Raw genomic sequence first — 113,979 nt, forward strand, 5'->3', positions numbered from 1 at the left:
TCGTGATGACGCTGATGTACACGTGGCGGCGCGGCAGCCGGCTCTTGTTCGAGAAGTCGCGCAAGCTCGAATTCCCGCTCGCCGATCTCGTGACCATGCTTGAGAAGCGTCCGCCGCAGCGGGTGGCCGGCACGGCCGTGTTCCTGACCAGCGATCCCTTGAGCGCGCCGACCGCGCTGATGCACAGCCTCAAGCACTACAAGGTGCTGCACGAAAAGAACGTCATCCTGACGATCGAGACCGCGCCGACGCCGCGCATCGAGCCGTCCGAACGGGTTCGCCTCGAGCAGATCAGTCCGACGTTTTCCAAGGTGACGTTGCGCTTCGGCTTCATGGAATCGCCCAACGTGCCGCGCGCACTTGCGATCGCGCGCAAGCTCGGCTGGCAGTTCGACATCATGTCGACCTCGTTCTTCCTGTCGCGCCGTGCGCTGAAGCCGGCTGCGCATTCAGGCATGCCGCGCTGGCAGGATCACCTGTTCATCTCAATGAGCCGCTCCGCCAACGACGCGACCGACTATTTCCAGATCCCGAGCGGACGGGTGGTGGAGGTCGGCACCCAGGTTACGATCTGAGCTCGAGACCCGTCTCCTCAGCGTGCCGAAGCGCTTGATTTTCGGTGCGTCTGGGGTGAGTTTGGCGACCGGATTGGGGCCGATATGGCCCTGCTGAAGGCTTGGAGGATGGGCGTGGCTGTTGTGCACGATTTGACCCCGCAGGACGTGGCCCAGGGGATCGCGGAAGGGCGAATTCTTCTGGTTGACGTGCGCGAGCCGAATGAGGTTTCTGCGGAAGCCTATCCGGACGGCGTCGTCGTTCCGCTGTCGGGCTTCGACCCGAAGCTGATCCCGGATCCGCAAGGCAAGGACGTCGTGTTCGCCTGCCGCTCCGGCAAGCGCTCGGTGACGGCCTCGCTGGCCGCGCAGGCCGCCGGTCTGCCCTACGACAAGCATCTCCAGGGCGGTATGCTCGGCTGGAAGGCGGCTGGCCTGCCGACCAGGACTGGCGGCTGACAGGCGATCATGATCTCGCAGAACAAGGTCTTCGCTGACCTGCCCGTCACTATTTTCGAGCAGATGTCGCAGCTCGCGCGCGACAACGACGCGATCAATCTGGGGCAGGGCTTTCCCGACGATCCGGGTCCGGAGGATATCCGCCGTGCCGCGGCCGATGCGGTCCTCAACGGCTACAACCAGTATCCGTCGATGATGGGCCTGCCGGAGCTGCGCCAGGCCATCGCCGCGCACTACAAGCACTGGCACAAGCTCGATCTCGATCCGATGAGCGAGGTCATGGTCACCTCCGGCGGCACCGAGGCGCTGACGTCGGCGATCCTGTCGGTGGTGGAGCCGGGCGACGAGGTGATCTGCTTCCAGCCGGTCTATGATTCATACTTGCCGATCATCCGCCAGGCCGGCGGCATTCCGCGCCTCGTCCGTCTGGAGCCGCCGCACTGGCGGCTGTCGGAGGAGATGCTGCGGCAGGCGTTCTCGCCAAAGACCAAGGCGGTGCTGTTCAACAACCCGCTCAACCCGGCCGCGGTGGTCTACCCGCGCGAGGATCTCGAGCTGCTGGCGCGCTTCTGCCAGGAGTTCGACGCGGTCGCGATCTGCGACGAGGTCTGGGAGCACGTCGTGTTCGACGGCCGCGCGCACATCCCGCTGATCACCATTCCCGGCATGCGCGACCGCACCATCAAGGTCGGCTCGGCCGGCAAGATCTTCTCGCTGACGGGCTGGAAGATCGGCTTCGTCTGCGCCGCGCCGCATCTGCTGCGCGTCGCCGCCAAGGTGCATCAATTCCTGACCTTCACGACGGCACCGAATCTGCAGGTCGCGGTCGCCTACGGGCTCGGCAAGTCCGACGACTATTTCATCAACATGCGCAGCGAGCTCGCGCGCAGCCGCGACCGGCTCACGGCCGGTCTCGAAAGCCTGGGCTTTCCCGTGCTGAAGGCGCAGGGGACCTACTTCCTGACCGTCGACCTTTTGCCGCTCGGCCTCAACGAGACCGACGAGCAGTTCTGCCGCCGCATCGTCAACGACTACAAGGTGGCCGCCATCCCGGTGTCCGCGTTCTACGAGACGGATGCCGTGACGTCGGTGGTGCGGTTCTGCTTCGCCAAGAAGGACGCAACCCTGGATACGGCGCTCGAGCGCCTCTCGGACGCCATCCACCGGCGCTAGGAGACACGAGTGATGACGCGCGGCTGCATGGGTTCGGCTCTGGCGCTGGCTGTCGCGGCGCTGACGCTCACGGGGGCGGCCGGTCGCGCAGAGGAGCGCGTCGTCAACTTCTACAACTGGTCGAACTACATGGCGCCCGGTGTCCTTGACGACTTCACCAAGGAGACCGGCATCAAGGTGGTCTACGACACATTCGACGCCAACGAGACCCTGGAGACGCGGCTGCTCGCCGGCAAATCCGGCTACGACGTCGTGGTGCCGACCGCGTACTTCCTGCAGCGCCAGATCAAGGCCAAGATCTTCCAGCCGCTCGACAAGTCCAAGCTGCCCAATCTCGTCAATGCGTGGCCCGTCGTGACCGAGCGTCTGGCCACCTACGACCCCGGCAATCAGTTCGCCGCCAACTACATGTGGGGCACGACCGGGATCGGCTACAACGTCAAGGCGGTCGAGAAGATCCTGGGGCCCGGCGCGCGGATCGACAGCTGGGACATGGTGTTCAAGCCGGAGAACCTCGCCAAGTTCAAGGACTGCGGCGTCCACATGCTGGATTCCGCCGACGACATCTTTCCGGCGGCGCTGAGCTATCTTGGCCTCGACCCGAACTCGACCAGGCAGGCCGATCTGGAGAAGGCGGCCGAGGTGGTCGGCAAGGTCGCACCATCCGTGCGCAAGTTTCATTCGTCGGAATACTTAAGCGCGCTCGCCACCGGCGAGATCTGCCTCGTCGTCGGCTGGTCCGGCGACATCATGCAGGCGCGCAGCCGCGCGGAAGAAGCGAAGAACGGCGTCGAGATCGGCTACGCAATCCCGAAAGAGGGCGCGCAGATGTTCTTCGACAATTTTGCGATTCCCACTGACGCTCCGCACGTGGCCGAAGCCTATGCGCTGATCAATTATCTCTACCGGCCCGAGGTCGCGGCCAAGAACTCCGACTTCCTGTCCTATGCCAACGGCAACCTGGCGAGCCAGAAGCTGATCGATCCAAAAATCTTTGGCGACAAGAACATCTATCCGGATGAGACGACGCTGAAGAAGCTGTTCGTCATCACCGCCCGCGAGCCCGCGACGCAGCGCGTCATCAACCGGCTCTGGACGAAGGTGAAGACCGGGCGGTAGCCAGCGCTGCTGCCGGCATTGCGAACGCTGCGAAGCAATCCAGGGCTGAGAAGAAGATCTGGATTGCTTCGTCGCGTTGCTCCTCGCAATGACTCCGCGGGATTACCCCAGCCGATGCATCGCGCAGAGCTTGTTGCCGTCGAGGTCGCGCAGATATGCCAGATAGAGTTTGCCGGCGGAGCCTTCACGAACGCCGGGCGGATTTTCGCAGCTGGTGCCGCCGGCTTCGAGCCCGGCTGCATGCCAGGCGTCTGCCTGCTCAGGTGAGTTGCAGGCAAAGCCGATCGTGCCGCCATTGGCGTGCGTGGCCGGCTCACCGTTGATCGGCTTCGACACCCCGAAAATGCCGGTCGGCGTGATGTAGAAGATGCGGTGGCCGTCGACCCGTGCCGGCCTCACGCCGAGCGTTCCCAGCAGCTTGTCGTAGAAGGCCTTGGCCTTGTCGAGGTCGTTGGTGCCGATCATCACATGCGAAAACATTCGCGCTTGTCCTCCCTGCAGCTTCCGAACAGCCGTCGGATACGCGACCAAGGTAGCGAGCGTCGATGGATGAGGTAAGCGTTTTCTTTCAAGGGCCCGTCAGCGGTAAGTGGTGCTGCAGCGCTGCTTCCCCGCAGCGGAATTTGTCCGGGCGCGGGCTACCGCCAGCGCCGATGCAGCCAGAGCCATTGCTCGGGATATTCGCGCACCCAACTCTCGACGACGTCGGTGATCGCCTGCGTCGTGCCCTGGATGTCGATCTGACCATCGGCCGTCCGCACCGGCTTCACCTCCTCCGAGACTTCGGCGCGGAAGCGATTGCCGGGGAGGCGGATGATGCGGACGCCGTGCACCGGGCATTCGACCTGGCGCAACAGGCGGGCGAGCATCGGATTGGCGCGGGTCTTGCGGCCGAAGAAGGTGACCTCGACGCCGCCGGTCAGGTACTGATCGACCAGCATGGCAACGTGCTGGCCGTTCTTGAGCGCCTGTGCCAGCCGCAGCGGTGCGTCGCGGCCGGCCGGGACCAGTGTGCCCATCTTGACCTGCCGCATCTCCTGGATGATGCGGTCGGCGGCGGCGATGTTGGGTCGGCGATAGAGGATCGCCGTATCGAGCTTATGGGCGACCGCCGCCAGCGCCGGCATCTCCCAATTGGCGAGGTGGCTGGCAAAGATCAGCGCCGGCTTGCCGTCGAGACGGAGCTGATGAAACAGCTCATGGGTGCGCGGCGACAGCTCGATCCGGCTGCGCTCCGGATGAGCCTCGTCGTAATCCCAGATCTTGTCGAGATGGGCGAACTCGGCGCCGACGCGGCCGAGATTGTCCCACACGCCGGCGAGGATTTTCTCGATCTCCTCGGGCGATTTCTCCGGAAAGGCCGCCGTGAGATTGTCGCGGCCGATGCGCTGCTCGCGCAGCCGCGGACCGATCCACTGCGCGAGGCGCGCGAAGCGGTCGGCCGTCTTCTGCGGATCGAAATAGCGCGTGGTCCTGAGCATGCCGACCGTCAGCGCGCCGACGGCGGACGCCCCGGCCGACTTCACGGCTCGGCGGATCACGAGCTTGGTCCGGAGGGGCAGGAGACTCATCGATGTGACAGGCGGATCAGGCCGGTTCGCGCGTCAGGATCAGCGAGGCGTTCTGGCCGCCGAAGCCGAACGAATTCGACATCACGGTGGTGACGCGCGCATCGCGGGCCTTGTTGCCGACGACGTCGAACAGGATCGCGGGATCCGGAATGTCGTAGTTGATGGTCGGCGGAATACGCTGATGCTCGAGCGTCTGCAGCGAGAAGATCGCCTCGACCGCGCCGGCCGCCGAGATGGTGTGGCCGACCATCGACTTGTTCGACGACACCGGGATCTTGCCGGTGTGCTCGCCGAACACGGCGGAGACGCCGACATATTCCATCTTGTCGTTCTCGGGCGTGGCGGTGCCGTGGGCATTGATATGGTCGATCTGCTCCGGCGCCATGCCGGCATCGGCGAGCGCCTTGCGGATGCAGCCGATGATCGGCTTGCCGTCCGGCGAGGAGCGGGTGCGGTGGAAGGAGTCGGTCAGCTCGCCGCAGCCGGCGACGACACCGAGGATCTTGGCGCCGCGCGCCACGGCCGCGTCGTAGCTTTCCAGCACCAGCGCTCCGGCGCCCTCGGCCATCACGAAACCATCGCGGTTCTTGGAGAACGGCTTGGAGGCGGCCTGCGGCGGGTCGTTCTGGGTCGACAGCGCCGACAGCAGCGAGAAGCGCACGAGCCCTTCCGGATTGACCGAGCCTTCGGTGGCGGCGCATAGCGCGACGTCAGTCTCACCGCGCCGGATGGCTTCGACGCCGAGCTGGATCGCGGTCGCGCCGGAGGCGCAGGCAGTCGACAGCGAGATCGGCGAGCCCTTGGTGCCGAAGGTGTCGGACAGCGAATCGGCGACGGAGCCGAACAGGAAGCGGTGGTGATAGTTGACGAACTTGCCGCCGCCGCAGACCTTCAGCAGGTCGTCATAGGTGAACTGAGTGCCGCCAACCTCATGCGCGAGCTCCAGGCGCTGCGGCCACTCGATCTCGACGGGCGCCACGGCGAGAAACAGCGGGCCCGGGAAGTCGCCCTTGCTGCCGATTCCAGCCTGCGCGATGGCTTCCTCGACGGCCATGTGGCCGAGCCGCTCGGACAGGCCCGTCGACGTGAACGGCGCCACGGGGACGAAATCGACCGTGCCGGCCATGGTCGTCTTCAAGCCGTCGATCGGAAAGCGCGTGATGGTGCGGATGCCGGACTCGCCGGCCACGAGCTTGTTCCAATTATCGGACTTGCCGGCCCCAAGGGAGGTGACGATGCCCATCCCGGTCACGACCACGATGGGGCGTCCAAACTTGTCGCGTACACTCATGATGTCCCCCGTCGCGTCTTCTTAAGGCCGTACCGTGTTCACTTGACTGCTTCGACCAAGGCCATGCCTTCGCCGCGGTAGTGGCCGGCGCCGACCACCACGATCTGGGTCGGAGCCTCCTTCATCTCTGCCTCCACACCCGAGGCGTCGCCCGGTGCGAACAGGGCGCCGCGCGAGATCGAAAGTGCCGCAAGCGCCAGACCAAGCGCGAAATGCGCTTCCATCGTGTGGCCGAAACGGGTCCCGCTCGAGCGCACCGCGAACGCCTTGTGATGGTCGAGGAAGGCGCGCTCCTCCGAGGTCACCGGCTCCGCACCGGTCGCGCCCGTGATGATGGCGCCGGGGGCCTCGTGGACGTCGAGCGCCGACCATAGACGGTCCAGCGTTCCGGTCACCGCGCCTGCCTCCTTGCGGCGGGCGCGGTCGGCGACGACCTTGCTGAGCCGCGCCAGCGGCTTGGCGCCGCGGGCCTCCGCATGCGGCCTGGATTCCAGCACCAGGAACGCGCCGGCCGATCCGAGCGCGAAGCCCGGATGGTCCTTGCGGGACCAGACCGGCTTGAATTCGTTCTTCAGATTGTAGTCGCCGAACTCGTACAGCACGAGCAGATCCTTGCGCTCGCCATTGTGCGAGCCGCCGACCAGCGCGATGTCGCTCTGGCGGCCGGCGATGCGGGCCAAGGCGATCTTGAACGCGTCGACGCCCGCAACCTCCTCGCCCATGAAGGTGCGCGAGGTGCCGCAGACGCCGTGCGAGATCGCGATGTTGCCGGCGAGCAGGTTGGACAACTGCGCCAGGAACAGGGTCGGGCGCAGGTCGCTCATCAGCCGGTCGTTCAGGAAGCCGGGCGTGCAATTGCCCTGGGCCTCCGCGTTGAGGATCGCGGTGTCGACGGAGATGTCGCGCTCGCCGCCGCCCGCGGCCACGATCATGTCCATCCGGGACAGGATGTCCTTGTTGCCCTTGAGGCCGGCGGAATCCAGCGCAAGCCCGGCGGCATAGGTGCCGATGCGCTGCCACGCCTCCATCTGGCGCTGCTCCTTCTTCGGGATCTGCGCTTCCAGATTCACCTTGGCCCAGGGATGCACGATGTAGGGTGCAAAACCCTGCTCGTCGACGTTGATCTGGCCGGCGTTGAGGGCCTCCCAGTTCGCATCGAGTCCCTCGCCGAGCGAGGTCGCAAGGCCGATACCGGTGATCCAGACTTCGACGGGCTCGGAGGTCACGGCTGTCGTCTCACTCATCGCTGTAGGACCTGTTGCGGAAAGCCGACGCGCTCGGCGACGGCGTCCATGTGTCCGCGCAGCTCCGGATTGGGGAAGGGGACGTGGCTGAAGGTGATCGTCGCGTTCGAGCGTAGCTTGCCGCCGACCTTCACGCGCGCTTCGGTCATGGCATAGCCGGAGCCCTCGTGCAGCACGTTGGCCTCGACGGTCAGCACCTCGCCCGGCGACACGAAGCCGCGCATCTTGGCCTCCTTGACCGCGGCGAGGAACGGCATCCGCTCGAACTTCATGAGCGCGAGCAGCAGCCAGCCCGATGTCTGCGCCATCGATTCGATCAGGAGAACGCCGGGCATGATCGGATAGCCCGGGAAATGTCCTTCGAAGATCGTGCTTTCGGTGGGGACCTTGGCTTCGACGGTGATGGCCTTCTCGTCCAGCCGAAGATCGAGAATGCGGTCGATGAGCAGGAAGTATTCGATCTGCATGGCAGGCGCTCACGCGCCCTTGGCGGCGACCAGCTCGTCGATGCGGGCGCACAGGTTCTTCAGCACGAAATACTGCTCGGTGCTGGCTTTGCCGTCGTTGACTTCCTGCGTCCACTTCTCGAGTGGCAGCTTGATCCCGAAGGCCTTGTCGATCGCAAACGCGATGTCGAGGAAATCGAGGCTGTCGATGCCCAGATCGTCGATGGCGTGGCTATCCGGCGTGATCGTGTCGCGCGGGATGTCGCAGGTTTCAGCGATGATCGTGGCGACCTGATCGAATGTTGAGGACATCACTAAGCCTTTGATATTTTGGAGCTAATCCGGTAGGTGGCGACGGGAGGACACCGCGCCCCCGGGGCGTCTGATGCGAGCCCTTTTACCCCCGTCGCCCGGGAGTCGTGTGCCCGTATATCGGAGCGACGCGGTGAGTTCAATGGAGCCGGACACGGCGGTTGTGGCGGGATTGTGATGCCCCGCCGGCCGCGGCAGCCGCGTCCAGCAGGGGATCAGGGCGTGTAGGTCTCGGTGATGATGCGGGCGCAGTCGCGCCGTCCGGTCAGCAGGCAGTCCTGGGTCTTGCGCAGGTCGGCAATGCTCATCGCCAGCCAGATGCCGATCGCGGTCAACGCGACCGTGAAGGCGATGGCGGCGATGTTGGCCAGGATGCGGTGACGGAAGTCATCGGGCTCCTCACGCGGCTGCTCATACCGGGAGAGATCGAGTGTCGGCTGCTCGCGCCGGTGCAGCTGAATCGGCGGACTGCCGCCCTCGGCCGCGCGCCGCACCGGACTGCTGCGCGGCCGGAACGGCACCACGCGATGCTCTTCCTCCGCTGCAATGGGGCGCTGGGACTTCATGCCTCGACTCCGATGGTCCTTTTTAGCACGCGGGCCCAACCTCTCACAAAGAAACTTTGCCATAATTGAGCTGCATCAGCAAAACATCTCCCTCCTCGGATGCATCCAGTCGGCGCCTGCTCCGCGGGTGATTGGAACCTGCCGCGGTCGGTCCGAACGGCGTCGCAGCTCGGGGAAGATGCGCTGGAACGGCTCGGCAGGCGTGGCATAATGCTGATCATCCCCCTGGAAGCCCAGCCATGGCCAATACCCGCGAGCCGCTGCTTCATCCCGTGCCGATCCTGTCGCTGCGCCCGACCCAGATGACCGTCGGCATGCGCGAGGTGAAGGAGAAGCGCGAGCGCTGGCGCGAGCACAAGTCGAAGAAGAAGCAGGCCGAGCTGCTCGGCAAGCACATGATCCCGGTGGTGCTCGGTCCCGACGAGCGGCACTACGTCGTCGACCACCATCACCTCGCCCGCGCGCTCCATGACGAGGGCGTCAAGGATGTGCTGGTCACGGTGATCGGCGACCTCTCGATGGTCGATCGGGAGGCGTTCTGGGGCGTGATGGACAACAAGCGCTGGGTCTATCCTTACGACGCCAAGGGCGTGCGGCGGCATTTCAAGGACCTGCCGAAGACCGTCGCGAATCTGAAGGACGATCCGTTCCGCAGCCTGGCCGGTGAGCTGCGCCGCGCCGGCGGCTTTGCCAAGGACACGACGCCGTTCAGCGAGTTCCTATGGGCCGACTTCCTGCGCCGCAAGGTCAAGCGCAAGACGGTCGAGACCCATTTCGCCGCCGCCATGGAGCACGCGCTGGCGGCCGCAAAGAGCCACGACGCGGTCTATCTGCCCGGCTGGTGCGGGCCGGCGTCGGACGACTGATCGTCTCACTTGGTCTTCGGCAGCCGCCCCATCAGGTAGAACTCGTCGTTGGGCCGCATGCCTGTGACATTCGCCATCCGGTTCGACAGCGCGAAGAATGCCGCGATTGCGGCGATGTCCCAGATGTCGTCGTCGCTGAAACCGTGGCCGGCCAGCGCCTTGAAATCGGCGTCCCCGACGGTCTGCGCCTCGAGCGCCACCTTCATCGCGAAATCGAGCATCGCCCGCTGCCGCGGCGTGATGTCGGCCTTGCGGTAGTTGATCGCGATCTGGTCGGCGATCAGGGGACTCTTGGCGCGGATGCGCAGGATCGCGCCATGCGCGATGACGCAATACTGGCACTGGTTGGCGCTCGAGGTCGCCACCACGATCATCTCGCGCTCGGCCTTGGTCAGCCCGCCGTCCTTCTCCATCAGCGCGTCGTGATACGCAAAGAACGCGCGGAACTCGTCCGGCCGGTGCGCGAGTGTCAGGAACACGTTGGGCACGAAGCCGCTCTTCTCCTGCACGCCGAGCAGCCGGGTGCGGATGTCGTCCGGCAAGGCGTCGATTGCGGGAACGGGAAAGCGGCTGATGGGAGCTTGCGTCATGGCAACGGGTCCGGCGTGCGTGGCAGGGGGCGAACCTTAGTCGATCGCCGCGCAGGCGCAACGGTCCAGCTCAGCCCATCACCTTGCTTTTGGCGACGTGCCCGCAACGCCTCCTCGGGGCGTCATCGACCGGGATTTGAGAGCGGCGGCCGCCGTGTTTAGCGCAGCGGCTTCTTCAACAGGGAGAAGCGGTCCGGATCGAGCCCCATCGACGGCTGCAGCATTGGCGCGTCCAGCGATGCGGACATACTTCCTCGATCCCCGAGGTTGCCGGCGCCGCCGTCGCCGCTCGAGGCGTCCCGGCTCGAGGTCGCTCCGCGCCAGCGCTCCAGCACGGCACTGACGAAATGCATGTCGTGTCCGGCATTCACCGAGCGGACGGTGGCGATCGTCGCCTCGCTGCGCGGCAATTGATGCAGCGGCACCTCCTTGAAGCGCAGCCGGGTCGGCAGCGCGACGCCTTCGCCGAACGCCAGCACCTCGCGGGTGCCGAGCGAGGGGACGAAGGAGAGCAGGTTGGCGGCGGCGTCCGACACCGCCGAGCGCAGCAGCGACTGGTCGCGCTCGTTGGCGAGGCGCATCGTGAACAGCGTGTTGCACTGGGAGATGATGGTGGCGTCGAGCTCGGCCGGCCGCTGGGTGATCAGGCCGAGATAGACGCCGTATTTCCGGCCTTCCTTGGCAATGCGCGAGATCGCCTTGCGGGTCGGGCCGAAGCCGATCGAGCGGTCGGCGGAGGCGTAGCGGTGGGCCTCCTCGCAGACGAACAGCAGCGGCGAGACGCCGTCGCTCCACAGCCCGAAATCGAACGCCATGCGGCACACCACCGACACGACGGAATCGACAACCTCGGCCGGGAAGCCGGCGAGCTGCATCACCGTCATCGGCCGGCCATTGGCGGGCAGGCGGAACAGATGGCTGATGACCTCGGCCATGGTGTCGCCGCCGACATTGGCGTTGTCGAACATGAAGGCGTAGCGCGGGTCGTTGCGTACGGTCTCGATGCGCGAGATCAGCTTGTGATAGATGATGCGCGAGGAGCGGTTCTCGAGCTTGCCCATCCGCTCGTCGATCAGGTTGATCAGGTCGACGAGGCGGTAGGGCACCGGCGTATCGACGGTGTAGCCGACCATCTTGGGGTCGACGCGCTTGAGCCCGATGCGGTCCGTGTTCTGGTACTGGGTGTAGATGCCCTTCGCCAGCGGGATCACTTCGGCCAGGATGTCGAGCTCTTCCGGCACGCCGGGCCGGCCGCCGAACAGGACGTCGACGATCTCCTCGAAATTGAACAGCCAGAACGGCAGCTTCAGGTTGCGCGGGTTCAGCACCAGCGCTTTTTCACCAAAGCAGCGGCCATATTCGTTGTGGACGTCGAGCAGGAAGATGCGCAAGTTCGGCCGCGCCTTCAGGATCTCGTTGAGCAGCAGCGACACGCCGGTCGATTTGCCCACGCCGGTCGATCCAAGCACCGCGAAATGCTTCGAGAGCATTTCCTCGACATTGACACAGGCGCGCACGGAGGTGTCCTGCTGCAGCGCGCCGATGTCGATGTGGTCGCCGGCGGTCGGCGTGTAGATCGTGCGCAGCTCCTCGCTCGTGATCATGTCGACGGCGTCGCCGATGGTCGGGTAGTGGGTGACGCCGCGTTGGAACTTGGGCCGTTCGGCCGGCCCGAGAATCTCGCCGAGCAGGTCTACCGACGCCGTCGCGACGTATTCGCTGGCATGCGAGAGGTCCTCGCTGGTCACCTCGGTGATGATCGCAATGATCGTGGCGCTCGGGCAGCGAATGCTGATGAAACGGCCGACTGTCGCGCGGATATCGGAGACGTTCATCTGCTGTTTCGACAGAATGCCGACGCGGGCCTGGGAGCCCCGCACCGAGATCACGCGTCCGAAGGATGTCACGGTCATGAAACCTGTGGTGAATTGTTGAGCTGACACCTTCTCTGCTGGGACTGGAAAATTTGTTAAGCGGGCAATGTTTGTGAACGCGCCGGCGCCCGGTCCGGCCGTCGGAGGGTCGCGCGGAGCGTTGCGATCGCGCCTCCTCAATGGGGCCTAACACTTTGGAGTGTAAGGATTTCTGCATCCTTCCCTAAAGCGTTGCGCGAGCCGTTCGGGTTAACGTCCGGTTCACCATCTCCAAGGCTCTTCCTTCAGGGCTCTTCGGCGCTGGACGCCCCGACCCTGAAAGCAACCTGGATGGGTTGCCGCACCGATCCGAAAGCCGTCCGGCCGCTCAGCGATTTGATCGCAATCAATCTGGAACCCGGGCGTGCAGGCTATATCTTTCCCGTCAAGCGCGAGGGAGCGGATGCCGGCCGATCTCGTCGGATGACATTGGTCGCGCCCATGCCGTTGCAGACCTGATCCTCGCGTGAAGCAGGAGGATGATGTTATGGCTGAACCTACCAAGCTGCCCGTCAACACCGAGAAGGCAGGTGCGCCCTCCATGCAGGGATGGCGGCCGTTCGAGAACCTGCGCCGCGAGATCGATCGCGTGTTCGAGGACTTCCATGGCGGGATCTGGCGCACACCGTCGCTGTTCGACCAACTGCCGGGTCTGGCCCGCGCACGGTCCTTTGCCGTGGCGCCGGCGGTCGACGTCGCCGAGCACGACAATGCCTATGAGGTCACGGCTGAGTTGCCCGGCCTCGACGAGAAGAACGTCGAGGTGAAGGTTGCGAGCGGCGTGCTCTCGATCAAGGGCGAGAAGCAGGAGGACAAGGAGGAGAAGAAGAAGGACTATTACGTCCGTGAGCGCAGCTTCGGCTCGTTCGAACGCTCCTTCCAGATCCCCGACGGCGTCGACACCGACAAGATCGAGGCCGTGTTCAAGCAGGGGGTGCTCAAGGTCACCCTGCCGAAGAAACCCGAGGTACAGAAGGCCGCCAAGACCATCGACATCAAGGCGGCGTGACCGCATCCTGTGGCTTTCTGTCCCATGATCATGGGACAGACGATGGATCGGACGCCGAGGAAGGGCCGCGCGCGCGGCCCTTTTTTTCGCGGAGCTGCAGGGGTAATCTGCCTCCCAAGCAAACGGTCGGCGATGCCGGACCGGGGAACGACCGGAAGGGAGACGAGAGGATGGGCAAGCTCGCACTCGCGGCCAAGATCACGCATGTGCCGTCGATGTATCTCAGCGAGCTGGATGGTCCGGCCAAGGGCAAGCGACAGTCGGCGATCGACGGTCATATCGAGATCGGCCGGCGCTGCCGCGAGGCCGGCGTCGACACCATCGTCGTGTTCGACACCCATTGGCTGGTCAATGCCGGCTACCACATCAATTGCGCGCCGCATTTCGAAGGGCTCTACACCTCGAACGAGCTGCCGCACTTCATCGCCAACATGACCTATGAATACAACGGCAACCCGGAGCTGGGCCACATCCTCGCCGAGGGCGCCAACGCCCATGGTGTTGCCACCATGGCCCACGATGCGACGTCGCTGGCGCTGGAATACGGCACCTTGGTGCCGATGCGCTACATGAACCCCGACCGCCACTTCAAGGTCGTCTCCGTCTCGGCGCTGTGCACCTCGCATTATCTCGCCGACAGCGCCAAGCTCGGCTGGGCGTTCCGCCGCGCGGTCGAGGATCATTACGACGGCACGGTCGCCTTCTTCGCCTCGGGCTCGCTGAGCCACCGCTTCGCCCAGAACGGCACCGCCGACGAGTATCGCGACCGGATGTTCAGCCCGTTCCTGGAGCGGCTCGACCACGAGGTGATCCAGATGTGGGAGCACGGCGAGTGGCCGGATTTCTGCGACATGCTGCCGGAATATGCCAGCAAGGGCCATGGCGAGGGCTTCATGCACGATACGGCCATGCTGCTGGGCGCGCTCGGCTGGAACCACTACGACCGCGGCGTCGAGGTGGTGACGCCGTTCTTCCCGTCATCAGGGACGGGCCAGATCAACGCGGTGTTTCCGGTCTCACCGATGCCGCAGGCGCTGGACGACGTCGGCCGGCCGCGCGCCGCCGCGCTCGCGGGCGGTCGGCTGTAGCGCCGCTCACCAGACCTCCGGATGCCGGTGCATCTCGATGATGTCCTCCGGATAGACCTGATCGGCGGTCGCCGTGAGCCCGGCTGGTCGCCGCCATCTGCTCGGTGTTGAACCGCGGCGTCGGCGGCGCGACCAATGCGGGATGGACCGGAGGCCGGTGACCGCTCAATGCTGACGAGAATTCTGTTGCTGACCGCGATGCTCATCGTGCCGGGCATGGCGGCGGCGCAAGTGCCGCATCGCGAGGCCTGCAACGTCGAGGCCGACATCATCGACCGCGATCCGAACGGCGCCAATGTCCGCGCGGAGCCAGGCGGCGGCATCGTCAATGCCTTGAAGAACCCGACCAGCGACGGCTGGATCGTCGTGCATCTCACCGCGCAGCAGGGTGACTGGTTCGAGATCGACCGGGCCGTGCTGAACGACGTCGAGCAAGGCAAGGAGACCGTGATCTTTCAGGGCAGGGGCTTCCTGCATCGGAGCATCGTCGGCGCCGGCGGCCTGCAGAACGGCGCGGCCATCTACCGCGATCACGCCACATCGAGCGCGAAGCTCGACCCGCATGCGAGCGGTGACCAGGCGGTCGAGCTGCTCGGCTGCTTCGGCGACTTCGCCAGGATCCGCGTCAAGAAAGGCGTCGGCTGGACGCGGCAGCTCTGCACCAACATGGTGACGACCTGCTCGTGAGCGGCTGCGCCCTCTGATGCGATCCTTCAGGCCGCGTGGCGTTGATGCGACAGCCGCTCGCGCTCGCACCGGCACTCGGCCGCGAACTGGCGCAGCCGCTCGATCGTCAGCGTGTCGGTGATGCTGCGCGCGAGTCGCTCGGCGCGTTCGATCTGGTCTTCGAGGTCCATCAGCTTGGTCATGTCCCGTCTCCCTGGCCAGACAATTTGAAGCAAATTGCATCGTTCCGGCCGGATGAGGATCGTGGTGAATGACGGGTTAATTCCGTGATCGGGCGCACCTTGGCGAGATCGTGAAGTCGAGGAGACGATGCGAGGCGGGGACCGGCAGGACAGCGTCGTCGACGCAGCGCAAGCGTCGCATTCAGCCTCGATCGCGGCGCCTCTGTTGTGATCGGGCGGGCCGTTCGCTAGCATGGACGCCTCACCGCGCCCAGGGAAGCGTTCCATGCCTCGCCGGAAAGTCGATTCCGACGAAACCATCGTCGTCGCTCCAGAGCTGCGCTCGCCCAAGGCCGCACAGCTCCTGACGAGGATGCTCTCCCTGGATCGCGAACTTGGCGCGAGGCAAGTGCTGGACGTCGATCAGTTGCTCGACCTGGCGCAAAGCCGCGTCGGCTCGGTGCCGCTGGGGACGCGCGGCGAACTGCATCTCGAAGGGATCAGGTGCCTGGCAGGCTCGATCGCACGCGATACCCACTATGACGATCTCGGCCGCTACATGGCGAGCCACTACATCTATGGCTGGCTCGAGCGGTACCTTCAGTTCGAGCAGGATGTGGCCGACTTCCCCGACATCGTCGACGTGCCCGTTGCAAAGCCTCTGTTTCTCGTCGGTTTCGGCCGGACCGGAAGCACGTTTCTGCATCATCTGCTGGCCCTCGATCCCCAGGCGCGGGCACCGCGGCTCTGGGAGTTGCAGGAGCCGTCGCCACCGCCTCGTCGGGAGACGTATGAGACGGATCCGCGGATCGACCGGCTTCGCGTGCACGCCGATTTTAGGTCGGCCGTGATGCCGGATCTGCACAAGATCCATGAGTTCGCCCCCGCGGCCCCCGAGGAGTGCCAGCTCATGATGTGGCACGGCCCGCAGCACATGATCCTCGGGCTGAGGTCACCGGACTATTGGCAATGGTTCCGAGGGGTGAGTCCGTCAGAGTTGGACATGCTGTACGCCGGCTACAGACGTCAGGTTCAGCACCTGCAGCTGTTTCATCGCGGCGGGCACTGGGTCAGCAAGTCGCTGGCTCATGCGCAGTTCTTTCCGGTGCTGTTCAAGAGCTTTCCCGACGCACGGATCGTTCGGCTGCATCGGGATCCCTGCCAGATCATTCCGGCCCTCGCCAGCCTGATCGCGCAGATGCAGATCGCCTATACGCCGCGCCTCGATGCCCACGACCTCGGCCAGCGCATGCTCGAGCTGTTCGAGCAGTCGATGGCCCGGATGATGCAGGCCGACGAGGAGGCGAGATCCGGCCAATTCATCGATGTCCTGTTCGAGGATTTGACTCGCGACCCGATCGCGACCGTTCGCACCATCTATGCGAAGTTCGGCTACGATTTCACGGGCGAGTTCGAGACCCTCATGCGACGGCACTTGCAGGCGGAGTCCATCAGCCGCCGTTTCAAGCATGTCTACTCGCTCGAGCAATTCGGATTGTCGCGGGCGCAGGTGCTGGCCCGGTCGGAAGAGTATCTCGCATGGGTGGAACGGCGCACGGGCGCGAGGCTCTGCCGGCCCGGTCGGTCCTGATCCAATCAGAACAGGAAACGCTAGCGGATCGGCGCTTGCCGGCAATAGTCGCGCCAGAACGTCCGATATCCCTGTTCCACATGCTGCGTGTAGAGCGCGCCGTTTCCGGCCGCTGAATGCGAGATCATGGCCGGCAGCTCAGCGCGGAGCGCGGCAAGCTCGGCAGGCCGCGAGCAGAATTTCAGCGCGATCGCGAGATAGCCGTCGTCGTTTTCGGCGACCCACGCATCCAGGCCCACTGCCTTGGCGATCGCGCCGCCCGCGCGGGCGGCAGGGCCGCTGCCGAGCTTGGTGACCACAGGCACGCCCATCTGCAGCGATTCCCAGGTCGAGATGCCGCCATTCTGCGGGAACGGATCGAGCGAGATGTCGATCTCGGCGAACATCGCAAGATGCTCCTGGCGCGTCGTCTTTCCTGCACAACGGACGCGGTCCGCGGTAATGCCGTGAGCGACGAAGCGTGCAACCAATCGGTCGCGCAGCAGGGGATCGCCCATCGAGTGGTTTTTGACGACGATGATCGAGCCGGGCGTTGCCGCCATCAGCTGCGACCAGAGTCTGAGAGCAGGTTCGGACATCTTTTCGATGCGATTGAACACGCCGAAGGTGACGTGGCCGTTACGAAGCATCGGCAGCGGCGATGGCGGAATGGGAGGCGGGGGTTCGATCGTGATCAGCGACGGCAGGTCGTAGATCTTTTCGGCGAACAGATGCCGGACCGCGGGTGGAATCGTCACCGGATCGGCCAGCAGATAATCCATGACGGGCAGGCCCGTCCCGGTGACGCTGCCGACGGCCGAGACCTGGACCGGGGCGGGCTTGCGCGCAAACATCGTGAGCCGGTGGCCGGCGGAATGCCCCGAGAGGTCGACGAGGATGTCGACCTTGTCGGCCTGGATCTGATCGGCGAGCTTGTCGTCGCCCCACAGCGAGGCGTCGACAAAGCGATCGACCAGCGAGCGGCACAGGTCGGTCTTGGCATCCTTCATCGGCGAACAGGAATAGGCGAGGATTTCGAACTTGTTGCGATCGTGATGGCGCAGGATGGGCAGGAAGGCAAAGGCCGCTGAATGGTCGCGGAAATCGGACGAGACGTAGCCGACGACAAGCCGCCGGTCGGGGTCGATGTTTCGCACGCCGAGCGAGCGGCGCTCCAATCGCGAGCCGATCGCATCCCACCAATATCTCCGCGCTTCCTGAAGACGTTCCACCCCGGTGTCGGGCAGGAAATCCAGCGCGAAGATCTTCTTGGTGATCGCGTCCTCATGGTTCGGTCGGATCGCGAGCGCGCGGTCGTAATGTTCGATCGCCGTGGCGGTGTCGCCCTGCGCCGCAGCGCAGACGCCGAGCAGGGTCCAGGCGATCTCCGAGTCCGGGTTCTGTGCCAGCACCTTGTTGATAACGGAGATCGCGAGCGCGATATTGCCATGGACGAGAGTCACCGCGGCCTTGCCGCAAAGTGCTTCTTCCAGCAGCGGCTCGAGCGCGAGCGCGGCGTCGAAATCGGCTTCCGCCTGGTCGAACTTGCCCATCTCCTGATACGCCCGGCCGCGCTGGGCGAGCACGGCGGCAGCCTTCGGATTGATCGCCAGCGCCGCATCCAGCGCGGCCAGCGCGGAATCGAACTCCCGCAGGTTCATGCTGGCCACGCCCTTGCCGAACAGGGCCGTCAGCAACCGCGGCTGCAGCGCCAGCGCGCGATCGAAGTTCTGACCGGCCTCGTCGTTGCGGCTCGTGAACAGCAGCGCCATGCCGCGATTGGCGTAGGCCTCGGCATAGTCGGGCTTCAGGGCAATGGCGCGGTCATGCGCTGAGATCGCCTCCTCGAAACGGAAGAGGCTCATCAGCGCGTTGCCCAGATGCGTGAGCGCGGTCGGGAAGTTCGGCCTGAGCGCGATGGCGCGCTCGAAGCGGGCGCGAGCGTCCTCGTGGCGGCCGAGCCGGGACAGCGACAGGCCGAGATCAGACTGGGCGTCGGCCGAGCGCGGATCGATCTCGGTCGCGCGTGTCAGCACGCGCACCGACTGGTCGAAGCGGCCGCAGTCCCGCTCGGACACGCCGAGCAGATGCAGGGCGCCGAAATGGTGCGGCAGGTCCTGCAGGATCTGCTGGCACAGGGCCTGAGCCTCCGGATGCCGGCCCTCGCGGTAGGCCTTGACCGCCGCCGGCAGCAGCACGTCCGCCTGTTTCTTGGCCCGCTTTTGCAGCCTTGCGTTCTGGAAGGCGCGGGAGCCGACGCTGCTTTGCAAGTGCTTTCCTCCACGGAACCGGTCCATTGCTCGCAATGGTTGTTCCGTTCTCGCCGATTCGCAATGAGCAGACGTTAACGCGCGGGACCGCGTGCCGAAGGGGCGGACGCCGCAGCGTGTCCCGCATGGGCATGCAATCTCGGGCGTAGGGCAAAACCGAGCCGGATGCTTCTCAGATCACAAGGACGAGGCGGTGGAGCTTCAAGCCGTCGCGGCAATGATCAAGCTGGCTGGGGAACCTGGATTCGAACCAAGACAAACAGAGTCAGAGTCTGTTGTGCTACCGTTACACCATTCCCCAACGGAATGCCCTGCAGTTTCAAGCAATTGCCGGACTGTTTGGCACCGTTCTGCGCGCCGGCCGGCAAAGCTCGGGCGGCGGCGACGCGTCCTTCTACCCGTATGTATCAGGCTTTGGCAAGCCGCTGGATGACGGATTTCCAACGTGCTCTGCCGCCCGTCGCGCCACGGGCTGGCCGGGTCTAGCGCTCGGCTCTCGCGGCCCGCGGCTTTCGCGGCGTGCCGTCCGGGCCGCCGCGCACCAGCAGGACCAGACAGGCACCGAGCCGTTCCGCAATCTCGTCGTCGTCGATCGACAGCGGGCCGGGATCGTTGAGGATGGCGTTCACCAGGGTGCCGAGCACGACCTGGACGCCGAACGCGACCGTCTTTCGCGCGTCCGCTGTTCCCGACCGCGTGCGCGACGCCGCGCCGGCGCGCCCGCCCCCAGGCAGCAGCAGCGCCGCACGCTCCGACAGTGCCTGTGCCAGCTCCTTGAAGCCGCTCCAGTGGTTCGCGCCGCGCTCGCTGCGCACCAGCGCGGCGCGCAGCACGCCCTTGTGACGGCGCATCCACAGCACGGTGCCGCGCACCAGCAGGTGGCATTGCCGGTTCAGGTCGCCCGCGCGGGCGGGATCGGGCGGCTGGAGTCTCAAGAGCTGCTTCCGCCCGTCCGCCAGGGTGAGCGAGAGCAGGGCGTTGAAGTAGGCCTCCTTGCTGTCGAACCGGCTGTAGAAGGCGCCGACCGTTGCCCCGATATGCGCACAGAGGTCGCTGATCGACAGCTCCGCGAGGCCGCGCGTGTGCAGCAGCTCCGCGCCGGCCGTCAGCAGGGCAAGCGTCGTCTCGCGGCTGCGCTGCTGCCGCGACGGGGTGACGCCGGGCAGGTGGTCCGGCGCGATCCGCTGAGGCATGTCGCTGGCTCCCTCTAGAACAATAATCATAATTATGATTATGATCTGAGGCAAGCCTGGCCGTGCCGCCCCTGCCCGGGACGTCGCGGATCCCAGAGCCATCAGAACGATACAACTCGTGCGGGCTGCCAGGCGCGGCCGGGACGCGAGCAAGAGGGAGGACGAGGCATGAGCGAGCCCGCATTCGGTGGCACGATCGGCAGGACCATTGCAGGCTCCAGGCCGTGGTGGCCGGCGCCGCAGCAGCCGCCGAAGGGCGCGCCCAACATCCTGGTGGTGCTGTTCGACGATGTCGGCTTTTCCGATTTCGGCTGCTACGGCTCGCCCATCCGCACCCCCGCGATCGACGCGCTGGCCGCGCAGGGCCTGCGCTATTCGGGCTTCCACACCACCGCGATGTGTTCGACCACGCGGGCGGCGCTCCTCACCGGCCGCAACCATCATTCGGTCGGCGTCGGCTGCCTTGCCAATTTCGACTCGGGCTATCCCGGCTATCGCGGCAAGATCGCGCGCGAGGCAGGGACGCTGGCGGAGATGCTGCGCACCCATGCCTATCGCAACTACATGGTCGGCAAGTGGCACGTGACGCCCTTGACCGAGAGCGGCGCGACCGGGCCGTTCGACGGCTGGCCGCTGGGGCGCGGCTTCGACCGCTTCTACGGCTTCCTCGACGCCGAAACCGATCAATATGCGCCGGAGCTCGTGCTCGACAACACCCATGTCAGTCCGCCCGGCAGCTACGCCGACGGCTATCACCTGACTGCCGATCTGGTCGATCAGACCATTCGCTTCATCGCCGACCACACCGCCGACCGACCGGAATTGCCGTGGCTGACCTGGCTCGCCCTCGGTGCCTGCCACGCGCCGCACCAGGCGCCCCGCGAGATCATCGAGAGCTACGACCCGGCCTTTGCTCATGGCTGGGACGCCGAGCGCGCGCAGCGGCTGGCACGGCAGAAGGCGATGGGGCTGGTGCCGGAAAATACCGATCTGCCGCCGCGCAATGACGGCGTGAAGGCCTGGGACGCGCATTCCGACGACGAACGGCGCGTCTTCACCCGGCTGCAATCGGCCTTCGCCGGCATGCTCGATCATGCCGACCAGCATCTGGCGCGGCTGCTCGCCTTTCTCGACAAGACCGGCCAGCGCGACAACACGCTCGTGATCGTCATGTCCGACAATGGCGCCAGCCAGGAGGGCGGGCCGCTCGGCTTCGTCAACGCGATGGGACCATTCAACTTCAAGCCGGAGCCGGTCGCCGAGAAGCTCGAGCGGATCGACGACATCGGCGGGCCGGATACGCACTCGAACTTCCCGCATGGCTGGGCGATGGCGTCGAACACGCCGCTGCGCCGCTACAAGCAGAACACCCATGGCGGCGGCATCCGCGATCCCTTCATCGTCTCCTGGCCGCAGCGCATCGCGGCGCGCGGCGAAGTCCGCCACCAGTTCGTCCATGCCTGCGACCTCGTGCCGACCCTGCTCGACCTGATCGGCATCGATGCGCCGGCCACGATCGCGGGTGTGCCGCAGATGCCGCTCGAGGGCGTGAGCTTCGCCGCCTCCATCACCGATCCGTCCGCGCCGTCGAAGCCCGTGCCGCAATATTTCGAGATGTTCGGCCATCGCGGCCTCTGGCACGACGGTTGGAAGGCGGTGGCCTTTCACCCGTCGGGCACGCCGTTCGACAACGATAAATGGGAGCTGTTTCATCTCACGCAGGATTTCTCCGAGACGCATGATCTCGCCGCCGCCGAGCCGGAGCGGCTCGCGGCACTGGTGAAGCTGTGGTGGGAGCAGGCGGAGGCGCACCAGGTACTGCCGCTCGACGATCGCTTCGGCCCGCGCTTTGCCGACAACGCCGCGCGTTTCCACGGCGCGCGTACGCGCTTCACGTTCCACGCCGGCATGGGCCATGTGCCGACCGACGTCGCCCCCGACGTGCGCAGCCGCGACTATCTGATTGAGGCCCATGTCGAGATCGATGCAGAGGGCGCATCCGGCGTACTGATCGCCCATGGCGATGCCACGTCAGGCTACAGCCTCTACGTCAAGGACGGCCATCTCGTGCACGATCTCAACATCGGCGGCCGCCACGAGATCGTCAGCTCGGCCCGCCCGGTGCCGGCGGGATCGCATCGCCTGGGCGTGCGCGTCGAACGTCTCAGGCGGCAGACCGAGCCGGCCAAGGGCGCGCGCACCGGCCTGAGCCAGTACACGTTGCTGATCGACGGCCAGGAGGCCGGCGCGCTGACGACGCAGCTCGCCTTTCACACGCTGATCTCATGGTCGGGGCTCGACATCGGCCACGACCGCGGCAGCCCGGTGTCGGACTACGCGGCGCCGTTCGCATTCACCGGACGGCTGTCGCACGTGACCGTGACGATGCAGAATGAGCAGAGCCTGGATGGCGAAAGCGTCGGCAACGCCGAGATGGCGCGACAATAGTTGACGACCAGGGAAGCGGCGGATCGTTATTCCGCCGCTTCCTTCACGGCGCCTCCGGGAGCGGCCGCGTCGGGCTCGTGGTCGATATGCGTGCGCCCCCAGCGCGCGAAGGCGTTGTTGACCTTGTCGAGATAGAGATAGATCACCGGCGTGGTGAACAGCGTCAGCATCTGGCTGACGATCAGGCCGCCGACCATCGCATAGCCGAGCGGCTGGCGGATCTCCGAGCCGGTGCCGTTGCCGAGCATCAGGGGCACGCCGCCGAGCAGGGCTGCCATCGTCGTCATCATGATCGGACGGAAGCGCAGCAGGGCGGCTTGGCGGATCGACTGCTCGGGCGGCAAGTGCTGGTCGCGTTCGGCGGCGATGGCGAAGTCGACCATCATGATGCCGTTCTTCTTCACGATGCCGATCAGGAGAATGACGCCGATCAGCGCAATCAGGCTGAAATCGTAGCCGAACGCCATCAGGATCGCGAGCGCGCCGACGCCGGCCGAGGGCAGCGTCGAGAGAATCGTGATCGGGTGGATGTAGCTCTCGTAGAGGATGCCGAGGATCAGATAGACCACGACGAGGGCGGCGAGGATCAAGAGCGGCACGGTCGACAGCGACTGCTGGAACGCCTGCGCGGTGCCCTGGAAGCTCGAGTTCAAGGTTGCGGGCGCGCCGAGCTCGACCATCGCGCGCTGCACCGCATCGGTGGCCTGGCCGAGCGCGACGCCCTGGGCGAGGTTGAAGCTGATCGTGATCGACGGGAACTGACCCTGGTGGCTGATCGACAGCGGCCTCACCGGCACGTTGGTCCAACTGGCGAAGGTCGAGAGCGGCACCTGGTCGCCGGTGGTCGGCGATTTCACGTAGAGCTTGTTGAGCGTGTCGATATTGCCCTGCAGCTCAGGCAGGATCTCCAGGATCACGCGGTAGGAGTTGAGCTGGGTGAAGTACTGCGCGACCTGTCGCTGGCCGAAGGCGTCATACAGCGTGTCGTCGATCAACTGCGGCGAGATGCCGTAGCGCGAGGCGGTGTCGCGGTTGATCGTGAGCTGCACGGTGGTGCCGTCGGCCTGCTGGTCGGTGGCGACGTCGCGCAGCTGCGGCAGCGAGCGCATCTTCTCCAGGATCTTCGGCGCCCACTCGTTGAGCTCGGCGAGATTGGAGTCCTGCAGCGTGAACTCGAACTGGGTTCGGGACGGCCGGCCGCCGAGGCGGACGTCCTGCGCGGCCTGCATGTAGAGCCGGGCTCCCTCGACCTTCTCCAGCTGCGGCCTCAGGCGTGTGATGATCTGCTGCGCCGATGCATCACGCTCGTCACGCGGCTTCAAGGTGATGAACAGATTGCCGGTATTGCCGGCGCGGCCGGAGCCGCCGATCGCCATTGCGACGCTGGCCACGCCCGGATCATCCTGCACGATCTTGGCCAGCGCCTCCTGGCGCGACTGCATCGCCTTGAAGGAGATGTCCTGCGACGCCTCCGACGCGGCGGTGATCAGGCCGTTGTCCTGCTGCGGGAAGAAACCCTTGGGGATCAGCACGAACAGGTAGATCGACAGGCCGAGCGTGGCGAAGAACACCATCAGCGTGGTGAAGCGCCAGCGCAGCGCGATGTCCAATCCCTTCTCGTAGGCCCTGAGCAGCGCCTCGAAGCCGCGCTCGCTCCATTGGTAGAATTTGCCATGAGCCTGGTGGCCGCCGCGCAGGAAACGCGAGGCCATCATCGGCGTCAACGTCAGCGAGACGAACATCGAGACGAAGATCGTCATCGCCAGCACGACCGCGAATTCGCGGAACAGGCGCCCGATGATGCCGCCCATCAGCAAGAGCGGGATCAGCACGGCGACCAGCGAGATCGAGATCGAGACAATGGTGAAGCCGATCTCCTTGGCCCCCTTGTAGGCGGCAGCCATCGGGGACTCGCCTTCCTCGACATAGCGAGAGATGTTCTCGAGCATGACGATGGCGTCGTCGACGACGAAGCCGACCGCGATCGTCAGCGCCATCAGCGAGAGGTTGTCGAGTGAATAGCCGACCCCCCACATCATCGCGCAGGCGCCGAGCAGGGCGAGCGGCACGGTGATCGTCGGGATCACCGTGGCCCAGAAGCTGCGCAGGAAGATGAAGATGACCATGACCACCAGAAAGATGGTCAGGAGCAGCGTGAACTGGACGTCTTCGACCGCGGCACGGATGGTCGTCGTGCGATCCGACATCAGCTCGACCTTGATGGCCGGCGGGATCGCCGCAACCAGGCGCGGCAGCGTCGCCTTGATCTTGTCGACGGTTTCGATGACGTTGGCGCCAGGCTGCTTGAAGACCACCAGGAACACGCCGCGCTTGCCGTTGGCCCAGGCGGCCTGCTTGGCATCCTCCGGTCCGGTCACCGCCCGGCCAATGTCACGGATGCGCAACGGACCGCCATTGCGGTAGGCGATGATGACGTCGTTCCAGTCCTTCGACTCGGTGAGCTGGTCATTGGCGTAAATGGTGTAGGCCCGACGCTCGCCGTCGATGTTGCCCTTCGGGCTGTCCACCGTGGTGATCGCGATCTGGCTGCGCACGTCCTCCATCGAGAGGCCCTTGGCGACCAGCTTGGCCGGGTCGATCTGGATACGGATCGACGGCTTCTGCTGGCCGCCGATGATCACCTGGGCAACACCCGAGATCTGGCTGATCTGCTGCGCGAGCTGCGCATCGACGGAGTCGGAGACCGTCGTCAGCGGCAGCGTCTCGGACGTGGCGGACAAAATCAGGATCGGCGCGTCCGCCGGGTTGACCTTGCGGTAGGTCGGCGGCGACGGCAGGGTCTTGGGCAACTGGCCCGAGGCGGCGTTGATGGCGCCCTGGACGTCGTTGGCGGCGCCGTCGATGTTGCGATTCAGGTCGAACTGGATCGTGACCGATGCGGTGCCCAGGTAACTGGTCGACGTCATCTGGGCGATGCCGGGAATCTGTGCGAATTGCCGCTCCAGCGGCTGGGCGACCGAGGTCGCCATGGTCTCAGGGCTGGCGCCCGGCAGATTGGCGGTCACCTGGATGGTCGGGAAGTCGACCTGCGGCAGCGGTGCGACCGGCAGCAGCGGGTAGGCAACCAGGCCAATGAACAGGATACCTGCCATCAGCAGCGAGGTGCCGATGGGGTATTTGATGAAGGGTGCCGAGATGCCGCCGCCGTTCATTCCTGCCGGACCTTAGCTGGCGCCGGCTCCGAGCTGGCCACCGCGGTGGTCACGACCGAGCCTGGCTGCACTTTGAATTGACCGCCGGTAATCACCTGCTGGCCGGGCGTCAGCCCTTCTTCGACGACGGTCCGGCCATCGAGCGAAACGCCGACCTTCACCTTGCGCAGCTCGGCCTTGTTGTCCGGGCTCACCGTGTAGGAATACAGCCCGCTGGTCGAATGCTGGACCGCGTCGTCAGGAACCACCGTGGCGTCCTTCAGCGTCCGCACCAGGAGCCGCGTCGAGACCGACTGTCCGGGCCACAGCACGTGGTCCTTGTTGTCGAACACCGCTTTCAGCCGGATCGTTCCGCTGGACGTGTCGACCTGGTTGTTCACGACCATCAGCTTGCCCTCGGCGAGCTGCTTCCTGCCGTCGGTGGCGAACGCGATCACCTTCAACGGGGCGGTCTTCTGCGCCTCGTTGATGTAGGGCAACTGCTCTTCCGGCGCGGTGAAGATCACCGCGATCGGTTCGATCTGCGCGATCGAGACGATGCCGGTCTGGCTCGAGGCGTTGACGATGTTGCCGATGTCGACCTGGCGGAGGCCGGCGACCCCGGAGATCGGCGCCTTGACCTGGGTGTAGCTGAGCTGGGTCTGGGCATTGGCGATCGCGGCGTCGTCGGCGGCGATCTGCGCCGTGAGCTGTGCGACGGTGGCGCGCTGGGTGTCCTGCTGCTGCCGGGTCGCGAACTCGCCGAGCTTGGTGGTGCGCTGCAGGTCGAGATTGGCGTTGTTGAGATTGGCCTCGTCCTGCGCCCGCTTGGCCTTGGCCTGGTCGAGCGCGGCCTGGAACGGCCTCGGGTCGATCTCGACCAGCAGGTCGCCTTCCTTGACGAGTTGGCCTTCGGTGAAGGCGATCTTGTCGATCTGGCCGTCGACGCGGGTGCGGACCTGGACGGTGTTGAAGCCTTGCACGGTCCCCAGGCCGGTGAGGAAGACCGGAAAGTCCGTCTTCTCGACCGGCACGGTCGAGACCCGAACCGCCTGCGGTCGGGCCGATTTCTGCTCAGCGGTCTTCTTCGCTGCCTCGGCGCCCTGATGACGCTGCCAGCCATAATAGCCGGCGCCGCCGAGAGCCGCGACAAGCAGGATCCAACCGAGGGTTCGTGATGTCTTCATGCTGGCCCACATGCTGAGACGAACAGGATAACCGGTCTTTAAAACCATTCCCAGCATGCCAGATATAGTACGCACGCAATTAATGTGTAAACACACGAGCGCGTGGACAAACCTAAACAATCGGCAAGCTTCGAGGGATCGCAAGGGAGTTCACAGCCATGTCGCTGGATATGAGACGGCAGCTCGTTACGCAGCTTGTCGAAAGCTCGCGCATCCTGCGCAACTATATTGATCATCGTGCCAAACAGCGCGGCACGACCCGCGCCCAATGGGTGGTGCTGTTTCGGCTGCGCGCGCATGAGGGGATGTCACAGGTCGATCTCGCAGAAGTGCTGGAACTGCAGCCGATTTCACTGGTGCGTCTGCTCGACAGGCTGGTGGAGCAGGGGTTGCTGGAGCGCAGGCACGATCCGAGGGATCGCCGCGCGAACCGTCTGCATCTCACCGCCGCGGGACGAGAGCTCGTCGATGATCTCGACGAGCTGCGCGATGCGATCGCCGGCGACGTTCTGCACGACATTCCGGACGAGGCCGTCGCCACCAGCCTGTCGACGCTCAGGGACCTGAAGGATCGGATAAAGACGCTGTCCGATCCGAAAGCCGAGGTGGCGCTCAAATAGCCGAGGCGCAGCGCAGACTGGTCTCATCTTGAGTTGTGTCGTATCGTAAAACATCTTGAGTGCGAAAAGCCGCGGACAAGCTTGGCCTTGCCGCGCAGCGTGGCCTGCGCGAGAGCAGGGCGGTCTGTGGCGATCCTCTGCCGCCATCGTCGGGCAGCGCGCCGCTCCGGACCATTCGCGGGGCCGCGCGGGTCTCTCGTGCGAACGCCGCACTCCGACCTATTCTCGCCGTCTTGTCGCGCCCGATGGGAGCTGATTAGAAGCCGATGAGTCCGGCCGCCGTCATGGCGCCGTCGGGCAGCGGCAGGATTCAACCGGAGCGAGGCCGCGTCGTCCGACGATGCGCCGTGCGACGATAGCGAATGGGGAGCTCACGATGGAAGAACTGAATGGAAAGATGCTCGCGTGCCAGATCCTGGTCACTGGCCTGATCGCACGCGTCGCCAACGAGCAGCGCGATCCGTTGCGCTTCCTGACCGATTTTCGCGATGAGATCAGGGCCGTCGTCAAGGGCGTGCGGATCGCCGGCATCGACGATTCCGATCGCGTGCGCCAGATCGCCGTGCAGACCGTGGACGAGCTCTTCTCGCTGATGAAGCCGCCGAGCAGCGACGGGCCGGCTGGCTCGTCGAACTGACCTGCGCCGGAGTTACGTGCGACGCAGTGGTGATTCGACGGCAGCGCGAGGCGAATCGCGCTGTTTAGAACGATTTCAAGTTCCGCACGTTGTTAGTTGCGCGTTTTTAGAATTGTTTTGATCTGGAACTATTCAAGGCCAAATTAGGGCTCCTCAAATTGACCCCCTGAAACGCGCCCGATACCAACGACCCGTCGTCGCACTGCGAATGATCCGCGTAAGCGACGTGGAACGAAAATCTGGGGCGCGTGAAAATAAATGGGACAGGTGAGAGCACCGCTTTCGCTGCGTGGAGTCGCAGCGATGAAGTTCAATGACGGACGAGGAGAGGGGCCCTCCGTCACCAAGGTGTCGGCGGTGGCCGGGCTGATGGCGGTGGCATCGATGTCGTCGGCCGAGGCGCAGCCGACATCCGACCTGCCGCCCGTCAACGTCGATGCGCCGATCGCGCGGGCCAAGCCGACGTCCTCCAAGCCGACCGCCGAGCAGGTCCGCGCGCGCAATGCCCTGCGCCGCGCGGCGGCCCGCCAGCAGGCGGCGCAGCAGGCCGCGGTGGCGTTCCCGAACGCGGGCGGCCTGTCCGCGCCGGACGCCAACCCCTACGCGGACGCAGCCGAACCCTACAAGGTCAACCGCGTGCAGGCGTCGGGCAAGTTTCCCGAGCCGCTGCTGAACACGCCCAAGACCATCACGGTGATGAGCAAGGAGGTGCTGGCCGACAAGCACGTCACGGCGCTCAAGGAAATCGGCCGCTCGACCGCCGGCGTCACGCTCGGCTCGGGCGAGGGCGGCAATGCATTCGGCGACCGCTTCTTCATCCGCGGCTTCGATGCCCGTAACGACGTGTTCATCGACGGCATCCGCGATCCCGCGGTATCGATCCGCGAGAACTTCTTCACCGAGCAGATCGAGATCCTGCGCGGCCCCGCGTCGTCCTATGCAGGGCGCGGCACGGCCGGCGGTGCCATCAACATCGTCACCAAGCAGGCCGGCGACACCAACTTCAAGCGGATGGATACCGAGTTCGGCACCGATCAGCAGAAGCGCGTCACGCTCGACGTCAACCAGGTGATCTCGCCGACCGTCTCGGTGCGCACCGGCGGCCTGTTCCAGGACTCCAACGTCGCCGGGCGCAACTTCGTCACCGACGACCGCTGGGGCGCCTTTCTCTCGACCAAGTGGACGCCGATCGACGATCTCAAAATCACGACCAACTACGTTCACACCGATCTGTCCGGCTATCCCGATTTCGGCGTGCCCTACTACAAACAGGGCAACGTGCCGGTGACTTCGGCCGGCATTCCGCGCGGCACCTGGTACGGGTTCCTCAACCGCGATTTCCAGACCGCGCGCCAGGATTTCGGCACCGCCGCGGCCGAGTACAAGGTCAACGAGGCCATCACGCTCAGCAGCAAGTTCCGCGGCGAGCACTCGCTTCTCAACTATATCGGCACGCTGCCGCAGGGTCCGAACACGACCAACGCGAATCCGCTGCTCTGGACCACGACGGCGAGTGCGCAGAGCCGCTACCAGACGGTGGACGTCTGGGCCAACCAGAACGACGCCACGTTCAAGCTCGATACCGGCGGCGTCAAGCACACCGCCGTGCTCGGCACGGAATTCTCGAACGAGAACATCTCGATCGACCGCTACACCGGACTGTCATCGGAGCTGTTCGGCGGCGGCTCGACCAGTAACGGCGCCGTCACCGGCGTCAACGTTTACTCGCCGCAATATACCTACATTCCGTTCAGCAACACACCGTCGCTGTCCGGCAACCCGACGCGCTACGGCGTCAACACCAACAGCGTCTACGCGATGGATACCGCCAACTGGCGGGACATCATCATCCTGAACGGCGGGGTGCGCTATGACGGCTACAACATGAGCTCGTCGACCAATTCGCCGAAATACCTCAAGATGAACGCCGACCTGGTCAACTACAATGTCGGCCTGGTCTACAAGCCGATGCCGATCGGCAGCATCTACGCGGCCTATGCGACCTCGGCCAATCCGTTCGGCTCCGAGCTCGACGCCACCGGTACCGACTACGGCGGCGTACCCGCCAACACCGCAGTCCTGCTCGGACCCGAGCGCAACAAGGCGGCCGAGCTCGGCACCAAATGGGAGCTGGTCGATCGCCATCTGCTGGTCTCAGCCGCGCTGTTCCAGACAACCAAGGACAATGCCCGCGAGACCGTCGGCGGCCTGCTCACCTCGGGCGCGGCCTACCGCATCCAGGGCATCGACATCGAGGCGGAAGGCAAGCTTACCGATCGCTGGAGCATCTTCGGCGGCCTGGTGCTGATGCAGTCGAAGGTCACGCAGAGCGGCGTCGCCTCCAACATCGGCTTACAGCTCGCCAATATCGCCCACCAGTCGTTCAGCATGCTGTCGAAGTACAAGCTCGACAATGGCTGGGAGATCGGCGGGCAGGCGGTCTACCGCTCCAAGGTGTATGGCGGCACCTTCGCGGCCAACACCGGCAACGAGCTGCCGAGCTACTGGCGCTTCGACGCCTTCGTCGAGAAGCAGCTCGACAAGAACTGGACGATGAAGCTCTACGCGCAGAACCTGACCAACAAGCTGTACTACGACACGCTGTATCGGAGCGCGGTGCCGTTCGTCGCCGTGGCCCCGGGGCGCGCCTTCTATATCGTCACCACTGCGAAGTTTTGATCATGCTGATCTGCATCCCGGACGTTCTGTCGAAAAACGAGGTGGCCGACTTCCGCCGCATCATGGATGCGGCGGAGTGGGAGGACGGCCGCTCGACGGCCGGGGCGCAGTCGGCCATGGTCAAGCGCAACGAGCAATTGCCGCCCGGCGGCGAGGCGGCGCGGGTGCTGGGCCAGCGCATCATCACGGCGCTGACGAAAAATCCGCGCTTCCTGTCGGCGGCGATCCCGCTGCAGATCTTTCCGCCCTTGTTCAACCGCTACACCGCCGCGCGGGGCGACCATTTCGGCATCCATGTCGACAATGCCGTGCGCGGCGATCCCTTGACAGGCCTGCGCATCCGCACCGATCTGTCGATGACCTTGTTCCTGGCCGAGCCCGACAGCTATGACGGTGGCGAGCTTGTGATCGAGGACACCTACGGCTCACACGAAGTCAAGTTGCCCGCGGGGCACGCGGTGCTGTATCCGTCATCGAGCCTTCACATGGTCACGCCGGTCACGCGTGGCGCCCGGGTCGCCTCTTTTTTCTGGATGCAGAGCATGATACGGGATGCCCACGTCCGGAGCATGATCTTCGATCTGGACACGGCGATCCAGAGCTTGGCGGAACGCCTCGGGAGGGACGATCCCGATGCGGTCAAGCTGACCGGCATCTATCACAATCTGATCCGGCAATGGGCCGAGGTCTAATGGGCCGAGATATGATGACATCGTTCCTCGTCAGGTTTGCAATCGTCCTGTCATGTCTGTCTGTTGCTGCGGGGGTACCTGCACATGCGCAGCAGGAGCCTGCCAGCCCCGCCCCGGCGGTCTCGACCGATATGGCCGCGCCGGCGCCGGGCACGGCGCAGACGATGGCTCCTCCTGCGTCGGGCCAGACGGCCGCAACGACCGCTGCGCCGGCGGGCAGTGAGAGCGCCACCCGAGCTGGCAAGTCGGTGAGCACCGGGCTCGACGAGCTGTCACCGCTCGGCATGTTTCTCAAGGCCGACATCGTCGTCAAAGCGGTCATGATCATGCTGGCGCTGGCCTCGGTCGCGAGCTGGACGATCCTGATCGCCAAGAGCCTCGAATTTTCCGTCCTGCGTCGCCGGCTGGTCGGGGCGTTGCGCAAATTGTCCGCGGCGAAGTCGCTGGCCGAGGCCCAGCTCGCGCTCGGACAGAGCAAGAACGTCGCGACCGTGCTGCTGCAGGCTGCGATCGCCGAGGCGCGGCTCTCGGCCGGGCTCGGCAGTGACGAGGGCATCAAGGAGCGCGCGGCCTCGAGCTTCACCGAGATCGTCCGCGCCGAAGCGCGCCGCGTCCGCACTGGCATGGGCCTGCTCGCCACGGTCGGCGCGATCTCGCCGTTCGTCGGGCTGTTCGGCACCGTCTGGGGCATCATGAACAGCTTCATCGGCATTTCCAAATCGCAGACCACCAACCTCGCGGTGGTCGCGCCGGGCATCGCGGAAGCGCTGCTGGCGACCGCGATCGGTCTCGCTGCCGCGATCCCGGCGGTCATCATCTACAACCACTTCTCGCGGGTCACGAAGGGCTATCTCGAGCTCGTCAACCGCGCCTCCGGCACCACCGGACGATTGCTGTCGCGCGATCTCGATCGCAGCCATGGCGGTCTTCACGTCCGGGCGGCGGAGTAGCAGGCGATGGCCGTCTCGCTCTCCGAAGGCGATCTCGACGACGATTTCGACGAGACCCACGACATCAACGTGACGCCGTTCATCGACGTCATCCTGGTGCTCTTGATCATCTTCATGGTGGCCGCGCCGCTCTCGACCGTCGACCTGCCGATCGACCTGCCGTCCTCGAGCGCCACGCCGCAGAAGAAGCCGGACAAGCCGACCTACGTCTCGATCAAGCCGGACCTCACGCTGGCGATCGGGGAAAATCTGGTCAAGCGCGTCGATCTCGTGCGCGATCTCGATGCCATGACCGATCGGCCGAAGGACCGGCCGATCTTCCTGCGCGCTGACAAGCTGGTGCCCTATGGCGAGCTGATGGGAGTTCTGGAGCTGCTGCGCGCCGGCGGCTACACCAAGATCAAGCTGGTGGCCCTGGAAGCGCCGCCAGCCGCGGCTGCCCAGGGACTTGCGGCAGCGCCGCCGGCCCAGCCCGCGCAGCCGTGAGGAGCGCCGACGTGTGATGAGCGACCTCGACGTCGGGCACTCCCCCTCGCGCCGTCTCTGGTTTCTGGCGATCATGGGCGCGCTGATGCTGCATGTCGGCGGGGCCGCGCTGGCGCTGACACATCTGAAGGACGACGAGGACGTCGGCGGCCTCGGCGCGGCGGGCGCCGAGGTCATCGACATCGATATGGGCTCGCCGAAGGTCGACGACGACGAGGTTCCGGTCGGACAGGACTCGGTGGCGCAGACCGCCGCTCCGCAGATGCAGGAGCAGAAGGCCGAGGTCGAGCAGACCGATCTGCAGAAGGATGTCCCGACCACGACCGAGGAGGCCGACCGCGAGGTCACGACCTCTGACGTGAAGAAGCCGACCGAGGAGCAGAAGGTCGCGACGGTCCAGACGCAGGCGTCAGAGGCACAGGAAGCCTCCGAGGACAGCGCGCGCAAGGCCCTGGACGAGAAGGTTCCTGAAGCCGAGAAGACCAAAGCGCCGAATGCCGGCATCGGCAAGGACGTGCAAAGGTTGACGGCCAATTGGGGCCGCAAGATCAGCGCCTATTTCGAGCTGCACAAGAAGTATCCATCCGGAAAGAAGACCGCTGCTCAGCTCAAGCTGGCGCTCGTGCTCAACCGGCTCGGCCGTGTCGTCTCGGTGGACGTCAGGGAAACGTCCGGCGATCCGGAGTTCGATCAGGCCGCCGTCAGCATGGTCCGCCGTTCGGATCCCGTGCCAAAGCCTCCCGCGGGCCTCACCGACGACGAGTTCTCCTTCATCCTGCCGGTCAAGTTCAACCCGCCGAAATGAGCGGGTGGGGTTCGGCTGGCCTCACTGCCAATACAGTCTGATCCCGACATAGACCACGCAGAGCGCGGCGAAGATCAGCCCGACCGGCAGCTTGCGCGGAGCGGTCGTCCCGCTTTGCGCCGCCTTCGGCTTCGGCGGCAGCTTGCGGAAGGCGGTGACATTGTCGGTCACCGGCTCAGCTGTGACCGGCTTGACTTCGGGCGGGGCGCCGCCGCCGCCCATCTCGGCATAATAGGCCTTGTACATCTCGCGGATGGTGGCCTCGGTCGCCTCGTCCTCCGGCATGTCGCCAAGGCGGGCCTTGTAGCTGGCCAGGAATTCCTGCGCCGCCGGCGGCAGGCCGGAGGCGCCGTTCAGCTTGGCGATCATCTTCCAGGTCGCGAAATCGGCACGGGCGCGGGTGTCGGCGCGGCGTGCGATCATCATGTCAGCGGCTTTGACCAAGAGTGCCTCGGGGCTCGTTCGTTACCATCCCTGACGGGTAGATCTAGACATTACCCGTCAATAGCAGAAGCAGCTGCTTCAGAGAATCGGTCGTGGCGCGGAGCAGCCCCGACACAAGATCAAGATTGAGACCGAACTGGGAACCCGCCAGCGGCAGGAGGATCAGGGATCCGATCAGAATCAGCATGCCGTACGGCTCGAGCCGGGCCAGCGGCCGCGCCAGCACCGCCGGCAGGACACCGACCGCGACCCGGCCCCCGTCGAGCGGCGGTATCGGGAGCATGTTGAACACGGCGAGCAGAATGTTGAACGAGAAAATATTCCATAGATTGCTCGCCACCCACCGCGCGGCCTCAGGTGGAACCAGCGGAAGGGCGTGGAACGCCAGTCCCGCCGCCAGCGCGAGCGCGATGTTGGTGGCGGGTCCCGCCAGCGCCACCATCACCATGCCGGCGCGGAGCGGCCGCAGATTGCGAAAATCGACCGGCACCGGCTTGGCGTAGCCGAACAGGAACGGCGAGCCGGACAGCAGCAGCATGCCCGGCAGCAGAATCGTGCCGAACGGATCGATGTGCCGGACCGGGTTGAAGCTGACGCGACCGAGTCGCAACGCGGTCTCGTCGCCGAACCGCCAGGCGACGAAGGCGTGAGCAGCCTCATGAAAGGTGATGGCGATGATGATCGGCAGGATCCAGACGGAAATGCCGTAGAGCGAGATGTTCAAGGATCGGGTTTCCGGACGCGTTGTGCCCTACATAGGCACGATGGTTCCTTGATGCTACGCGGGATTTTCCGGAAATTGCGGCAGTCCGTCGCTGAGCTGCACCCAATCGATCTTTTCCGAGACCCAGATGTGCTCGGTCGGGGCAAAGGCGTTGCGGTCGTCGAAGCAGGCCAGGGCCACGCCGACCACCGGGCGCGTGGTGCGCCATGAGAACAGCCTGACTCCGCAGCGCGGGCAGAACATGCGGTCGAGCGCGTCGGAGGAGGGGAAGCGCGCGGTTTCGCCGGTGATCGTCAAAGCGTCGTGCGAGAACAGCGCGCGGGCGAAGAACGGCGCGCCCGTCGCCCGCTGGCAGTTGCGGCAATGGCAGACGCGCACATTGATCGGCTCGCCCGTGCATTGGAAGCGCACCGCGCCGCAGAAGCAGCCGCCGTGGTGGGTCATGGTGGGACCTCCAACTGGTTATGAGTACTGGAACGGGTCTGTCTATCGCCGTCATTGCGAGCGAAGCGAAGCAATCCAGGGCCGCGCGATGAGCTCCGGAGTGCTTCGTCGGCTTCCGCCTCCTCGCAATGACGTTTTTTTGGTGAGGACGGGCTCTATCGGTCGGCACGCCAACTAATAAGTTGCGCGGCCGCCGGAAATGTCGAACACGGCGCCGGTCGAGAACGAACACTCCTCCGAGGCCAGCCACGACACCAGCGCGGCGAGCTCTTCCACCAGCACGAAGCGGCCCTTCGGGATCTTCGACAGCATGAAGTTGATGTGCGCGTCCGTCATCTGGTCGAAGATCGCGGTCTTCGCCGCCGCCGGCGTCACCGCATTCACCGTGATGTTGTGCTGCGCCAGTTCCTTGCCGAGCGACTTGGTCAGCGCGATCAGGCCGGCTTTGGACGCCGAGTAGTGCGCGGCATTCGGGTTGCCCTCCTTGCCGGCGATCGAGGCGATGTTGACGACGCGGCCATAGCCCTGCTTCAGCATCACCGGCACGATCGCCTTGGCGCAGATGAAGGGACCGTCGAGATTGATGCGCAGCACCTTGCGCCACTCATCGAGATCGGTCTCCCACACCGTCTTGTTGATGCCGGCGATGCCGGCATTGTTGACCAGGATGTCGATGCTGCCGAACGCGGCCAGCGTCGCGTCACGCGCGCCTTCGACCGCTTTGGTGTCGGTGACGTCGACCTGCAGCGCCAGCACCTCCGGACCGATCTCCTGCGCGGTCTTCTCCGCCAGCGCGATGTCGTGATCCCAGATCGCGACCTTGGCCCCGGAGGCCCTGAAGCGCTCGGTGATGGCGCGGCCAAAGCCCTGCGCGCCGCCGGTGACGACGGCGCAGCGATTGGCGAGATCGATGTGGTTCATGAAGAAAGACTCCTCTTTCGACCCTCATGGTGAGGAGCGCGGAGCGCGTCTCGAACCATGAGGCCCCTGACATCCGGGCCTCATCCTTCGAGACGCCGCTGCGCGGCTCCTCAGGATGAGGAGAAGCTACAGTGTCCAGCCGCCGTCGATGGTGTGCGCGACGCCGGTCGTGAACGCGCTCTCGTCGCTGGCGAGATAGACCGCGAGATGGGCGATCTCCTCCGCCGTGCCGAGCCGGCCCATCGGTTGGCGCGAGATGAACATCTCGAGCCCGTTCGGGCCGGCCGAGGCCGCCCGTCCGAGCATCGAGGGCGTTTCGATCGTGCCGGGGCAGATGCAGTTGCAGCGGATTTTCTTGCCGACGAAATCGGCTGCGACCGAGCGCGTCAGCGCCGCCACCGCCGCCTTGGTCGCGCCGTAGACGTAGCGGTTCGGTGCCGCCTTGAACACGCCGGCGGCGGAGGCGATGTTGACGATGGCGCCGCCGCCCTGATCGAGCATGTCAGGCAGGAAGGCGCGGATCGTGCGATGCATCGACTTGACGTTCAGGTCGAACGAGAAATCCCAGTCGTCGTCGGAGCAGTCGAGGATGGTGCCGTTGTGCACGAAGCCGGCAGCGTTGAGCAGGATCTCGACCTTGCCGACGCGATCGGCCATCGCGTTCACGGCCGCGGTGTTGCGCACGTCGAGCGTCGCGACCTCGGCAATGCCTTCGCTCTTCAGCGTGCTCAGGCCGTTCTCATCGATATCGGTGGCGAACACGGTCGCGCCCTGACGCGCGAAAGCGATCGCGCAGGCGCGGCCGATGCCGGCTGCGGCGGCGGTGACAAAGGCGCGCTTGCCCTTGAGGCGGTCGGACATGGGGTCTCCCTTGGGATGCTCGTTGATTCTTTCGTCATTGCGAGCGCAGCGAAGCAATCCAGGGCTGCGCGCGCGGCTCTGGATTGCTTCGTCGCTTCGCTCCTCGCAATGACGGTGGCCGGCTTTGCGCGGCGTGTCTAGTGATTATGCCTTGCCACGCCGACAGTGCCAGCGATGTTGTGATAGCGCGTGGCAAGCTCCATGCAGGCGCCGGTGGCCTGCTGGCCGACGGTGTTGCGATAGAGCTCCTGCCACGGCGTCTGGTTGGCGGGGTGTGGGAAGCCGCCCTTGGCCTTCAGCTCGGCGCGCCGCGTCGCAAGCTCCTCGTCCGAGATCAGGATGTTGGCCGAGCCCTTGTTGAGGTCGATGCGCACGCGATCGCCGGTCTTGAGGATTGCGAGCCCGCCATCGGCGGCGGCCTCTGGCGACGCGTTGAGAATTGACGGTGAGCCCGAGGTGCCGGATTGCCGGCCGTCGCCGATGCAGGGCAGGGACAGGATGCCGCGTTTGATCAGCGCTGCCGGCGGCTGCATGTTCACCACTTCGGCGCCGCCGGGATAGCCGATCGGGCCGGTGCCGCGGATGAACAGCACGCAGTGCTCGTCGATCTCGAGCGATGCATCGTCGATGCGGTCGTGATAGTCCTCCGGACCCTCGAACACGATGGCGCGGCCCTCGAAGGCGTTCGGGTCCTTCGGATTGACGAGATAGCGGTCGCGGAACTCCTTGGAGATCACGCTGGTCTTCATGATCGCGGAATCGAACAGGTTGCCGCGCAGCACCAGGAAGCCGGCATCCTTCACCAGCGGCTTGTCGTAGGACCAGATCACGTCGTTGTCCGGCTTCGGCGCCTCGCGGCAATTGTCGCCCATGCTGCGGCCGTTGACGGTGATGACGTCCTCGTGGATGCGCTTGTGCCGCATCAACTCGCCGATCACGGCCGGCACGCCGCCCGCGCGATGGAACTCCTCGCCGAGATAGAAGCCGGCCGGTTGCATGTTGACGAGCAGCGGTACGTCGTGGCCGACCTTCTGCCAGTCGTCGATGTCGAGCTCGACGCCGACATGGCGCGCCAGCGCGTTGATGTGGATCGGCGCGTTGGTCGAGCCGCCGATCGCGGAGTTGGCGACGATGCAGTTCTCGAATGCCTTGCGCGTCAGGATGTCCGACGGCTTCAGGTCTTCCCACACCATGTCGACGATGCGCGTTCCGGTCTCGTAGGCGATCTGGCCGCGCTCGCGATACGGAGCTGGAATCGCGGCGCAGCCGGGCAGGGACATGCCGAGCGCCTCGGCCAGCGCATTCATCGTCGAGGCCGTGCCCATGGTGTTGCAATGGCCGACCGACGGCGCCGAGGAGGCGACGATCTCCATGAACTCCTCATAGCCGATCTCGCCGGCGGCGAGCCGTTCGCGCGACTTCCACACCACGGTGCCGGAGCCGGTGCGCTGGCCTTCGTGCCAGCCGTTCAGCATCGGGCCGCCCGACAGCACGATGGCGGGGATGTTCACGGTCGCCGCGGCCATTAGGCAGGCCGGCGTCGTCTTGTCGCAGCCGGTGGTCAGCACCACGCCGTCGAGCGGATAGCCGAACAGGATTTCGACCAGGCCGAGATAAGCGAGGTTGCGGTCGAGCGCGGCCGTCGGGCGCTTGCCGGTCTCCTGGATCGGATGGGTCGGAAATTCCATCGCGATGCCGCCAGCGGCGCGGATGCCCTCGCGGACGCGGTGCGCCAGCTCGATGTGGTGGCGGTTGCAGGGCGAGAGATCGTTGCCGGTCTGGGCAATGCCGATGATCGGCTTGCCCGACTGCAGCTCAGCCCGGGTCAGGCCGTAATTCAGGTAGCGCTCGAGATAGAGCGCGGTCATGCCCGGATTGTGCGGATCGTTGAACCACGCCTGCGAGCGCAGCTTGCGGCTCTTGTCAGCGCCGTTGCCGGCATGCCCGTTCGAGTTCGTCATGTGTTTTCTCCCGCAGTGCAAACGTGGCGAGGCCGGTCCGTCGTCTGTGCGCCATCGGCCCGCTGTCGAGGATCGCCTACGTCTTTCGTTCAAGTCGTTGTTGGTTCGAGTGGTTCTAGTGCATGGTTTTTGGTTGCGCTACCATTTTGTTCCGGAAGCGCGCCCCGACGCAGGCTGCGGATTTGCGGTGCCGCGATGCAAGGTCGAGCTCTGCCGTTCGATCACCTCGAAGCCGAGATCGACGACACGCTGCGCCACGGGACGGCCTTCCACGGCGTCCATGATCATCGTCGCCGCACGCCGACCCATCTCGTAGCGATTGGTGCGCACGCTGGTGAGCGTCGGAACCGCCGCGGCCATGAATTCCATGTCATTGAAGCCGACGATCGCGATCTGCTCGGGCACCGCGATGTGCCGGCGCTGGCATTCGAACAGCACGCCGAGCGCGAGATCGTCATTGGCGCAGAACACCGCATCGAGATCCGGCGCCTTCATCAGCAGATCGGAGAACAGGCTGCCGCCCATCGTGGTCGAGGTCGGAACAGGCGCCGTGACGATGAGACGCGGGTCGAACAAACCGGCCTCCTTCATCGCGTTCTGATAGCCCTGCAGCCTGCGCTGCACCCTTGGGTCCATGCGGGCGCCGATGAAGCCGATGCGGCGGCAGCCCTGCGCGAGAAGGTGTGAAATGGCTGCAAAACAGGCATCGACGTGCGAAAATCCGATCATCATGTCGATCGGCTCGGCGCCGAGCTCCATGATCTGCACGACGGGACAGTCCGCCGCCTGGATGATCAACCGGCTCTCCGCCGTCTGGTCGAGACCGGTCACGATCAGGCCGGCCGGCTTCTGCATCAGGAACAACCGCAGCAGGCGCTCCTCCTGCAACACGCTGTAGCGGGTGTTGGCGAGCTGGATGCTGTAGCGGCTGCCTTCGAACGCATCATAGATGCCGCGCAGCACGTCGGAGAACACGTTGTTGGTGAGGGACGGTATCAGCACGCCGATCACTTCGGTGCGCTGCGATGCGAGCGCGCGCGCGGCGAGGTTCGGCACGTAACCGAGCTCCTTGGCGGCGCTTTCGATCCGCGTGCGGCGGCCGGCCGAGACCGTGGCGGGATTACGGAAGAAGCGTGACACCGTGATCGGGCTGACGCCCGCCAGTGCCGCAACTTCGGTCAGCCGGACTTTGCCCGGCTCGATGCGTTTCCGTCCCATGCCTCGCTCATAGCATAGGCGGTCTGGTACACAAGCGATATTGACAGCGCTATCACGCGGTTGCTAAGCGAGACATTGCGGAAGCGAACTGAACTGCGGACAATGCCAGCCGGGCTGGCCCTGTTTCGGAGCCAGTCGGAGCGACCGGAGCCAACAACAAGACCACCAAGAACAAGACTGCACGACCAGGACTACAAAACGACAAACGGCCTGATCAAACGGCCGAGAACAACGGTCAGAATGCCGCCGGCAAGCAGCCAATGCTGTCGGTCTTTGAGGAGGAAATTGATGTCGTCGGTGCAAATTCGCGACGTGCGCAAATCATTCGGCGGATTCGAGGTGCTGCACGGCGTGACGATTCCGATCGAGGATGGCGAGTTCGTCGTGCTGGTCGGGCCGTCCGGCTGCGGCAAGTCGACGCTGCTGCGCATGCTCGCAGGGCTCGAGAACATCACCTCCGGAACCATCTCGATCGGCGAACGCGTCGTCAACAACGTGCAGCCGAAAGAGCGCGACATCGCGATGGTGTTCCAGAACTACGCGCTCTATCCGCACATGACCGTCGCCGACAACATGGGCTTCTCGCTCAAGCTGCGCGGCGCACGGCCCGAGGACATCAAGAAGGGCGTCGCGCGCGCCGCCGAGATTCTGGCGCTGACGCCGCTGCTCGACCGCTATCCGCGCCAGCTCTCCGGTGGCCAGCGCCAGCGCGTCGCGATGGGCCGCGCCATCGTGCGCGATCCGCAGGTGTTCCTGTTCGACGAGCCGTTGTCGAACCTCGACGCCAAGCTGCGCGTCGCGATGCGCACCGAGATCAAGGAGCTGCATCAGCGGCTCAAGACCACCACCGTTTACGTCACTCACGACCAGATCGAGGCCATGACGATGGCCGACAAGATCGTCGTCATGCATGACGGCATCGTCGAGCAGATGGGCTCGCCGCTCGATCTCTACGACAAGCCGGACAACCAGTTTGTCGCCGGCTTCATCGGCTCGCCGGCGATGAACTTCCTCAACGGCCACCTCAAGTCGAACGGCTCGGTCTATGTCGAGACCGACAACGGCGCCAAGCTGCCGCTGCTGACCGCGCCGGCCGCCTCCGACGGTCGCCCCGTGGTCTACGGCGTGCGGCCCGAGCATCTCGAGCTTGCCGATGACGGCATCGAGGCCGAGGTCGTCGTCGTCGAGCCGACCGGCTCGGAGACGCAGATCGTCGCCCGCATCGGCACCCAGGACATCATCGCGGTGTTCCGCGACCGCCACGAGGTCAATCCCGGGGAGAAGATCCATTTGCGCCCGCGCGCGTCGGCGGCGCATCTGTTCGACAAGGACAGCGGCCGGAGACTCTGATCCGGGCGCTCGAGGCGCAGAACTGACAACAAACAAAACAAGCAAATACTCAACGGGAGAAAACTTCAGATGACTCATTTCCCCACCGATCGCCGGTCCCTGCTCAAGGGCGGCGCGACCTTGCTGGCGGCCGCGGCGACGATGTCGGCCGACGAGCTGCTCGGCTACGCCAAGGCCTGGGCGCAGACGTCGCCGTGGAAGCCGGAAGCCGGTGCCAAGATCAATCTTCTGCGCTGGAAGCGCTTCGTCGAGGCCGAGGACGTGGCCTTCATGAAGATCGTCGACGCCTTCCAGAAGGCCAACAACGTCACCATCAACGTCTCCAACGAATCCTACGACGACATCCAGCCGAAGGCCTCGGTCGCCGCCAACACCGGTCAGGGCCTCGACATGGTGTGGGGCCTCTACACCTTGCCGTTCCTGTTCTCCAACAAGGTCACCGATGTCAGCGACGTGGCCGACTATCTCGGCAAGAAGTGCGGCGGTTGGACCGACTCGGGCAAGGCCTACGGCATGCTCGACGGCAAGTGGATCGGCATCCCGGTGGCGGCCACCGGCGGCCTCGTCAACTACCGCATCTCGGCGATGGAGAAGGCCGGCCACAAGGAGTTTCCGAAGGATCTCGCGGGCTTCGCCGACCTTGTGAAGGGCATGAACAAGAACGGCACGCCGGGCGGCATGGCGCTCGGCCACGCCTCGGGCGACGCCAACGGCTGGCTGCACTGGGCGCTGTGGGCGCATGGCGGCAACCTGATCGACAAGGACAACAAGGTCGTCATCAACTCGCCGGAGACCGCCAAGGCGCTCGAATACGTCAAGGGCCTGTACGACAATTTCGTGCCGGGCACCGCGTCGTGGAACGACTCGTCCAACAACAAGGCGTTCGTGGCCGGACAGCTCTATCTGACGGTGAACGGCATCTCGATCTACGTCGCGGCGAAGAAGGACAATCCGGAAGTCGCGAAGGACATGAACCACGCGCATCTGCCGGCGGGCCTCGACGGCAAGACCCGCGAGCTGCATCTCGGCTTCCCGATCCTGATCTACAACTTCACCAAGTTCCCGCAGACCTGCAAGGCGTTCACGGCCTTCCTGCTGGAGCCGGAGCAGTTCAACCCGTGGATCGAGGCGGCGCAGGGCTACCTGTCGCATTTCCTCAAGGCCTACGACGCCAACCCGATCTGGACCGCCGATCCGAAGAACACGCCGTATCGCGACGTCGCGGCGACGGCTGTCACGCCGGCCGGCGTCGGCAAGCTCGGCGAGGCGGCAGCCGCCGCGATCGCCGACTTCGTCGTGGTCGACATGTTCGCGAATTACTGCACGGGCCGCGAGGACGTGAAGACGGCGATGGCGAGCGCCGAGCGCTCCGCCAAGCGCATCTTCCGCTGAGGTGATGACTGCGTAGGGTGGGCAAGGGCGCAACCCGCCGTGCTCGCCGTCATTGCGAGCGAAGCGAAGCAATCCAGGGCAGTGCGCTCGACTCTGGATTGCTTCGTCACGGAGCCTGCCCACGGGCTCGCCGACGGCGAGACCCGGGGGGCTTCTCGCAATGGCGGACCAGAACCATCCGTCCCGAACGCCGGTGGGCATGCTGCGGTTTGCCCATCCCAAGGTTCGAAGGGAGCTGCTCGATACGATGAGTACCATTCAGACTTCGCTGCCACGTGGCGCGGCCGTGACCGGCGAGCCCTCCGCGTGGGAACGCATCAAGACCAACCGCAACTTCGTCGCGCTCTGGTTCATGCTGCCGGCGGCAGCATTCCTGATCCTGTTCCTGGCCTATCCGCTGGGCCTCGGCGTCTGGATGAGCTTCACCGACGAGAAGATCGGCCGCGCCGGCGTCTTCGTCGGGCTGGAGAACTACGAGTGGCTGTGGGATGACGCGATCTTCTGGCTCGCGGTGTTCAACACGCTGCTCTACACGATCGTCGCAAGCGCCATCAAATTCGCGATCGGCCTCTATCTGGCGCTGCTGTTGAACCGGCGGATGCCGTTCAAGGCCATGGTCCGTGCGATCGTGCTGGTGCCTTTCATCGTTCCGACGGTGCTGTCGGCGATCGCGTTCTGGTGGATCTACGATTCCCAGTTCTCCATCATCTCCTGGTCGCTGATCAAGCTCGGCCTCATCAGCCAGAACATCAACTTCCTGGGCGACACCAATTGGGCACGCGCCTCCGTGATCATCGCCAACATCTGGCGCGGCGTACCGTTCGTCGCGATCACGCTGCTGGCCGGCCTGCAGACCGTCTCGCCCTCCCTGTATGAGGCCGCCACGCTCGACGGTGCCACCAGCTGGCAGCGCTTCCGCTTCATCACCTATCCGTTGCTGACCCCGATCATCGCGGTGGTGATGACGTTCTCGGTACTGTTCACCTTCACCGATTTCCAGCTGATCTGGGCGCTGACCCGCGGCGGTCCCGTCAATGCCACCCACCTGATGGCGACCTTGAGCTATCAGCGCGGCATCATCTCCGGCCGCCTCGGCGAGGGTGCAGCGATCGCCACCGCCATGATCCCGTTCCTGCTCGCGGCGATCGCGATCTCCTGGTTCGGCATGCAACGGCGCAAATGGCAGCAAGGATCCGACCAATGACCGAGACTGCTGCGCTGCAATCCAAGACGCAATCCAACGCCACGACGACGGCGGCCGCGCTCGCGGCCGACGACGACAGCGAGGGCATGAGCTATCTCGAGTCGCTGCCGCGACGGCTGATCACGCTGTATCTGCCGCTCGGCATCATTCTCCTGGTGCTGCTGTTCCCGTTCTACTGGATGGGGCTGACGTCGATCAAACCGGACGAGCAGCTGATCGACATGGAGAAGTACAACCCGTTCTGGGTGGTGCATCCGACCTTCAAGCACATCTCGAAGCTGCTGTTCGAGACGCAGTATCCGCGCTGGCTGTGGAACACGATGTATGTCGCGGTCGGCGCCACGACGCTGTCGATCTTCGCATCCGTGCTCGCGGCCTATGCGATCGTGCGGCTGCGCTTCAAGGGCGCCGACACGGTGGGCGTGCTGATCTTCTTCGCCTATCTGGTGCCGCCGTCGATCCTGTTCATCCCGCTGGCCTCGGTGATCCAGGCCTACGGGCTGTTCGACTCGCCGCTGTCGCTGATCCTGGTCTATCCGACCTTGCTGATCCCGTTCTCGACCTGGCTGCTGATGGGCTACTTCAAGACGATCCCCTTCGAGCTCGAGGAATGCGCCCTGATCGACGGCGCCAGCCGCTGGCAGATCCTGGTCAAGATCGTCGTGCCGCTCGCCGTGCCCGGCCTGATCTCGGCCTTCATCTTCTCGTTCACCTTGTGCTGGAACGAGTTCATCTACGCGCTGACCTTCCTGCAGTCGACGCCGAACAAGACCGTGCCGGTCGCCATCGTCAACGAGTTCGTCGACGGTGACATCTACAAATGGGGATCGCTGATGGCCGGCGCCCTGGTCGGCTCGCTGCCGCTGGTCATCCTTTACGCCTTCTTCGTCGAGCATTATGTGTCGGCCATGACCGGCGCGGTGAAGGAGTAGGGCGCTCGCACAGCACTTCAATCTCACCGCACGGGCGGTGCACCCTCTCCCCTTGTGGGAGAGGGTGGTGACGCGCGAAGCGCGCCGCCGGGTGAGGGGTCTCTCTCCGCGATGGCGGAGTTTGTGGGACCAAACCCCTCACCCAAGCGAGCGTGCGGCACCGGCAGTGTAGCCCTCTCCCACAAGGGGAGAGGGCGCAGTCATGAGCACCGCTTTGCGTCGATGATCGTCGTCGCGCATGGTGAAACAACAAGAAACAAGGAGCATCCCCTTGCATATTCTCGTTCTCGGCGCCGCCGGCATGGTCGGACGCAAGCTGGTCGAGCGTCTGGTCCGCGACGGCCGCCTCGGCCAGGCAGCCATCACCCGCATGACCTTGCAAGACATCGTGGCGCCGGCGAAGCCCGACACGCCCATCGCGGTAGAGACCATCGCCGGCGACTTTGCCGTGCCGGGCTTCGCCGAGAAGCTGGTCGCCGCGCGTCCCGACGTGATCTTCCATCTCGCCGCGATCGTTTCCGGCGAGGCCGAGCTCGATTTCGACAAGGGCTACCGCATCAATCTCGACGGCACGCGGATGCTGTTCGACGCGGTCAGGCTGATCGGCGACGGTTACAAGCCGCGCCTGGTCTTCACCTCGTCGATCGCGGTGTTCGGCGCGCCGTTCCCCGACGCCATCGGCGACGAGTTCGTCAATGCGCCGCTGCTCAGCTACGGCACCCAGAAGGCGATCGGCGAGCTCCTGCTGGCCGACTACAGCCGCCGCGGCTTCTTCGACGGCGTCGGCATTCGCCTGCCGACCATCTGCATCCGCCCCGGCGCGCCGAACAAGGCCGCCTCGGGCTTCTTCTCCAACATCCTGCGCGAGCCGCTCGCCGGCAAGGAGGCCGTGCTGCCGGTGTCCGAGGACGTCCAGCATTGGCATGCCACGCCACGCTCGGCGGTCGGCTTCCTCCTGCATGCTGCGACCATGGATACGGCCAAGATCGGGCCGCGCCGGAACCTCACCATGCCCGGCCTGACGGCCACCGTCGGCGAGCAGATTGCCGCGCTCCGGCGCGTCGCCGGCGACAACGTCGCGGCCCGCATCAGGCGGGAGCCGGATCCGTTCATCATCGGCATCGTCGCCGGCTGGCCGCGGACTTTCGAGGCCAAGCGGGCCCGCGAGCTCGGCTTCACCACCGAGGAAAAGACCTTCGACGACATCATCCGGATTCACATCGAGGATGAGCTCGGCGGGAAGTTCGTCGCCTGAGACCGCCACCAGCCTCTGGACTCACATGGCGCAACGCGCCATGTGAGGGCAGGGAGACATTTGGGAGAGAAATCATGACCGCCAGCATCGTCGGATGGGCGCATACGCCGTTCGGAAAGTTCGACGCCGAGACCGTCGAGAGCCTCGTTGTCAAGGTCGCCAATGAGGCGATCGCCGATGCCGGCATTTCGGCAGGCGACGTCGACGAGATCGTGCTCGGCCATTTCAACGCGGGCTTCTCACCCCAGGACTTCACCGCCTCGCTGGTGCTGCAGGCCGATCCTGCGCTGCGCTTCAAGCCCGCGACGCGGGTCGAGAACGCCTGCGCGACCGGCTCGGCCGCCGTGCACCAGGGCATCCGCGCCATCGCCGCCGGTGCCGCCAAGATCGTGCTCGTCGTCGGCGTCGAGCAGATGACGCGCACGCCGGGGCCTGAGATCGGCAAGAACCTGCTCAAGGCTTCCTATCTTCCGGAGGACGGCGACACCGTCGGCGGCTTCGCCGGCGTGTTCGGCAAGATCGCGCAGGGCTACTTCCAGAAATATGGCGACCAGTCCGACGCGCTGGCGCTGATCGCGGCCAAGAACCACAAGAACGGCGTCGCCAATCCCTATGCGCAGATGCGCAAGGATTTCGGCTTCGAGTTCTGCCGCTCCGAGAGCGACAAGAACCCCTATGTCGCCGGCCCCCTGAAGCGCACCGACTGCTCGCTGGTGTCCGACGGCGCCGCCGCTTTGGTGCTGACCGACAGCGAGACCGCGAAGTCCTTCGCGAAAGCGGTGAACGTGCGCGCCACCGCGCACGCGCAGGATTTCCTGCCGATGTCCAAGCGCGACATCCTCGCCTTCGAGGGCTGCACCGTGGCCTGGCAGCGCGCGCTGGAGAAAGCCGGCGTCACGCTGTCGGATCTCTCCTTCGTCGAAACCCATGACTGCTTCACGGTCGCCGAGCTGATCGAGTACGAGGCGATGGGCCTGACCCCGAAGGGGCAGGGCGCCCGCGCCATCAAGGAGGGCTGGACGCTCAAGGACGGCAAGCTGCCGGTCAATCCGTCCGGCGGCCTCAAGGCCAAGGGTCACCCGATCGGCGCCACCGGTGTCTCCATGCACGTCATGACGGCGATGCAGCTCACCGGCACCGCGCCCGAGGGCATGCAGCTCCCCAACGCCAAGCTCGGCGGCATCTTCAACATGGGCGGCGCCGCGGTGGCCAACTACGTGTCGATTCTGGAGCCGACGAAGTAGGCGAGGTCCGTCCTCCCTCATTCCGAGCACAGCGCGCAATCCAGGGCCGCGCATGCCGCCCTGGATTGTGTCGTCGCGGAGCCTGCCCTCAGGCTCGCCGGAGGCGAGACCCAGGGGCTCCTCGCAATGACGGTGGCGGGGCCACGTAGCCCGGATGGGCGGAGCGATATCCGGGTCCATCGCGAAAGCTCGTGTGACCCCGGATATCGCTGCGCTCATCCGGGCTACGGCTTCCACACCTTCTCCTCGCTGAAGCCGAGCTCGGCGAAGTCCTTCGCCCGCAAGGCCGCATCGTCCGCTGGGAAGAACTCATCCAGCTGAGGCGGCTTCACCGACGTGCTCGACAGCATGGCATGCGCCTGGCCGCGGTGATGGATGTCGTGCTGGAACAGATGCAGCAGCAGCCGGTCGCAGCGCTCGTTCTGCACCCGGCTCTCGCGGTTGATGCGGACGGTGTCGTCGAGCCGGGCCGGCGTCAGCGCCTCGCAGAATGCGATCAGCCGGCGGTCCATTGCGCCCTGCGCCTTGACGAGATCGGAGAGACGCGGGAACGGCACCTGGTTCTGCCACGCCATCGGGCCGAGCCAGCCGCCTTCCAGCGCGTCGACGTAGAACAGGTCGATGATGTAGATGTGGTTCAGCGTCTTCTGCAGGCTCGGGAAGAAGCCGGTGCGCTCGGCGGCGAACGCCTCGGCGCTGAGCTGGCCGCAGGAGGTCAGCAGCCGGTGATTGGCCCAGGCGTTGTTATAGGCGAAGGCGCGAAACGTCTGAACGAGATCGGCGGGCATTGGGACAGGGCACCCCGTGATGGCTCGCTTCACATCATACGGAACTGATGACGCCATTCACCACCGATTTCCGCAGCCGTCCGTGCACCATCCCCATGCGCATTTGCGGAACTCTGCCACAATTGGTCGCGGTGCATCGCTGCGCCTCCCGTGCAACAAGTTGAGATGCCGCACGACACACCCCTCATCGCGACCATCGTCGCCGGCCTTGGACTGGCCTTCGTCTTCGGAGCGCTCGCGCAGCGGTTCCGGTTCCCGCCGCTGGTCGGCTACCTCCTCGCCGGCGTTGCCGTCGGCCCGTTCACACCCGGCTTCGTCGCCGACCAGGCGCTGGCGACCGAGCTCGCCGAGCTCGGCATCATTCTCCTGATGTTCGGCGTCGGCCTGCATTTCTCGCTCAAGGACCTGATGTCGGTGCGCGCCATCGCCGTGCCCGGCGCGATCGTGCAGATCACGGTGGCGACCCTGATGGGCATGGCCTTGAGCTGGGCGATGGGCTGGTCGATCGGCGGGGGCCTCGTGTTCGGTCTCGCGCTCTCGGTCGCCAGCACCGTGGTGCTGCTGCGCGCGATGCAGGAGCGCCGGCTGATGGACACCGAGCGCGGCCGCATCGCGGTCGGCTGGCTCATCGTCGAGGATCTCGCGATGGTGCTGGCGCTGGTGCTGATCCCGGCCTTTGCCAGCCTGCAGAACGGCAATGGCGACATCGCCGCCGCCGACCCGCTCGCCGCCCGCTTCGGCCTCGGGCTGACCGGCGTGCTGCTGCTGACCTTCGTCAAGATCGGCGTGTTCATGGCGGTGATGCTGCTGGTCGGCCGCCGCCTGATCCCGTGGATCCTGCACTACATCGCCCACACCGGCTCGCGCGAGCTGTTCCGCCTGGCGGTGCTCGCAATCGCGCTCGGCGTCGCCTTCGGCTCGACAAAGCTGTTCGGCGTGTCGCTGGCGCTCGGCGCCTTCTTCGCCGGCATGATGCTCGGCGAGTCCCCGCTGAGCCAGCGCGCCGCGCAGGAATCGCTGCCGCTGCGCGATGCCTTCGCGGTACTGTTCTTCGTCTCCGCCGGCATGCTGTTCGATCCGGGAAGCGTGATCCGCGAGCCCTGGCCGCTGCTCGCGACCTTGTTCATCATCCTGTTCGGCAAGTCGGTTGCCGCGTTCCTGATCGTGATCGCTTTCCGCCGTCCGGCCTCGACCGCGCTGACGATCTCCGCGAGCCTTGCGCAGATCGGCGAATTCTCCTTCATCCTCGCCGAGATCGGCGGCGCCTCGAATCTCTTGCCGAAAGCCGGGCGCGACCTGATCCTGGCCGGCGCCATCATCTCGATCATGCTCAATCCGCTGATGTTCGCCGCGCTCGATTGGCTGATGCCGCGGCTGGAGCGCCGCCGGGCCGATGCCTCGACGCCTTCAGCAACACCGCCGGCCGAGATCCCGGTGACGCAACTGACCGAGCACACGATCATCGTCGGCTATGGCCGCGTCGGACGCCTCGTCGGCGAGGCGCTGCAGCAGCGCGGGCATCCGTTCCTTGCGGTGGAAACGTCGGAGGACATCCTGAAGCAGCTGAAGAGCGCGGGTGTCGAGACCATCACCGGAAACGCCGCGCGCAGCAACGTGCTGCGGGCGACGAATCTGGCCGGCGCGCATGCGTTCGTCATTGCCATTCCCGAGGCGTTCGAGGCCGGACAGATCGTCGAGCAGGCCCGCGCCGCCAATCCGGCGCTGCACATCGTGGCGCGCGCCCATTCCGATGCCGAGGTCGAGCATCTCAGATCCCTCGGCGCCGACATGGTCATCATGGGCGAGCGCGAGATCGCGCGCGGCATGATCGAGGAGCTGGACACGCGGCCGCCTGATCCAGCGCCCGAGCTGGCGCCGCAGCGAGCGGCGGAGAGCGTGCAGGTCCAGGCGTAGCCCGGGCGCAGGCTTGTCACTACGGATTCAAGGGCTGCAGCTTTGTTTTGTGCCCATCTCCCTCAGCGTCGTCATGGCCGGGCTTGTCCCGGCCATCCACGTCGCTCGGCGTGCCGAGAACGACGTGGATGCCCGGGACGGAGCCCGGGCATGACGACGTGGAACCGTTTCGCAACAAACTCAGATTGGTGGAATGACGGTGACCGTGGCTGCGCCGAGCGGCGAATTTCTCGTGCGCGTTCAAGCTGATTTGGCGTGTCCAGTCCCTGAGCGAAAAATATAGTTGTTTCGCTTTTCCAGAAAGTATGGTTCACTCCCGCCATCCTGCTTCGCCACGAGGGGCGCTTCGCGATCGTCACGAACGTTGAGGCAGGGATGCGGTGGCCGCGACGTGTCGCAGCGCAGCTTGGCTCGCGTGGACGAACGGCAGGTTGCGGACGTGAAGTCGCGTGGTCCCGGCATCCCGACGCTGATGCCAAGCCTGCGGGTGATGATGAGCCCAAGGGCGACGGTGGCCAAAAGCCGGTGCACCGAGGAGAGCGCGAAATAAGCGTGAAGACCATCGCGCAGGGAGGGCCGGGTTGATCCGGCTGAACCTGTGGTTCTCTCCCCGTGCTTTCTTTCGCACGGGGGCCACGGGTGCCAGTCGGCACCCGGCCTTCCCTGCGCCCTCTTTTTCAAGAGAGGGCCACATCGATCAGCAGAGCTCGGACAAATCCTGTCGCGAGGCCGGTGATGCTTGCCCGCCTGTTGAAAGCGAACCTTGGCTCACTCCGGCATCATCTCGCCGGAGCCGCCGAACTCGGCCGGAAAATCCTTCAGCTTCGGCAGGCCGTCCTTGATGGGCAGCACGCTCTCCGCGTAGTTCACGTGGACGCCGGGCGTGAACTTCAAGGTCGGAATGGTCGCGGCATAGACGTCGATCATGCCGAGCGGCGGATGGTCGGTCATCAGATGACCGCCGCACTTGGTGCAGTACTTGCGGTGGCTCATGTCGGTCTTGTGATAGGTGCCGATCGCCTCCGCGCCCTTGGTGACGCGCACGTTCGAAGGCTTCCACAAGGTGAAGGCGTTGACGGGGCCGGCCGACCAGGAGCGGCAGGACGAGCAGTGGCAATAACCCATCGCCTCCGGCTCGCCATCGGCCTCGAGCTCGACCGTGCCGCAGAAGCATTTGCCCTGATACAGCGTCATGACAGCGTTCTCCCTCAATCGTCTTTTTGGATGTTGGACTGCCATGCTGACACAGCTGCCCGGCGAAAGGGAATCGCAGAATGCAGGTGTTGGCACGGAACATCTGGTGCGATGCAACGGCGGGCGTCCGGCAGTGATCCGCGCGGCGGAATGTTGCGACGGCGCAATCCCACGCATGGCCCCATACGCGCGCGCCCGCTTGCCCCGGAACCGGGTGTGCCGTTAGCTCTGTCCATAACGACGAACGAGGGAGCTGACGCCGCGATGGGACCGCTTGCCGGCATCAAGGTCATCGACATGACCACCGTGCTGATGGGGCCGTATGCCGCCCAGACGCTCGGCGACTACGGCGCCGACGTGATCAAGGTGGAATCACCCGACGGCGACGTCACCCGCAAGATCGGCCCCTGGCGTCATCCCGGCATGGGGCCGGTGACCCTCAACACCAACCGCGGCAAGCGCGTGATCTGCCTCGACCTCAAGAAGCCGGCGGGACGGGAAGCCGTGCTGCGCATGGTCAAGGATGCCGACGTCCTGCTCTACAACATCCGTCCGCAGGCGATGGCACGGCTGAACCTCGGCTACGAGGTGGTCGCCGCGCTGAATCCACGGCTGGTCTATGCCGGCGTGTTCGGCTTCGGCCAGAACGGACCTTATGCGGCCAAGCCGGCCTATGACGACCTGATCCAGGGCGGGGCGGCGCTGTCTCACCTGATGGCCGTCGCCGGCGACGGCACGCCGCGCTATGTGCCGAATGCCCTGGTCGACCGCATCGTCGGCCTGACGGCGGTCGGCGCAATCTGCGCCAGCCTTGTGCATCGCGACCGCACCGGCCGCGGCCAGCGCCTGGACGTGCCGATGTTCGAGACCATGTCGGCCTTCATCATGGGCGATCACATGGGCGGTCTCACCTATGAGCCGCCGCTGGACCGCGGCGGCTACGCCCGGCATCTGTCGCAGGACCGCCGGCCCTACAAGGCCGCCGACGGCCACATCTGCGTGATCGTCTACAACGACAAGCAATGGGACGCGTTCTTCGAAGCATCCGGCCGCACCGACCTCCGCGCCGATGACCGCTTCAACAGCTTTGCCCGTCGCGCCGCCAACATCGACATCGTCTATGCCGAGCTCGCGCGCATCTTCGAGACGCGCACCACGGCGGACTGGACGGCGCTGCTGGACAAGGCGGACATCCCGGTCATGCCGATGCACGATCTCGAAAGCCTGCTGCACGATCCGCATCTCGTCGCGACCGATTTCTTTCCCGTTGTGGAGCATCCGACCGAAGGCCCGATCCGCAGCACGCGCGTATCCGCAACGTGGTCCGAGACCAAGGCCGAGCCGCAGCATCTGGCGGGGCGGCCGAACGAGCATGGTCACGAGATCCTGCGCGAGCTCGGATTCTCGAACGACGAGATCGCCGCGATGATCCGCGACGGCGCGACGATGCCGTCACCCGCCAAGGAGTGATCCGATGGATTTCGCGCTCTCGGCCAACCAGGAATCGATCCGCGATGCGGTCGCGAAAATCTGCGCGCGCTTCGACGACGCCTATTGGCTGAAGAAGGACAAAGAGGGCGGCTTCCCCGCTGACTTCCACAAGGCGCTGGCCGAGGCCGGCTGGCTCGGCATCTGCATTCCCGAGGAGTATGGCGGCTCCGGCCTCGGCATCCTCGATGCCGCGATCATGATGCGGACCATCGCGGAATCGGGCGCCGGCATGTCCGGTGCGTCGGCGATCCACATGAACGTGTTCGGGCTCAATCCGGTCGTCGTGTTCGGGACCAAGGAGCAGTGCGCGCGGATGCTGCCGGGCATCGTCGACGGCCGCGAGAAGGCCTGTTTCGCGGTGACGGAGCCGAACACCGGTCTCAACACCACGCAGCTCAAGACCCGCGCCGTGCGCAAGGGCGACCGCTACGTCGTCAACGGCCAGAAGGTGTGGATCTCGACCGCGCAGGTCGCCGAGAAGATCCTCTTGCTGGCGCGCACCACGCCGCTCGAGGAGGTGCAGCGCCCGACCCATGGGCTCAGCCTATTCTACACCGATTTCGACCGCAGCCGCATCAAGGTGCACGAGATCGAGAAGATGGGCCGCAAGCCGGTCGATTCCAACGAACTGTTCTTCGAGGATTTCGAGATCCCGGCCGAGGACCGCCTGGGCGAGGAGGGGCGCGGCTTCGACTACATCCTGCACGGCATGAACCCCGAGCGCATCCTGATCGCCGCGGAGGCCGTCGGCCTCGGTCAGCTCGCGCTGTCCCGCGCCTCGGCCTATGCGAAGGCGCGCAACGTATTCAATCGGCCGATCGGCCAGAACCAGGGTATCCAGCATCCCCTGGCGAAGAACTGGATGGAGCTGGAGGCGGCCTGGCTGATGGTGCTGCAGGCCGGCTGGCAATACGACCAGGGCATGGCGTGCGGCCCGGCGGCGAACGCCGCGAAATATCTCGCCGCAGAGGCGGGCTTCCATGCCTGCGAGCAGGCTGTGATGACTCACGGCGGCTTCGGCTACGCGCGCGAGTACCACGTCGAAAGATACCTGCGCGAATCCTTGATCCCGCGCATCGCCCCGATCAGCCCGCAACTGATCTTGTCGTTTATCGCCGAAAAGGTGCTCGGCCTGCCGAAGTCGTATTGAGATGAATTGCGCTGAGATGGCGAACGCAGGCGTGATGGACGCACAATGCCAGCATTCCCTCCCCCCTTGTGGGGGAGGGGCAGGGAGGGGGGTACCCCACAAAGACTCGTTGTGTGGCTACCCCCACCCCCAACCCCTCCCCGCAAGGGGGAGGGGAGCGCAGTTGTCCTCGGAGCATCGTCCTCGATCAAAAATGGACTCTGTAGTTCAGACCTCGTCATTCCGGGGCGCGACGAAGTCGCGAACCCGGAATCTCGAGCTTGTCGTGCACGATCGTCTCTCATTTCGAGATTCCGGGTTCATCGCTGCGCGATGCCCCGGAATGACGGGGGAGCGAGTGGCACGATGACCTACATCACCGGCACCGGCCTCACCTCGTTCGGCCGTCACGACGGCCGCTCCTCGCTCGACCTGATGAGCCTGGCCGCGCAGCTTGCGCTCGACGATGCCGGGCTGACACGGCGTGACATCGACGGCATCCTGTGCGGCTATTCCACGGTGTCGCCGCACATCATGCTTGCCACCGTGTTCGCCGAGCATTTCGGCATCACGCCCTCCTATGCCCACGCCGTGCAGGTCGGCGGCGCCACCGGCCTCGCGATGGTGATGCTGGCGCATCATCTGGTCGAAGCCGGCGTCGTCAGACACATGCTCGTCGTCGCCGGCGAGAACCGCCTGACCGGGCAGAGCCGCGACGCCTCGATCCAGGCGCTGGCGCAAGTCGGCCATCCCGACTATGAGTTGCCGCTCGGGCCGACGATCCCTGCCTATTACGGCCTCGTCGCCTCGCGCTACATGCACGAATACGGCGTCACCGAACAGGATCTCGCGGAGTTCGCCGTCCTGATGCGGACGCACGCGCTGGATCATCCCGGTGCGCAATTTCACGAGTCCATCACGGTGGCCGACGTCATGGCATCGAAGCCGGTCGCGCGGCCGCTGAAGCTGCTCGACTGTTGTCCGGTCTCCGACGGCGGCGCCGCCATCATCATCAGCCGCGAGCCGACCGGAGCGACGGCGGTGCGCGTGCGCGGCTGCGCCCAGGCGCACACGCATCAGCACATCACGGCGGCGCCGGCCCTGAGCGCGCTCGGCGCCGAGATTGCGATCGCGAAGGCGAAGGCAGCAGCGGGTGTGGACATCAAGGACGTCGACTACGCCGCCGTCTATGACAGCTTCACCATCACGCTCTGCATGCTGCTCGAGGATCTTGGCCTGGCCGGCCGCGGCGAGGCGGCGGCGCGGGTCAGGGCCGGTCATTTCGGCCGCGACGGCGCCGTGCCGCTCAACACCCATGGCGGCCTCTTGAGCTACGGCCATTGCGGCGTCGGCGGCGCCATGGCGCATCTGAGCGAAGCGCATCTGCAGATGACGGGGCGCGCCGGACCTCGCCAGGTACGCGAAGCAGAGCTGGCGCTGCTGCACGGCGATGGCGGCGTGCTGTCGTCGCATGTCAGCATGTTCTGGGAGCGTGTGCGATGAGCGAATCGGCGGACTGGACCAGGGGTGTTGCAGCGATTCGCTTTCAGCGCTGCGCGTGCTGCGCCCACCTGCAGTATTTCCGCCGCGACTTCTGCGCGGCCTGCGGCTCGCTTGCGCTGACCGACCACGCGGCGACGGGTGAAGGCACCATCTATGCGGCATCACTCGTGTGCCGCGCGGCGACGCCGGAGACGCGCGCGCACGTGCCCTACAACATCGTGCTGGTGGATATGCGCGAGGGCTTTCGCATCATGGCCCATGGCGACCACGAACTTGCGATCGGTGATCCCGTCACGGCCCGCTTCGTCACCTTCGCAGGCGGCATCGTGCCTTACTTCGGGAAAGCCAAATGATGATGGAAAACAGGGCGACGTCGGGGGAGAGGCCGACCGCGGGCGGCCGAGGCGGGACGATACGCATCACAAATTCGTCCCGACCCGGATCGCCGCGCGATTGACGCAATACTGTTACGCTACGCTCACTAACTCAAACGCAACTCAACTCGGTCGTTCGCGTGAGCAATCAAGCTCACAACCCTACCTACGGGCGATGAAGAAACTGCGACGCAGAACCTCCAGACAGCCCTTCATCGCCCGTAGAACAGGACGCTGGCGATGACGATCATGGACGTCACCGCCAGCATATGCGCGAGTGCCTCCGACGTTGCCCTCTTAGTGGCTTCCTTCATGCCGTTTCCTCCCTGGACACTGGACACGACTCTCCGTGGCGCAAATACACACGCTACGTCGGCTGGAATTTTACTCGGAACACCCCACTTCGATGTCCGCTTTGCGAGTCCCCACTCGGCGTTCATCGACGGTTCAGAACATCGTCGGGTAATGCGGCGCGAATTGGGCTCGCTTATGGTTGTCCTGCGACCGAGTCCCGGTAACGTTTGGGCGAGCCCGTACAAATACGAGTGATGAAAGATGTCGACCGGAAGCTACTAACTGCTGTGAATTACAACCTTGAGTATTTGTTCGCTTCGGCCGCGTGCGACACGTCGATGACGAAGGCCGATGCAGCGAAATCAGTCTGCCGCGAGCAGGTTGAGCCGCGCATTGGCGATTGTCAGACGCTCGGCCAGCAGTTGCGCGAGATTGCGCATGATGCGCTCGCCGGCTTTTGGATGTCGCACGCGGAAACGTTCGAAATCCACCAGCGAGATCTCGAAGGCGGTGGCGGAGAAATCAGCGACGACGTCGGCGGAGCGCACGGGCTCAAGCAACGCCATCTCGCCGAAGCATTGCCCTGCCGTCAGCGTCGCCAACCGGATGCCGTCGGGCAGGGTGACGTGGACGACGCCGGAGCGCAGGAAGAACAGCGAGGCCGCCGCATCGCCGGCCGCCAGGATGCGTTCGCCCTGCTGATAGTGCCGGATGGTTGCCAGCGCCGCGAGCTCGTGGCGCTCGTCTTCGGTGATCCCCGCAAGCAGCGGCTGCTCGGCGAGCTCGGTGGTTTCGAGGAAGTCGATCGCCCCGCCATAGCGATAGACGATCTGGTCCTCGGCCCATTCGATCGCGGTGTCGAGCAGGTAGAAGTCGCGCACGTTCTTGATGTCGCCGGTGCGGGCCGCGATCTCCTGCCATTCCGGCGAGCTGCGGCGGATGCCCGACAGCACGACGGTGACGTGAAAGTCGGCCAGCTCGTGAAACAGCTCGGAGAGCAGGCGCAGGCCGGCTTGCGTCATCGCGGTGACGCGATGGAGGTCGACGATGACGAATTGCGGTCGCGTGCCCGCCGCAAGCTGGCGCGAGACGTAGTCGACGTTGGAGAGGGACAGCGTGCCGACCAGCTCAAGCACGCGCACCGCGTCGGGATGTGCGGCGAGGATGGTGCGCTCCTGGGCGCGGCGGCTGCGCCGCGACGGGCTGGCGCCGATGTCGTAGTCGGCGATGATCGTGGTGCGCGCATCGTCGGAGCGGTTGAGCATGTGCAGGCCGTAATGGGCCGACAGCGCCTCGCAGACCTTGATGCCGCGCACGCTGTTGCCGTGGCCGTCGAGCCGGGGCGAATAGCTGCCGAGCCCGAGCCGCGCCGGCAGGCTCGCCAGGATGCCGCCGCCGACGCCGCTCTTGGCGGGAATGCCGACGCGGTAGATCCACTCGCCGGCGAAGTCATACATGCCCGAGGAGGTCATTACCGACAGCGTGCGCGACACCGCATAGGGCGTCACCACCTGCTCGCCGGTGACCGGATTGACGCCGCGATTGGCGAGCGTCGCCGCCATGATCGCGCAGTCGCGCGCGGTGACGAGCACGGCGCATTGTCGGAAGTAGACCGCGAGCACCTCGTCGACAGGCTCCCTGATGACCTCCGACGTCCGCAGCAGATAGGCGATCGCGCGGTTGCGATCGCCGGTGGCGGCTTCCGATGCGAACACCGCGTCGTCGACATCGAGCTCGCGGCCTGCGAAGCGGCCGAGCGCGTCGCGGATGGTATCGAAGGCGTCGTCGTGCCGTGCCTTGCGGATCAGGCCGCTGCAGGCGATCGCGCCGGCATTGACCATCGGATTGAACGGATGGTTCTGCGCATTGAGCCGGATCGAATTGAAGGGATCGCCCGACGGCTCGACCCCGATCACGCGCTCGACCTCGTCGGAGCCGAGCGTATCGAGCGCGAGCGCAAACACGAACGGCTTCGACATCGACTGGATCGTGAACGGCACACGGCTGTCGCCGACCTCGTAGATGTGGCCGTCGAGCGTGGCGAGGCTGATGCCGAAATGCGACGGGTCGGCCTTGCCGAGCTCGGGGATGTAGTTCGCGACGGCGCCGTCATGATCGGGCCAGAAGTCGGCATGGCATGCGGACAGGAAGCGCTGCAGCGGCGGCATGGCGGCCGTCGCCCAATGCTGAGGATTTCTGATCGGCGTCGGGTGGGTGGTCATCGGAAGCTCGGCGGGAACAAGGTCTCGCGCCGGTTATGTCGCAGCCGCGAGGGCGCAGCCAGCCCACACTTGTTGCAAGGCTGGTCAAATGTTGCCGCTGCCCACCGTTTGAGCGGGCTCGCGGGCGTGATGACCGCCCGGTGTTGCCATGCGCAGGAGCGGATGCCGATCGAAAGCCAGCGCTCCGGTACCGCCATTTGGAACCGGCGATGATCGTTACTCCCGCATCCCGCTGCCGATTGTGCGAGGGCGTCGAGTCTTGTGCCAACACGCTGAAGAACGGTGGCTTTTAGAGACGGTCTACTGTTGTGACGGCAAAATGGCTGGGCTAGCTTGTTCGATAAGCGGAATATCATTCCGCATGACGGAATTGGTGGGAAACGGATGGGACGACGGTCTGAGCGATTGAGCAGGGGCAGCATGCTGCCCGGAGATCTCGCCGGCGAGGGCGAGGTCATTCAGGTGGTGTCGCGGGCGTTCGACGTGCTTCGCTGTTTCGAAGGGCACGAGGCGCGGCTCGGCAATCTCGAAATCTCCAACCGCTGCGGCCTGCCGCGGTCGACGGTGTCGCGGCTCACGCACACGCTGACTCGCATGGGCCAGCTGGTCTACCTGCCGCGCGATCAGAAATACCGCATCGGCCCGAGCGCGGTGGCGATGAGCACGTCGATGACCAGGGGATTGCAATTGCGCAATCTGATCCGGCAGCGGCTGCAGGACGTCGCCGAGCAGTTGCCCGGCACGGTGGGCTTCGTAATTCCCGACCGCTTCCACCTCGTCTATCTCGAGTTCGGCCGCGCCGCCAACGCGCTCGGCCTGCATGAGACCACCGGCAGCCGCATCTCGATGGCCTCGACCGCGGCCGGGCATGCCTATGTCGCCGCGCTCGAGCCGGAGGTCGGCGACGCCCTGCTGGCCGAGATGGAGCGCGAGATGCCGGACGCGGCCAAGCTGCTGCGGCCACGCCTCGAGCACAACAGGCAGTTTCTCAAGGAGCACGGCTACGTCGTGGCCTGCGGCCTGTGGAGCGCTCACATCAACGGCGTCGCGCTGCCGCTGTGGTCGCCGCAATACCAGACCTATGTCGTGCTCACGATCGGGCTGTTGTCGGCGATGTACGACGAGCAGCGGCTGCACGACGAGGTCGCCCAGCCGATGCGCGAGCTGGGCCGCAGCATCGCGGCGCTATTGCAGGGCGCCGAAGCCGACGTCTTCAACAACCGGATGGACAGAAAACCGCTCCAGGTGAACGCGAAGACCAACCATAAGAACAAGACCATCACCGGGGCAGGGGGAACGAATGAGTTGGCAGCCGGAGCTCGAGGAACTGGCCCGGCGCGAAGCCTTCGCGCGGGAGATGGGCGGGCCTGACAAGGTCAAGCGTCAGCACGACCAGGGCCGCCTCACCGTTCGCGAGCGCATCGACGGGGTCGTCGATCCCGGCAGCTTTCACGAGATCGGCGCGGTCGCCGGCCTCGGCGAGTATGACGAGCAGGGCGAGCTCAAGCACGTCACGCCTGCGAATTGCGTGTTCGGGCGCGCGCGCGTCGACGGCCGCACCGTGGTCGTGGTCGGTGACGATTTCACCGTGCGCGGCGGCTCGGCCGATGCGTCGATCGCCGCCAAGCCGCTGATGGCGGAGGAGATGGCGCACGACTTCCGTCTGCCGATCATCCGCATCATCGAAGGCTCCGGCGGCGGCGGCTCGGTCAAGACCATCGAGACCAAGGGCGCGGCGAACCTGCCTGGCGGCATCGGCGGCAATCGCTGGTACCGCTACACGACCGAGAACATGTCGCTGGTCCCGGTGGTCGCGCTCGGCCTCGGCTCGGTTGCCGGCCTGGGCGCAGCGCGACTCGCGGCGAGCCACTACTCCGTCATGACCAGGCAGTCGGCGATGTTCGTCGCCGGTCCGCCGGTGGTGAAGCGGCTGGGCCAGGACCTTGGCAAGATGGAGCTCGGCGGCGCCGACATCCAGACCAAGGCGGGCGGCGTCGACCACGCGGTCGACACTGAGGCGGAAGCGTTCGCCTGCGCGCGCCGCTTCCTGTCCTATTTGCCGTCGTCGGTCCATGAGCTGCCGCCGACCTTGCCCTGCACCGACGATCCGCAGCGCACGGACGATCAGTTGATCAGCGCCGTGCCGCGGGATCGCCGCCGCGTCTACAAGATGCGCCCGATCATCGAGTCCGTCGTCGACAACGGCTCGTTCTTCGAGGTGTCACAGAATTACGGCCGCCCGCTCATCGTCGGCCTCGCCCGGCTCGAAGGCCGTGCGGTGATGGTGCTGGCGAGCGATCCTTATCACTACGGCGGCTCATGGACCGCTGACGCCTGCCAGAAGGTGATCCGCTGGGTCGACTTCGCCGAGACCTTCCATCTGCCGATCGTCTACCTGATGGACTGCCCGGGCTTCATGGTCGGTTTGGAGGCGGAGAAGGCGGCGACCATCCGCCACGGCGTGCGCGCGATGGCCGCGGTCAACCAGTCGACGGTGCCGTGGTGCACGGTGATCGTGCGCAACAACTTCGGCGTCGCCGGCGTCGTGCATCAGCCGGCCGATCGCTTCTCGATCCGCTATGCCTGGCCGTCGGCCCATTGGGGCTCGCTGCCGCTCGAGGGTGGCATCGAGGCGGCCTATCGCGCCGAGATCGATGCCGCGCCTGATCCGAAGGCGAAGCTGAAGGAGATCGAGGAGCGGCTGACCAAGCTGCGCTCGCCGTTCCGCTCCGCCGAGAAGTTCTGGGTCGAGGAGATCATCGATCCCCGCAAGACGCGCGCGCTGCTGTGCGAGTTCGCGCGTCTCGCCGAGCCGCTGCGCACGCCGGGGCCGCCGACGGCGATGACGACGCGGCCGTGAGCTCACGCCGCGGCAGGCTTGGCCTGCCGCGCGATCGCGAGCGCGAGCAGGGCTGCGACGATGCAGAGCGCGCCGGCGGTGAAGAATGCCGGAAGATAGCTCTGCAACAGCGTGCGCGACAGGCCCGCGCCGAATGCGGCGGTGCCGGCGCCGAGCTGATGTCCGGCGAACACCCAGCCGAACACCAGGTTGGCCCGCTCGGGCCCGAACCGCTGCGCCGTCAGCCGCACCGTCGGCGGCACGGTGGCGATCCAGTCGAGGCCGTAGAACATCGCGAACAGCGACAGGCCATAGAACGAGAAGTCGGTGAACGGCAGGAACAGCAGCGAGAGCCCCCGCAGGCCGTAGTACCAGAACAGCAGCCAGCGATTGTCGTAGCGGTCGGACAGCCAGCCCGACACGATCGTGCCGACGAAGTCGAACATGCCCATCGCGGCGAGCAGACTGGCGGCCTGGACCTGCGGGATGCCGAAGTCGAGGCACATCGGGATCAGATGCACCTGGACGAGGCCGTTGGTCGAGGCGCCGCAGATGAAGAAGGTCGCAAACAGCATCCAGAACACCGGCGCGCGCGCCGCGTCGCGGAGGGTGCCGAGCGCAGCCGTCAGGATCGGCGTCGTGACGGGCGCGGGCGTTGCGATCGGCTCGGTGCCCTTGTCGCCGTACGGGCGCAGGCCAAGGTCGCTCGGCCGGTCGCGCATCAAGAGCAGCACGGCGGTCGCGGACACGCCGAGCGCGATGCAGACGAGCGCAAGCGCGACGCGCCAGCCGAGCCGCTCGGTGAGGCTGGCGAGCAGCGGCAGGAACACCAGCTGTCCGGTGGCGACGCTGGCGGTGAGAACCCCGACCACGAGGCCGCGACGCGCGACGAACCAGCGCGTGGCGATGGTCGCGCCCAGCACCAAGGCGGTCATGCCAGTGCCGATGCCGATCACGACGCCCCACAGCAGCACGAGGTGCCAGACCTGGCTCATCGCCAACGACGAAAGCAGCGCAGTGACCACGATCAGTTGGGCCAGCAACGTGATGTTGCGCAGGCCATAGCGGTTGAGCAAGGCGGCGGCGAACGGGGCCATCAGCCCGAACAGCACGAAGCGGATGGAGAGTGCCGAGGAGATCTCGGCGGTGCTCCAGCCGAACTCCTGCTGGAGAGGCACGATGAACACGCCCGGCGCCCCCACCGTGCCGGCCGACACCAGGGCCGTAAAGAATGTTACGGCCACCATGACCCAGCCATAGTGGATGTTGCGCCGTGCGAGTGCTGCCGCGAGCCGGTTCGAGATCATGTGCTTCTCAGTCCGATGAGGATTGCGCCCATTTTGCCAGGACGCGTCGACGACATAAATGGCTAAGTTCCCTCGATTCAGGACATCACGGTCGCTCGAGCGCGATCGCCGTCGCCTCGCCGCCGCCGATGCATAGCGCGGCGACACCGCGCTTCAGTCCACGGGCCTGCATCGCATGCACCAGCGTCACGATCAGCCGCGCGCCGGTGGCGCCGATCGGATGGCCCAGTGCGCAGGCGCCGCCGTTGACGTTCAGCCGGTCGCGCGCAATGCCGAGGTCGCGCTGCGCGGCCATGGCGACGACCGCAAACGCCTCGTTGATCTCGAACAGGTCGACATCCTCGACCTGCCAACCGACCTTGTCGAGCAGCTTCCGGATCGCCGGGATCGGCGCCGTCGTGAACCATTGCGGCTCCTGGCTGTGCGTGGCGTGGCCCTTGATCTCCGCGAGGACAGGCAGCCCGTCGCGGTCGGCACGCGATCGCGTGGCGAGCACGAGTGCCGCAGCACCATCCGCATTCGCGGAGGACGCCGCGGGCGTAATCGTGCCATCCTTGCGGAACGCCGGCTTCAGTGCCGGGATCTTCGCCGGATCGACCTTCAGCGGATGCTCGTCATTGACGACCAGGCGGGGGCCGGATTTCTCGACGATCGTGATCGGGGCGATCTCGGCCTTGAATGCCCCGCCTTCGACCGCCTTGCGCGCACGCGTCAGCGTCTCGATGGCGTAGGCATCCTGGTCGGCGCGGGTGAACTGATAGGCCTCGGCCGTGGCCTCGCCGAAATCGCCCATCGAGCGTCCGGTCTCATAGGCGTCCTCCAGGCCATCCAGCATCATGTGATCGAGGATCCGGTCGTGGCCGGCACGATAGCCGCCGCGCGCCTTGGTCAGCAGATACGGCGCGTTGCTCATGCTTTCCATGCCGCCCGACACGACGATCTCGGCGGAGCCCGCCCGAATGATGTCGTGCGCCAGCATCGTCGCCTTCATGCCGGAGCCGCAGACCTTGTTGATCGTGGTGGCGCCGATGGCGTCCGGCAGGCCGGAGCCGCGCGCGGCCTGCCGTGCCGGAGCCTGGCCCTGGCCGGCCGACAGCACGTTACCCATGAACACCTCCTCGACCGCATCGGGCGGGACGGTGGCGCGTTCGAGCGCCGATCCGATCACGTGCGCGCCGAGCTTGTTCGCCGTCAGCGGCGACAATTCGCCCATGAAACGGCCCAACGGCGTGCGGGCGGCGGACAGGATCACGACGGAATCGGACGAGGCCATGACAGGCTCCCTGAGAAAATATGATAACCATCATATAATGGCGTCTCGCAAAAAGAAACCCCGGCGATCCCTGCTGAACCATCGTGAAGCTGGCGCAAGGCTGCCGGGCTCTGCGAGCCAAGACTTGGTGGAAATTGCTATCGCTTGCGGTCGATGAAATGTTGCATCAGCCGTTTCGGCTCGTCGGTCAGGAACGACCGGCCAAACGCGCCGATGGATATCTCGACCGACTCCTTCAGCGGCAGCTCCTCCCATTGCCGCAACAGGGCCTTCTGAGTCCGCAGCGCTTCGGGGCCGCAGGCGAGCAGGGATGCCACGGCCTTCTCGACCGCGATGTCGAGTTCTCCCTCGGCGGCGACGGCATCGACGAGGCCCCAGGCGAGCGCGGTCGGCGCGTCGATCGTCTCGGCGGTCATCAGCAGCCAGCGCGTGCGGCCCCAGCCGATGAGACGTGGCAACAGCGCGGCATGAATGACCGACGGGATGCCGACACGCACCTCGGGCATGCCGAACTTGGCATCATGCCCCGCGACGCGGATATCGCAGGCTGCTGCGACCTCCAATCCGCCACCCAGGCACCACCCCGGCATCCGCGCAATCACGGGGACAGGAAAATGTCGCACCGCTTCGCAGAGCCCGGCAAGTCGCGAGATGAAGGTTTCCGCTGACGCCTGGTCGAGTCTCGCCATCTCCTTGATGTCGGCGCCGCCGATCATGCTCTTCCCGCTTTCGCCGGCCAAAACGAGAACGCGAATGCCGGCCTCGGAAGCGATCGATTGCAGGCCGGCTTCCACGTCGAGAATCGCCGCCGAACCGAGAATGTTGAGCGGGCCGGCATTGCAGATCGTCAGCCGGACCACGCCGCGGCCGTCACGACTCACGCCGCAGTGGGAATTGAGCATGTCCATGGTCGTCCTCGTCGGGTTCCTGGGCAACAGGGAGTGTGCCGGGAATAAATCAGGCCAGCGAAGTTGATTTAGATCAACTCGAATTCATCAAATAGCTGCAGCGAGCAGGACGCAGAACTGTTATAGTATGACCGCAGACATTCAATGGGACGGCAATGCGCTACTCTCCGGAACACAAGGCGGAAACCCACGCGCGGATCGTGCGCAAGGCATCGGTGCGGCTGCGCGAGCGCGGCGCTCACGGCGTCGGGGTTGCCGACCTGATGAAGGAGGCCGGACTGACGCACGGCGGCTTCTACGCGCATTTCGATTCGCGCGAGGCGCTGGTGGTGGAGGCGTTCGGTTATGCGATCGACCGTTCGATGGAGCATTGGCGCAAGCTGCTGGACCAGTTGCCGCCGCACAAGCGGCTTGCGGCGATCGTCGATGGCTATCTGTCCGCGGGGCACCGTGACGATGTCGGGCACGGCTGTGCCGTTCCTGCGCTCGGGGCGGAAATCGCCCGCGAGGGCGCCAAGACCCGCAAGGCCTTTGCCGCGAAGCTGGAAGAGCTGATCGACCTGTTCGCCGAGTACATCGTCGACGTGCCGGCCAGGACGGCGCGAAAGCGGGCTTCGGCGATGCTGGCGACGCTGACGGGGACGCTCGTGATGGCGCGACTCATGGGCAGCGGCGAATTGTCCGACGACATCCTGAGCTCTGGCCGCGAGGTGGCGCTGGCCGTCGCCAGCGGCGGCGGACCGGCGGCGAAGTCCCCCGCGCGGGCGCCCGCGAACAGGCCTGCGAAGAAGACGGCAGCCGCGAAGCGCTGATCCGTCGCGCGGCTCGCATGCTGGAGGCGGCGCGCTGCACGCCGCAGGGTCTGCCGTGATCGTGCCGGCCGAGCGAGGGGGCTGCATTTTCGCAGCGCCGATCAGCGCCTAGACCCTTCCCAAACGCCGCAAAGACTGCAAGATGCCGGCCAAATCGACACTGCTTACCCCTGCGGAGGATACCCCATGCGTTTGATCGGTCATTTCATTGGCGGCAAAGAGGTCAAGGGCACGTCTGGACGGACGGCCGACGTCTTCGAGCCCATGACCGGTGACGTTCAGGCCAAGGTCGCGTTGGCATCCCGCGCCGAGCTCCGCGCCGCGGTCGAGAACGCCAAGGCCGCGCAGCCGGCCTGGGCCGCCACCAATCCGCAGCGCCGCGCGCGCGTGATGATGAAGTTTCTGGAACTCGCCCAGCGCGACTACGATCAGCTCGCCGAGCTGCTGGCGCGTGAGCACGGCAAGACCGTGCCCGATGCCAAGGGCGACATCCAGCGCGGCCTCGAAGTCGTCGAGTTCGCCTGCGGCATTCCGCATTTGATGAAGGGCGAGTACACGGAAGGCGCGGGCCCGGGCATCGACATCTATTCGATGCGCCAGCCGCTCGGTGTCGTTGCCGGCATCACGCCGTTCAATTTCCCGGCGATGATTCCGATGTGGAAGTTCGCCCCTGCCATCGCCTGCGGCAATGCCTTCATCCTGAAGCCCTCGGAGCGCGATCCGGGCGTGCCGATGAAGCTCGCCGAGCTGATGATCGAGGCCGGTCTGCCGCCGGGCATCCTCAACGTCGTCAACGGCGACAAGGAGGCGGTCGACGCCATCCTCGAGGATCCGGACATCATGGCGATCGGCTTCGTCGGCTCGTCGCCGATCGCGCAATACATCTATGAGCGCGCCGCCGCCCACGGCAAGCGCTGCCAGTGCTTCGGCGGCGCCAAGAACCACGCCATCATCATGCCCGACGCCGATCTCGACCAGGCGGTCGACGCGCTGATCGGCGCCGGCTACGGTTCGGCCGGCGAGCGCTGCATGGCGGTGTCGGTCGCGGTGCCCGTCGGCAAGACCACCGCCGATCGGCTGATGGATAAGCTGATCCCGCGCGTCGAAAGCCTCAAGATCGGCACATCCGTCGATCCGTCGGCCGATTTCGGCCCGCTGGTGACCCGCGAGGCGGTCGAGCGCGTCAAGAACTATGTCGAGATCGGCGTCAAGGAGGGCGCGACGCTCGCCGTCGACGGTCGCGGCTTCAAGATGCAGGGCTACGAGAACGGCTTCTACATGGGCGGCTGCCTGTTCGACAACGTCACCAAGGACATGCGGATCTACAAGGAAGAGATCTTCGGACCCGTGCTGTCGGTCGTGCGCGCCAAGGACTATGCCGAGGCGCTGGCGCTGCCGTCCGAGCATGATTACGGCAACGGCGTTGCGATCTTCACCCGGGACGGCGACGCGGCCCGCGACTTCGCGGCCAAGGTCAATGTCGGCATGGTCGGCATCAATGTGCCGATCCCGGTGCCGATCGCCTATTACACCTTCGGCGGCTGGAAGAAGTCCGGCTTCGGCGATCTCAACCAGCACGGCCCGGATTCGATCCGCTTCTACACCAAGACCAAGACGGTGACCTCGCGCTGGCCGTCCGGCGTCAAGGAAGGCGCGGAGTTCTCGATCCCGCTGATGAAGTGAGTTGAGGGTCCTTGATGGACTCTCGCCGTCGTCATTGCGAGGAGCGAAGCGACGAAGCAATCCAGACTGCCTCCGCGGGAAGATTCTGGATTGCTTCCGCCTCCGCCCAGAGGCTTCGGCGGACAAGTCGCTACGCTCGCAATGACGGAGTTCGGAGCAGCGCCAAAGCCAAACAACAAATCTAAGGAAACGCGGAGAACGAATGCAGTTCGCTCTCAATGAGGATCAAATCGCGGTGCGCGACATGGCGCGCGCCTTCGCCGCGGAGAAGATCGCCCCGCATGCGCTGCGCTGGGACGAGGAGAAGCATTTTCCGGTGGATGTGATGCGCGAGGCCGCAAGCCTTGGCATGGGCGGCATCTACATTCGCGACGATGTCGGCGGCTCCGGCCTGAGCCGGCTCGACGCTGCGCTCATCTTCGAGGCGCTGGCGACGGGCTGCCCCACGGTCTCGGCCTTCATCTCGATCCACAACATGGCCTCGTGGATGATCGACACATTCGGCACCGAGGCGCAGCGCCAAGCTTACCTGCCGAAGCTCTGCGCCATGGACCTGATCGCGAGCTATTGCCTGACCGAGCCGGGCGCAGGCTCCGACGCGGCGGCGCTGCGCACGCGCGCGGTGCGCGACGGCGACGACTATGTGCTCAACGGGCAGAAGCAGTTCATCTCCGGCGCGGGCGCGACCGACATCCTGGTCGCTATGGTGCGCACCGGAGCAGACGGTCCCGGCGGCATCTCGACGCTGGTGATCGACGCCAATACCCCCGGCGTGTCGTTCGGTGCCAATGAACGCAAGATGGGCTGGAATGCGCAGCCGACCCGCGCCGTGATCTTCGAGAATGCGCGCGTGCCGGTCGCCAACCGGCTGGGCGAGGAGGGCATCGGCTTCAAGATCGCGATGGCCGGGCTCGACGGCGGCCGCCTCAACATTGCCGCGTGCTCGCTCGGTGGTGCGCAGGCGGCGCTCGACAAGACGTTGGCCTATACGAAAGAGCGCAAGGCGTTCGGCAAGCGGCTCGACGAATTCCAGGCGCTGCAGTTTCGCATCGCCGACATGGCGATCGAGCTGGAGGCGGCGCGCACCTTCGTCTGGCGTGCGGCGGCCGCGCTCGACCGCAAGGATGCTGACGCGACCATGCTGTGCGCAATGGCCAAGCGCTTCGGTACCGATGTCGGCTTCGAGGTCGCCAACCAGGCGCTGCAGCTGCATGGCGGCTACGGCTATTTGAGCGAATACGGCATCGAGAAGATCGTGCGTGACCTGCGCGTACACCAGATCCTCGAAGGCACCAATGAGATCATGCGGCTGATCGTGTCGCGCAAGCTGATCGAGGCCGCGCGATGAGCGAGGTCCTCGAAGGCGACCTGATCGTCCGCCGCGAGGGCTCGGCCGGCATCATCCGGCTGAACCGGCCGAAGGCGATCAATGCGATGACGCTGGAGATGTCGATGGGCATCGACGCCGCGCTGGATCAGTTCGAGGTCGATCCGGCCGTCGCGGTTGTCGTGCTGGAAGGCGCGGGCGAGCGGGGACTTTGCGCGGGCGGCGACATTCGCGGGCTCTATGAAAGCTCGAAGGTGAATGGCGACCTTGGCAAGGTGTTCTGGCGTCAGGAATACATCATGAACGCGCGCATCGCGGCGTTCCCAAAACCCTATGTCGCCTACATGGATGGGCTCGTGATGGGTGGTGGCGTCGGCCTGTCGGCGCATGGCCGCCACCGCATCGTGACCGAGAAAACCAAGCTTGCGATGCCCGAGGTCGGCCTCGGCTTCTTTCCCGACGTCGGCGGCACCTGGCTGTTGTCGCGCGCGCCGGGCGAACTCGGCGCCTATTTCGGCCTGACCGGGCAGACCATGAACGGGCCCGATGCGATCCATGCGCGCTTTGCCGATGCCGTCGTGCCGACTTCGAGCTGGCCGGCGCTGCGCGAGGTTCTGACCAAGGTCCGGCCGGGCACGCTCTCGATCGAGATCGATCGGCTGATCGCGGGCTTCGCAACGGACGAGACGGCCGGGCCGGTGGCTGCGCAGCAGGCCAAGATCGACGCCTGGTTTGCCCAGGACAGCATGCACGACATCTTCGCGGCGCTGGACGCGGATGGATCGGAGCTGGCGCTGGCGACGCAGAAGACGCTCAAGGAGAAGTCGCCGCGCGGCATGGTCGTGACGCTCAAGCTGCTGCGGCTGGCGCGCGGAGCGGCGTCGCTGGAGGAATGCCTGGTGCGCGAGTATCGTGCGGCGCTGGAAGTGTTCCGCAGCGACGACTTTCGCGAAGGCGTCCGCGCCGCGATCATCGACAAGGACCGCAATCCCAAATGGTCGCCGCCGGATGTCGATCAGGTGACGCCGGAGATGCTGGCGCGCTATCTCGCTGAGATCGGCGCCGACGAGCTGGCCTTTCCGCAAACGAGATAACAATCAGGTCGAGGGGAGAGAACGAACCATGGCAACGATCGCATTCATCGGCCTCGGCAACATGGGCGGCCCGATGGCCGCCAACCTGGTCAAGGCCGGCCACAAGGTGGTGGCATTCGATCTGGTCGAAGCCTCGCGCGCGCAGGCCAAGGCCGATGGCGCCGAGATCGCCGACAGCGCCGTCGCGGCGGCCAAAGGGGCCGACGCCGTCGTCACCATGCTACCGGCCGGCAAGCATGTGCTGGCGGTCTGGAACGAGGTCGTGCCGGCGATGTCCAAGGGCGCTGTCATCATCGACTCCTCGACCATCGACGTCGAGAGCGCGCGCGCCGCGCATGCGCTGGCCGCCAAGCACGGCATCGCCGCCGTCGAAGCACCGGTGTCGGGCGGTACCGGCGGCGCCAAGGCCGCGACGCTCACCTTCATGTGCGGCGGCGAGGAGGGCGCGTTCGCCGCGGCCCAGCCGATCCTGGAGAAGATGGGCAAGAAGATCGTCCATTGCGGCGGCGCCGGCGCCGGTCAGGCGGCCAAGATCTGCAACAACATGATCCTGGGCATTTCGATGATCGCGGTCAGCGAGGCTTTTGCGCTAGGCGAAAAGCTCGGCCTGTCGCATCAGGCGCTGTTCGACGTCGCCTCGACCTCGTCGGGCCAGTGCTGGTCGCTGACGTCCTATTGCCCGGTGCCGGGCCCGGTGCCGGCCTCGCCCGCCAACAACGACTACAAGCCGGGCTTCGCGACCGCGCTGATGCTGAAGGATCTCACGCTGTCGCAGGACGCCGCCAAGGCCGCCGGCGCGGCGACGCCGCTCGGGCAGCACGCGCAGGAGATCTACAAGGCGTTCGAGGCCGCCGGCCATGGTGGCGTCGATTTCTCCGGGATCATTCAGCACGTCCGCAAGCTCGCCGGGACCACCTGATGACGACATTCAAGGACGCACGCGCGTTTCTGCTGGCGCATCGCACCGACTACGATGCCGCGGTGCAGGGTTTTCGCTGGCCCGATCCGGCGCCCTTCAACTGGGCGCTCGACTGGTTCGATGCCGAGCTTGCATCCGATCCGGAGAGCCGCGACCGCACGGCGTTATGGATCTTCGATGCCGCGCAGGACCGCCAGACCAAGCTGTCCTTTGCCGCGCTGTCGCGCCGCTCCAACCAGGTTGCGCATTTCCTGCGCGCGCAGGGGCTGAAACGCGGCGACCATCTGCTGCTGCTGCTCGGCAACGTCGTGCCGCTGTGGGAGACCATGCTGGCGGCGATGAAGCTCGGCGTCGTCGTGATCCCCGCGACCACACTGCTGACCACCGACGAGTTGCGTGATCGCCTGGAGCGCGGCCGCGCGAAAGCCGTCGTCGCCGCGCAGGATCAGGTGGCGAAGTTCGCCGATCTCGGCGCAGATGATCTCGTCCGCATCGTCGTCGGCGCGCCGGCGGCACCTGCCGGCTGGCTGCCGTTCGAGCAGGCGGCTGATACGGCCGAGGCGTTCACTCCGGATGGGCCGACGCAGCCGGATGATCCGATGCTGCTCTATTTCACCTCGGGCACCACGGCCAAGCCGAAGCTGGTGCGGCACAGCCATCGCAGCTACCCGGTCGGCCATCTCTCCACGATGTACTGGCTCGGCCTGCAGCCGGGCGACGTGCATCTCAACATCTCCTCCCCGGGCTGGGCCAAGCATGCCTGGAGCTGCTTCTTCTCGCCGTGGAATGCCGGCGCGACAGTGTTCGTCGTCAACCAGCCGCGCTTCGACGCCAAGGGGCTGCTCGCGATCATCAAACGTTGCGGCGTCACCACGCTGTGCGCGCCGCCGACGGTGTGGCGGCTGTTCATCCAGGAGCATCTCGCCGACTTCAAGGTCAGCCTGCGCGAGGCCTGCGGCGCCGGCGAGCCGCTCAATCCGGAAGTCATCGATCAGGTGCGCGCCGCCTGGGGGCTGACGATCCGCGACGGCTATGGCCAGACCGAGACCGCCGCGATCGTCGGCAACTCGCCGGGCCAGAAATTGAAGATCGGCTCGATGGGCCGGCCGCTGCCGGGCTATCGCGTCGAGGTCGCCGACATCGACGGCAATCTGGCAAGCGAGGGCGAGATCACGCTGGCGCTGTCAGGCGAGCGCCCGGCCGGGCTGATGCAGGGCTATCAGGGCGACGACGGCAAGCTGTCCGGCGCCGACGGCACGCGCTATCGCACTGGCGACGTCGTGTTCCGGGACGATGAGGGCTACCTCACCTTCGTCGGCCGCTCCGACGACGTGTTCAAATCGTCCGACTACCGCATCTCGCCGTTCGAGCTGGAAAGCGTGTTGTTGGAGCACGAGGCGGTCGCCGAGGCCGCCGTGGTGCCAAGCCCTGATCCGATCAGGCTTGCGATCCCGAAAGCCTACGTGCTGTTGACCTCCGGCGCGGAGCGCTCGCGCGCGACGGCGCTGTCGATCTTCGCGCATCTGCAGGCGCGGCTCGCGCCGTTCAAGCGGATCCGTCGGCTCGAGCTGGTCAGCGAACTGCCGAAGACGATCTCCGGAAAAATCCGCCGCGTGCAGTTGCGCCGGCTGGAGCACGAGGACAACCGCACGGATCATCTGCGCGGCACAGAGTTCAAGGAAGAGGATTTCCCGGAGCTGAAGACCAGGCCGTCCGGGCACGAGGTGTAGGAACGCATGAACCAGATCTGGAAGAAGCCGCCGATTTCGCTTGCAGCCTATCAGGCCATGGTCGGCCAGGAGATCGGCGTGTCGTCATGGCACGTGCTCGATCAGAAGCGCATCGACACCTATGCCGATGTCATAGAGGATCATCAGTTCATCCACGTCGATCCGGAGAAGGCCAAGGGGACGCCGTTCGGCACGACCATCGCGCACGGCTTCCTCACCATGTCGCTGCTGTCGGTGATGTCCTACGAGGTCATGCCGGCGGTCGAGGGCACGGCGATGGGTGTCAATTACGGTTTCGACAAGCTGCGCTTCATCTCGCCGGTGAAATCGGGAAAACGCGTGCGCGGCCGCTTCGTGCTGGTGGAAGCCACGCTGCGCAAGCCGAAGGAGTTGCAGTCGCGCACCCATGTCACGGTCGAGATCGAGGGCGAAGACAAGCCCGCGCTGGTCGCCGACTGGATCGGGCTGATCTATCTGAGCTAACAATCTTCGTCACAACCCACCCATCGTCATCGCCGGGCGTGACCCGGCGATCCATCAAGACTGAGAGTCTTTCGAAGTGGATGGATGCCCGGGTCAGGCCCGGGCATGACGACCTCACTGAAGGAAAAGATCATGGCAATCAGATTTGACGGACGCGTCGCCATCGTTACCGGCGCAGGCAATGGTCTCGGACGCGCGCATGCGCTGGGACTGGCGAGCCGCGGCGCCAAGGTCGTGGTCAATGATTTCGGCGGCGCGCGCGATGGCACCGGCGGCTCGATGACCGCTGCCGAGACGGTGGTCGAGGAGATCCGCAAGGCCGGCGGCACCGCGATGGCCGACGGCGCCGACGTCTCGAATTTCGAGCAGGTCACGGCGATGGTCGAGCGCGCCACCAAGGAGTTGGGCAGCGTCGACATCATGTGCGCCAATGCCGGCATCCTCAGAGACAAGTCGTTCGCCAAGATGGAGGTGGCGGATTTCGCCAAGGTGCTGGACGTGCATCTGGTCGGCACCTTCTACTGCTGCAAGGCGGTGTGGAACGGCATGCGCGAGCGCAACTACGGCCGCATCGTCATGACGACCTCGTCCTCCGGCCTGTTCGGCAATTTCGGCCAGGCCAATTACGGCGCGGCGAAGACCGGCATGGTCGGCCTGATGAACGTGCTGGCGGAAGAGGGCCGCAAGACCAACATCCGCGTCAACATCATCTCGCCGACCGCGGCCACGCGCATGACCGAGGAGCTGCTGCCGCCGCAGGCGCTGGAGCTGATGAAGCCGGAATCGATCACGCCTGCGGTGGAGTATCTGCTCAGCGAGGACGCGCCCACGCGCACCATCATGGGTGCGGGTGCGGGCTCGTTCGCGGTGATCAGGATCCTGGAGAGCGAGGGCATCAATCTGCCGCCGGAGGAGTGGACGCCGGACGCGGTCGCCGCGCATTTCCAAGAGATCAGCGACATGTCGAAGGCGCGGGCGCTGCAGGGTGCGTTCGAGCAGACGCAGAAGTACGTGTCGCAGGCCGCGGCACGGCTGGGGATCAAGCTGTAGGGCACGAAGCCCGCTCCACACTCACCGTCATGGCCGGGCTTGACCCGGCCATCCACGTCTTTGGCACTGCGGCGTGGACGGGCGTGGATGCCCGGGACAAGCCCGGGCATGACGACCTTTGGCTTGGTGCGGTGGGGGGCCTAAACTGACGACATGTCCTCTTTAAAGCACATTGCGGTCATCGGGGCCGGCCCGGCTGGGCTCATGGCCGCCGAGGTGCTGGCGGGCGGCGGCGTCGCCGTCACCGTCTACGACGCGATGCCGTCGGTTGCCCGCAAGTTCCTGATGGCGGGGCGAGGGGGCCTCAATCTCACCCACAGCGAAGAGCTGCCGCTGTTCCTGTCGCGCTATCGCGATGCTGCGTCGTGGCTTGCGCCGGCCATCCAGGCTTTCTCGCCGCAACAACTACGCGACTGGTGCGAGGCGCTGGGCGAGGCGACCTTCACCGGCTCCTCGGGCCGCGTGTTTCCCGTCGCAATGAAAGCCTCGCCATTGCTGCGGGCGTGGCTGCGCCGGCTCGATGCGCAGGGCGTGCGAGTCGAGCTGCGGCATCGCTGGACCGGCTGGGACGACCGGGGACATCTGACCTTCGAGACGCCGAACGGTCCGCACACCGTGGCAGCCGACGCGACCGTGCTGGCGCTGGGCGGCGCGTCCTGGCCGCGGCTCGGATCCGACGGCGGATGGGTGCCGATCCTGGCAGCGAAGGGCGTCGCGATCGCGGCGCTGCGGCCGGCCAATTGCGGCTTCACGGTCGCCTGGTCCGACATCTTCCGCGACCGCTTCGAGGGCCGGCCGCTCAAGAGTATCGCGTTGTCCTTTGGCGACCGCAGCGTGCGCGGCGAGGCGGTCGTGACGCGGGACGGCATCGAAGGCGGCGCGGTCTATGCACTGTCGGCCGAACTGCGGGAGGCCGTCGCTGTTCATGGCGAGGCTGTTCTGCACGTCGCGCTGCGGCCCGATGTCGAGGCCGCTGATCTGACTAAGAAGCTATCGGCGCCGCGTGGCAAGCAGTCGCTCTCGAACGTGCTGCGCAAGGCGGCGCAGCTGTCGCCGGTCGCGATCGGGTTGCTGCAGGAGGTGGCAAAGTCGCAAGGCTTGTCACTGTCGTCGCTCCCGCCGGAACGTCTCGCCGCGCTGATCAATGCCGCGCCGGTCAGACTGACCGGCACGACCGGACTCGCGCGCGCCATCTCCACTGCCGGCGGCATCGCACGGGAGGAGCTTGATGAGAACTTCATGCTCTGGCGTCTGCCCGGCGTGTTCGCCGCCGGCGAGATGCTTGACTGGGAGGCGCCCACCGGCGGCTATCTGCTGCAGGCCTCGTTCGCGACCGGCGCTGCGGCGGGCAGGGGCGTGATGAGGTGGCTGGCGAGTAACCACAAGCACGCGGTCATTCCGGGGCGTCCGTAGGACGAGCCCGGAATCCATAACCCCGATCGGGAGTATGGATTCCGGGCTGAGCCGCTGGCGCGGCTGCCCCGGAATGACGAGCGGAAAGAGCTTCCCCCTATCGCAGCTTCCCCCGCGCCGCGACCGGCAGCGTGCCCAGGATCTCCTCGCCGCGCACCATCACCACCTCGTCCATCATGTTGACGACGACGCAGACGTGGTTGGGGACGATGCGGACGACGTCGCCGACATGGGGGCGGGTGTTGCTGCGCGACAGATCGAGGAAGCCGTGCTCCTCGGCGAAGCGCGCGATCTTGGCTTCGGGGTGTTCCAGGATCAGGCCGTGGCCGTCGAGCCCGCCAGTGTCGGTCGTCAGCGTCTTCGAGCCGGCATCGAGAATGCCGCGCTCGGGCGCGGCGCGACTGACGACGGTCGAGTAGATGTGCAGCGCGCAGTCGTCCCAGGTGGCGACGCCGGCGGCGACCTGCATGCGGTCGTTGTAGATATAGGTACCCGGCCGATGCTCGGTCGCGCCCCTGAGCTTGCCGAGATTCTTCAGGTTCGGCGAGCCGCCGGTCGAGACGATGGCAGCGTCCAGCCCCTCGGCGCGCACGCCGGCCAGCGCCTCGTCGTAAAAGCGCTGTGCCTCGTCCCAGCCGCTCTCGGTCGGGTACAGCATGAAGCCGGCGAAGCGCAGTCCCTCGGAGGCTTTGATCTGGCGTGCGAGCTGGATCGCCTCGGCCGGCGTCTCGACCCCGGCGCGCTTGCGCCCGGTGTCGCATTCGACCACGACCGACAGCGTGCGGCCCGACTGCTTTGCCGCCTGCGGCAGGCCGGCGATGACGGTCGCGTTATCGGCGGCGACGGTCATGTCGGCCTTGGCCTGCAGCGCGGCGAGGCGGGCCATCTTCTCCTCTCCGATCAGATTGTAGCTGATCAGGATGTCGGCGATGCCGGCGTCCGCCATGATTTCGGCCTCGCCGATCTTCTGGCAGGTGATACCCTGCGCGCCGGCCTCGATCTGCAGTTTCGCCAGCACCGGGCTCTTGTGCGTCTTGATGTGCGGCCGGTTGGCGACGCCCGCGGCCTCGCACTGGGCCTGGATGCGCGCGATGTTGCGCTCGACCCTGTCCATGTCGATGACGGCGCAGGGCGTGCCGTACTCACGGGCGATCCTGGCGGCGAGCGGGGTGGTCATGTCATTCACTCCATGTTGCCGTCATTGCGAGGAGCGAAGCGATGACGGAGAGAATGTCGGGTGGGCAAAGCGAAGCGTGCCCACCGTCTTCTGTTGCGCAAGCTCGTGGTGGGCACGGCGCTTGCGCGCCTTTGCCCATCCTACGTAAACATCAAGCCCCCTCGATTTCCTCGCGCAGCACTTCCAGCTCCAGCCAGCGGTCTTCCGCGGCGGTGAGCTCGGCCTGCGCGGTGGCGATGGCGAGGGAGGCGGCGTCGAACTTTTTGCGGTCCTTGGCGTAAAGAGCAGGATCCGCGAGCACGGCCTGCTGCTTGGCAATCTCGGCCTGCAGCTTCGCGATCGTCTTCGGCAGGGTCTCCAGCGCGTGCTTCTCGTTGAAGGAGAGCTTGCGCTTGGGCGCGCTCGCGGGCGCTGTCGCAGCCGGCTTGGCCTCCTTCTTCTCCTCAGCCGCCTTGGCATGCTCGCGCTTCAGGTCGGCGCCGCGCTGCGCCAGCATGTCGCTGTAGCCGCCGGCATATTCCTGCCATTTGCCGTTGCCCTCGGGCACGATCACCGAGGTCACGACGCGGTCCAGGAAGTCGCGGTCGTGGCTGATCAGGATCACCGTGCCTTCGTAGTCGCCGAGCATGTCCTCGAGCACGTCGAGCGTCTCGAGGTCGAGATCGTTGGTCGGCTCGTCCAGCACCAAGAGGTTCGATGGCTTGGCCAGCGCGCGCGCCAGCATCAGCCGGCCGCGCTCGCCCCCCGATAGCACTTCGAGCGGCGTGCGCATCTGCTCGCGCGAGAACAGGAAGTCCTCCATGTAGCCGACGACGTGCCTCGGCTTGCCGGCCACCATGACGTGATCGCCGCGGCCGCCCGTCAGCGCGTCGGCGAGCGTCGTCCGGGGATCGAGGCTCTCGCGGTGCTGGTCGAGCGTCGCCGTCTCCAGATTGACGCCGAGCCTGATGCTGCCGCTGTCGGGCTCGCTGCCGCCGGTGAGCAGATTGACCAGCGTGGTCTTGCCGGCGCCGTTGGGGCCGACGATGCCGATGCGGTCGCCGCGCTGGATGCGGATGGAGAAATTGTCGACGATCCTGCGGTCGCCATAGCTCTTCGATGCGCCCTTGGCCTCGATCACCAGCTTGCCGGACTTGTCGGCTTCCGCCGCGGCGAGATTGGCGCTGCCGGCCGTACCGCGATAGTCGCGGCGCTGCTGCCTGAGCGCATGCAGATTGGCGAGCCGCTTGACGTTGCGCTTGCGCCGGCCGGAGACGCCGTAGCGCAGCCAGTGCTCCTCGTTGACGATCTTGCGGTCGAGCTTGTGCTGCTCGCGCTCTTCTTCCGCCAGCACCTCGTCGCGCCACGCCTCGAATGCCGCAAAGCCGCGATCGATCTGCCTGATCTGGCCGCGGTCGAGCCAAGCGGTCGCGCGCGACAGATTGGTGAGGAAGCGACGATCGTGACTGATCAGCACCAGCGCCGAGCTTCGGCCGTCGAGCTCGTTTTCCAGCCACTCGATGGTCGTGAGGTCGAGGTGATTGGTCGGCTCGTCCAGCAGCAGGATGTCGGGGTTGGGCGCGAGCACGCGCGCCAGCGCCGCGCGGCGCGCCTCGCCGCCGGAGACTTCAGCGGGATCCTCTTCTCCGGTCAGTCCGAGCTGCTCGACGAGATAGCGTGCCTGATAGTGATCGTCGCCCGGCCCGAGTCCGGCCTCGACATAGGACAGCGTGGTGGCATGGCCGGAGAAATCCGGCTCCTGCGGCAGATAGCGCACCGTGGCGCCCGGCTGCACGAAGCGGGTGCCGCTGTCGCATTCGACCAGGCCGGCGGCGATCTTGAGCAGCGTCGACTTGCCGGAGCCGTTGCGGCCGATCAGGCAGACGCGCTCGCCTGGCGAGACCGACAGCTCGACACCCTGCAGCAGGGCCGTGCCGCCGAAGGTCAGGCGGATGTCCTTGAGTTGGATGAGAGGCGGCGCCATGAGGTTAGCTCTGCTGCTGGGTCCGCGCCGCGCGCTGGCGCTGCAGGCGGCGGATCGTGGTGTCGAGGGTGGAAAGGAAGGTGGAGCGGTCGCGCGGCGTGAACGAGCGCGGGCCGCCGGTCACCTCGCCCGATGACCGCAGATCGGTCATGAGGTTGCGCACGGCGAGCGTCATGCCGATCGACTCCGCCGTGAACGGCTTGCCGTTCGGCGCGATCACGGCGCTGCCGGCCTTGACGCAGCGGCTGGCCAGCGGAATGTCCGCCGTGATGACGATGTCGTCAGCGCCGGTGCGCTCGGCGATCCAGTCATCCGCGGCATCCATGGCGCTGCCGGCCGCCACGCGCGTGATCAGGGGATCCTCGGGCACGCGGATGAAGCCACCGGCGACGACGGTCACCGGCAGGCCATGCCGGATCGCAACGCGGTAGATCTCGTCCTTCACCGGGCAGGCGTCGGCGTCGACATAGATGCGGATCGGGGCGGTTTCGGTCGTCATCGGGCCATCGGTTGGAATGGTCCGGTTGGTACTCCATCGCGCCGGGAATTGCGAGCCAAACGCGCCGCTTGCCAGGGCCTTTCCGGCCGCTACCATCGCCCGAAAACGGTGAAAGGGAGGCAAGGATGTCGGGCAGAATCGCGGCGTATGCGGTCGAGGCGTTCAACACGGCCAAGCAGTCCGAGAACAAGATGCACGACGACAGTGTGGCGCGGCGATTCGGCTTCGCCGGCGGTCTCGTACCCGGCGTCGAGGTGCTGGCCTATATGCTGCATCAGCCCGTCGCACGCTGGGGGCGGGCGTTCTTGGAGCGTGGGCTGATCGAGGCACGGTTCACCAAGCCGGTCTATGACGGCGAGATCGCGGAGGTCGTCGCGAACGAGACCTCCGACGGGCTCGCCCTTGAGGTGATCAGCCGAGGGCAGCTCTGCGCCACCGGTTCCGCCTCGCTGCCCGCGTCGGTGCCGGATGTCGTGCTGGCCGAGTACCGGGATGTTCCGGCCGCGGCGGTGCGGCCGCTCGTCAGTGCGGAGTCTTTCGCTGTCGGCAGCTGGCTCGGCACGGCGCCGCGCGCGTGGCCAGGGCAGGCGGCCACCGCCTATCTTTCTGAGATTCGCGAGCGCGATCCGATCTATGCCAACGAGCGGCTCGGCCATCCCGGCATGCTGCAGCGGGTGATGAACCGGCTGCTCGTCGACAACGTCGTCCTCGGCCCCTGGATTCACGTCGGCAGCCGCATGCAACTGCTGTCGGCGATCGAAGAAGCCGACGAGATCACCGCGCGCGGCCGTGTGGTTGCCAACTACGAGAAGAAGGGTCACCGCTTCGTCGAGCTCGATGCGCTGGTGGTCGCCAATGGCGACCGCCCGCTCGCGCATTGCCATCACGTGGCGATCTATCAGCCACGCGAACAGCGCGGATAGCCGCGACGAATCGCATCAGTCATCAAGACCATTTGATGGCCTGCTTGTGAATTCATTCACACTCAATCTAAAATTGTGTATGGTTTGGTTGGCCCGTAGTTGTGAGGGGGAAGGGCCAATGATCGGACATGGGAGATGCGGCGTGGCCGCGGGCTGCGTCATGGGGGACCATGAATTCTGGCAAGCGATGCACAAGGTGGGCAGATCGGGCCGGCCGCTTCGGTCGGAAGCGGCGTCGGAGCCGCGGTAACGTGCCCGCCATGTTGGATCATCGACACAACGCGTCCGTGCGCTGAGCCGGGTCATGAAAGACCAGCGGGGACTCGACGGCGGCGATCAGGCCTGGCGCGATCTGTCCAGGATGAGCCGGCCGTATCTCAACGTCGTCGATTTCCTGGCAAGCTATGCACAGCGTCTGGCGGAGCTGTCGCGGGCGGCGACTGTGGAGATTGCCGTCGCCGATCTCGGCCGCATCGTCCTGTCCCGATCCGGATCGGAAACCGTGCAGGACTGGCTCAGCGAAAGAGACGGCGGTGGTGCGGCGACTGCCGAGCGCGAGCCGCGGCGTGCGCCGGAATGGCGTCTCGAACCGACGCCATCCGTGACGGCGCCGCTGGTCTATGCCGACGTCGGGATCGGCCGTTTGACGTTGGCCTGGGAGGGGCGGCGGGGCGGGCCGGACCTGTCCGACGCGCTGGCGGATTGCGCGCGCCAGCTCGCCTTCGTGATCAAGCGCCACGAGGTCTGCGAGTGGGCACGGCAGCGCCTGGGCCGCTCGCTGCTGTTGGTGGGTGTGAGCGAGGCGGTCCGAAATCTCGAGATCTTCGTCGAGAAGGCGTCGCACAGCGATCTGCCGTGCCTGTTGCAGGGCGAGTTCGGGACCGAGACGCCGTATCTGGCCGCCGCGATCCATTGCTGCGGGCCGCGCCGCGATCTGCCGTTCGTGCAGGTCAATTGCGCGCAGCCGCGGGGGGCGCCGCAGGACTGGTTTCGGCAGGCCGAGGGCGGCACGCTGTTCTTCAGCGACATCGACATGCTGGCGCCCGGTCTGCAGAACGAATTGCCGCAGCACATGCATTCTCGCCTGGGACAATGGCTGGACGTGTCGAACACGACGCGCGTGCGCGTGATCGCCTCGGCCGGCGGCGATCTGCCGCGCATGGTGGCCGAGCGCTCCTTCTCGCGCCAATTGCTGGCCGAGCTCGACTTTCTGCCCGTCAGCGTGCCGCCGCTGCGCGAGCGCTGCGACGACATCGAGCCGCTCGTCATCGCTGCGCTCGAGGGACATGGTCATCGCGCCGAAGACAAGATCAGCGCCGAGATGCTCGATCTGTGCCGCAGCTATCCGTGGCCGGAGAACGCGTTCGAGGTCGAGCGCGTGGTCGCCCGGCTCGCGGTCATGACCGGACGTGCGAGGATCCGTGCCGAGGACATCAGGCGCTATTTCCCGGCTCTCCACGCGCGGGCCGAGCGCGTGACGGTGACGTCGGCGGCACCGTCACCGGCGTTGCCGGCGGCGAAGCCGCCGGCCGAAGCCGTTCGCGAGCAAGCGTCCGCGAGGCCGGAAATCGGGGCGGAAGCGGATGATTGGATTCGCCACGTGCTCAACAAGGACATCACGGCGCTGTCGCGCCTGCATCCCAATCTGCGCCGGGCACTTCTGTATCTCGTCGATCACTATGCCGAGCCGATCCGGCTCGGCAGCTTGGCACGCCAGGCCCATGTCAGCCAGTCGCATCTGAGCTTCCTGTTTCGCCACAGCCTGCAGACCTCGTGCAAGGCAATGCTGTCGCGCATTCGGGTCGAGAAAGCCAAGGAGTTGCTGGCAACAAATGCGCGGCAGCCGATCACCGATGTGGCGCTACAGGTCGGCTTCGCCGATCTCAGCCATTTCGAGAAATACTTCCGCCGTCAGGTCGGCCGCACCCCGCGCGAGTACCGGCGCATGGCGGCGGAGTGAGGGGGGCGGTTGTCCTCTTTCACAGAGGCTTTGGAAACATGTAAGCGCCGCCGAGGGTTGGTATGAAAAAGACGCGTTTCCACCCAAGGCATTCTCCGTCGCCTAATGCCGGCGATGCTCAACGAGGTACGTCCAATCACCGGTCGACGGCGAGGACCCCGGTAGTTTGATCGAAGACCACATGGTGTCGTAGCGTCCTTCCCACTTCGGTGCTCTGGAATAGTCAAGAAACGGGCGCGCATTTGGCGGCGGCAGATTGAAAGCAAGATCGGTGGATGGATTGCTCGCGTTCAGGAGCATTGCGCCCAGCGCTTTCTCCACCATGTTGATCGCTTTACAGAGAGATTTGACGTCGTACGTCGCGAGCCGTGAGTAAGGTTTCTTTCCGGCCTTCTCTATGTACTCGCGTTGAAACTTTGCGAGTGCGTCCAGCCAAATCGCAGCCGTTTCTCCCGACAAGAGAACTTCGCCGAGTTTGCCGTAAAACGTGCGATCAAAGTCTTCCTTGCTGATCACATCCAGCAGCGCAGCTTTAAACCAGAGTGCCGTCAAATCCTTCAGGTAGCTATGAAATGGCAACCAGCGCCACCAGCGCGGGAATTGGTCCACTTGATATGAATTGATCTGTTCCTCAAAGGGGTATGGATCCCGAAAGATCAACGTCGATTTTTCGGCGTATGCGATTTCCTGGAGCTTGAGCTGATTCATCTCGCTCAGAGCGCCCATTGCACCGCATACCACCTTGTTCGTAACAAGGAAAACAAACGCGGACTTCTTGAGTTCTGCAATAGTCATGTTCAGTTCGACTGGAACTTTCGCCGGATCAATCTGACCGACGTCCTTATAGATCTTTGTAAGCAATGACATGTATCCGCTATAGACTTCGGCCATGACGTTCAACCAGATCCAGGATGGCCGTACCACGCCCTTGCTGAAGCGCAGATTTTCACGAGGTAGTTTCCACGCCATTTGGTAAAAAAAATAACCTTGCAAGGTCATGGGCATGTTGACCTGCGAAGAAAAGCCTTCTTTTGGGTCTTTCTGGCTGCGCCCAAGGAGGATGTTGTTGAGGTAATCGTTCCACGGTTGTGGATCTTGGGGGCTTCCCTCGTTCTTGGCGAACGTCCATAGGGCCGCGCCGACATTAGTCGTATCGTCAATGTTGTTTTCGTTCAGTTGAACAAGAACTTGAGTGGAGCTGCGATTCTTCGCCTCGGCTTTTTTCAACGCTTTGCCAAAGAAATTCTTGACGAGGGTATCGAAGGCCTCGCTTGCGAGCGCCGCCTTCCATTGCAGGAAAGTCACATATTTTTGCGTCGATGTCCCGGATACAGAAGCGACGAGATATTCAGCAAGTCGGTCTTTGGCAAGGTAGGCGTCCGCGACGGTCGAAAACCACGTCTTGCCCGTCGTGAGTTCGAAGACGTTGTCCGAATCGGTCTCGATCGTCCAGACGGCTTTTGCTTCCGGCGAGTCTCCAACCGTCAATTCGATGTCGGCTGCTTCAACGTGAGTGAATTGGAACACCCAGCTGTTGTGGCTGCAGAATTCGATCTCGAAGCCGTAGCTGTTGGGGCTGATCTGCTCGCCTCCTGACGCGATGACGACTTGCCTGTCGTCCTTGGTCACGAAGATCGTTGGTTCGTCGCCTTTTGGCATCCTGATCGTCCTCTTCTCTTTGTTTGATGTGAGCACCGTATGCCTGCGAGCCTCGCATCCCCCGGCGCAATCGAATTGGAATCAGTTCTGATGTTCACCGTTTTGCCGTTGGCGTTACGCTCCGGGTCGATCGGCACGGCCCGCGCGCTGCGGCGGGACGGTAGTCCCGCGGCGATCGTCAAAGCGCGCCGCCGTTGGCGATCGTGATGATGGTGAAGCCGCTGGTCGGGAATCCGAGCGCTTGGCATGCGCCCCACGACACCGCAACGATCATGCTGTTGCCGGTTGAATTCACGAACGCATTCAGACTTTTTTGCTTGTTTGTGAGAGTTCCGCCGCTGCCGATCGCCATCTTGAAGAATCGAATGAGTAGTTGTTCGACGTCGACTGTCGTTGAATCGATGTAGACCGTTGGATCTTTAAGGGAATAGATGGGATCGGCGACCCTGCAGGTTTCCATCGTGTTCATCTGCAGCGCGCTGGCGAAAGCATATTGTGGAGTTCCCGGAGCGAATTGGCCGGGCAAGAGGAGGTTGGCGAGGCGGCCATCGTTCGTTTGGGCGTTGTAGGTGATGCCGGCCTCGACCTTGAAGACTGGCAGTGGCGGCGACGGAGGTTGCGGCGTGTTGAAGGCGTAGGCGACACCCCAGAACGCGCCGACGCCCCTGAGATTGTTGGTGCTCAGTCCGAACTCGTTCACGGTGAGCATACGACCATCGAAGCGGTCCGCCAGATTGCCGGCTTTCCCGATGTATCTATTGTTGGTGGGAACGTTGACGATCACGTAGAGGCCGCCTTGGGTTCCCATGCCTTGGGGCAGCGCGCCAGGGAGGCCGGAACCCGGCGAGGCGAGGGTGTCCAGGCCACCGGTGCTGGCGAGATCGAAGATGATGCAGCACATCGGATTGGATCCTTCCGCGTGATAGGCGGTGCCGGAGGCGGTGTTCTTACGACCGCTTCGGGAGTATCGCTGACACAGCAGGTCGGATCACCCGCAGCCGCAGCGAGGTGGTTTGCGTGGCGTCAGGCGGAAGCCGCCGTCTTCTGTGGCTGGCTCGCCGCCAGCGCGGCGCTGATCGAGCGTTCGGCGGCGATGACGCTCTGCTCGGCCGCCTGCTGGGCCTCGGCGATGATGGCGCGGCCGGTGGCGGCCATCGCCGCGAGCTGACGATCGGTGAAGTTGGTGGCCTGGCGCGTGGCGACGATCGAGGCCGCGACGGCCTGCTCGGCCGTCTCGACCGTGGGCGGCGCGTAGTCCGCGGGCGGCTGCAGCGGTTCGACCTGCGCCCGGCGTGACAGCATGGCGGCCTGCGCCGCGGCCATCTTGCGCTCCATCGAGGCCGCCGTGCGACCAACCGCTTCGTTGAACGCCTGCTGGGCCGCGGCGATCGCGCGGGAGGCCTCCAGCAGGCGATGCTCGATCTGGTGGATGGAGTGCGAGGAGAGGGGACTGGCGACCTGCTCGTCCACCTCGATCACCGCCTCGTCCATCTCGCCCAGATGCTCCTCGATCGACACGACCTCGTCGGTGGCGCTCTCGATCAGCTCGGCTTCGACTTCGGTATCGCGCGCCGACTGAGCCGCCGACTGCTCCTCGATCTGCTCGATGAATGCTTCAGGCAACATCGGGCTGGCATAGGGATTGTCGAGCAGGATGTCGGGCTCGTTCTCCGGCGGAGAGGTCTGGGACGGGGGCTGCTCGCTCATGATGCCTGCCTCATGGGGTGTCGGACTCAACTCTTTTCGGCGGGCGGCGCGATCCGCCTGAATTGGCGCAAGGTGATGTCGCCGTCGGCGCCGAGGTAGAGCTCGGCGTAGAGATTGCCGGATTGCGTCGGCAGGATGCAGGAGCGTCCGTCCTGGCTGATCCGGCCGGTCTTCGGATGATTGGCCGAGAGGAACGACTGCGCGTTGGCGAGATACAGCGTGACGACCTGCTGGGCCGCCGCGCCGGTCTCCTGCGTGAATGTCGTGCTCTCGATGATGCGGCAGACGCCCTCCGACAGCCGGGCGAAACCGAGCCGCCGTCCCTGCCGCAGCCAGTTGTTGACGGCCGCGGCGACCTCGTGCGGGGGCACCAGGCCCCGCACCTGCGGACAGTCGAGCGCGCCGAACATCATCGGCAGCAGCGTCTGAACCGCGCCATTGGCCTGGGACAGGCGTTGCTCGGCAGAGCTGGCGGCGGTCTTCAGCTTGGCCGTCAGCGCCATGTAGATGCGGTAGTAGTCGCAGAACTCCTCGGGCGTGCGGGCCTGCTGCACGGCGAAGGCGGCCGCGTCGTTGCGGATGTCGGGCTCGCCATCCTGCGGCTGCGGCAGCGCAATCAGCTCCCACAGCGCGATCGTCTCGTTGAGGCCAAGACACTGGAACAGCGGCGACGTGGCCACGCCAAACTGCGAGAGCAGGGCCGGGACCGCTGCGAGATCCGACTGCGCATGGATGCCGTGGGCGTTGAGGATGCTCTCGGTCTGGCTCGCCGTCGCGGCGTCCTGCGCGCCGGTCTCCGCCTTGGCAATCGCGCGCAGGTCACCGAGATTGAAGGTCAGGAGCTTGACCGGGCTGACCTGCAGGCCCAGACCGGGCAGCAGCGCCAGCGGCGAGCCGTGCAGCCCGTCCTGGATTTCGGCCATCATGCTGGTTTCGTCGGGGAAGCTGTAGCTCGCCGTCGGCGCCCGCACCGCCCATTCGAGCCATTGCACGCCGCCGTCGATGAACGCCAGAACCACCGCGCCGATCTCGGAGAGGCCGCCACGGCCTTGGATCAGCCTGTTTGCGACCGTCACCGACATGACACATCACCCCGACGGGAAGTTCTTGAGGATCGTGGAAGCGGCCGCGCCGATCTGGGCAAAGTCGTCGGTCGCCGATTTCATCATGCTCTGCGCCGTCACCAGCGCTTCGGCGTATTTCGGCTCGCCGGTCGCCAGCAACTGCGCCATGGCGACGCCGGAGGCCGTGGTCGCGATGGTCGAGACGTTGCGCAGCGCATCGGCCGCGTCCTGGATGGCGATGGCCGCCGATTGCGCCACCGACTGATAGGCCTTGCCGGCGCCGCTGGTGAGTACGACCTGCGGCGCCATGGTCGCCTTTTGGACCTGGTTGATCACGTCGATGATCTGGGCGTCGACATTGCTGGGCATCTGCGTATCCTCAACCGATCCGAAGGCTGCGGCCGGTGCTGGTTGCGGCGCCCCGGATCATGGCGGTCTCGTCGTCGGGTCTTCGGCTCAGGATCTGGTCAGGTCTTCGGAGGAGCGGGCGGGGTGCCGCCGGCCTCGGTGATCAGCTTGTTGAGGTCGCTCTCCGCGGTCTGCGCCAGGCCATTCGCGGTCGCGGCCTGGGCCTTCAGCGTGTCGATCGCGCTCGCCGCATCCGCATAGGCGGTCGCGATCGAGCTGCTCGGGGGTGGCGGCGTCGAGGGCGTCGTGCCGCCGGCGTCGGTGACGATCTGGTTGAGATCTGCCTGCGCGGTCTGCGCCAGGCTGGAGGCCGAGCTGGCCTGCAGTTTCAGCGCGGTCACCGCGCTTTCCGCTTCGGCAAAGGCGGCGGCGACGGCTGCGCTCGGCGACGGATTGGGCGGCGGTCCGGGGAGCGGATCGACGGCGGGCGGCGGGGGCTTCGGCGCGGGCGGCGGTGCAATGGGAAGCGGCACCGACAGCATCTTGGCACACGCCGCGGTCACTGCCGCCGAGCCGATCACGCTCGCGCCCTGCTGCCGCCCGATCGCATTGTGCATGGCCATGCCGAGCGTCTCGACCATCACGGCGTCGAGCAGTCCGAAGGCCTGCGACGGAGACTGACCGGTCAGAAGCGTGACCACGCCGGTCGTCGAGTCGATGATCTGGCCGTTGACCGTACCCGGATCGCTCATGTCACGAACTCCCTTGCGCAATGATCATCGCCAGGACCTGCGCGAGCGCCGCGCCGGCCAGGACCTGGCCACGTTGCTGATTGGCCGCGGCGTTCGCCATGGCGAGCCCGAGGCTGTCGGCCATCGCCACATAGGTCATGCCCATGGCGACCGATGGGGCGAGCCCGACATTGACGACGTTGCCGTCGACCACGGCCGTCAACGATGCGGAGGCGGCTGGCACGACGAACGGCTCCCTTGGCCGGACGCAAGCCTGCGGCTAGCCGGGTGGCACCGTCGGTGGACGGACCGCTACACCAGGCCGAGCACCTTTTCGGTGGCGATGCCGGTCGTGCCGGTATCGAGGGTCAGCAGGGTGGAGATGCCCTGCGTGGTCGAGGCCTGCATCGTCACGTAGGACTGCTGCTGGTTGTTGGTCGCGTTGTGGGCCGCGTTGGACAGCGCCTGGCTGGTGGCGATGAACAGGTTGCCCATCGCGACGGCCGGCGCGTCGCCGAGCACCTTGGTGTTCACCTGGCTGATGGAGTCCGTGATCTGACTGTTGACGGCGGTGGGGAATGCCATGATGTCTCTCCTTTGCGAGTGCTGTTGGCGTGGGGTCGTCTCTCGATCAGCCGGGCATCACGCGCGGATGGTGCCTAGCTCTTCAGGATGGTCGACGTCGCCAGTCCGGTCGACGCCGTGTCGAGTGAGTAGAGCAGCGCGACGCCTGCCGTCGTCGCTGCCTGCGCAGTGACGTACATCTGTTGCTGCGCCAGGGTGGCGTTGTGCGCTGCATTCGCCAGCGCCTGCGCCGTCGCCTGATACAGGTTGCCCATTGCGATCGCAGGTGCCGTACCGAGGACCTGGACGTTGCTCTGGGTCACGGAGTCCGTGATCTGACTGTTGACTGCCGTGGGAAATGCCATCTCACCAGCTCCCTGGGATCATGAGGCGAGGGCCAAGATCGGGGAGTGTCCCGATCCCGCGCTCGGGCCTGGTCAGGACGACAGGATGTCCTTGGTGGCGACGCCGGTGGAGGCGGTGTCGAGCGAGTAGAGCGTGGCGACGCCCATGGTCGTTGCCGCCTGCGCGGTCACATAGCTCTGCTGCTGCGAATTGGTGGCATTGTGCGCAGCGTTCGCGAGCGCCTGCGCGGTTGCCTGGAACAGGTTGCCCATCGCGATCGCCGGCGCGTCGCCGAGCACCTTGGTGTTCGCCTGGGTGACGGAATCAGTGATCTGATTGTTGACTGAGGTCGGAAATGCCATGGCTCGATCCTTTCAGGTGGAGGTCATTTCAGCAGGTGGGTGGTCGAACGGGACGTGCGCGTCAGCTCGTCAGGCCCTTGACGCCGGTGTTGAGGATGTCGGCCGTCGCGACGCCGGTGGTGGCGGTGTCGAGCGAGTAGAGCGTGGCGACGCCCATGGTGGTGGCGGCCTGCGTGGTCACGTAGCTCTGCTGCTGCGCATTGGTCGCGTTGTGAGCCGCATTGGCGAGCGCCTGCGCCGTGGCCTGATAGAGGTTGCCCATCGCAATCGCGGGCGCATCTCCGAGCACCTTGGTATTCGCCTGGGTGACGGAATCGGTGATCTGGTCGTTGACCGACGTCGGGAAAGCCATCTCGTCATTCTCCCTCGTTTGAGCCGACATCCACCGCGTGACGCAGTCGTGCGTCGTTTGGCGTGGCACCGGCGTCCGGCGTGTGTTGAAGATGCCAACCGGCGTTGCAGCAACCTAAGGAAGATCGGGACGCTCGCGATAGTCGAAAGGGATGGAACTCAGGGACGAATCCCGGCGAAAATAACCGGATGACTTCATCGGTTCTGCCGCAATTCAGCGATTTTTCCGCACGCCTGCTGCGGTGATCGCGACTGGCATCCCCCGCTGCGGGCAGGGCGATCGCGTATGGAGGGAGCGTGAGACCGGCGCGCGGCAACGTCGCCGTGCGAACGGATCCTCTGCCATCTGCGCAAACGAAAGCCCGGCCGTTCGGGCCGGGCTTGATCAGGCAAAAGCGACGGCGATGCGCCGAAGACGACGGTTCTACGCCGCGGTCCTCGCCTTGCCGTCCTGGATTGCGCGCCAGAGCTTCTCGGTGGTCAGCGGCATATCGAGATGCTTCACGCCGTAGTCGGACAGTGCGTCGATCACCGCGTTGATCACGGATGCCATCGAGCCGGCGCAGCCGGCTTCGCCGCAGCCCTTGGTGCCCAACGGGTTGGACTTCGCCGGCACCGGATGGTTGTCGACCGTCATCATCGGCACGTCGGAGGCGCGCGGCAGCGCGTAGTCCATCAGCGATCCCGTGATCGGCTGGCCGCTCTCGTCGTAGCGCAGGTGCTCCATCAGCGCCTGGCCGATGCCCTGCGCGACGCCGCCATGGAGCTGGCCGGCGACGATCATCGGGTTGATCACCGTGCCGAAGTCGTTGATCGCGGTGTAGGCGACGATCTGCGCGACGCCGGTGTCGGGCTCGATCTCGACCTCGCAGACATGGCAGCCGTTCGGAAACGTCGACTCGGTCGCGGTCGAATTGTGGTCGACGTCGAGCGAGGCCGGCACGCCCTCGGGCATCTTGCCCTCGCGCATGCGCCGCGCCAGCTCCATGATGTCGATGCTGCGGTCGGTGCCGGCGATGGTGAACTGGCCGCTCGCGAACTCGATGTCGGCTTCCGAGGCTTCGAGCAGATGCGCCGCCGCCTGCTTGCCCTTGGCGATGACGAGCTGCGAGGACTCGACGATCGCCTGGCCGGTCGCGGTGATCGAGCGCGAGCCGCCGGTGCCGTTGCCGAAGCGAACGAGGTCGGAATCGCTCTGCTCCAGCCGGATCTTCTCGAAGGGCACGCCGAGCTGCGCCGACAGCACCTGCGAGAACGGGGTCGCGTGACCCTGGCCGTAATCGAGCGTGCCGGTGGTCAGCGTCACGCCGCCATCGGCGTCGAAGGTGATCTTGCCGAGCTCGCCCGACGGCGGCGCGGTCACCTCGAGATACGAGCCGACCGCGATGCCGCGCAGCTTGCCGTTCTTGCGGCTCTCGCGCTTACGCCTGGCAAAGCCGGCGTAGTCCGAGACCTCCAGCGCCTTCTCGAACACCGCGGCGAAGTCGCCGGAATCATAGGTGACTCCGGACGCCGCCGGGAACGGCATCTGGCTCGGCTTGATGAAGTTGCGCTTGCGGATGGTGAGGCGGTCGATGCCCATCTCGCGCGCGGCGGTATCGATCAGCCGCTCCATGAAGTAGTTCGCCTCGGGCCGTCCGGCGCCGCGATAGGCGCCCATCAGGGTGACGTTGGTCAGCACCGTCTTGATGTCGACGCCGAGCAGCGGCGTCTTGTAGACGCTGGCGAGGTTCTTGCCGGTGTTGAGCGACAGCGGCAGCGGCGCCACGCCCATGATGTAGGCGCCGAGATTGCCGTAGCCGGACAGCCTGACAGCGAGGAACTTGCCGTCGGCGTCGAGCGCCAGCTCGCCATGGATGATCTGGTCGCGGCCCTGGCTGTCGGACAGGAAGGCGGTGGTACGCTCGTCGCGCCACTTCACCGGACGGCCCAGCGCCTTGGCCGCATGCAGGATGCAGACATATTCGGGATAGGAGACGTTCTTCATCCCGAAGGAGCCGCCGACATTGGTGGTGAGGATGCGGACCTTGTCCGGCGCGACGTTGAGGATCTTGGCGAGCGTTGCCTTGTTGCCGGAGACGCCCTGGGTCGGCACTTGCAAGGTGAAGCGCTCGGTCTTGCCGTCGAAGGCCGCCAGCGCAACGCGCGGCTCCATCGACACCACGGCGACGCGGGTGTTGACGATGTCGAGCTTGGTGACGTGCGCCGCCTTGGCGAAGGCCTCCTCGATCTTGGCGGTGTCGCCATAGTGGTAGTCGAGGGCGACGTTGTTCGGGATGTGGTCGTAGAGAAGCGGCGCGCCAGGCCTGGCGGCTTCCTCGGCATTGGTGACCGCGGGCAGGGGCTCGATATCGAGCTCGACCGCCTCGGCCGCATCGCGGGCCTGCGCGGCGGTTTCCGCCACGACGAAGGCGACGGGGTCGCCGACGAAGCGCACCTTGTCGGTGGCCAGCGCCGGCCGATTGGTCTGCAGCAGCGGTGAGCCGTCCCGGCCCTTCAGCGGCAGGCCACAGGTGAACGGGCCATAGGCGGCCGCCGCGAGGTCGGCGCCGGTCCACACCCCGAGCACCCCCGGCATGGCCTTCGCGGCAGTGGTGTCGATGCCCTTGATGATGCCATGGGCATGGCTGGAGCGCACGATCCAGGCATGGGCCTGCCCGGGCAGGTTGAAATCGTCGGTATATTTGCCGTGGCCGCGCACCAGCGTGTCGTCCTCCTTGCGCCGGACCGGCTGCCCGACGCCGAATTTCTGCAGCGCGATCGCGTTTTCGAGGGAGGCCGGGGAGGTGTGATCTTGCATGGATGAGGACCCAACGGGCTGGATTGGTCGCAAATGCGGGCTGTTCCCAGATAGTGCAGCGCCCGCGGCCGGACAACGGTTGATTAGGAATGGTGCATCACGCCTGACGGAGGGGCTGTTGCGCCGGCGCTATCCACTGATAATGTCTAGGGAAAGAGAACTTCCATCTGGGCCGGTCCGGCCAGCGGAAAGACATTTGAATGATCAATGACACGCGGCTGCGGGAGAGTCCCACGCCGCGCGGGAACCTGGAGCCCGGCTTGCGTCCGGGTCTGGACGTCGCGACGCCTTCCTGCGCCAGCAATGGCAGCAGCGTCTACGCGGCCCTGGACCTCGGAACCAACAATTGCCGGCTCCTGATCGCCTGTCCTTCGGGCGACAGCTTCCGCGTGGTCGACTCGTTCTCGCGCATCGTCCGGCTGGGCGAGGGCATCTCGACCACCGGCTGCATCAGCGATGCGGCGATGGATCGGGCCATCGCCGCCCTCAGCATCTGCCGGGACAAGATCCAATCCAAGAAGGCCAGCCGCCTGCGCCTGATCGCGACCGAGGCCTGCCGCGCCGCCACCAATGCCGACGGGTTCCGCAGCCGGGTGGTGGCCGAGACCGGCATCGAGCTCGAGGTGATCGACCGTGAGACCGAGGCGACGCTGGCCGTCAAGGGCTGCGCGCCGCTGCTCGATCCGGGCGGGCGCGGGGCCATCCTGTTCGATATCGGCGGCGGCTCCAGCGAGCTGGTCAGGATCGAGCGCGATCCGGCCGACCGCAACGCCGAGCCGCGCATCAAGGCCTGGATGTCGATCCCGCTCGGCGTCGTGACCTTGGCCGAACGCTTCGGCGGTCGCGACGTGACGCCGGAGATCTATGCCGCCATGGTCGAGGCCGTGGCCGAGCATGTCGGGCCGTTCGCGGCCGAGAATGGCGGCGACCTCTCCGGCATGCATCTGCTCGGCACCTCCGGCACCGTGACGACGCTCGGCGGCATTCATCTGAACCTCGCGCGCTACGATCGGCGCCGGGTCGACGGCATCTGGATCAACGATGCCGACATCACGACGACGATCGCCAAGCTGCTGGCGATGAGCTACCAGGAGCGCGCCGAGAACAACTGCATCAGCATCGACCGCGCCGACCTCGTGCTGGCGGGCTGCGCCATTCTCGACGCGATTCGCCTGGCGTTTCCGCTGCCGCGGCTGCGCGTCGCCGATCGCGGCCTGCGCGAGGGCATGCTGGTCGAGATGATGCGCGAGGACGGCGCGCTCAGGACGGCGTAGCAAGAATTGACGACGTCATTCCGGTGCGGTCGGACGAAAGCAGCGAAGCTGCTTTCGTTTGGCGCGAACCCGGAATCTCGCTCCGCAACTTCTGGATTCCGAGTCCCGCCCTGACGGGCGGTCCCGGAATGACCTCAGAGATCAAGATGGCAAAAGACACCACTGGCCGCATGCATGTGCAGGTCAAGACCGGGGGCAAGCGCAAGCTGTCCTCGAAACTCTGGCTGGAGCGCCAGCTCAACGATCCCTATGTCATGAAGGCCAAGCGCGACGGCTACCGCTCGCGCGCGGCCTACAAGCTGCTCGAGATCGACGACAAGTATCATTTGCTGAAGCCCGGCATGACGGTGGTCGATCTCGGCGCTGCGCCCGGCGGCTGGAGCCAGATCGCGGCGCGTCGGGTCGGGGCCGAAGCCGGGAAGGGCAAGGTGATCGCGATCGATCTGCTGGAGATGGGCGAGATCCCCGGCGTCACCTTCACCCAGCTCGACTTCCATGCCCAGGATGCGCCGGAAAAGCTCCGCGCCATGCTCGGCGGGCGTGCCGACGTGGTGATGTCGGACATGGCGGCCAACACCACCGGCCATCGCAAGACCGACCAGCTGCGCATCGTCGGTCTCGTCGAACTTGCCGCGCATTTCGCCAGCGAGGTGCTCAAGCCGGGCGGCAGCTTTCTCGCCAAGACGTTCCAGAGCGGCGCCGATGCCGACTTGATGGCGCAGCTCAAGCGCGATTACGCCAGCGTCCGCCACGTCAAGCCGGCCGCGAGCCGGCAGGATTCGTCGGAGCGCTACGTGCTGGCGATGGGTTTCCGCGGCGGAGAGCAGGCCGACCTGTTGTAATGGCGTCATTGCGAGCGGCCCGCGCCGGCGATACAGAGCAGATGCAACACGGTCTCGGGAATCGGCTTGGGCCGACGAGACCCCTTCCGGAGGTCCCCGAATGCGTGTCCTGACCTGCAGCGCTGTCGCGGTCGCTTTGATGGTGGGCTCGGCCATATCGGCGCCGGCTCATGCCCAGGCCTACGATCCGCGCTATCCCGTGTGCATGAAGGTCTATGAAGGCGGCCGGTTTGGCGGTGGCGAGTGGATCGACTGCAGCTACACGTCGCTGCCGCAATGCCGCGCCACGGCGTCCGGCCGCGCGGCGATGTGCGACCTCAATCCATTCTACGCGCCGCCGGCACCGCCGCCGCGCGGCAAGCACCGGCGGCATCGCTGAAACATTTCATGACGCTGCGGCCGTTGCCGTGCCGCAATCGGACTGAAGATTCGCGACCTCCTCTTCATCGGGCTGCCGCCATGCCGCATCGTTTCATCGTTTCGCTTGTGATGCTTCTGCTGCTGGTGCCCGCGCTTGCGACGGCCGCTCCGTCGCACAAGCGCAAGGCTCATCGCTGGCAGGGCTATGGCTTCCTGCCGGGCTATAAGCAGCCGCCGAACAACAGCCTCCCGCTGTACGCGGACAAGGAAGCGATGCGCAACGGCCCGCCGCGCGGCAGTCGCCGCCACTGGTACATCGACGGCACCCCGAAATACATGCTCTACAACGGCGAGTGGCATTATTTCGGCCAGCCCGGCTTCTATCGCGGCCATTACAATGGCGGCAGCTTCGGCCCGTGCTGGACGCGGACGCCGGTGGGAATGGTCTGGACTTGCGGCTGAGCCCTCCAGGCCACTGAGCGGCAAAGTGCCTCGCGTAAAGGGGGTGCGCCATCCTGTCGCAGGGTAGCGCCTTGAATGCCCCCTTTGGGCCTGTAAGCTTTTGCTGTGTCTCGAGAATCCAAGAGCTGATCTGACCGGTCCGTGCGCAGTCGATCGTGCCGCCGTGCGCGTCTTGGTGCCGCATGATCGGGGTTGAGACGCGGATAGAGAAACGTGAGCCGCCGGGGCGGCCGTGGAGGGGTCCTTGAAGTCATTCTGTGCGCGCCTGTCCGGCGCAGCTGTTGCGTTGACGTTCCTGGCCGGTGCACCGGTCTCTGCCCAGCAATTGGAACTGAAGGTGATGGCGCCGGCCGCGCCCGGCGGCGGCTGGGACCAGACCGCGCGGGCCATGCAGCAGGCCTTCGTGGCGTCGGGCGTGGCGCGCAGCGTCCAGGTGACCAACGTCGCCGGCGCCGGCGGCACCGTCGGCATCGCGCAGTTCGTCACCGGCGCCAAGGGCGACGGCAACCAGCTGATGGTGAACGGCTTCGTGATGGTCGGCGCGCTCGCCATGAACAAGTCGCCGGTGACGCTGGAGCAGGTGACGCCGATCGCGCGGCTGACCGAGGAGATCCAGGTCATCGTCGTGCCGGCCAACTCGCCGATCAAGACGGCGCAGGATCTCGCCGCGGCGCTGAAGGCCGACATCGCCAAGGTCACCTTCGCCGGCGGCTCGGCCGGCGGCGTCGATCACGTGATGGCGGCGCTGTTCGCCGGCGCCGTTGGCGCCGACGCCAAGAAGGTCAACTACATCCCGTTCTCGGGCGGCGGCGAGTCGCTGGCGGCGATCCTCGGCGGCAAGGTCACGGCGGGCATTTCCGGCCTGTCGGAATATGACGGGCAGATCAAGAGCGGCAAGCTGCGCGCGATCGGCGTGTCCTCGGAGAAGCGCATTCCCGGGGTCGACATCCCGACCTTCAAGGAGCAGGGCATCGACCTCGTGCTCGCGAATTGGCGCTCGGTGGTCGCGCCGCCCGGCATCACGCCGGAGCAGAAGAAGGTGCTCAGCGACGCCGTCGAGAAGATGGTGAAGTCGGATGCCTGGAAGGAGATCCTGAAGCAGAAGGGCTGGGACGACGCCTATCTTCCGGGGGATGCGTTCGCCGACTTCCTGAAAAAGGAGAACGTCCGTGTCACCGACGTGTTGAAGTCGGTCGGCCTCGTCAAGTCATGACGACGGAGCGCGCCGGCGCCGAGACACCCGCCTCGGGAGGCGTCGACAAGGCCGGCATCGTCATTGCGGCGCTGCTCGCGGCCGTTGCGCTCGTGCTGGTCTACGACGCCAATCAGATCCCGGCGACCACGATGTACGGCATGGGCCCGCAGGTCATGCCGGTCGTGATCGCGATCGGGCTCGGCATTCTGGCCCTTGCCAATCTGGTCGATGCGGTCAGGGGCAACCTGCCGCCGCGCGAGAGCTCCGATCCGGTCGCGGTGCTGCTGATCCTCGCCGGCCTTGCGCTCTTGATCGCGATCATCGGCTTCGGTGGCGGCTTCATCCTGGCGACGACGACGCTGTTCGTGACGACGTCGGCCGCGTTCGGCCGGCGCGCCTTCGTCACCGATCTCGTCATCGGCGCCGTGCTGACGACCATGATCTATCTCGCCTTCGACCGTCTCCTCACCCTGAGCCTTCCCGCCGGTCCGCTCGAAAGACTGCTCTGATGGACACCTTTGCCGCGCTCGCGCATGGGATGGCGATCGCCGTCCAGCCCATGAACCTGCTCTATGCGCTGGTCGGCGTGTTCCTCGGCACCGCCGTCGGGGTGCTGCCGGGCATCGGGCCGGCGCTCACGGTCGCCCTGCTGCTGCCGGTCACCTACAAGCTCGATCCCGGCGGTTCGCTGATCATGTTCGCCGGCATCTATTATGGCGGCATGTATGGCGGATCGACCACCGCGATCCTGATCAACACGCCAGGCGAGAGCGCCTCGATGGCGACCGCGCTCGAGGGCAACAAGATGGCCAAGTCCGGCCGCGGCGGCCCGGCGCTGGCGACCTCGGCGATCGGCTCCTTCGTCGCCGGCACCATCGCCACCATCGGTCTCGCCTTCCTGTCGCCTTACCTCGTCGACATCGCCGTGCGCTTCGGTCCGGAGGACTACTTCGCGCTGATGTGCGTCGCCTTCGTCACGGTGTCCGCGACCTTCGGCGATTCACCGATCCGTGGCCTCACCAGCCTGTTCATCGGGCTGACGCTCGGTCTCATCGGCATCGACAAGCTGACGGGGCAGGCGCGGCTCGCCTTCGGCGTGCCGGAACTGCTCGACGGTGTCGAGGTGACGACGTTGGCGGTCGGCCTGTTCGCAGTCGGCGAGGCGCTCTACGTCGCCTCGCGCCGTCACCATAGCGAGGAGAAGATCGAGGCCATCAAGGGCTCGCTGTGGATGACGCGCGAGGACTGGAAGCGGTCGTGGAAGCCGTGGCTGCGCGGCACGCTGTTCGGCTTTCCGATCGGCGCGCTGCCGGCGGGCGGCGCCGAGATTCCCACCTTCCTGTCCTATTCGGCCGAGCGACGGCTGACCAAATATCCTGACCAGTTCGGCAAGGGCGCGATCGAAGGCGTCGCCGGCCCTGAGGCCGCCAACAACGCCTCGGCCGCGGGCACCCTGGTGCCGCTGCTGACCCTCGGCCTGCCGACCTCGGCGACCGCCGCGATGATGCTCGCGGGCTTCCAGCAATATGGCCTCAATCCGGGACCGCTGCTGTTTGCCGAGCGGCCCGATCTGGTCTGGGGCCTGATCGCGAGCCTGTTCATCGCCAACACGATGCTGCTCGTCCTCAACCTGCCGCTGGTCGGGCTGTGGGTGAAGCTGCTCGCGATCCCGACACCCTGGCTCTATGCTGGCATCCTCGTGTTCGCGACCATGGGCACGATCGCGGCAAAGCCGTCGGTCGTGGAACTGTCGATGCTGGCCGGCTTCGGCGTGCTCGGCTTCCTGATGCGCCGGTTCGATTTCCCGATTGCGCCGGTCGTGGTCGGGCTGATCCTCGGACCGATCGCTGAGAGCCAGTTGCGGCGGGCGCTCGCGATCAGCCTCGGCGATCCCATGACCCTGCTGCAGTCGCCGATCTCTGCAACTCTTCTGGTCGTCGCGCTGATTGCGCTGATCGCGCCGTTCATCTTGAAGGGACTCGGGCGCTTCAAGGCGAATGAGGATTGAGTGCGGCCCGCAAGCGGAAACCGCGCCATCGCAGTGCAACATAACGTGACCGGAGGGGGGCGCGGAGATCGGGCGCGGCGTGAAACGATGTGCCCGCGATCCGGTTTGGGTTGAGCCATCGAGACCGGAGCCTGGAACTCCGGATCAGCTGAGGAAGCGTCTTTCGGGGCGTGTCACCCCAAACCGAAAGAGACCCGATGACCGATCGCTTCGATGACGGTTTCAAGCCAGTCCCCGCGCAACGTCCCGTCGCTCCGAAGACCGCAACCCGTCCGCCGCGCCATCCCGTGATCCTCAGGGTGTCGGCGCTCGGCGTGGCCGGCATCCTCTCGGCGCTGATGCTGACCGCGGTGGTGCCGCCGATCGTGGCCGACCAGTCCGATCGCGCCGTGGTCGATGCGCCGGTGATGCTGCTGACGTCCCCGATCGCGGGCCAGGTCGATTCGCTCACGGCCAAGCCGGGTGGCGAGGTTCGGTCCGGCGACCGCCTCGCAGAGATCACCAATCCGCGGCTCGACCGCACCACGCTCATCTCGCTGGAAGAAAAGGCGGGCGACGCGCGTCAGAAGCTCGACGCCACGCGTGCCAAGCATCAGTCTGATGTCGCTTATGTCAGCTCGCTCGATCAGGAGATCGCGAGCCAGGCCGGTCAGTTGAAGGCGCAGTTGCAGTCCCAGATCGAGGAGCTGCGTGCCCGCGTCGCGCAGTCGAACGCGCAGAGCAGCGAGAAGAAGGCCATCGTCGACCGCCAGAACCGCATGGTCGCGCGCGATGCCGCCAGCGTCGAGATGCTGAAGCCGACCGAGCAGCAATATGCGGCGGCGCTGCACGACACCGATGCGCAGACTGCCAAGCTGAACCAGAAGCTGACGCAGCTGAAGGCGCTCGATGCCGGCGTCTATGTCGGCGAGGATCTGGTCGCGCTGAACATGCTCAGTCAGAAGCGCCGTGACATCGATCTCGATGCAAGGCGGATGGAGATCGAGGAGAAGCAGCAGGCCGCCGTGCTCGACGATCTCGAGGGCCTGATCAAGTCCGAGCGCGCGCGGCTGGCGCGGCTCGCTGCCGCGGATGTGCTCTCGCCCGGTCCCGGCAAGGTGCTGGCGGTGGGTGCCGACACCGGACGCCACGTCAGCGCCGGCGATACGATCGCCTCGGTGGTCGATTGCGACAAGCGCTTCGTGGTCGCGATCTTCTCCTATCGCCAGGGCGAAGCGCTGAAGCCGGGCACCGAGGTGCGCATCGACGGCGGCGGCTTCCATCGCGGCATCGTCAGCGCCGTGCTGCCGAAGACGAGCGACAAGGTCGACGAGCGCTTTGCCGTGCCATTTCCGCAGACCGAGCGGCGCGAGCTCTACGTCATGATCACGCCTGACGCTGCCGACGAAAAGCCGGCTGCGCAGCCGACCTCCGCGGCGACGCCGGCCTGCACGGTGGGGCAGTGGGTCACCGTGACGCGCGACAATGGCATCGTGCCGTCGATGTCGGTGACATGGCGCCGGCTCGGCCACCTCGTTGCGTCGCTGACCGATCTGGACCCGTCTGAGCCGGACGAAGCGACGCGCCGTGCCGGTGTCAGCAAGCTCGACTCCGCCTTGCGGTCGCAACCGGCGCAGCAGCCGGTCTTCGACGAGCAGTGGCTGCCGACGGCGCGCGCGGTCTCGGCACAATGAGGCTTCTCTCCATGACGATGGCGGTGATCGCTCTGCTCGGCGGAGCATCGCCGATGCGCGCCGAGACGTCGCTGTGTGCGGGACTGATGCAGGCCGTCGAGCCCGGCCTCGCCGGCCGTGACGCGGCGTTCATCCGCAGCTACGAGCCGGGTGCCGACGAGGAGGGGCTGCCGCTCGGCCTTTCGACGACGGCGTTCACCTATGACAACGCCCTGGCCGCCATCGCGCTGGTCGCATGCGGTCGCGTCGACGAGGGCCGCGTGATCGGCAACGCGCTGGTGCATGCCGGCGCTCATGATCGCAGCTTCGGCGATGGCCGCCTGCGTAACGCCTATCGCGCCGGTCCTGTCGGCCCCGGCGCGGCGCTGCTGCCGGGCTGGTGGGACGACCACAAGAAGATCTGGGGCGAGGACGCCGCGCAGGACGGCACCGCGACCGGCAACGTTGCCTGGCCAGCGTTGGCGCTGCTGACGCTGCATCAGGCGACCGGCGAGGAGAGCTACCTGTCCGGCGCGCGGCGCCTGATGGACTGGATCATGGCCAACGCAACGAACGGCGCTGACGGCTTCAGCGGCGGTTATCACGGTTACGATCCGCAGCAGGTGCGCCTCAGCTGGATGTCGACCGAGCACAATGCCGATGTCTACGCCGTGGCCTCGTGGCTCTATCGTATCACGTCGGAGCGACGCTATCAGGATGCCGCGCAGACGGCGCGCCGGCTGCTCGATCGCACGTTCCGCGGCGATCACTTCCTGCTCGGCACCAAGCCCGACGGCCGCCTCGCCGACGACAATCTGCTCGCGCTCGACGTCCAGCTCTGGCCGTGGATGGCGGTGACGGATGCGTCCGACTGGCGCAGGGCGCTGCGCTTTGCCGAAACCCATCTCGCCGTCGAGGGCGGCTTCGATTTCAACGGCGATCGCGACGGCGTCTGGGTCGAGGGCACCGCGCAGGCGGCGCTGGCCTATCGCATGGTCGGGGAGGCCGCTGCCAGCCGGCGGCTGCTTGCAGGATTGCGTGACGACCGCACGGCAACGGGACTTCTGAACGCGACGCGCAACGCGCGCCTCACCACGGGGCTGTCGATCGATCCGACGGGAGCGACCACCATCCAGGACTTCTTCTACTACAAGCGTCCGCATCTCGGTGCCACCGCCTGGGCCGTGCTCGCCGAGACCGGCTGGAATCCTTTCACCGGCGCAAGGGTGCCCTGATGTTTCCGCTCCCCAGCAATGACGCCTCGGTGTTGACCACCGATCTCGGAGTCCTGCTCGGGCTCCTCGTGATGGCGCGCCTGCTCGATCCGACGCGCCGGCGCGACCGCCTGCTGTTCGGCGCCACCGCAGCGTCGTTCCTCCTGATCTACACGCTATGGCGCTGGCACGACACGCTGCCGGTGTTCGACCTGACCCTGCAGGCGCTGTGGCCGCGGCTGTTCATCACGCTCGAGATCGTGGCGATCTCCTACACGCTGATGTCGATCCTGATTCTGACCCGCAGCGTCGACCGCTCGGGACAGGCCGACGCCGCGCAGCGCGCGCTGGCCGCACGGGGCGAGCAGCCGGCCGTGGACGTCTTCATCTGCACCTATGACGAGCCCATGGAGATCGTCGAGCGCTCGATCCTGGCCGCGCTCGCGCTCGACCATCCCAACAAGACCGTCTGGGTGCTCGACGACACCCGGCGCGATCGGCTCCGCGCGTTCTGTGACGAGGTCGGCGCGCGCCATCTGACGCGGCCCGACAACAAGGGCGCCAAGGCCGGCAATCTCAACAACGCGCTTGCGGCGACGGCGCAGCTGTCGAACGCGCCGGTGATCCTGGTGCTCGATGCCGACTTCGCCCCGCGCCGTGACTTTCTCCAGCGCACGGTCGGCCTGCTGCTGTCCGAGCCCGATATCGCCGTCGTGCAGACGCCGCAATTCTACTACAACCCCGATCCGATCCAGCACAATCTGCTGTCATCAGGCCATTGGGTCGACGACCAGCGCTTCTTCTTCGACGTGTTCCAGCCGGCCAAGGATGCCTGGGGCTGCGCGTTCTGTGTCGGCACCTCCTTCGTCGTCCGCCGCGAGCGGCTCATGGAGATCGGCGGCTTCCCGCATGCGGCGATCTCCGAGGATCTCAACCTCACCTACACGCTGCTCAAGCGCGGCCATCGCACGGTCTGGCTGAACGAGCCGCTCAGCTTCGGCCTCTCGGCGGAAGGCGTGCCCGAATACATCACCCAGCGCGCCCGCTGGTGCCTCGGCACGATCCAGGTCGCGCTCTTGCGCGATGGCCCGCTGCGCAGCCGCGGCTACAGCTTCACCCAGCGCTGGCACTTCCTGCATGGCGTGCTCAACTGGGCCTGCAAGCCGTTCATGGTGCTGCTTCTAATCGCGCCGCCGATCTACTGGTTCGCCGGGCTGCCGGCGTTCGAGGCCGACTATCTGTCGTTCCTGCGCTACGGCGTGCCGGCGCTGCTCGGGACGATCATCTACATGGGCTGGATCTCGCGTTCCAAGACCCTGCCGCTGTTCATGGAAGCGACCCATGCAGTGACCTGCTTTGCCGTCACTGCCACCTTGCTCAGCGCGCTGGTCCGGCCGTTCGGCCGCCCCTTCAAGGTGACCGACAAGGGCGGCGACCGCTCCAAGCCGCGCGTCCACGGCAAGCTCGCCGCGATTTTCGGCGCGATCGCCGCGAGCTCGGCGGCGGCCATCGTCTGGGCGTTCGTGTCGCCGAATGCAGCCAGCGAGATCTCGTCGATCGACTACTTCAATCTGTTATGGGCCGGCATCGCGATGCTGATCGCCTTCATCGCGTTTCTCGTCTGCTTCGAGCTGCCGCGCGGCGAGGACCTGTTTCCGAGCGACGAGGCGGGCTGGCTGGCGCAGAACGGCGAGGTCGTGCCGTGCAAGATCGAGGCGCTGTCTCTGTCGTCGGCACGCGTGGCCCGGTCGCGCGGCCGCGGAACGATGCGGCCAGGGGCGCTGCTGCCGGTGCATCTCGACGGCCTCGGATGGATCGAGGCCTCGGTGAGCGATGTTTCCAGGACGACGATGCACCTCCGCATGCACCCGACCGAAGCGCAGCGGCGCCAGTTGGTCGTCCGCCTGTTCAGCTCCTCTTGCGGCGTCATCACCGGCCGCGCCCGCCTGCGCGGGGCCCTCGCAGGGTTGGCCCGCCGCGGCTTCGTCGGTCGCTGACGTTCCGGATCCAGCGGTAGGGTGGGCAAAGCAGCCGCCGCAGGCGGCAGCGTGCCCACCGGCCGGGCGGGATGGCGAGCGTCTCCACCTCGTGCCCCGTTCCGGTCGCGAACCCGGCGGAGGCGCAGCCATCCGGCGGAAGCTTATCCGTTGGTTAAGACTAACGCGAGAATACCCCCGATGTCCTTGCAGGCGCCGACGGCGCTGCAAAGCCGGCTGCGATATGACTTGGGGCGCGCTGACTTCGCAGCATCGCGGACTGGACGCGGGCTGCGCGACAGAAGCAGGACATGTCGGGCATGGACGCTGGAACGCAGAGGGCAACGGCTGACACCGCGCGCACGGCGTGGATCGATTTCGCGCGTGGCCTTGGCGTCATCCTGGTGGTGTACGGTCATGTGCTTGGCGGCCTCGTGCGCCCGGGCATCTTCCCGGATGGAGCCGTCGCGCGCTGGATGGACTACACGCTCTATACGTTCCACATGCCGCTGTTCTTCTTCCTGGCCGGCTTGAACGTGCAGCACAGCTTGCGGCGCGGCGCGCGTTCCTTCCTCACCTCCAAGCTCTGGACCATCGCCTATCCCTACGTGCTGTGGTCGTTGATCCAAGGCGGGATCACGATGCTGCTGGCGCGGGATGCCAACATCCCGATCCATCCCAACGATCTCGCTGCGATCTGGTATCGTCCGGTCGCACAGTTCTGGTTCCTCTACGCGCTAATGATCTGCCATGTGATCGCGGTGCTGGTTCCGTCGCGGACGGTTTTGATCACGCTCGCGCTGGCCGGGCTCGGCGTGTTCCTCGCGCTGCCGATCCGGCCTGACCTCGCACTTACCCTGCATCATCTGCCGTTCTACGTTGCGGGCGTCTACGGCACCCGCGTGGTCGCGGAATGGCGGCCGTTCGGCTGGTCCTCTCCGGTCGTGATCGGGATCGCGTTTGCGGCCGCAGTGGCGCTGGGCGGCCAGCTGTCCGGCATGGACGCCAACGGGCTCGCCTCCCTGCCGGCCTGTGTGCTCGGCATCGCCGGCACGGTCGGGCTCTGCAAGCTGCTCGCGCCAACGCGCCATCGCTGGCTTGCGGCCGCGGGCGTGGCGTCGATGACGATCTATGTGCTGCACATCCTTGCCGGCTCGGGCGTGCGGATCATCATGCTGAAGCTGCACATCCCGCCATTGCCATGGGTCTACCTGCTGGCCGGAACGGTGGCCGGCGTGGTGCTTCCTCTGATCGCGCATGCCATCCTGCGGCGGCTCAATCTGCTGGCCGTCTTCGGGCTCGCACCACTGGCCTCCCGCAAGCCGCAGACTGCGGCGATCACGCCGCGCGTTGCAACGTCCGATCAGGCGCCGGCCTGATGCTGCCGCGCGGCGACGGTGCGCCGTGCTGCGCCGGCCGACTGGTCGAGCGGACAGGCCATGGCGACGAGCATCCAGAACAGCGCCGAGACCTCACCGGACGAGATGCTGGTCAGCGGCAGCTGAACCAAGAGCGCACTGATGGCGAGCGCGCCGAGCACGGCGCCCTCGCGCGTCGGCATCCGCCACGCGGCTCCGGTGGCGGCGAGCCCGACCCAGACATAGGCCGCGAGGCAGATCAGCCCGACCGGAATGCCCATCGTCACCCAGCTTGCGATGATCTGCCCGTCGATCGGCATCGCGCCCGCGACGCCGACGTCGGTGATGGTGAAGCCCGATCCCAGGACCATGCTGTTCGGCGCATTCCACAGCGTGACGAACTCATCCAGCCGCTCGCTGCCGCTGCTGTCCTGCGACACGCTGCCGAGCGATTCCAGACGGGAGGTGATGACCTCCGCGAACGGCGTGAACATGACGGTGACGATCACCGCGCCGACCAGTCCGACCGTGATCGATACGGCGCGACGCCGCGTCGCGGGGAGCAGCATGCAGAACAGCACGCCCACCGCGAGCGTGATCCAGCTGGTACGATAGAGCGACAGCAACAGGCCGAGTGCTGCGGGCGCCATCGCCGCCATCGACAGCCATCCCGGGCGCAGGAAGCCCACCAGCAGCAGGCCGGTGGCCGTGAAGGTCGCGTAGCTGGCGGGGCCGTTCATCGTGCTGAACACGCGGACCATGTAGGGCAGCGGATAGCCGGCCGAGGTGATGCTGGCATTCACCATCCAGAACCGATCCCAGCCTTGCGGATCGACATATTGCCAGATGCCGTAGAGGCCGGTGACCGGCAGCACCAGCAGGAAGACACGCGTGATTGCATCGAGCAGGGCGCCGTCGGATCGCGACCGCTGCTGCAGGGCGATCGCATAGAGCACGGGCGCGGCCCATTTCATTCCGCCATTGGCGGCGTTGAACCAGTCGTTTTGGAATATCGACAGCGCGCCGCCATAAACGATGCAGGCGAGGACGATGAGGGGCGCCACGAGCCATGGATTGCCCGGCCTGTCCTTGTCCGAGGGCGAGAGCACCAGACTTGGAACTGGTGCGATGATGAACAGCAGCGGGCCGCTCAGCATGATGCCGGATGAATCGAATCCCGCGGAGATGTCGACCAGGCGGCGCACGAAGGGAGCGAAGGCGAACATCAGGATCGCCGACTGCACGTGGGCTGCGGGGCTGCGACGCCACGCGAACCAGCCGGCGACCGCGCAGCCGAGCACGAAAGCCGGCCTGACGATGCCGCCGAGTGCGGGCACGGCGAGCGCCGTCGCTGCCAGGAGAAGCGCGGACGGCCAACAGTTCATCGCCATCGCCGCAAGCGGCTGCGGGTCGATTCGGCTCTCTTTCATGAAGTCGGACTATAATGGAAAACCCCGGCTCCCGACGCACGTTCGAACGAGACCGTGCCGGCGCGCATGGCTGGGACAGCCGCATGGCTTGGAAAGTCAGAGGCCCGGCGCCCAAGGCGGCCGTCAACCGAGGCGACGAAAGAAGTGATCCGAGCATGATCCGACGCGTAATCATGGCCACACTTTTCGCAGCGTGGTTGGTCGTCTCCTTGACTGCGACGGCAGGAGCCGCGGAGGTGCTGCCGGCCCGCGACGTCTGCCAGCCGACCACCTCGGCCAAATCGCGCGACGGCAATTGCGTTCCCTGCGCCGTCGGACCCATCTCGACCGCCCCAGGCTTCCTGGCACTGCTGGAGCAGGTGCGCTCGCGGCGCGCCGCCTTTGCCGACATCGACCGTCGTATCGATGGCGCCAGCGGAGATCCGGAGGTGCAGACCCTGCTGCAGGGACGCAACCTGGCCCGTGCGCTGTACGGTTCTGACGCGGATTTCATCGCGGGCGGCAGCGCCTCGCGCTGTCTCCTGCCGGACAACGAGGCGGTGCGCGCCAGGGCGACGCCGATTGCCTGCGACGCCATTCCGCGCGAGGGGCTGGTGGTGCTTCTGACCGCGGGCCAATCGAACATCTCCAACACCGGCGCGCCCGATCAGAGCGGCCGGCTCTATCAGCCGCACAACCGGTTCTACAATTTCGACCGCTTCGACGGCCGCTGCTACGTGGCGCGCAATCCCTTGCTGGGAACGCCGGGCGAGGGCGAGAACGTCGCCACGCGGCTGGGCGACGAATTGATCGATCGCGGGCTGGCGAAGACGATCCTGATCGCACCCGTTGCGATTGGCGGGACGTATATCGAGGAGTGGCGTGTCCGTGGCGGCAAGTATTTCGAGGTGCTGCTCGCGACCCTTGCCGGCCTGCACGAGGCGGGTCTCGAGCCGAGCGCGGTGCTCTGGCATCAGGGCGAGTCTAACGCCTTCGCCTTCTCGACCAATGGCGCGGAGGACGGCACGCAATTGCAGGTCACCGCGAAGATGAAGGAGGCGGGACGGCTGTCCTACTTGCGGAACGATCTCGAGATCGTGGCCGGGCTGCGCGCGGCCGACGTGACCGCGCCGATCTTCGTTGCCGCGGCGACGCTCTGCGGCAGCGTTCCCGACGAGATCATCCGGTCGGCGCAGGCCGCCGTGCCGAACCCTGCGACCGGCGTCTATCCGGGGCCGGACACCGACCAGATCGGCCTTCCGCTGCGCCACGACCGCTGCCACATGAGCCACGCCGGCACCGAGCTTCACGCGCGGATGTGGGCCGATCGCCTCGCCGAATTCTGGAAGTCCGGCGGGCGGAGACATTGAGTGGAGAGCAGCCGCTACCCCAGCCGCTGATCCCGCGCATCCTGCGTGGTCTCGCTCGCCGACTTCCTGGCGGCCTTCTCCGCGCCCTTCTCGGCGCCCTTGCGGCTGGCGATCGCGGCGACCTTGCGGCCCGAGATCTCGCTGCCGGCGTCATCCGGCATCTGCCAGAACAGGATCGACGACAGCGCCGACGTGATCGCGACGACGATGAAGGCGGGCGCGAAGGACGCCGCGGTGAGCTGGCTCGCGCCGTGCATCCACATCGTGGTCTCCACCGAGAACGCGCCGACCGCGACGCCGGCGGAGATCGCGAGCTGCTGGTTGACGCTGGTGAGCGTCGTGGCGCGGCTCATCTGGGCGGTCTCGACCTCGGCATAGGCGACGGTGTTGATCGCGGTGAACTGCAGCGAGCGGAAGAAGCCGCCGACCACGAGAATGATCAGGATCAGCAGCAGCGGCGTCGCCGGCGTGAACAGCGCGCAGGCGGCGAGGAAGACCGAGCTGACGACGGCATTGACGGTCATCAGATGGCGGAAGCCGAAGGCGCGGATGAGGCGCGCGGCCAGCGCCTTCATGCCCATTGCGCCGGCCGAGGAGCCGAAGGTGACGAGGCCGGACTGGAACGGCGACAGGCCGAAGCCGAGCTGCATCAAGAGCGGCAGCAGGAAGGGCAGGGCGCCGATGCCCAGGCGAAACATGAAGCCGCCGACGATCGAGGCGCGCAGGGTCGGCAGCCGCAGCAGCGAGAAATCGAGCACCGGCGAGTTGGTGCGCCAGGAGTGGCGGACGTAGAGCGTCATCGAGATCGCGCCGATTGCAACGAGACTCGCGACCACCGACCACGGCAGCAGGTTGAGACCGGCGACCGAGAGGCCGAAGGCGAGACCGGCGAGGCCGATGCCGGCCAGCACCATGCCAGTGAGGTCGAACGGCTCGGGGTTGTCGCTCTTGATCGGATCGATGAAGCGCAGCGCCATGATGATGCCGACGATGCCGATCGGGATGTTGATCAGGAAGATCCAGTGCCAGGAGAAATAGGTGGTGATGAAGCCGCCGACCGGCGGCCCGATCACCGGACCGATCAGCGCGGGGATCGTGACCCAGGCCATCGCGCCGACCAGCGCGCTCTTGTCGACGGAGCGCAACAGGACGAGACGTCCGACCGGCGTCATCATCGCGCCGCCCATGCCCTGCAGGATGCGCGCGAACACGAAGTTCTCGACGGAGTTGGCGAGCGCGCAGCCGATCGAGCCGATCATGAACACCGCGACCGCGCTGGAGAACACCCGCCGCGCGCCAAACCGGTCGGCGGTCCAGCCGCTCGCCGGGATGAACACCGCCAGCGACAGCAGATAAGACGTGATGGCGAGCTTCAGCGTCAGCGGGCTGGTGCCGATATCCCTGGCGATCGCCGGCAGCGAGGTCGCGATCACCGTGGAGTCCATGTTCTCCATGAACAGGGCGGTGGCGACGATCAGCGGAATGACGCGTTGTTTGTTCATCGGAGGTCGGCGGCGGGAGGACAAGGGCGGGCGCCGGGGCTTTAACACCCTGCGACGAACGAGGCCATTGCGCTGCTGGCATGGCCCCCTAGATGCAGCGTGACGCTGCCGCGTCATCGTTATTGGAGATGTGCCGATGATCTATCTGCTCGCCGCCCTGGTGCCACCGCTGGGCCTGCTGCTCAACGGGCAGCCGTTCGCGGCCATCTTCAATCTGCTGCTCTGCCTGATCTGCCTCGTCCTCGGCCTGTTCTTCCATGTGCTGCTGCTGGTGCCGTCGGCGCACGCGCTGATCGCCGTGCACATGCGGCGGGAGGACCGGCGCCACCGGGAGGTGGTCGAGGCCATCCGCCGCTATGGGCCGCCGCCGGGCGCCTGGCGCTAGAGGCGCGGAACTTCTGCTCCGGAATCGGGGCGTCCGCGACCTTTTGTTGCGCATTTCGGACCTGATCAGGACCGGTCTGGGCCGTTCTTCGCAATCGCGGGAGGATGGCGGATCGGCCCTTTGATTCGTCACAGGCCCATGCTATCGACCCGCGTCAACCCCACCGATGGGCACCGATTCGACGGCGAGGCATGGTCTCGACGGCGGCGCCGCTCATCCGTAACCGCATCGCGGCCGTTCTGGCCGCAGACAAGGAGTTGACGATGGCGACCGTCCAGACACTTCGCGAAGCCTTTACCTTCGACGACGTGCTCTTGAAGCCGGGCCTCTCCGATGTGCTTCCCTCCGAGGTCGACATCCGTTCGCGCGTGACGCGCGAGATCCCGCTCAACATTCCGATCATGGCGTCCGCCATGGATACCGTCACCGAGGCGCGCATGGCGATTGCGATGGCGCAGGCCGGCGGTGTCGGGGTGATCCACCGCAATTTCGATCCCGAGGGCCAGGCCGCCCAGGTGCGCCAGGTCAAGAAGTTCGAATCCGGCATGGTGGTCAACCCGCTGACGATCTCGCCGGAGGCGACGCTGGCCGACGCGCTGGCGCTGATGAAGGACTACGGCTTCTCCGGCATTCCGGTCGTCACCGGCGGCGGCAAGGGCATCCCCGGCAAGCTGGTCGGCATCCTGACCAATCGCGACGTCCGCTTCGCCACCGATCCGCGGCAGAAGATCTCCGAGCTGATGACGCATGAGAACCTCGTCACCGTGCGCGAGGGCGTCGGCCAGGACGAGGCCAAGAAGATCCTGCACAAGCACCGCATCGAGAAGCTGCTCGTCGTCGACGACCAGTACCGCTGCGTCGGCCTGATCACCGTGAAGGACATGGAGAAGGCGGTCGCGCATCCCTTGGCCTGCAAGGACGCGCAGGGCCGCCTGCGCGTCGCCGCGGCGACGACCGTGGGCGAGGGCGGCTTCGAGCGCACCGAGAAGCTGATCGAGGCCGGCGTCGACCTCGTCGTGGTCGACACCGCGCACGGCCATTCCTCGCGCGTGCTGGAAGCCGTCAACCGCATCAAGCGCATCTCCAACGCCGTGCAGGTGATCGCCGGCAACATCGCCACCCGCGACGGCGCGCAGGCGCTGATCGACGCCGGCGCCGACGCCGTCAAGGTCGGCATCGGCCCGGGCTCGATCTGCACCACCCGCATCGTGGCGGGCGTCGGCGTGCCGCAGCTCACCGCGATCATGGATGCGGTGGAAGCCGCCAAGAAGGCCGACGTGCCGGTCATCGCCGACGGCGGCATCAAGTTCTCGGGCGATCTCGCCAAGGCGCTCGCCGCCGGCGCCGATGTCGCCATGGTCGGCTCGCTGCTCGCCGGCACCGACGAGACGCCCGGCGAGGTGTTCCTGTGGCAGGGCCGCTCCTACAAGGCCTATCGCGGCATGGGCTCGGTCGGTGCGATGGCGCGCGGCTCGGCCGACCGCTACTTCCAGCAGGACATCAAGGACACCTTGAAGCTCGTGCCGGAGGGCATCGAAGGCCAGGTGCCGTATAAGGGGCCGGTCGGCAACGTCATGCACCAGCTCGCCGGCGGCCTGCGCGCCGCGATGGGCTATGTCGGCGCCAAGGATCTCGCCGAATTCCACGGCAAGGCCGAGTTCGTCCGCATCACCGGCGCGGGCCTGCGCGAAAGCCACGTCCACGACGTGACGATCACCCGCGAGAGCCCGAACTATCCGGGCGGGGTGTAAACAACCACCGCTCTCTCCGTCATCGCGAGGAGCGAAGCGACGACTTGTCCGCCATAGCCCGAAGGGCGACGGCGGAAGCAATCCAGGGGTTGCGCGCGCGGCCCTGGATTGCTTCGCTTCGCTCGCAATGACGGCTCCCGTGGGGTCGGCGCCGAACGCCACATCAACAAACAAGAGGAAACACCATGTCCCAAGCCAAGCGCATCGTGCTCGCGTCCCGTCCCGTCGGCGAGCCCAAGCCGTCTGATTTCCGCCTCGAGGAGCACACCATCCCGACTCCCGGCGCCGGCGAGGTGCTGTTGCGCACGATCTGGCTGTCGCTCGATCCTTACATGCGCGGGCGCATGAGCGACGGGCCGTCTTACGCCCAGCCGGTGCCGGTCGGCGGCGTGATGGAGGCGGGGACCGTGTGCGAGGTGGCGGCCTCCAACAATCCCGGCTTCAAGGCCGGCGACATCGTGCTGGCGCGCGCCGGCTGGCAGACGCATGCGGTCTCCGACGGCAAGGGTCTTGCGAAGATCGACCCGAGCCTCGCGCCGATCTCGACCGCCGTCGGCGTGCTCGGCATGCCCGGCATGACCGCCTACACGGGCCTGCTCGACATCGGCCAGCCCAAGCCGGGCGAGACCGTGGTGGTCGCCGCCGCCTCCGGCGCGGTCGGCTCGGCGGTCGGACAGATCGCCAGGATCAAGGGCGCCCGCGCCATCGGCATCGCCGGCGGCAAGGACAAGTGCGACTACGTGAAATCCGAGTTCGGCTTCGACGACTGTCTCGACCATCGCGACCCCGATCTCGCCGCCAAGCTGAAGGAAGCCTGTCCGAAGGGTATCGACGTCTATTTCGAGAATGTCGGCGGGGCAGTGTTCGAGGCAGTGTTCCCGCTGTTCAACGCCTTCGCGCGCATGCCGGTCTGCGGCCTGATCGCCCATTACAACGATACCCAGTCGGTGGCGCCGAAATGGGCCGGCGCGCTGATGCGCAACGTCCTGACCAAGCGGCTCCTGATCCGCGGCTTCATCGTCTCCGACTTCGCCTCGCGCCACGGCGACTTCCTCAGGGACATGTCGGCCTGGGTCCGCGAAGGCAAGGTCAAGTACAAGGAGCACGTCACCGAGGGCCTGGAGAACGCGCCCGCGGCGTTCATGGGCCTGCTCAAGGGCGCCAATTTCGGCAAGCAGCTGGTACGGGTCGGGCCGGACAAGGCCTGAAGCCACACTTGATGTGATTCTTCAGCCTGTCCGCAAAAAAGCGGGAACCACAGCGCCTTATCCGGAGTCCTGAGGGAACCGGTTCATCCACGAGGGCCCGGCATCATGCCGGGCCTTCACTTTTCCCAAGGGGGGATTGTCGATGTCGCTGCCCATGGTGCTGCTGCCCGTTTTCGTCGAGGTTGCACTGACCTTCGCGCTACTGTTCTGGAATAAGAGGAAGGCGCAAGCCACGGATGCCGCCGATGAATTCGGCCTGCCGACCTTGTTCTATGCCCTGATCGCGCTTGCGCTGCCGCTGCGCCATGCCGATCTGGTGATCGTGCTGCTGTCCTGGGTGTTCGTCGTCACCCGCTTCGTCAATGCCGGCTTTATGAGTGGGGTAGACAAGCGCGGGCTGGCCTGGACCGCCTCGGCGCTGGTGCTGCTGGCGATGTGGCTGTATTTCGCCCTGAAGATGCTTCTCCTGATCTGAGACTGGATACCTGAATGACCCCCGCCGCCCGGCTGTCCGCCGCCATCGACATCATCGAATCCATCGAGTCCCAGCGGGCGCCGGCGGCGAAGGCCTTGAAGGATTGGGGCACCAGCCACCGCTTCGCCGGCTCCGGCGACCGCGCCGCCATTGCCGGCCTGGTCTGGGACGTGCTCCGCCGCCGCGCCTCCAGCGCTTACGTGATGGAGGACGACACGGCGCGGGCGCGGGTGCTCGGCATGCTCAAGCTCGAGCGCGGGCTGGATGTCCCGACCATCGCCGCGATGTGCGACGGCAGCCGCTTCGCCCCGCCGCCGCTGTCGGCGCAAGAGGAAAAGGCGCTGGCCTCGCGCACCACCGAGGGCGCGCCGCCGCCGGTCGCCGGCGACTATCCCGACTGGCTCGACCCGTATCTTGCCGCCGTGTTCGGCGACGACCGCGTCGCCGAGGCCATGGCGATGGCCAGCCGCGCGCCGCTCGACCTGCGCGTCAACACGCTGAAAGCGAAGCGCGAGAAGGTTCAGGCGTCGCTCAAGCATCTCGGCGCCGTGCCGACGCCGTGGTCGCCGCTCGGCCTGCGCATCATCCTCGGGGCCGATGCGCGCAATCCCGGCGTCCATGCCGAGGAGGATTTCATCAAGGGCGCGATCGAGGTCCAGGACGAGGGCTCGCAGCTCGCGGCGCTGTTCACCGCGGCCAAGCCCGGCGAGCAGGTCATCGACCTCTGCGCCGGCGCCGGCGGCAAGACCTTGGCGCTGGCCGCGATGATGCAGGGCAAGGGCCGCCTGATCGCCACCGACGCCGACAAGCGCCAGCTCGCGCCGATCCACGAGCGGCTGTCGCGCGCCGGCGTCCACAACGCCGAGATCCGCACCCCGAAGGGCGACGCCGACCCGCTCGCCGACATCAGCGCCTCCGCTGATCTGGTGGTGATCGACGCCCCCTGCACGGGCACCGGCACCTGGCGCCGCAACCCCGACGCCAAATGGCGCATGCGCCCCGGCGCGCTCGAGATCCGCCTCAAGGACCAGGCCGAGGTGCTCGACCGCGCCGCCGCCCTGGTCAAGCCCGGCGGCCGCATCGCCTACATCACCTGCTCGGTGCTGCAGCCGGAGAACGGCGACCAGGTCAGGGCGTTCGTGGCGCGCCACCTGGAGTTTTCCGTCCAGCCCCCGGAGCAGACCGCCACCGTCCTCTGGGACAAGGCCGAGGCGTTCGCCGAGGCCGCCCTGCAGACCCCGGAGGGCTGGCTGATGACCCCCCGCCGGACGGGCACGGACGGGTTTTTCGTGTCGGTGCTGCGCCGCTCCGCCTGACGCGGGCTGCCCATGACTGAGCCCTCTCCCCTTGTGGGAGAGGGCATGCAGGACAGCTCGGCAGATTCGGTCGGGTGAGGGGTATGCCTCCGCGAGCACTGTTCGCCGAGAGATACCCCTCACCCAACCGCGTGCGTGGATGGGCCGGTGATGCCCTCTCCCACAAGGGGAGAGGGCGCTGCATCGGGCAGCCCTGCAAAGCGTGTCGGTGAAACGGTTGCACGGCGCGGTGAATCCCCCGCTGCCAAGGGTTGCGAGTCCCCCCGCAGCGGCGTAATTCCTTGCCATGACAGCCCCAGCCAACAACACCCCGACCGCCGCCGCCGCCGACACC

Annotated in this window: 103 protein-coding genes and 1 tRNA gene (2 of these 104 running past the window's edge); 59 read left to right on the top strand and 45 right to left on the bottom strand. The window is 66.0% G+C overall.

Annotated elements, in window-relative coordinates; translation table 11 throughout:
• The 4 genes from ACQR2C_RS11780 to ACQR2C_RS11795 form a co-directional block, all read left to right on the top strand.
• On the top strand, positions 1–575 hold the end of the coding sequence (locus ACQR2C_RS11780) for a potassium transporter Kup (protein ID WP_434881182.1). The gene continues 1,348 nt to the left of window position 1, outside the view; only the last 575 of its 1,923 coding nucleotides appear in the window; the start codon falls outside the window, past its left edge; the stop codon is at positions 573–575.
• Positions 576–683: 108 nt separating this feature from the next.
• Positions 684–1,013 carry a rhodanese-like domain-containing protein gene (locus ACQR2C_RS11785; RefSeq protein WP_315714496.1) on the top strand — a complete coding sequence of 110 codons (330 nt, stop codon included), beginning with the start codon at positions 684–686 and terminating at the stop codon, positions 1,011–1,013.
• Between the two features lie 9 nt (positions 1,014–1,022).
• Entirely contained in the window at positions 1,023–2,186 is a 1,164-nt protein-coding gene (locus ACQR2C_RS11790; protein ID WP_434881183.1) for an aminotransferase, read from the top strand.
• Between the two features lie 12 nt (positions 2,187–2,198).
• Positions 2,199–3,305 (top strand): polyamine ABC transporter substrate-binding protein, encoded by a 1,107-nt coding sequence (locus ACQR2C_RS11795; protein WP_434881184.1) that lies wholly within the window; start codon positions 2,199–2,201, stop codon positions 3,303–3,305.
• A gap of 102 nt (positions 3,306–3,407) precedes the next feature.
• Here the strand turns inward: ACQR2C_RS11795 and ACQR2C_RS11800 are convergent, their stop codons facing one another.
• From ACQR2C_RS11800 to ACQR2C_RS11830, 7 genes are all read right to left on the bottom strand, one after another.
• Positions 3,408–3,785, bottom strand: coding sequence for a VOC family protein (locus ACQR2C_RS11800; protein WP_315803104.1), 378 nt, complete (start codon positions 3,783–3,785; stop codon positions 3,408–3,410).
• A gap of 158 nt (positions 3,786–3,943) precedes the next feature.
• Positions 3,944–4,876 carry a lipid A biosynthesis lauroyl acyltransferase gene (locus ACQR2C_RS11805; RefSeq protein ID WP_434838982.1) on the bottom strand — a complete coding sequence of 311 codons (933 nt, stop codon included), beginning with the start codon at positions 4,874–4,876 and terminating at the stop codon, positions 3,944–3,946.
• 16 nt (positions 4,877–4,892) lie between these two features.
• Positions 4,893–6,167: a beta-ketoacyl-ACP synthase gene (locus ACQR2C_RS11810; RefSeq protein ID WP_409997940.1), complete on the bottom strand. Its 1,275-nt coding sequence runs from the start codon at positions 6,165–6,167 to the stop codon at positions 4,893–4,895.
• 38 nt (positions 6,168–6,205) lie between these two features.
• Positions 6,206–7,411: a beta-ketoacyl-ACP synthase gene (locus ACQR2C_RS11815; RefSeq protein ID WP_434881185.1), complete on the bottom strand. Its 1,206-nt coding sequence runs from the start codon at positions 7,409–7,411 to the stop codon at positions 6,206–6,208.
• Positions 7,408–7,878, bottom strand: a complete 471-nt coding sequence (locus tag ACQR2C_RS11820) for a 3-hydroxyacyl-ACP dehydratase FabZ family protein (RefSeq protein WP_315803107.1) — start codon at positions 7,876–7,878, stop codon at positions 7,408–7,410. The genes ACQR2C_RS11815 and ACQR2C_RS11820 overlap by 4 nt, the downstream gene beginning before the upstream one ends.
• Positions 7,879–7,887: 9 nt before the next feature.
• On the bottom strand, positions 7,888–8,169 hold the full coding sequence (locus tag ACQR2C_RS11825; RefSeq protein WP_006609130.1) for an acyl carrier protein: 282 nt from the start codon (positions 8,167–8,169) through the stop codon (positions 7,888–7,890).
• 215 nt (positions 8,170–8,384) lie between these two features.
• A complete protein-coding gene (locus ACQR2C_RS11830) occupies positions 8,385–8,735 on the bottom strand; it encodes a hypothetical protein (protein ID WP_315803108.1) in 351 nt (116 codons plus the stop codon).
• 239 nt (positions 8,736–8,974) lie between these two features.
• Here ACQR2C_RS11830 and ACQR2C_RS11835 point away from each other — a divergent pair, with 239 nt between their 5' ends.
• Entirely contained in the window at positions 8,975–9,601 is a 627-nt protein-coding gene (locus ACQR2C_RS11835) for a ParB-like protein (protein ID WP_315803109.1), read from the top strand.
• A 5-nt stretch (positions 9,602–9,606) separates the two neighbouring features.
• Here the strand turns inward: ACQR2C_RS11835 and ACQR2C_RS11840 are convergent, their stop codons facing one another.
• Together ACQR2C_RS11840 and ACQR2C_RS11845 are read right to left on the bottom strand one after the other, a co-directional pair.
• Positions 9,607–10,191: a peroxidase-related enzyme gene (locus ACQR2C_RS11840; protein WP_315803110.1), complete on the bottom strand. Its 585-nt coding sequence runs from the start codon at positions 10,189–10,191 to the stop codon at positions 9,607–9,609.
• Positions 10,192–10,349: 158 nt separating this feature from the next.
• Entirely contained in the window at positions 10,350–12,104 is a 1,755-nt protein-coding gene (locus ACQR2C_RS11845; protein ID WP_315803111.1) for an ATP-binding protein, read from the bottom strand.
• A 487-nt stretch (positions 12,105–12,591) separates the two neighbouring features.
• On the opposite strand from ACQR2C_RS11845, the gene ACQR2C_RS11850 reads away from it, so the two are divergent.
• From ACQR2C_RS11850 to ACQR2C_RS11860, 3 genes are all read left to right on the top strand, one after another.
• A complete protein-coding gene (locus ACQR2C_RS11850; protein ID WP_315714485.1) occupies positions 12,592–13,113 on the top strand; it encodes an Hsp20/alpha crystallin family protein in 522 nt (173 codons plus the stop codon).
• A 170-nt stretch (positions 13,114–13,283) separates the two neighbouring features.
• Positions 13,284–14,201 carry a 3,4-dihydroxyphenylacetate 2,3-dioxygenase gene (gene hpaD, locus ACQR2C_RS11855; protein ID WP_434881186.1) on the top strand — a complete coding sequence of 306 codons (918 nt, stop codon included), beginning with the start codon at positions 13,284–13,286 and terminating at the stop codon, positions 14,199–14,201.
• Positions 14,202–14,369: 168 nt separating this feature from the next.
• On the top strand, positions 14,370–14,888 hold the full coding sequence (locus ACQR2C_RS11860) for a hypothetical protein (protein ID WP_315803113.1): 519 nt from the start codon (positions 14,370–14,372) through the stop codon (positions 14,886–14,888).
• A 26-nt stretch (positions 14,889–14,914) separates the two neighbouring features.
• Here ACQR2C_RS11860 and ACQR2C_RS11865 read toward each other — a convergent pair whose 3' ends face one another.
• Complete coding sequence (locus tag ACQR2C_RS11865; RefSeq protein WP_315803114.1) at positions 14,915–15,070, bottom strand: hypothetical protein; 156 nt, start codon at positions 15,068–15,070, stop codon at positions 14,915–14,917.
• A gap of 232 nt (positions 15,071–15,302) precedes the next feature.
• Between ACQR2C_RS11865 and ACQR2C_RS11870 the strand changes: the two genes are divergently transcribed.
• Positions 15,303–16,640: a sulfotransferase family protein gene (locus ACQR2C_RS11870; protein WP_316237842.1), complete on the top strand. Its 1,338-nt coding sequence runs from the start codon at positions 15,303–15,305 to the stop codon at positions 16,638–16,640.
• Between the two features lie 20 nt (positions 16,641–16,660).
• On the opposite strand, the gene ACQR2C_RS11875 is transcribed toward ACQR2C_RS11870, so the two are convergent.
• From ACQR2C_RS11875 to ACQR2C_RS11885, 3 genes are all read right to left on the bottom strand, one after another.
• The gene (locus tag ACQR2C_RS11875; RefSeq protein WP_434881187.1) at positions 16,661–18,889 is read right to left on the bottom strand and encodes a tetratricopeptide repeat protein; all 2,229 of its coding nucleotides are present in this window, start codon (positions 18,887–18,889) and stop codon (positions 16,661–16,663) included.
• 227 nt (positions 18,890–19,116) lie between these two features.
• Positions 19,117–19,190, bottom strand: a tRNA-Gln gene (locus ACQR2C_RS11880).
• Between the two features lie 181 nt (positions 19,191–19,371).
• Entirely contained in the window at positions 19,372–20,082 is a 711-nt protein-coding gene (locus tag ACQR2C_RS11885; protein WP_434881188.1) for a TetR/AcrR family transcriptional regulator, read from the bottom strand.
• A 168-nt stretch (positions 20,083–20,250) separates the two neighbouring features.
• Here ACQR2C_RS11885 and ACQR2C_RS11890 point away from each other — a divergent pair, with 168 nt between their 5' ends.
• Positions 20,251–22,530: a sulfatase-like hydrolase/transferase gene (locus ACQR2C_RS11890; protein WP_434881189.1), complete on the top strand. Its 2,280-nt coding sequence runs from the start codon at positions 20,251–20,253 to the stop codon at positions 22,528–22,530.
• A gap of 26 nt (positions 22,531–22,556) precedes the next feature.
• Here ACQR2C_RS11890 and ACQR2C_RS11895 read toward each other — a convergent pair whose 3' ends face one another.
• A complete protein-coding gene (locus ACQR2C_RS11895; protein ID WP_434881190.1) occupies positions 22,557–25,703 on the bottom strand; it encodes a multidrug efflux RND transporter permease subunit in 3,147 nt (1,048 codons plus the stop codon).
• Positions 25,700–26,881 carry an efflux RND transporter periplasmic adaptor subunit gene (locus ACQR2C_RS11900; RefSeq protein WP_434881191.1) on the bottom strand — a complete coding sequence of 394 codons (1,182 nt, stop codon included), beginning with the start codon at positions 26,879–26,881 and terminating at the stop codon, positions 25,700–25,702. Before ACQR2C_RS11900 ends, ACQR2C_RS11895 begins: the two co-directional genes overlap by 4 nt.
• A 146-nt stretch (positions 26,882–27,027) precedes the next feature.
• Between ACQR2C_RS11900 and ACQR2C_RS11905 the strand changes: the two genes are divergently transcribed.
• The 7 genes from ACQR2C_RS11905 (at position 27,028) to ACQR2C_RS11935 (ending at position 33,738) form a co-directional block, all read left to right on the top strand.
• On the top strand, positions 27,028–27,489 hold the full coding sequence (locus tag ACQR2C_RS11905) for a MarR family winged helix-turn-helix transcriptional regulator (RefSeq protein ID WP_315803121.1): 462 nt from the start codon (positions 27,028–27,030) through the stop codon (positions 27,487–27,489).
• Positions 27,490–27,865: 376 nt separating this feature from the next.
• Positions 27,866–28,126: a hypothetical protein gene (locus ACQR2C_RS11910; RefSeq protein WP_316180739.1), complete on the top strand. Its 261-nt coding sequence runs from the start codon at positions 27,866–27,868 to the stop codon at positions 28,124–28,126.
• A gap of 258 nt (positions 28,127–28,384) precedes the next feature.
• Positions 28,385–30,805: a TonB-dependent receptor gene (locus ACQR2C_RS11915; RefSeq protein WP_434881192.1), complete on the top strand. Its 2,421-nt coding sequence runs from the start codon at positions 28,385–28,387 to the stop codon at positions 30,803–30,805.
• A 2-nt stretch (positions 30,806–30,807) separates the two neighbouring features.
• Positions 30,808–31,497, top strand: a complete 690-nt coding sequence (locus ACQR2C_RS11920) for a Fe2+-dependent dioxygenase (protein ID WP_434838993.1) — start codon at positions 30,808–30,810, stop codon at positions 31,495–31,497.
• Positions 31,498–31,508: 11 nt separating this feature from the next.
• Positions 31,509–32,447: a tonB-system energizer ExbB gene (gene exbB / locus ACQR2C_RS11925; RefSeq protein ID WP_434881193.1), complete on the top strand. Its 939-nt coding sequence runs from the start codon at positions 31,509–31,511 to the stop codon at positions 32,445–32,447.
• A 6-nt stretch (positions 32,448–32,453) separates the two neighbouring features.
• Positions 32,454–32,933 carry a TonB system transport protein ExbD gene (gene exbD, locus ACQR2C_RS11930; RefSeq protein WP_316180715.1) on the top strand — a complete coding sequence of 160 codons (480 nt, stop codon included), beginning with the start codon at positions 32,454–32,456 and terminating at the stop codon, positions 32,931–32,933.
• 16 nt (positions 32,934–32,949) lie between these two features.
• Positions 32,950–33,738: a cell envelope integrity protein TolA gene (locus ACQR2C_RS11935; RefSeq protein ID WP_315803127.1), complete on the top strand. Its 789-nt coding sequence runs from the start codon at positions 32,950–32,952 to the stop codon at positions 33,736–33,738.
• Positions 33,739–33,759: 21 nt separating this feature from the next.
• Here the strand turns inward: ACQR2C_RS11935 and ACQR2C_RS11940 are convergent, their stop codons facing one another.
• The 7 genes from ACQR2C_RS11940 to ACQR2C_RS11970 all read right to left on the bottom strand — a co-directional run bounded on the left by ACQR2C_RS11940 (position 33,760) and on the right by ACQR2C_RS11970 (position 40,311).
• Positions 33,760–34,164 carry a hypothetical protein gene (locus ACQR2C_RS11940; protein WP_316180740.1) on the bottom strand — a complete coding sequence of 135 codons (405 nt, stop codon included), beginning with the start codon at positions 34,162–34,164 and terminating at the stop codon, positions 33,760–33,762.
• A gap of 61 nt (positions 34,165–34,225) precedes the next feature.
• Complete coding sequence (locus ACQR2C_RS11945; protein WP_434881194.1) at positions 34,226–34,906, bottom strand: site-2 protease family protein; 681 nt, start codon at positions 34,904–34,906, stop codon at positions 34,226–34,228.
• 54 nt (positions 34,907–34,960) lie between these two features.
• Positions 34,961–35,350: a GFA family protein gene (locus ACQR2C_RS11950; protein WP_316180720.1), complete on the bottom strand. Its 390-nt coding sequence runs from the start codon at positions 35,348–35,350 to the stop codon at positions 34,961–34,963.
• Positions 35,351–35,524: 174 nt separating this feature from the next.
• The gene (locus tag ACQR2C_RS11955; protein WP_434881195.1) at positions 35,525–36,271 is read right to left on the bottom strand and encodes an SDR family NAD(P)-dependent oxidoreductase; all 747 of its coding nucleotides are present in this window, start codon (positions 36,269–36,271) and stop codon (positions 35,525–35,527) included.
• Between the two features lie 126 nt (positions 36,272–36,397).
• Positions 36,398–37,132: an SDR family oxidoreductase gene (locus tag ACQR2C_RS11960; protein WP_315803131.1), complete on the bottom strand. Its 735-nt coding sequence runs from the start codon at positions 37,130–37,132 to the stop codon at positions 36,398–36,400.
• Between the two features lie 137 nt (positions 37,133–37,269).
• Positions 37,270–39,093, bottom strand: coding sequence for an IlvD/Edd family dehydratase (locus ACQR2C_RS11965; RefSeq protein WP_434881196.1), 1,824 nt, complete (start codon positions 39,091–39,093; stop codon positions 37,270–37,272).
• A 138-nt stretch (positions 39,094–39,231) separates the two neighbouring features.
• Positions 39,232–40,311: a LacI family DNA-binding transcriptional regulator gene (locus ACQR2C_RS11970; RefSeq protein ID WP_434881197.1), complete on the bottom strand. Its 1,080-nt coding sequence runs from the start codon at positions 40,309–40,311 to the stop codon at positions 39,232–39,234.
• A 288-nt stretch (positions 40,312–40,599) separates the two neighbouring features.
• On the opposite strand from ACQR2C_RS11970, the gene ACQR2C_RS11975 reads away from it, so the two are divergent.
• From ACQR2C_RS11975 to ACQR2C_RS12000, 6 genes are all read left to right on the top strand, one after another.
• A complete protein-coding gene (locus tag ACQR2C_RS11975; RefSeq protein ID WP_315803134.1) occupies positions 40,600–41,661 on the top strand; it encodes an ABC transporter ATP-binding protein in 1,062 nt (353 codons plus the stop codon).
• A gap of 69 nt (positions 41,662–41,730) precedes the next feature.
• Positions 41,731–43,053: an ABC transporter substrate-binding protein gene (locus ACQR2C_RS11980; protein ID WP_315803135.1), complete on the top strand. Its 1,323-nt coding sequence runs from the start codon at positions 41,731–41,733 to the stop codon at positions 43,051–43,053.
• Between the two features lie 247 nt (positions 43,054–43,300).
• Positions 43,301–44,257 (top strand): carbohydrate ABC transporter permease, encoded by a 957-nt coding sequence (locus ACQR2C_RS11985; RefSeq protein ID WP_315803136.1) that lies wholly within the window; start codon positions 43,301–43,303, stop codon positions 44,255–44,257.
• The gene (locus tag ACQR2C_RS11990; RefSeq protein WP_316180726.1) at positions 44,254–45,189 is read left to right on the top strand and encodes a carbohydrate ABC transporter permease; all 936 of its coding nucleotides are present in this window, start codon (positions 44,254–44,256) and stop codon (positions 45,187–45,189) included. Before ACQR2C_RS11985 ends, ACQR2C_RS11990 begins: the two co-directional genes overlap by 4 nt.
• A gap of 271 nt (positions 45,190–45,460) precedes the next feature.
• Positions 45,461–46,444 carry a D-erythronate dehydrogenase gene (denD, locus tag ACQR2C_RS11995; RefSeq protein WP_434838998.1) on the top strand — a complete coding sequence of 328 codons (984 nt, stop codon included), beginning with the start codon at positions 45,461–45,463 and terminating at the stop codon, positions 46,442–46,444.
• 74 nt (positions 46,445–46,518) lie between these two features.
• Positions 46,519–47,688, top strand: a complete 1,170-nt coding sequence (locus tag ACQR2C_RS12000) for an acetyl-CoA acetyltransferase (protein WP_315803139.1) — start codon at positions 46,519–46,521, stop codon at positions 47,686–47,688.
• 224 nt (positions 47,689–47,912) lie between these two features.
• Here ACQR2C_RS12000 and ACQR2C_RS12005 read toward each other — a convergent pair whose 3' ends face one another.
• Entirely contained in the window at positions 47,913–48,476 is a 564-nt protein-coding gene (locus ACQR2C_RS12005) for a DinB family protein (RefSeq protein WP_434846577.1), read from the bottom strand.
• Positions 48,477–48,641: 165 nt separating this feature from the next.
• Between ACQR2C_RS12005 and ybaL the strand changes: the two genes are divergently transcribed.
• Positions 48,642–50,390 (top strand): YbaL family putative K(+) efflux transporter, encoded by a 1,749-nt coding sequence (ybaL, locus tag ACQR2C_RS12010; RefSeq protein ID WP_434881198.1) that lies wholly within the window; start codon positions 48,642–48,644, stop codon positions 50,388–50,390.
• Between the two features lie 768 nt (positions 50,391–51,158).
• Here the strand turns inward: ybaL and ACQR2C_RS12015 are convergent.
• Complete coding sequence (locus tag ACQR2C_RS12015; RefSeq protein ID WP_011926088.1) at positions 51,159–51,584, bottom strand: GFA family protein; 426 nt, start codon at positions 51,582–51,584, stop codon at positions 51,159–51,161.
• 264 nt (positions 51,585–51,848) lie between these two features.
• On the opposite strand from ACQR2C_RS12015, the gene ACQR2C_RS12020 reads away from it, so the two are divergent.
• The 4 genes from ACQR2C_RS12020 to ACQR2C_RS12035 all read left to right on the top strand — a co-directional run bounded on the left by ACQR2C_RS12020 (position 51,849) and on the right by ACQR2C_RS12035 (position 56,060).
• Positions 51,849–53,054, top strand: coding sequence for a CaiB/BaiF CoA transferase family protein (locus tag ACQR2C_RS12020; RefSeq protein ID WP_434881199.1), 1,206 nt, complete (start codon positions 51,849–51,851; stop codon positions 53,052–53,054).
• A 4-nt stretch (positions 53,055–53,058) separates the two neighbouring features.
• Positions 53,059–54,225 (top strand): acyl-CoA dehydrogenase family protein, encoded by a 1,167-nt coding sequence (locus tag ACQR2C_RS12025; RefSeq protein ID WP_434881200.1) that lies wholly within the window; start codon positions 53,059–53,061, stop codon positions 54,223–54,225.
• A gap of 345 nt (positions 54,226–54,570) precedes the next feature.
• Entirely contained in the window at positions 54,571–55,707 is a 1,137-nt protein-coding gene (locus ACQR2C_RS12030) for a thiolase family protein (RefSeq protein WP_434881201.1), read from the top strand.
• On the top strand, positions 55,704–56,060 hold the full coding sequence (locus tag ACQR2C_RS12035; RefSeq protein WP_315803145.1) for a Zn-ribbon domain-containing OB-fold protein: 357 nt from the start codon (positions 55,704–55,706) through the stop codon (positions 56,058–56,060). The genes ACQR2C_RS12030 and ACQR2C_RS12035 overlap by 4 nt, the downstream gene beginning before the upstream one ends.
• A gap of 677 nt (positions 56,061–56,737) precedes the next feature.
• Here the strand turns inward: ACQR2C_RS12035 and glsA are convergent.
• Positions 56,738–58,597, bottom strand: a complete 1,860-nt coding sequence (gene glsA, locus ACQR2C_RS12040; protein WP_434881202.1) for a glutaminase A — start codon at positions 58,595–58,597, stop codon at positions 56,738–56,740.
• 384 nt (positions 58,598–58,981) lie between these two features.
• On the opposite strand from glsA, the gene ACQR2C_RS12045 reads away from it, so the two are divergent.
• Together ACQR2C_RS12045 and ACQR2C_RS12050 are read left to right on the top strand one after the other, a co-directional pair.
• Positions 58,982–59,968: an IclR family transcriptional regulator gene (locus ACQR2C_RS12045; protein ID WP_315803147.1), complete on the top strand. Its 987-nt coding sequence runs from the start codon at positions 58,982–58,984 to the stop codon at positions 59,966–59,968.
• Entirely contained in the window at positions 59,898–61,457 is a 1,560-nt protein-coding gene (locus ACQR2C_RS12050) for an acyl-CoA carboxylase subunit beta (RefSeq protein ID WP_315803148.1), read from the top strand. The genes ACQR2C_RS12045 and ACQR2C_RS12050 overlap by 71 nt, the downstream gene beginning before the upstream one ends.
• Before the next feature lie 2 nt (positions 61,458–61,459).
• Here ACQR2C_RS12050 and ACQR2C_RS12055 read toward each other — a convergent pair whose 3' ends face one another.
• From ACQR2C_RS12055 to ACQR2C_RS12065, 3 genes are all read right to left on the bottom strand, one after another.
• Positions 61,460–62,743: an MFS transporter gene (locus ACQR2C_RS12055; protein ID WP_315803149.1), complete on the bottom strand. Its 1,284-nt coding sequence runs from the start codon at positions 62,741–62,743 to the stop codon at positions 61,460–61,462.
• Between the two features lie 85 nt (positions 62,744–62,828).
• Positions 62,829–64,016 carry a thiolase family protein gene (locus ACQR2C_RS12060; RefSeq protein ID WP_434881203.1) on the bottom strand — a complete coding sequence of 396 codons (1,188 nt, stop codon included), beginning with the start codon at positions 64,014–64,016 and terminating at the stop codon, positions 62,829–62,831.
• Positions 64,017–64,153: 137 nt separating this feature from the next.
• Entirely contained in the window at positions 64,154–64,924 is a 771-nt protein-coding gene (locus ACQR2C_RS12065; RefSeq protein WP_434881204.1) for an enoyl-CoA hydratase, read from the bottom strand.
• A 155-nt stretch (positions 64,925–65,079) separates the two neighbouring features.
• Here ACQR2C_RS12065 and ACQR2C_RS12070 point away from each other — a divergent pair, with 155 nt between their 5' ends.
• The 9 genes from ACQR2C_RS12070 to ACQR2C_RS12110 all read left to right on the top strand — a co-directional run bounded on the left by ACQR2C_RS12070 (position 65,080) and on the right by ACQR2C_RS12110 (position 75,435).
• On the top strand, positions 65,080–65,736 hold the full coding sequence (locus tag ACQR2C_RS12070) for a TetR/AcrR family transcriptional regulator (RefSeq protein WP_434881205.1): 657 nt from the start codon (positions 65,080–65,082) through the stop codon (positions 65,734–65,736).
• Between the two features lie 186 nt (positions 65,737–65,922).
• The gene (locus ACQR2C_RS12075; protein ID WP_434881206.1) at positions 65,923–67,419 is read left to right on the top strand and encodes a CoA-acylating methylmalonate-semialdehyde dehydrogenase; all 1,497 of its coding nucleotides are present in this window, start codon (positions 65,923–65,925) and stop codon (positions 67,417–67,419) included.
• Between the two features lie 202 nt (positions 67,420–67,621).
• On the top strand, positions 67,622–68,767 hold the full coding sequence (locus ACQR2C_RS12080) for an isobutyryl-CoA dehydrogenase (RefSeq protein WP_315803154.1): 1,146 nt from the start codon (positions 67,622–67,624) through the stop codon (positions 68,765–68,767).
• Entirely contained in the window at positions 68,764–69,840 is a 1,077-nt protein-coding gene (locus ACQR2C_RS12085) for an enoyl-CoA hydratase/isomerase family protein (protein WP_315803155.1), read from the top strand. The genes ACQR2C_RS12080 and ACQR2C_RS12085 overlap by 4 nt, the downstream gene beginning before the upstream one ends.
• A gap of 28 nt (positions 69,841–69,868) precedes the next feature.
• Positions 69,869–70,759 (top strand): 3-hydroxyisobutyrate dehydrogenase, encoded by an 891-nt coding sequence (mmsB, locus tag ACQR2C_RS12090; RefSeq protein WP_315803156.1) that lies wholly within the window; start codon positions 69,869–69,871, stop codon positions 70,757–70,759.
• Entirely contained in the window at positions 70,759–72,489 is a 1,731-nt protein-coding gene (locus tag ACQR2C_RS12095; RefSeq protein WP_434881207.1) for an AMP-binding protein, read from the top strand. Before mmsB ends, ACQR2C_RS12095 begins: the two co-directional genes overlap by 1 nt.
• Positions 72,490–72,495: 6 nt before the next feature.
• The gene (locus ACQR2C_RS12100) at positions 72,496–72,972 is read left to right on the top strand and encodes a MaoC family dehydratase (protein ID WP_434846568.1); all 477 of its coding nucleotides are present in this window, start codon (positions 72,496–72,498) and stop codon (positions 72,970–72,972) included.
• A 132-nt stretch (positions 72,973–73,104) separates the two neighbouring features.
• A complete protein-coding gene (locus tag ACQR2C_RS12105) occupies positions 73,105–74,022 on the top strand; it encodes an SDR family NAD(P)-dependent oxidoreductase (RefSeq protein ID WP_434881208.1) in 918 nt (305 codons plus the stop codon).
• A 153-nt stretch (positions 74,023–74,175) separates the two neighbouring features.
• Entirely contained in the window at positions 74,176–75,435 is a 1,260-nt protein-coding gene (locus ACQR2C_RS12110) for a TIGR03862 family flavoprotein (RefSeq protein ID WP_434881209.1), read from the top strand.
• Between the two features lie 97 nt (positions 75,436–75,532).
• Here ACQR2C_RS12110 and ACQR2C_RS12115 read toward each other — a convergent pair whose 3' ends face one another.
• The 3 genes from ACQR2C_RS12115 to ACQR2C_RS12125 form a co-directional block, all read right to left on the bottom strand.
• The gene (locus tag ACQR2C_RS12115; RefSeq protein ID WP_315805064.1) at positions 75,533–76,612 is read right to left on the bottom strand and encodes a D-TA family PLP-dependent enzyme; all 1,080 of its coding nucleotides are present in this window, start codon (positions 76,610–76,612) and stop codon (positions 75,533–75,535) included.
• Positions 76,613–76,763: 151 nt separating this feature from the next.
• Complete coding sequence (locus ACQR2C_RS12120) at positions 76,764–78,575, bottom strand: ABC-F family ATP-binding cassette domain-containing protein (protein WP_434848030.1); 1,812 nt, start codon at positions 78,573–78,575, stop codon at positions 76,764–76,766.
• 4 nt (positions 78,576–78,579) lie between these two features.
• Positions 78,580–79,074, bottom strand: coding sequence for a YaiI/YqxD family protein (locus ACQR2C_RS12125; protein ID WP_316182626.1), 495 nt, complete (start codon positions 79,072–79,074; stop codon positions 78,580–78,582).
• 125 nt (positions 79,075–79,199) lie between these two features.
• Here ACQR2C_RS12125 and ACQR2C_RS12130 point away from each other — a divergent pair, with 125 nt between their 5' ends.
• Both ACQR2C_RS12130 and ACQR2C_RS12135 read left to right on the top strand, forming a co-directional pair.
• On the top strand, positions 79,200–79,997 hold the full coding sequence (locus ACQR2C_RS12130) for a hypothetical protein (RefSeq protein ID WP_316239141.1): 798 nt from the start codon (positions 79,200–79,202) through the stop codon (positions 79,995–79,997).
• 304 nt (positions 79,998–80,301) lie between these two features.
• Positions 80,302–81,957: a helix-turn-helix domain-containing protein gene (locus ACQR2C_RS12135; RefSeq protein ID WP_316182629.1), complete on the top strand. Its 1,656-nt coding sequence runs from the start codon at positions 80,302–80,304 to the stop codon at positions 81,955–81,957.
• 102 nt (positions 81,958–82,059) lie between these two features.
• On the opposite strand, the gene ACQR2C_RS12140 is transcribed toward ACQR2C_RS12135, so the two are convergent.
• The 12 genes from ACQR2C_RS12140 to ACQR2C_RS12195 form a co-directional block, all read right to left on the bottom strand.
• On the bottom strand, positions 82,060–83,616 hold the full coding sequence (locus ACQR2C_RS12140; protein ID WP_434881210.1) for a hypothetical protein: 1,557 nt from the start codon (positions 83,614–83,616) through the stop codon (positions 82,060–82,062).
• Between the two features lie 178 nt (positions 83,617–83,794).
• The gene (locus ACQR2C_RS12145; RefSeq protein ID WP_434881211.1) at positions 83,795–84,517 is read right to left on the bottom strand and encodes a hypothetical protein; all 723 of its coding nucleotides are present in this window, start codon (positions 84,515–84,517) and stop codon (positions 83,795–83,797) included.
• A 122-nt stretch (positions 84,518–84,639) separates the two neighbouring features.
• The gene (locus ACQR2C_RS12150) at positions 84,640–85,323 is read right to left on the bottom strand and encodes a hypothetical protein (protein WP_316182633.1); all 684 of its coding nucleotides are present in this window, start codon (positions 85,321–85,323) and stop codon (positions 84,640–84,642) included.
• Between the two features lie 26 nt (positions 85,324–85,349).
• On the bottom strand, positions 85,350–86,405 hold the full coding sequence (locus ACQR2C_RS12155; RefSeq protein ID WP_316216324.1) for a hypothetical protein: 1,056 nt from the start codon (positions 86,403–86,405) through the stop codon (positions 85,350–85,352).
• A gap of 6 nt (positions 86,406–86,411) precedes the next feature.
• Entirely contained in the window at positions 86,412–86,756 is a 345-nt protein-coding gene (locus tag ACQR2C_RS12160) for a hypothetical protein (RefSeq protein WP_315805055.1), read from the bottom strand.
• A gap of 98 nt (positions 86,757–86,854) precedes the next feature.
• Complete coding sequence (locus ACQR2C_RS12165) at positions 86,855–87,487, bottom strand: RebB family R body protein (protein WP_315805054.1); 633 nt, start codon at positions 87,485–87,487, stop codon at positions 86,855–86,857.
• Between the two features lies 1 nt (position 87,488).
• Positions 87,489–87,710: a RebB family R body protein gene (locus ACQR2C_RS12170; protein ID WP_315805053.1), complete on the bottom strand. Its 222-nt coding sequence runs from the start codon at positions 87,708–87,710 to the stop codon at positions 87,489–87,491.
• A gap of 68 nt (positions 87,711–87,778) precedes the next feature.
• Positions 87,779–88,051 carry a RebB family R body protein gene (locus ACQR2C_RS12175; protein WP_172108192.1) on the bottom strand — a complete coding sequence of 91 codons (273 nt, stop codon included), beginning with the start codon at positions 88,049–88,051 and terminating at the stop codon, positions 87,779–87,781.
• A 74-nt stretch (positions 88,052–88,125) separates the two neighbouring features.
• Complete coding sequence (locus tag ACQR2C_RS12180) at positions 88,126–88,395, bottom strand: RebB family R body protein (RefSeq protein WP_172108194.1); 270 nt, start codon at positions 88,393–88,395, stop codon at positions 88,126–88,128.
• A 72-nt stretch (positions 88,396–88,467) separates the two neighbouring features.
• Positions 88,468–88,737 carry a RebB family R body protein gene (locus ACQR2C_RS12185; RefSeq protein ID WP_315805052.1) on the bottom strand — a complete coding sequence of 90 codons (270 nt, stop codon included), beginning with the start codon at positions 88,735–88,737 and terminating at the stop codon, positions 88,468–88,470.
• Between the two features lie 61 nt (positions 88,738–88,798).
• Positions 88,799–89,089: a RebB family R body protein gene (locus ACQR2C_RS12190; RefSeq protein WP_315805051.1), complete on the bottom strand. Its 291-nt coding sequence runs from the start codon at positions 89,087–89,089 to the stop codon at positions 88,799–88,801.
• 423 nt (positions 89,090–89,512) lie between these two features.
• Entirely contained in the window at positions 89,513–91,888 is a 2,376-nt protein-coding gene (locus ACQR2C_RS12195) for a xanthine dehydrogenase family protein molybdopterin-binding subunit (RefSeq protein WP_434881212.1), read from the bottom strand.
• A gap of 200 nt (positions 91,889–92,088) precedes the next feature.
• On the opposite strand from ACQR2C_RS12195, the gene ACQR2C_RS12200 reads away from it, so the two are divergent.
• From ACQR2C_RS12200 to ACQR2C_RS12250, 11 genes are all read left to right on the top strand, one after another.
• Complete coding sequence (locus tag ACQR2C_RS12200) at positions 92,089–93,162, top strand: Ppx/GppA phosphatase family protein (RefSeq protein ID WP_315805049.1); 1,074 nt, start codon at positions 92,089–92,091, stop codon at positions 93,160–93,162.
• Between the two features lie 146 nt (positions 93,163–93,308).
• Complete coding sequence (locus ACQR2C_RS12205) at positions 93,309–94,004, top strand: RlmE family RNA methyltransferase (protein WP_316182643.1); 696 nt, start codon at positions 93,309–93,311, stop codon at positions 94,002–94,004.
• 100 nt (positions 94,005–94,104) lie between these two features.
• Complete coding sequence (locus ACQR2C_RS12210; protein WP_315805047.1) at positions 94,105–94,383, top strand: DUF3551 domain-containing protein; 279 nt, start codon at positions 94,105–94,107, stop codon at positions 94,381–94,383.
• An 80-nt stretch (positions 94,384–94,463) separates the two neighbouring features.
• Entirely contained in the window at positions 94,464–94,826 is a 363-nt protein-coding gene (locus tag ACQR2C_RS12215) for a hypothetical protein (RefSeq protein WP_316182646.1), read from the top strand.
• A 244-nt stretch (positions 94,827–95,070) separates the two neighbouring features.
• Positions 95,071–96,039, top strand: a complete 969-nt coding sequence (locus ACQR2C_RS12220) for a Bug family tripartite tricarboxylate transporter substrate binding protein (RefSeq protein WP_315805046.1) — start codon at positions 95,071–95,073, stop codon at positions 96,037–96,039.
• The gene (locus ACQR2C_RS12225) at positions 96,036–96,530 is read left to right on the top strand and encodes a tripartite tricarboxylate transporter TctB family protein (RefSeq protein WP_434881213.1); all 495 of its coding nucleotides are present in this window, start codon (positions 96,036–96,038) and stop codon (positions 96,528–96,530) included. Before ACQR2C_RS12220 ends, ACQR2C_RS12225 begins: the two co-directional genes overlap by 4 nt.
• The gene (locus ACQR2C_RS12230) at positions 96,530–98,029 is read left to right on the top strand and encodes a tripartite tricarboxylate transporter permease (RefSeq protein ID WP_315805044.1); all 1,500 of its coding nucleotides are present in this window, start codon (positions 96,530–96,532) and stop codon (positions 98,027–98,029) included. The genes ACQR2C_RS12225 and ACQR2C_RS12230 overlap by 1 nt, the downstream gene beginning before the upstream one ends.
• Positions 98,030–98,226: 197 nt before the next feature.
• Positions 98,227–99,702 (top strand): HlyD family secretion protein, encoded by a 1,476-nt coding sequence (locus tag ACQR2C_RS12235; protein WP_434881214.1) that lies wholly within the window; start codon positions 98,227–98,229, stop codon positions 99,700–99,702.
• An 11-nt stretch (positions 99,703–99,713) separates the two neighbouring features.
• Positions 99,714–100,916, top strand: a complete 1,203-nt coding sequence (locus ACQR2C_RS12240; RefSeq protein ID WP_434881215.1) for a hypothetical protein — start codon at positions 99,714–99,716, stop codon at positions 100,914–100,916.
• Positions 100,916–102,892 (top strand): glycosyltransferase family 2 protein, encoded by a 1,977-nt coding sequence (locus tag ACQR2C_RS12245; RefSeq protein ID WP_316182655.1) that lies wholly within the window; start codon positions 100,916–100,918, stop codon positions 102,890–102,892. Before ACQR2C_RS12240 ends, ACQR2C_RS12245 begins: the two co-directional genes overlap by 1 nt.
• A gap of 299 nt (positions 102,893–103,191) precedes the next feature.
• Positions 103,192–104,250: an acyltransferase family protein gene (locus tag ACQR2C_RS12250; protein WP_434881216.1), complete on the top strand. Its 1,059-nt coding sequence runs from the start codon at positions 103,192–103,194 to the stop codon at positions 104,248–104,250.
• Here the strand turns inward: ACQR2C_RS12250 and ACQR2C_RS12255 are convergent.
• Positions 104,235–105,659 carry an O-antigen ligase family protein gene (locus ACQR2C_RS12255; protein WP_434881217.1) on the bottom strand — a complete coding sequence of 475 codons (1,425 nt, stop codon included), beginning with the start codon at positions 105,657–105,659 and terminating at the stop codon, positions 104,235–104,237. The genes ACQR2C_RS12250 and ACQR2C_RS12255 overlap by 16 nt on opposite strands.
• A 173-nt stretch (positions 105,660–105,832) precedes the next feature.
• Here ACQR2C_RS12255 and ACQR2C_RS12260 point away from each other — a divergent pair, with 173 nt between their 5' ends.
• Positions 105,833–107,008 carry a sialate O-acetylesterase gene (locus ACQR2C_RS12260; RefSeq protein WP_434881218.1) on the top strand — a complete coding sequence of 392 codons (1,176 nt, stop codon included), beginning with the start codon at positions 105,833–105,835 and terminating at the stop codon, positions 107,006–107,008.
• A 14-nt stretch (positions 107,009–107,022) separates the two neighbouring features.
• Here the strand turns inward: ACQR2C_RS12260 and ACQR2C_RS12265 are convergent, their stop codons facing one another.
• A complete protein-coding gene (locus tag ACQR2C_RS12265) occupies positions 107,023–108,510 on the bottom strand; it encodes an MDR family MFS transporter (protein ID WP_316182661.1) in 1,488 nt (495 codons plus the stop codon).
• Positions 108,511–108,646: 136 nt separating this feature from the next.
• Between ACQR2C_RS12265 and ACQR2C_RS12270 the strand changes: the two genes are divergently transcribed.
• The 6 genes from ACQR2C_RS12270 to guaA all read left to right on the top strand — a co-directional run.
• Positions 108,647–108,895, top strand: a complete 249-nt coding sequence (locus ACQR2C_RS12270; RefSeq protein ID WP_434848040.1) for a hypothetical protein — start codon at positions 108,647–108,649, stop codon at positions 108,893–108,895.
• A 263-nt stretch (positions 108,896–109,158) separates the two neighbouring features.
• Entirely contained in the window at positions 109,159–110,646 is a 1,488-nt protein-coding gene (gene guaB / locus ACQR2C_RS12275) for an IMP dehydrogenase (RefSeq protein ID WP_316182664.1), read from the top strand.
• Positions 110,647–110,831: 185 nt separating this feature from the next.
• A complete protein-coding gene (locus ACQR2C_RS12280; RefSeq protein WP_434881219.1) occupies positions 110,832–111,854 on the top strand; it encodes an NADP-dependent oxidoreductase in 1,023 nt (340 codons plus the stop codon).
• 142 nt (positions 111,855–111,996) lie between these two features.
• Positions 111,997–112,329, top strand: a complete 333-nt coding sequence (locus tag ACQR2C_RS12285; protein ID WP_434881220.1) for an MAPEG family protein — start codon at positions 111,997–111,999, stop codon at positions 112,327–112,329.
• A 14-nt stretch (positions 112,330–112,343) separates the two neighbouring features.
• On the top strand, positions 112,344–113,645 hold the full coding sequence (locus tag ACQR2C_RS12290; RefSeq protein WP_434881221.1) for an RsmB/NOP family class I SAM-dependent RNA methyltransferase: 1,302 nt from the start codon (positions 112,344–112,346) through the stop codon (positions 113,643–113,645).
• A 286-nt stretch (positions 113,646–113,931) separates the two neighbouring features.
• A protein-coding gene (guaA, locus tag ACQR2C_RS12295; RefSeq protein ID WP_434881222.1) for a glutamine-hydrolyzing GMP synthase crosses the window boundary here: on the top strand, positions 113,932–113,979 show its 5' portion. 1,560 nt of this gene lie beyond the right edge of the window; the window shows 48 of its 1,608 coding nt (coding positions 1–48); its start codon is at positions 113,932–113,934; its stop codon lies off the right edge, out of view.

It is taken from the genome of Bradyrhizobium sp. HKCCYLRH3061 (assembly GCF_051168015.1).
GTDB lineage: Bacteria > Pseudomonadota > Alphaproteobacteria > Rhizobiales > Xanthobacteraceae > Bradyrhizobium.

Coding starts and splice junctions, on each gene's coding strand:
- ACQR2C_RS11960 (WP_315803131.1), bottom strand. CDS start 37,132: ATGTCCGACCGCCTCAAGGGCAAGCGCGCCTTTGTCACCGCCGCCGCA.
- ACQR2C_RS11890 (WP_434881189.1), top strand. CDS start 20,251: ATGAGCGAGCCCGCATTCGGTGGCACGATCGGCAGGACCATTGCAGGC.
- ACQR2C_RS12280 (WP_434881219.1), top strand. CDS start 110,832: ATGTCCCAAGCCAAGCGCATCGTGCTCGCGTCCCGTCCCGTCGGCGAG.
- ACQR2C_RS12030 (WP_434881201.1), top strand. CDS start 54,571: ATGACCTACATCACCGGCACCGGCCTCACCTCGTTCGGCCGTCACGAC.
- ACQR2C_RS11940 (WP_316180740.1), bottom strand. CDS start 34,164: ATGATGATCGCACGCCGCGCCGACACCCGCGCCCGTGCCGATTTCGCG.
- ACQR2C_RS12235 (WP_434881214.1), top strand. CDS start 98,227: ATGACCGATCGCTTCGATGACGGTTTCAAGCCAGTCCCCGCGCAACGT.
- ACQR2C_RS11905 (WP_315803121.1), top strand. CDS start 27,028: ATGTCGCTGGATATGAGACGGCAGCTCGTTACGCAGCTTGTCGAAAGC.
- ACQR2C_RS12060 (WP_434881203.1), bottom strand. CDS start 64,016: ATGGCCTCGTCCGATTCCGTCGTGATCCTGTCCGCCGCCCGCACGCCG.
- ACQR2C_RS11965 (WP_434881196.1), bottom strand. CDS start 39,093: ATGACGAACTCGAACGGGCATGCCGGCAACGGCGCTGACAAGAGCCGC.
- ACQR2C_RS12115 (WP_315805064.1), bottom strand. CDS start 76,612: ATGACCACCCCGCTCGCCGCCAGGATCGCCCGTGAGTACGGCACGCCC.
- ACQR2C_RS12270 (WP_434848040.1), top strand. CDS start 108,647: ATGATCTATCTGCTCGCCGCCCTGGTGCCACCGCTGGGCCTGCTGCTC.
- ACQR2C_RS11980 (WP_315803135.1), top strand. CDS start 41,731: ATGACTCATTTCCCCACCGATCGCCGGTCCCTGCTCAAGGGCGGCGCG.
- ACQR2C_RS11900 (WP_434881191.1), bottom strand. CDS start 26,881: ATGTGGGCCAGCATGAAGACATCACGAACCCTCGGTTGGATCCTGCTT.
- ACQR2C_RS12080 (WP_315803154.1), top strand. CDS start 67,622: ATGCAGTTCGCTCTCAATGAGGATCAAATCGCGGTGCGCGACATGGCG.
- ACQR2C_RS11865 (WP_315803114.1), bottom strand. CDS start 15,070: ATGACCAAGCTGATGGACCTCGAAGACCAGATCGAACGCGCCGAGCGA.
- ACQR2C_RS12050 (WP_315803148.1), top strand. CDS start 59,898: ATGAGTTGGCAGCCGGAGCTCGAGGAACTGGCCCGGCGCGAAGCCTTC.
- ACQR2C_RS12145 (WP_434881211.1), bottom strand. CDS start 84,517: ATGTGCTGCATCATCTTCGATCTCGCCAGCACCGGTGGCCTGGACACC.
- ACQR2C_RS11915 (WP_434881192.1), top strand. CDS start 28,385: ATGGGACAGGTGAGAGCACCGCTTTCGCTGCGTGGAGTCGCAGCGATG.
- ACQR2C_RS11950 (WP_316180720.1), bottom strand. CDS start 35,350: ATGACCCACCACGGCGGCTGCTTCTGCGGCGCGGTGCGCTTCCAATGC.
- ACQR2C_RS12180 (WP_172108194.1), bottom strand. CDS start 88,395: ATGGCATTTCCCACGGCAGTCAACAGTCAGATCACGGACTCCGTGACC.
- exbB (WP_434881193.1), top strand. CDS start 31,509: ATGATGACATCGTTCCTCGTCAGGTTTGCAATCGTCCTGTCATGTCTG.
- ACQR2C_RS11990 (WP_316180726.1), top strand. CDS start 44,254: ATGACCGAGACTGCTGCGCTGCAATCCAAGACGCAATCCAACGCCACG.
- ACQR2C_RS12190 (WP_315805051.1), bottom strand. CDS start 89,089: ATGGCTTTCCCGACGTCGGTCAACGACCAGATCACCGATTCCGTCACC.
- ACQR2C_RS12250 (WP_434881216.1), top strand. CDS start 103,192: ATGGACGCTGGAACGCAGAGGGCAACGGCTGACACCGCGCGCACGGCG.
- ACQR2C_RS12230 (WP_315805044.1), top strand. CDS start 96,530: ATGGACACCTTTGCCGCGCTCGCGCATGGGATGGCGATCGCCGTCCAG.
- mmsB (WP_315803156.1), top strand. CDS start 69,869: ATGGCAACGATCGCATTCATCGGCCTCGGCAACATGGGCGGCCCGATG.
- ACQR2C_RS11975 (WP_315803134.1), top strand. CDS start 40,600: ATGTCGTCGGTGCAAATTCGCGACGTGCGCAAATCATTCGGCGGATTC.
- ACQR2C_RS11910 (WP_316180739.1), top strand. CDS start 27,866: ATGGAAGAACTGAATGGAAAGATGCTCGCGTGCCAGATCCTGGTCACT.
- ACQR2C_RS11840 (WP_315803110.1), bottom strand. CDS start 10,191: ATGACGCAAGCTCCCATCAGCCGCTTTCCCGTTCCCGCAATCGACGCC.
- ACQR2C_RS12100 (WP_434846568.1), top strand. CDS start 72,496: ATGAACCAGATCTGGAAGAAGCCGCCGATTTCGCTTGCAGCCTATCAG.
- ACQR2C_RS12000 (WP_315803139.1), top strand. CDS start 46,519: ATGACCGCCAGCATCGTCGGATGGGCGCATACGCCGTTCGGAAAGTTC.
- ACQR2C_RS11805 (WP_434838982.1), bottom strand. CDS start 4,876: ATGAGTCTCCTGCCCCTCCGGACCAAGCTCGTGATCCGCCGAGCCGTG.
- ACQR2C_RS11800 (WP_315803104.1), bottom strand. CDS start 3,785: ATGTTTTCGCATGTGATGATCGGCACCAACGACCTCGACAAGGCCAAG.
- ACQR2C_RS12175 (WP_172108192.1), bottom strand. CDS start 88,051: ATGGCATTCCCCACCGCCGTCAACAGTCAGATCACGGACTCCATCAGC.
- ACQR2C_RS11955 (WP_434881195.1), bottom strand. CDS start 36,271: ATGAACCACATCGATCTCGCCAATCGCTGCGCCGTCGTCACCGGCGGC.
- ACQR2C_RS12210 (WP_315805047.1), top strand. CDS start 94,105: ATGCGTGTCCTGACCTGCAGCGCTGTCGCGGTCGCTTTGATGGTGGGC.
- ACQR2C_RS12125 (WP_316182626.1), bottom strand. CDS start 79,074: ATGACGACCGAAACCGCCCCGATCCGCATCTATGTCGACGCCGACGCC.
- ACQR2C_RS12135 (WP_316182629.1), top strand. CDS start 80,302: ATGAAAGACCAGCGGGGACTCGACGGCGGCGATCAGGCCTGGCGCGAT.
- ACQR2C_RS11870 (WP_316237842.1), top strand. CDS start 15,303: ATGGACGCCTCACCGCGCCCAGGGAAGCGTTCCATGCCTCGCCGGAAA.
- ACQR2C_RS11985 (WP_315803136.1), top strand. CDS start 43,301: ATGAGTACCATTCAGACTTCGCTGCCACGTGGCGCGGCCGTGACCGGC.
- ACQR2C_RS12205 (WP_316182643.1), top strand. CDS start 93,309: ATGGCAAAAGACACCACTGGCCGCATGCATGTGCAGGTCAAGACCGGG.
- ACQR2C_RS12095 (WP_434881207.1), top strand. CDS start 70,759: ATGACGACATTCAAGGACGCACGCGCGTTTCTGCTGGCGCATCGCACC.
- ACQR2C_RS12195 (WP_434881212.1), bottom strand. CDS start 91,888: ATGCAAGATCACACCTCCCCGGCCTCCCTCGAAAACGCGATCGCGCTG.
- ACQR2C_RS11835 (WP_315803109.1), top strand. CDS start 8,975: ATGGCCAATACCCGCGAGCCGCTGCTTCATCCCGTGCCGATCCTGTCG.
- ACQR2C_RS11845 (WP_315803111.1), bottom strand. CDS start 12,104: ATGACCGTGACATCCTTCGGACGCGTGATCTCGGTGCGGGGCTCCCAG.
- ACQR2C_RS12070 (WP_434881205.1), top strand. CDS start 65,080: ATGCGCTACTCTCCGGAACACAAGGCGGAAACCCACGCGCGGATCGTG.
- ACQR2C_RS12160 (WP_315805055.1), bottom strand. CDS start 86,756: ATGCCCAGCAATGTCGACGCCCAGATCATCGACGTGATCAACCAGGTC.
- ACQR2C_RS12055 (WP_315803149.1), bottom strand. CDS start 62,743: ATGATCTCGAACCGGCTCGCGGCAGCACTCGCACGGCGCAACATCCAC.
- ACQR2C_RS11970 (WP_434881197.1), bottom strand. CDS start 40,311: ATGGGACGGAAACGCATCGAGCCGGGCAAAGTCCGGCTGACCGAAGTT.
- guaB (WP_316182664.1), top strand. CDS start 109,159: ATGGCGACCGTCCAGACACTTCGCGAAGCCTTTACCTTCGACGACGTG.
- ACQR2C_RS11885 (WP_434881188.1), bottom strand. CDS start 20,082: ATGCCTCAGCGGATCGCGCCGGACCACCTGCCCGGCGTCACCCCGTCG.
- ACQR2C_RS11860 (WP_315803113.1), top strand. CDS start 14,370: ATGCTGACGAGAATTCTGTTGCTGACCGCGATGCTCATCGTGCCGGGC.
- ACQR2C_RS12075 (WP_434881206.1), top strand. CDS start 65,923: ATGCGTTTGATCGGTCATTTCATTGGCGGCAAAGAGGTCAAGGGCACG.
- ACQR2C_RS12165 (WP_315805054.1), bottom strand. CDS start 87,487: ATGAGCGATCCGGGTACGGTCAACGGCCAGATCATCGACTCGACGACC.
- ACQR2C_RS11850 (WP_315714485.1), top strand. CDS start 12,592: ATGGCTGAACCTACCAAGCTGCCCGTCAACACCGAGAAGGCAGGTGCG.
- ACQR2C_RS12255 (WP_434881217.1), bottom strand. CDS start 105,659: ATGAAAGAGAGCCGAATCGACCCGCAGCCGCTTGCGGCGATGGCGATG.
- ACQR2C_RS11820 (WP_315803107.1), bottom strand. CDS start 7,878: ATGCAGATCGAATACTTCCTGCTCATCGACCGCATTCTCGATCTTCGG.
- ACQR2C_RS12015 (WP_011926088.1), bottom strand. CDS start 51,584: ATGACGCTGTATCAGGGCAAATGCTTCTGCGGCACGGTCGAGCTCGAG.
- ACQR2C_RS12110 (WP_434881209.1), top strand. CDS start 74,176: ATGTCCTCTTTAAAGCACATTGCGGTCATCGGGGCCGGCCCGGCTGGG.
- ACQR2C_RS12215 (WP_316182646.1), top strand. CDS start 94,464: ATGCCGCATCGTTTCATCGTTTCGCTTGTGATGCTTCTGCTGCTGGTG.
- ACQR2C_RS12260 (WP_434881218.1), top strand. CDS start 105,833: ATGGCCACACTTTTCGCAGCGTGGTTGGTCGTCTCCTTGACTGCGACG.
- ACQR2C_RS11790 (WP_434881183.1), top strand. CDS start 1,023: ATGATCTCGCAGAACAAGGTCTTCGCTGACCTGCCCGTCACTATTTTC.
- ACQR2C_RS11895 (WP_434881190.1), bottom strand. CDS start 25,703: ATGAACGGCGGCGGCATCTCGGCACCCTTCATCAAATACCCCATCGGC.
- ACQR2C_RS12155 (WP_316216324.1), bottom strand. CDS start 86,405: ATGTCGGTGACGGTCGCAAACAGGCTGATCCAAGGCCGTGGCGGCCTC.
- ACQR2C_RS11920 (WP_434838993.1), top strand. CDS start 30,808: ATGCTGATCTGCATCCCGGACGTTCTGTCGAAAAACGAGGTGGCCGAC.
- ACQR2C_RS11785 (WP_315714496.1), top strand. CDS start 684: ATGGGCGTGGCTGTTGTGCACGATTTGACCCCGCAGGACGTGGCCCAG.
- ACQR2C_RS12020 (WP_434881199.1), top strand. CDS start 51,849: ATGGGACCGCTTGCCGGCATCAAGGTCATCGACATGACCACCGTGCTG.
- exbD (WP_316180715.1), top strand. CDS start 32,454: ATGGCCGTCTCGCTCTCCGAAGGCGATCTCGACGACGATTTCGACGAG.
- ACQR2C_RS11825 (WP_006609130.1), bottom strand. CDS start 8,169: ATGTCCTCAACATTCGATCAGGTCGCCACGATCATCGCTGAAACCTGC.
- ACQR2C_RS12150 (WP_316182633.1), bottom strand. CDS start 85,323: ATGAGCGAGCAGCCCCCGTCCCAGACCTCTCCGCCGGAGAACGAGCCC.
- ACQR2C_RS11795 (WP_434881184.1), top strand. CDS start 2,199: ATGACGCGCGGCTGCATGGGTTCGGCTCTGGCGCTGGCTGTCGCGGCG.
- ACQR2C_RS12265 (WP_316182661.1), bottom strand. CDS start 108,510: ATGAACAAACAACGCGTCATTCCGCTGATCGTCGCCACCGCCCTGTTC.
- ACQR2C_RS12085 (WP_315803155.1), top strand. CDS start 68,764: ATGAGCGAGGTCCTCGAAGGCGACCTGATCGTCCGCCGCGAGGGCTCG.
- ACQR2C_RS12025 (WP_434881200.1), top strand. CDS start 53,059: ATGGATTTCGCGCTCTCGGCCAACCAGGAATCGATCCGCGATGCGGTC.
- glsA (WP_434881202.1), bottom strand. CDS start 58,597: ATGACCACCCACCCGACGCCGATCAGAAATCCTCAGCATTGGGCGACG.
- ACQR2C_RS12065 (WP_434881204.1), bottom strand. CDS start 64,924: ATGGACATGCTCAATTCCCACTGCGGCGTGAGTCGTGACGGCCGCGGC.
- ACQR2C_RS11935 (WP_315803127.1), top strand. CDS start 32,950: ATGAGCGACCTCGACGTCGGGCACTCCCCCTCGCGCCGTCTCTGGTTT.
- ACQR2C_RS12130 (WP_316239141.1), top strand. CDS start 79,200: ATGTCGGGCAGAATCGCGGCGTATGCGGTCGAGGCGTTCAACACGGCC.
- ACQR2C_RS12005 (WP_434846577.1), bottom strand. CDS start 48,476: ATGCCCGCCGATCTCGTTCAGACGTTTCGCGCCTTCGCCTATAACAAC.
- ACQR2C_RS11830 (WP_315803108.1), bottom strand. CDS start 8,735: ATGAAGTCCCAGCGCCCCATTGCAGCGGAGGAAGAGCATCGCGTGGTG.
- ACQR2C_RS12105 (WP_434881208.1), top strand. CDS start 73,105: ATGGCAATCAGATTTGACGGACGCGTCGCCATCGTTACCGGCGCAGGC.
- ACQR2C_RS12120 (WP_434848030.1), bottom strand. CDS start 78,575: ATGGCGCCGCCTCTCATCCAACTCAAGGACATCCGCCTGACCTTCGGC.
- ybaL (WP_434881198.1), top strand. CDS start 48,642: ATGCCGCACGACACACCCCTCATCGCGACCATCGTCGCCGGCCTTGGA.
- ACQR2C_RS12285 (WP_434881220.1), top strand. CDS start 111,997: ATGTCGCTGCCCATGGTGCTGCTGCCCGTTTTCGTCGAGGTTGCACTG.
- ACQR2C_RS12185 (WP_315805052.1), bottom strand. CDS start 88,737: ATGGCATTTCCGACCTCAGTCAACAATCAGATCACTGATTCCGTCACC.
- ACQR2C_RS12290 (WP_434881221.1), top strand. CDS start 112,344: ATGACCCCCGCCGCCCGGCTGTCCGCCGCCATCGACATCATCGAATCC.
- ACQR2C_RS11815 (WP_434881185.1), bottom strand. CDS start 7,411: ATGAGTGAGACGACAGCCGTGACCTCCGAGCCCGTCGAAGTCTGGATC.
- hpaD (WP_434881186.1), top strand. CDS start 13,284: ATGGGCAAGCTCGCACTCGCGGCCAAGATCACGCATGTGCCGTCGATG.
- ACQR2C_RS12240 (WP_434881215.1), top strand. CDS start 99,714: ATGACGATGGCGGTGATCGCTCTGCTCGGCGGAGCATCGCCGATGCGC.
- ACQR2C_RS12140 (WP_434881210.1), bottom strand. CDS start 83,616: ATGCCAAAAGGCGACGAACCAACGATCTTCGTGACCAAGGACGACAGG.
- ACQR2C_RS12045 (WP_315803147.1), top strand. CDS start 58,982: ATGGGACGACGGTCTGAGCGATTGAGCAGGGGCAGCATGCTGCCCGGA.
- ACQR2C_RS11810 (WP_409997940.1), bottom strand. CDS start 6,167: ATGAGTGTACGCGACAAGTTTGGACGCCCCATCGTGGTCGTGACCGGG.
- ACQR2C_RS12245 (WP_316182655.1), top strand. CDS start 100,916: ATGTTTCCGCTCCCCAGCAATGACGCCTCGGTGTTGACCACCGATCTC.
- ACQR2C_RS12200 (WP_315805049.1), top strand. CDS start 92,089: ATGATCAATGACACGCGGCTGCGGGAGAGTCCCACGCCGCGCGGGAAC.
- ACQR2C_RS12035 (WP_315803145.1), top strand. CDS start 55,704: ATGAGCGAATCGGCGGACTGGACCAGGGGTGTTGCAGCGATTCGCTTT.
- ACQR2C_RS12225 (WP_434881213.1), top strand. CDS start 96,036: ATGACGACGGAGCGCGCCGGCGCCGAGACACCCGCCTCGGGAGGCGTC.